At 44.5% G+C, this 115,343-nt stretch carries 93 protein-coding genes and 1 tRNA gene (2 of these 94 cut by a window edge); 49 read left to right on the top strand and 45 right to left on the bottom strand.

Translation table 11 applies throughout. From position 1 onward, the window contains the following. Positions 1-1,121 carry the 5' portion of a glyceraldehyde-3-phosphate dehydrogenase gene (locus QNI24_RS03680; RefSeq protein ID WP_267174931.1) on the bottom strand. It extends 352 nt beyond the left edge of the window, so 1,121 of the gene's 1,473 nt are visible here — the first part of the coding sequence; it begins with the start codon at positions 1,119-1,121; its stop codon lies off the left edge, out of view. A gap of 185 nt (positions 1,122-1,306) precedes the next feature. Between QNI24_RS03680 and QNI24_RS03675 the strand changes: the two genes are divergently transcribed. The 7 genes from QNI24_RS03675 (at position 1,307) to QNI24_RS03645 (ending at position 9,500) form a co-directional block, all read left to right on the top strand. Next, positions 1,307-1,383: transfer RNA gene (locus tag QNI24_RS03675), tRNA-Asp, on the top strand. A gap of 76 nt (positions 1,384-1,459) precedes the next feature. Further along, a complete protein-coding gene (locus QNI24_RS03670; RefSeq protein ID WP_283708495.1) occupies positions 1,460-3,382 on the top strand; it encodes a M1 family metallopeptidase in 1,923 nt (640 codons plus the stop codon). A 14-nt stretch (positions 3,383-3,396) separates the two neighbouring features. Further along, complete coding sequence (gene deoA, locus QNI24_RS03665) at positions 3,397-4,704, top strand: thymidine phosphorylase (RefSeq protein ID WP_267174929.1); 1,308 nt, start codon at positions 3,397-3,399, stop codon at positions 4,702-4,704. A gap of 254 nt (positions 4,705-4,958) precedes the next feature. Continuing rightward, positions 4,959-6,599 (top strand): CTP synthase, encoded by a 1,641-nt coding sequence (gene pyrG, locus QNI24_RS03660; RefSeq protein ID WP_267174928.1) that lies wholly within the window; start codon positions 4,959-4,961, stop codon positions 6,597-6,599. Positions 6,600-6,612: 13 nt separating this feature from the next. Beyond that, positions 6,613-7,455, top strand: a complete 843-nt coding sequence (kdsA, locus tag QNI24_RS03655; protein ID WP_267174927.1) for a 3-deoxy-8-phosphooctulonate synthase — start codon at positions 6,613-6,615, stop codon at positions 7,453-7,455. Positions 7,456-7,458: 3 nt separating this feature from the next. Continuing rightward, entirely contained in the window at positions 7,459-8,748 is a 1,290-nt protein-coding gene (eno, locus tag QNI24_RS03650; protein ID WP_267174926.1) for a phosphopyruvate hydratase, read from the top strand. A 44-nt stretch (positions 8,749-8,792) separates the two neighbouring features. Next, positions 8,793-9,500: a Crp/Fnr family transcriptional regulator gene (locus tag QNI24_RS03645; RefSeq protein ID WP_267174925.1), complete on the top strand. Its 708-nt coding sequence runs from the start codon at positions 8,793-8,795 to the stop codon at positions 9,498-9,500. 118 nt (positions 9,501-9,618) lie between these two features. Here the strand turns inward: QNI24_RS03645 and QNI24_RS03640 are convergent, their stop codons facing one another. From QNI24_RS03640 to QNI24_RS03630, 3 genes are all read right to left on the bottom strand, one after another. Further along, positions 9,619-11,748: a cytochrome D1 domain-containing protein gene (locus QNI24_RS03640; RefSeq protein WP_283708494.1), complete on the bottom strand. Its 2,130-nt coding sequence runs from the start codon at positions 11,746-11,748 to the stop codon at positions 9,619-9,621. A 144-nt stretch (positions 11,749-11,892) separates the two neighbouring features. Next, positions 11,893-14,079 (bottom strand): TonB-dependent hemoglobin/transferrin/lactoferrin family receptor, encoded by a 2,187-nt coding sequence (locus QNI24_RS03635; RefSeq protein WP_267174924.1) that lies wholly within the window; start codon positions 14,077-14,079, stop codon positions 11,893-11,895. A gap of 120 nt (positions 14,080-14,199) precedes the next feature. Further along, positions 14,200-16,743 (bottom strand): adenosylcobalamin-dependent ribonucleoside-diphosphate reductase, encoded by a 2,544-nt coding sequence (locus QNI24_RS03630; RefSeq protein ID WP_267174923.1) that lies wholly within the window; start codon positions 16,741-16,743, stop codon positions 14,200-14,202. 266 nt (positions 16,744-17,009) lie between these two features. On the opposite strand from QNI24_RS03630, the gene QNI24_RS03625 reads away from it, so the two are divergent. Continuing rightward, positions 17,010-18,152 carry an NnrS family protein gene (locus QNI24_RS03625; RefSeq protein ID WP_283708493.1) on the top strand — a complete coding sequence of 381 codons (1,143 nt, stop codon included), beginning with the start codon at positions 17,010-17,012 and terminating at the stop codon, positions 18,150-18,152. 6 nt (positions 18,153-18,158) lie between these two features. Here the strand turns inward: QNI24_RS03625 and QNI24_RS03620 are convergent, their stop codons facing one another. The 6 genes from QNI24_RS03620 to QNI24_RS03595 form a co-directional block, all read right to left on the bottom strand. Beyond that, entirely contained in the window at positions 18,159-19,994 is a 1,836-nt protein-coding gene (locus tag QNI24_RS03620; RefSeq protein WP_267174921.1) for a nitric oxide reductase activation protein NorD, read from the bottom strand. Positions 19,995-20,045: 51 nt separating this feature from the next. Next, on the bottom strand, positions 20,046-20,426 hold the full coding sequence (locus QNI24_RS03615; RefSeq protein ID WP_267174920.1) for a hypothetical protein: 381 nt from the start codon (positions 20,424-20,426) through the stop codon (positions 20,046-20,048). A gap of 14 nt (positions 20,427-20,440) precedes the next feature. Beyond that, positions 20,441-21,250, bottom strand: a complete 810-nt coding sequence (locus QNI24_RS03610) for a CbbQ/NirQ/NorQ/GpvN family protein (RefSeq protein ID WP_267174919.1) — start codon at positions 21,248-21,250, stop codon at positions 20,441-20,443. Positions 21,251-21,277: 27 nt separating this feature from the next. Further along, positions 21,278-22,690, bottom strand: coding sequence for a cbb3-type cytochrome c oxidase subunit I (locus QNI24_RS03605; protein WP_267174918.1), 1,413 nt, complete (start codon positions 22,688-22,690; stop codon positions 21,278-21,280). Positions 22,691-22,701: 11 nt separating this feature from the next. Then, positions 22,702-23,136: a c-type cytochrome gene (locus QNI24_RS03600; RefSeq protein WP_267174917.1), complete on the bottom strand. Its 435-nt coding sequence runs from the start codon at positions 23,134-23,136 to the stop codon at positions 22,702-22,704. 203 nt (positions 23,137-23,339) lie between these two features. Continuing rightward, the gene (locus QNI24_RS03595) at positions 23,340-24,554 is read right to left on the bottom strand and encodes an alginate export family protein (RefSeq protein ID WP_267174916.1); all 1,215 of its coding nucleotides are present in this window, start codon (positions 24,552-24,554) and stop codon (positions 23,340-23,342) included. Positions 24,555-24,762: 208 nt separating this feature from the next. Between QNI24_RS03595 and QNI24_RS03590 the strand changes: the two genes are divergently transcribed. Beyond that, positions 24,763-25,356, top strand: coding sequence for a hypothetical protein (locus QNI24_RS03590; protein ID WP_267174915.1), 594 nt, complete (start codon positions 24,763-24,765; stop codon positions 25,354-25,356). A gap of 129 nt (positions 25,357-25,485) precedes the next feature. Here the strand turns inward: QNI24_RS03590 and QNI24_RS03585 are convergent, their stop codons facing one another. From QNI24_RS03585 to QNI24_RS03570, 4 genes are all read right to left on the bottom strand, one after another. Next, positions 25,486-29,595 carry a carboxypeptidase-like regulatory domain-containing protein gene (locus tag QNI24_RS03585; protein WP_267174914.1) on the bottom strand — a complete coding sequence of 1,370 codons (4,110 nt, stop codon included), beginning with the start codon at positions 29,593-29,595 and terminating at the stop codon, positions 25,486-25,488. 121 nt (positions 29,596-29,716) lie between these two features. Next, positions 29,717-30,403, bottom strand: a complete 687-nt coding sequence (modB, locus tag QNI24_RS03580) for a molybdate ABC transporter permease subunit (protein WP_267174913.1) — start codon at positions 30,401-30,403, stop codon at positions 29,717-29,719. Next, positions 30,400-31,143: a molybdate ABC transporter substrate-binding protein gene (gene modA / locus QNI24_RS03575; RefSeq protein WP_267174912.1), complete on the bottom strand. Its 744-nt coding sequence runs from the start codon at positions 31,141-31,143 to the stop codon at positions 30,400-30,402. The genes modB and modA overlap by 4 nt, the downstream gene beginning before the upstream one ends. Next, positions 31,140-32,504 carry a mechanosensitive ion channel domain-containing protein gene (locus QNI24_RS03570; protein WP_267174911.1) on the bottom strand — a complete coding sequence of 455 codons (1,365 nt, stop codon included), beginning with the start codon at positions 32,502-32,504 and terminating at the stop codon, positions 31,140-31,142. The genes modA and QNI24_RS03570 overlap by 4 nt, the downstream gene beginning before the upstream one ends. A 141-nt stretch (positions 32,505-32,645) precedes the next feature. Here QNI24_RS03570 and glnA point away from each other — a divergent pair, with 141 nt between their 5' ends. The 4 genes from glnA to QNI24_RS03550 all read left to right on the top strand — a co-directional run bounded on the left by glnA (position 32,646) and on the right by QNI24_RS03550 (position 35,640). Then, complete coding sequence (gene glnA, locus QNI24_RS03565) at positions 32,646-34,049, top strand: type I glutamate--ammonia ligase (RefSeq protein WP_267174910.1); 1,404 nt, start codon at positions 32,646-32,648, stop codon at positions 34,047-34,049. 147 nt (positions 34,050-34,196) lie between these two features. Next, positions 34,197-34,595 (top strand): large-conductance mechanosensitive channel protein MscL, encoded by a 399-nt coding sequence (gene mscL / locus QNI24_RS03560; protein WP_267174909.1) that lies wholly within the window; start codon positions 34,197-34,199, stop codon positions 34,593-34,595. Between the two features lie 97 nt (positions 34,596-34,692). Beyond that, positions 34,693-35,145, top strand: a complete 453-nt coding sequence (locus tag QNI24_RS03555; RefSeq protein WP_267174908.1) for a GAF domain-containing protein — start codon at positions 34,693-34,695, stop codon at positions 35,143-35,145. Between the two features lie 81 nt (positions 35,146-35,226). Next, positions 35,227-35,640 (top strand): hypothetical protein, encoded by a 414-nt coding sequence (locus tag QNI24_RS03550; protein WP_267174907.1) that lies wholly within the window; start codon positions 35,227-35,229, stop codon positions 35,638-35,640. A 6-nt stretch (positions 35,641-35,646) separates the two neighbouring features. On the opposite strand, the gene QNI24_RS03545 is transcribed toward QNI24_RS03550, so the two are convergent. Beyond that, positions 35,647-39,978, bottom strand: a complete 4,332-nt coding sequence (locus QNI24_RS03545; RefSeq protein ID WP_267174906.1) for an ATP-binding protein — start codon at positions 39,976-39,978, stop codon at positions 35,647-35,649. 267 nt (positions 39,979-40,245) lie between these two features. Here QNI24_RS03545 and paaZ point away from each other — a divergent pair, with 267 nt between their 5' ends. The 7 genes from paaZ (at position 40,246) to QNI24_RS03510 (ending at position 46,752) form a co-directional block, all read left to right on the top strand. Then, positions 40,246-42,294 (top strand): phenylacetic acid degradation bifunctional protein PaaZ, encoded by a 2,049-nt coding sequence (gene paaZ / locus QNI24_RS03540; RefSeq protein WP_267174905.1) that lies wholly within the window; start codon positions 40,246-40,248, stop codon positions 42,292-42,294. 3 nt (positions 42,295-42,297) lie between these two features. Continuing rightward, complete coding sequence (locus QNI24_RS03535; RefSeq protein ID WP_267174904.1) at positions 42,298-42,852, top strand: lysophospholipid acyltransferase family protein; 555 nt, start codon at positions 42,298-42,300, stop codon at positions 42,850-42,852. A 186-nt stretch (positions 42,853-43,038) separates the two neighbouring features. Further along, positions 43,039-43,572, top strand: a complete 534-nt coding sequence (gene pal, locus QNI24_RS03530; RefSeq protein WP_267174903.1) for a peptidoglycan-associated lipoprotein Pal — start codon at positions 43,039-43,041, stop codon at positions 43,570-43,572. A gap of 98 nt (positions 43,573-43,670) precedes the next feature. Beyond that, positions 43,671-44,555 carry a tol-pal system protein YbgF gene (gene ybgF / locus QNI24_RS03525; protein WP_267174902.1) on the top strand — a complete coding sequence of 295 codons (885 nt, stop codon included), beginning with the start codon at positions 43,671-43,673 and terminating at the stop codon, positions 44,553-44,555. Then, a complete protein-coding gene (gene queE / locus QNI24_RS03520; protein ID WP_267174901.1) occupies positions 44,555-45,208 on the top strand; it encodes a 7-carboxy-7-deazaguanine synthase QueE in 654 nt (217 codons plus the stop codon). The genes ybgF and queE overlap by 1 nt, the downstream gene beginning before the upstream one ends. 11 nt (positions 45,209-45,219) lie before the next feature. Further along, on the top strand, positions 45,220-45,912 hold the full coding sequence (queC, locus tag QNI24_RS03515; RefSeq protein WP_267174900.1) for a 7-cyano-7-deazaguanine synthase QueC: 693 nt from the start codon (positions 45,220-45,222) through the stop codon (positions 45,910-45,912). A 3-nt stretch (positions 45,913-45,915) separates the two neighbouring features. Next, a complete protein-coding gene (locus QNI24_RS03510; protein WP_267174899.1) occupies positions 45,916-46,752 on the top strand; it encodes an MOSC domain-containing protein in 837 nt (278 codons plus the stop codon). Here the strand turns inward: QNI24_RS03510 and QNI24_RS03505 are convergent. Then, positions 46,708-47,712 carry a YeiH family protein gene (locus QNI24_RS03505; RefSeq protein ID WP_283708492.1) on the bottom strand — a complete coding sequence of 335 codons (1,005 nt, stop codon included), beginning with the start codon at positions 47,710-47,712 and terminating at the stop codon, positions 46,708-46,710. The genes QNI24_RS03510 and QNI24_RS03505 overlap by 45 nt on opposite strands. A gap of 154 nt (positions 47,713-47,866) precedes the next feature. Here QNI24_RS03505 and QNI24_RS03500 point away from each other — a divergent pair, with 154 nt between their 5' ends. After that, positions 47,867-52,354 (top strand): PA domain-containing protein, encoded by a 4,488-nt coding sequence (locus QNI24_RS03500; RefSeq protein ID WP_267174897.1) that lies wholly within the window; start codon positions 47,867-47,869, stop codon positions 52,352-52,354. A 68-nt stretch (positions 52,355-52,422) separates the two neighbouring features. Here QNI24_RS03500 and QNI24_RS03495 read toward each other — a convergent pair whose 3' ends face one another. Then, positions 52,423-53,772 carry a glutamate--cysteine ligase gene (locus tag QNI24_RS03495; RefSeq protein ID WP_267174896.1) on the bottom strand — a complete coding sequence of 450 codons (1,350 nt, stop codon included), beginning with the start codon at positions 53,770-53,772 and terminating at the stop codon, positions 52,423-52,425. 145 nt (positions 53,773-53,917) lie between these two features. Between QNI24_RS03495 and QNI24_RS03490 the strand changes: the two genes are divergently transcribed. Continuing rightward, positions 53,918-55,390 (top strand): peptide ABC transporter substrate-binding protein, encoded by a 1,473-nt coding sequence (locus tag QNI24_RS03490; RefSeq protein WP_267174895.1) that lies wholly within the window; start codon positions 53,918-53,920, stop codon positions 55,388-55,390. Here the strand turns inward: QNI24_RS03490 and QNI24_RS03485 are convergent, their stop codons facing one another. From QNI24_RS03485 to QNI24_RS03455, 7 genes are all read right to left on the bottom strand, one after another. After that, a complete protein-coding gene (locus QNI24_RS03485) occupies positions 55,391-55,942 on the bottom strand; it encodes a hypothetical protein (protein ID WP_267174894.1) in 552 nt (183 codons plus the stop codon). A gap of 114 nt (positions 55,943-56,056) precedes the next feature. Continuing rightward, complete coding sequence (locus tag QNI24_RS03480; RefSeq protein WP_267174893.1) at positions 56,057-56,761, bottom strand: class I SAM-dependent methyltransferase; 705 nt, start codon at positions 56,759-56,761, stop codon at positions 56,057-56,059. A 4-nt stretch (positions 56,762-56,765) separates the two neighbouring features. Continuing rightward, positions 56,766-58,070, bottom strand: coding sequence for a citrate synthase (locus QNI24_RS03475; protein ID WP_267174892.1), 1,305 nt, complete (start codon positions 58,068-58,070; stop codon positions 56,766-56,768). A gap of 211 nt (positions 58,071-58,281) precedes the next feature. Beyond that, positions 58,282-58,527: a type B 50S ribosomal protein L31 gene (locus QNI24_RS03470; protein WP_223788124.1), complete on the bottom strand. Its 246-nt coding sequence runs from the start codon at positions 58,525-58,527 to the stop codon at positions 58,282-58,284. A 97-nt stretch (positions 58,528-58,624) separates the two neighbouring features. Next, a complete protein-coding gene (locus tag QNI24_RS03465) occupies positions 58,625-59,140 on the bottom strand; it encodes a DUF4252 domain-containing protein (protein WP_267174891.1) in 516 nt (171 codons plus the stop codon). An 11-nt stretch (positions 59,141-59,151) separates the two neighbouring features. Continuing rightward, complete coding sequence (locus QNI24_RS03460; protein ID WP_267174890.1) at positions 59,152-59,547, bottom strand: hypothetical protein; 396 nt, start codon at positions 59,545-59,547, stop codon at positions 59,152-59,154. Beyond that, positions 59,540-60,031 (bottom strand): RNA polymerase sigma factor, encoded by a 492-nt coding sequence (locus QNI24_RS03455; protein ID WP_267174889.1) that lies wholly within the window; start codon positions 60,029-60,031, stop codon positions 59,540-59,542. The genes QNI24_RS03460 and QNI24_RS03455 overlap by 8 nt, the downstream gene beginning before the upstream one ends. Positions 60,032-60,183: 152 nt before the next feature. Between QNI24_RS03455 and QNI24_RS03450 the strand changes: the two genes are divergently transcribed. Then, positions 60,184-60,858 carry a hypothetical protein gene (locus QNI24_RS03450; RefSeq protein WP_267174888.1) on the top strand — a complete coding sequence of 225 codons (675 nt, stop codon included), beginning with the start codon at positions 60,184-60,186 and terminating at the stop codon, positions 60,856-60,858. Positions 60,859-60,860: 2 nt separating this feature from the next. Here QNI24_RS03450 and QNI24_RS03445 read toward each other — a convergent pair whose 3' ends face one another. The 7 genes from QNI24_RS03445 to QNI24_RS03415 form a co-directional block, all read right to left on the bottom strand. Further along, positions 60,861-62,837 (bottom strand): ATP-dependent helicase, encoded by a 1,977-nt coding sequence (locus QNI24_RS03445; protein WP_267174887.1) that lies wholly within the window; start codon positions 62,835-62,837, stop codon positions 60,861-60,863. Positions 62,838-62,917: 80 nt separating this feature from the next. Beyond that, a complete protein-coding gene (locus QNI24_RS03440; RefSeq protein ID WP_267174886.1) occupies positions 62,918-65,671 on the bottom strand; it encodes a bifunctional diguanylate cyclase/phosphodiesterase in 2,754 nt (917 codons plus the stop codon). Positions 65,672-65,814: 143 nt separating this feature from the next. Continuing rightward, positions 65,815-66,630 carry a bifunctional DNA-formamidopyrimidine glycosylase/DNA-(apurinic or apyrimidinic site) lyase gene (mutM, locus tag QNI24_RS03435; protein ID WP_267174885.1) on the bottom strand — a complete coding sequence of 272 codons (816 nt, stop codon included), beginning with the start codon at positions 66,628-66,630 and terminating at the stop codon, positions 65,815-65,817. Between the two features lie 42 nt (positions 66,631-66,672). Next, positions 66,673-67,557, bottom strand: a complete 885-nt coding sequence (nudC, locus tag QNI24_RS03430; protein WP_267174884.1) for an NAD(+) diphosphatase — start codon at positions 67,555-67,557, stop codon at positions 66,673-66,675. Then, positions 67,554-67,889 (bottom strand): iron-sulfur cluster insertion protein ErpA, encoded by a 336-nt coding sequence (gene erpA, locus QNI24_RS03425; RefSeq protein ID WP_267174883.1) that lies wholly within the window; start codon positions 67,887-67,889, stop codon positions 67,554-67,556. Before erpA ends, nudC begins: the two co-directional genes overlap by 4 nt. Continuing rightward, positions 67,882-68,274, bottom strand: a complete 393-nt coding sequence (locus QNI24_RS03420) for a bactofilin family protein (RefSeq protein ID WP_267174882.1) — start codon at positions 68,272-68,274, stop codon at positions 67,882-67,884. Before QNI24_RS03420 ends, erpA begins: the two co-directional genes overlap by 8 nt. Before the next feature lie 59 nt (positions 68,275-68,333). Further along, positions 68,334-69,080 carry a DUF6776 family protein gene (locus tag QNI24_RS03415; RefSeq protein ID WP_267174881.1) on the bottom strand — a complete coding sequence of 249 codons (747 nt, stop codon included), beginning with the start codon at positions 69,078-69,080 and terminating at the stop codon, positions 68,334-68,336. A 127-nt stretch (positions 69,081-69,207) separates the two neighbouring features. Here QNI24_RS03415 and QNI24_RS03410 point away from each other — a divergent pair, with 127 nt between their 5' ends. From QNI24_RS03410 to QNI24_RS03380, 7 genes are all read left to right on the top strand, one after another. Beyond that, entirely contained in the window at positions 69,208-69,639 is a 432-nt protein-coding gene (locus QNI24_RS03410) for a CopD family protein (protein ID WP_267174880.1), read from the top strand. A gap of 107 nt (positions 69,640-69,746) precedes the next feature. Continuing rightward, complete coding sequence (gene glyA / locus QNI24_RS03405; RefSeq protein ID WP_267175172.1) at positions 69,747-71,000, top strand: serine hydroxymethyltransferase; 1,254 nt, start codon at positions 69,747-69,749, stop codon at positions 70,998-71,000. A gap of 3 nt (positions 71,001-71,003) precedes the next feature. Then, positions 71,004-71,468: a transcription antitermination factor NusB gene (gene nusB / locus QNI24_RS03400; protein ID WP_267174879.1), complete on the top strand. Its 465-nt coding sequence runs from the start codon at positions 71,004-71,006 to the stop codon at positions 71,466-71,468. Positions 71,469-71,477: 9 nt separating this feature from the next. Further along, positions 71,478-72,413, top strand: a complete 936-nt coding sequence (gene thiL / locus QNI24_RS03395; RefSeq protein WP_323373310.1) for a thiamine-phosphate kinase — start codon at positions 71,478-71,480, stop codon at positions 72,411-72,413. Further along, on the top strand, positions 72,397-72,891 hold the full coding sequence (locus QNI24_RS03390) for a phosphatidylglycerophosphatase A family protein (protein ID WP_458367996.1): 495 nt from the start codon (positions 72,397-72,399) through the stop codon (positions 72,889-72,891). The genes thiL and QNI24_RS03390 overlap by 17 nt, the downstream gene beginning before the upstream one ends. After that, a complete protein-coding gene (locus QNI24_RS03385; RefSeq protein ID WP_267174878.1) occupies positions 72,891-73,973 on the top strand; it encodes a saccharopine dehydrogenase family protein in 1,083 nt (360 codons plus the stop codon). Before QNI24_RS03390 ends, QNI24_RS03385 begins: the two co-directional genes overlap by 1 nt. After that, a complete protein-coding gene (locus tag QNI24_RS03380; RefSeq protein ID WP_267174877.1) occupies positions 73,970-75,028 on the top strand; it encodes a mechanosensitive ion channel family protein in 1,059 nt (352 codons plus the stop codon). The genes QNI24_RS03385 and QNI24_RS03380 overlap by 4 nt, the downstream gene beginning before the upstream one ends. Positions 75,029-75,035: 7 nt before the next feature. On the opposite strand, the gene QNI24_RS03375 is transcribed toward QNI24_RS03380, so the two are convergent. Both QNI24_RS03375 and QNI24_RS03370 read right to left on the bottom strand, forming a co-directional pair. After that, positions 75,036-75,764: an LrgB family protein gene (locus QNI24_RS03375; protein WP_267174876.1), complete on the bottom strand. Its 729-nt coding sequence runs from the start codon at positions 75,762-75,764 to the stop codon at positions 75,036-75,038. Then, positions 75,754-76,122 carry a CidA/LrgA family protein gene (locus QNI24_RS03370; protein ID WP_267174875.1) on the bottom strand — a complete coding sequence of 123 codons (369 nt, stop codon included), beginning with the start codon at positions 76,120-76,122 and terminating at the stop codon, positions 75,754-75,756. The genes QNI24_RS03375 and QNI24_RS03370 overlap by 11 nt, the downstream gene beginning before the upstream one ends. 237 nt (positions 76,123-76,359) lie before the next feature. Between QNI24_RS03370 and QNI24_RS03365 the strand changes: the two genes are divergently transcribed. Further along, a complete protein-coding gene (locus tag QNI24_RS03365; RefSeq protein ID WP_267174874.1) occupies positions 76,360-77,616 on the top strand; it encodes a metal-dependent hydrolase family protein in 1,257 nt (418 codons plus the stop codon). A 16-nt stretch (positions 77,617-77,632) separates the two neighbouring features. Here QNI24_RS03365 and QNI24_RS03360 read toward each other — a convergent pair whose 3' ends face one another. From QNI24_RS03360 to QNI24_RS03350, 3 genes are all read right to left on the bottom strand, one after another. Continuing rightward, a complete protein-coding gene (locus tag QNI24_RS03360) occupies positions 77,633-78,160 on the bottom strand; it encodes a lipid-binding SYLF domain-containing protein (RefSeq protein WP_267174873.1) in 528 nt (175 codons plus the stop codon). A gap of 87 nt (positions 78,161-78,247) precedes the next feature. Next, positions 78,248-78,673 carry a DUF6491 family protein gene (locus QNI24_RS03355; RefSeq protein ID WP_267174872.1) on the bottom strand — a complete coding sequence of 142 codons (426 nt, stop codon included), beginning with the start codon at positions 78,671-78,673 and terminating at the stop codon, positions 78,248-78,250. A 145-nt stretch (positions 78,674-78,818) separates the two neighbouring features. Next, a complete protein-coding gene (locus QNI24_RS03350) occupies positions 78,819-80,570 on the bottom strand; it encodes a hypothetical protein (protein WP_267174871.1) in 1,752 nt (583 codons plus the stop codon). A gap of 188 nt (positions 80,571-80,758) precedes the next feature. Here QNI24_RS03350 and QNI24_RS03345 point away from each other — a divergent pair, with 188 nt between their 5' ends. From QNI24_RS03345 to thrC, 10 genes are all read left to right on the top strand, one after another. Then, positions 80,759-81,565 carry a DUF3450 family protein gene (locus tag QNI24_RS03345; RefSeq protein WP_267174870.1) on the top strand — a complete coding sequence of 269 codons (807 nt, stop codon included), beginning with the start codon at positions 80,759-80,761 and terminating at the stop codon, positions 81,563-81,565. A gap of 14 nt (positions 81,566-81,579) precedes the next feature. Further along, the gene (locus QNI24_RS03340) at positions 81,580-82,971 is read left to right on the top strand and encodes a MotA/TolQ/ExbB proton channel family protein (RefSeq protein WP_267174869.1); all 1,392 of its coding nucleotides are present in this window, start codon (positions 81,580-81,582) and stop codon (positions 82,969-82,971) included. 19 nt (positions 82,972-82,990) lie between these two features. Beyond that, a complete protein-coding gene (locus QNI24_RS03335; RefSeq protein WP_267174868.1) occupies positions 82,991-83,602 on the top strand; it encodes a MotA/TolQ/ExbB proton channel family protein in 612 nt (203 codons plus the stop codon). 19 nt (positions 83,603-83,621) lie between these two features. Further along, on the top strand, positions 83,622-84,032 hold the full coding sequence (locus tag QNI24_RS03330) for an ExbD/TolR family protein (RefSeq protein WP_267174867.1): 411 nt from the start codon (positions 83,622-83,624) through the stop codon (positions 84,030-84,032). Continuing rightward, on the top strand, positions 84,032-84,676 hold the full coding sequence (locus tag QNI24_RS03325; RefSeq protein WP_267174866.1) for an energy transducer TonB: 645 nt from the start codon (positions 84,032-84,034) through the stop codon (positions 84,674-84,676). The genes QNI24_RS03330 and QNI24_RS03325 overlap by 1 nt, the downstream gene beginning before the upstream one ends. Before the next feature lie 19 nt (positions 84,677-84,695). Then, complete coding sequence (locus tag QNI24_RS03320) at positions 84,696-85,841, top strand: tetratricopeptide repeat protein (protein ID WP_267174865.1); 1,146 nt, start codon at positions 84,696-84,698, stop codon at positions 85,839-85,841. A gap of 32 nt (positions 85,842-85,873) precedes the next feature. Next, a complete protein-coding gene (locus QNI24_RS03315; RefSeq protein WP_267174864.1) occupies positions 85,874-88,993 on the top strand; it encodes a TonB-dependent receptor in 3,120 nt (1,039 codons plus the stop codon). A 209-nt stretch (positions 88,994-89,202) separates the two neighbouring features. Continuing rightward, entirely contained in the window at positions 89,203-91,641 is a 2,439-nt protein-coding gene (gene thrA / locus QNI24_RS03310; RefSeq protein WP_267174863.1) for a bifunctional aspartate kinase/homoserine dehydrogenase I, read from the top strand. Position 91,642: 1 nt separating this feature from the next. Continuing rightward, positions 91,643-92,602, top strand: coding sequence for a homoserine kinase (thrB, locus tag QNI24_RS03305; RefSeq protein ID WP_267174862.1), 960 nt, complete (start codon positions 91,643-91,645; stop codon positions 92,600-92,602). 4 nt (positions 92,603-92,606) lie between these two features. Beyond that, positions 92,607-93,893: a threonine synthase gene (thrC, locus tag QNI24_RS03300; RefSeq protein ID WP_267174861.1), complete on the top strand. Its 1,287-nt coding sequence runs from the start codon at positions 92,607-92,609 to the stop codon at positions 93,891-93,893. Positions 93,894-94,000: 107 nt separating this feature from the next. On the opposite strand, the gene QNI24_RS03295 is transcribed toward thrC, so the two are convergent. The 5 genes from QNI24_RS03295 to QNI24_RS03275 all read right to left on the bottom strand — a co-directional run bounded on the left by QNI24_RS03295 (position 94,001) and on the right by QNI24_RS03275 (position 99,849). Then, the gene (locus tag QNI24_RS03295; protein ID WP_267174860.1) at positions 94,001-94,540 is read right to left on the bottom strand and encodes a CAP domain-containing protein; all 540 of its coding nucleotides are present in this window, start codon (positions 94,538-94,540) and stop codon (positions 94,001-94,003) included. Positions 94,541-94,743: 203 nt separating this feature from the next. Then, positions 94,744-95,928, bottom strand: coding sequence for a heme biosynthesis HemY N-terminal domain-containing protein (locus tag QNI24_RS03290; protein WP_267174859.1), 1,185 nt, complete (start codon positions 95,926-95,928; stop codon positions 94,744-94,746). Continuing rightward, positions 95,928-97,094: a hypothetical protein gene (locus QNI24_RS03285; protein WP_267174858.1), complete on the bottom strand. Its 1,167-nt coding sequence runs from the start codon at positions 97,092-97,094 to the stop codon at positions 95,928-95,930. The genes QNI24_RS03290 and QNI24_RS03285 overlap by 1 nt, the downstream gene beginning before the upstream one ends. Positions 97,095-97,480: 386 nt before the next feature. After that, the gene (locus QNI24_RS03280; protein WP_267174857.1) at positions 97,481-97,648 is read right to left on the bottom strand and encodes a hypothetical protein; all 168 of its coding nucleotides are present in this window, start codon (positions 97,646-97,648) and stop codon (positions 97,481-97,483) included. Between the two features lie 362 nt (positions 97,649-98,010). After that, on the bottom strand, positions 98,011-99,849 hold the full coding sequence (locus tag QNI24_RS03275; RefSeq protein ID WP_283708491.1) for a BspA family leucine-rich repeat surface protein: 1,839 nt from the start codon (positions 99,847-99,849) through the stop codon (positions 98,011-98,013). A 482-nt stretch (positions 99,850-100,331) separates the two neighbouring features. On the opposite strand from QNI24_RS03275, the gene QNI24_RS03270 reads away from it, so the two are divergent. The 4 genes from QNI24_RS03270 (at position 100,332) to QNI24_RS03255 (ending at position 104,888) form a co-directional block, all read left to right on the top strand. Further along, the gene (locus QNI24_RS03270) at positions 100,332-100,715 is read left to right on the top strand and encodes a GntR family transcriptional regulator (protein WP_267174855.1); all 384 of its coding nucleotides are present in this window, start codon (positions 100,332-100,334) and stop codon (positions 100,713-100,715) included. 1 nt (position 100,716) lies between these two features. After that, positions 100,717-101,568: a hypothetical protein gene (locus QNI24_RS03265; protein ID WP_267174854.1), complete on the top strand. Its 852-nt coding sequence runs from the start codon at positions 100,717-100,719 to the stop codon at positions 101,566-101,568. A 19-nt stretch (positions 101,569-101,587) separates the two neighbouring features. After that, positions 101,588-103,978 (top strand): serine hydrolase, encoded by a 2,391-nt coding sequence (locus QNI24_RS03260; RefSeq protein ID WP_267174853.1) that lies wholly within the window; start codon positions 101,588-101,590, stop codon positions 103,976-103,978. Between the two features lie 133 nt (positions 103,979-104,111). After that, complete coding sequence (locus QNI24_RS03255; protein WP_267174852.1) at positions 104,112-104,888, top strand: hypothetical protein; 777 nt, start codon at positions 104,112-104,114, stop codon at positions 104,886-104,888. Here QNI24_RS03255 and tmpT read toward each other — a convergent pair whose 3' ends face one another. Beyond that, the gene (gene tmpT, locus QNI24_RS03250) at positions 104,889-105,521 is read right to left on the bottom strand and encodes a thiopurine S-methyltransferase (protein ID WP_267174851.1); all 633 of its coding nucleotides are present in this window, start codon (positions 105,519-105,521) and stop codon (positions 104,889-104,891) included. 202 nt (positions 105,522-105,723) lie between these two features. On the opposite strand from tmpT, the gene QNI24_RS03245 reads away from it, so the two are divergent. Next, a complete protein-coding gene (locus tag QNI24_RS03245) occupies positions 105,724-108,798 on the top strand; it encodes a hypothetical protein (protein WP_267174850.1) in 3,075 nt (1,024 codons plus the stop codon). 182 nt (positions 108,799-108,980) lie between these two features. Beyond that, entirely contained in the window at positions 108,981-110,102 is a 1,122-nt protein-coding gene (locus QNI24_RS03240; protein ID WP_267174849.1) for a ribonucleotide-diphosphate reductase subunit beta, read from the top strand. 247 nt (positions 110,103-110,349) lie between these two features. Here the strand turns inward: QNI24_RS03240 and QNI24_RS03235 are convergent, their stop codons facing one another. Both QNI24_RS03235 and QNI24_RS03230 read right to left on the bottom strand, forming a co-directional pair. Further along, positions 110,350-110,778, bottom strand: a complete 429-nt coding sequence (locus QNI24_RS03235) for a hypothetical protein (protein WP_267174848.1) — start codon at positions 110,776-110,778, stop codon at positions 110,350-110,352. Positions 110,779-111,103: 325 nt separating this feature from the next. Then, complete coding sequence (locus QNI24_RS03230; RefSeq protein ID WP_267174847.1) at positions 111,104-111,763, bottom strand: class I SAM-dependent methyltransferase; 660 nt, start codon at positions 111,761-111,763, stop codon at positions 111,104-111,106. Between the two features lie 280 nt (positions 111,764-112,043). Between QNI24_RS03230 and QNI24_RS03225 the strand changes: the two genes are divergently transcribed. Next, positions 112,044-112,295 carry a hypothetical protein gene (locus QNI24_RS03225; protein WP_267174846.1) on the top strand — a complete coding sequence of 84 codons (252 nt, stop codon included), beginning with the start codon at positions 112,044-112,046 and terminating at the stop codon, positions 112,293-112,295. A gap of 84 nt (positions 112,296-112,379) precedes the next feature. Here the strand turns inward: QNI24_RS03225 and QNI24_RS03220 are convergent, their stop codons facing one another. Then, on the bottom strand, positions 112,380-114,359 hold the full coding sequence (locus QNI24_RS03220) for a S9 family peptidase (RefSeq protein ID WP_267174845.1): 1,980 nt from the start codon (positions 114,357-114,359) through the stop codon (positions 112,380-112,382). A 337-nt stretch (positions 114,360-114,696) separates the two neighbouring features. Here QNI24_RS03220 and QNI24_RS03215 point away from each other — a divergent pair, with 337 nt between their 5' ends. After that, positions 114,697-115,343: the beginning of a calcium-binding protein gene (locus QNI24_RS03215; protein WP_283708490.1), read on the top strand. 2,875 nt of this gene lie beyond the right edge of the window; only the first 647 of its 3,522 coding nucleotides appear in the window; the start codon lies at positions 114,697-114,699; the stop codon falls past the right edge of the window.

Below are 115,343 nucleotides of genomic sequence, written 5' to 3'. Positions count from 1 at the left end.
TTACCTGCCAACTCAGGTAACACCTTAGCCACTGCCTTGGCTGCGCCAGTTGAAGTCAACACCATATTCAATGCTGCGCTGCGGCCACGGCGGTCTTTGTTGTGGTAGTTGTCAATCAAGTTTTGGTCATTGGTGTAGGCGTGCACCGTCTCAATGTGGCCGTGTTTGATGCCGTATTCTTCATCCAAACACTTTAACACCGGCACGATGGCATTGGTGGTGCAAGATGCGGCGCATATGACTTCTTGTTCTGGGGTGATTAAATCGTGATTGATGCCGTAGACAATATTAGGAATATCGCCTTGAGCTGGCGCCGTTAACAACACTTTTGAGGCGCCTGGACGCAGGTGTCCACGCAAACCGTCCTCATCTTTCCATACCCCGGTGTTATCAACAATCAATGCATTATTGATGCCGTATTCAGTGTAATCAATATCAGCCGGTGAGTTGGCGTAAATGATTTGTACTTCATTGCCATTGATGACCAATTTATTTTGCTCTTCCAGTACACGAATGGTGCCGTGGAACTTACCGTGAACAGAGTCTTTGCGGAGCAAAGCAGCACGTTTCTCTAGGTCATTATCGGCTTTGCTTTTGCGAATCACAATAGCCCTCAGAACCAATACATCACCACCACCAGTCTTATCAACCAACAACCGAGCAACCAATCGTCCAATGCGACCAAAACCATAGAGCACCACATCCTGCGGTTTTTCTAATGGTTTGGCATCTGAGTCTATTAAATGTGCCAACTGTTCTTTGACGTATGCATCGACATCTGACTGCTCAATGTCCTCGTAGCTGTTGGACTTGAAATAGCGGTAAACCATTTTGCCCACATCAATGTGTGCTGGCCCTAATGGCAGCTCTGCGATTGATTTGATGAATGGATAAGTTTCATATTCACTGAGCTCATTGGCCTCTACCTGGCGCACAAAACGATGTGCTTTCATTAAATCGGTGACTGATTGGTTGATCATGCGTTTGCCATACATATACAGCGATACATTGCGGCGTCGGTATAATCGGCCAATCAAGGGAATCATACCTTCAGCCAAGGCTTCTCGCTCTTTCCAGTCAGCAAAAAATTCAGTCGGTAGGGGTCTATTTTCTTCAGTCATTACGTCTCCAGCCACAGGCCATAACAGTTAAAGGGTACGGGATAATAGGGCGCATATTCTATCATTGAATCTGTGGCGTTGATAGCGACCATAGTTTTTTTATTTGCTTGATAAAAAAACTTTCTTATTTAAAAAATATATATTAGAATGCGCGCTCTCGATTTCTTGAGATGAACCACCCTTGCGGAGCGGTAGTTCAGTTGGTTAGAATACCGGCCTGTCACGCCGGGGGTCGCGGGTTCGAGTCCCGTCCGCTCCGCCATTTCATATTTCTCCCCTTTGCTCTTGTAAAGCCAATTGTTTGCGTTATCATAATGGTTTTTCAGCCAAATCCCGCTATGCGCTTGAACCAAATACCATTCATCGTATTTCTCATACTGATGCTACCAGGCTGTCAAAACAGTCAAATCAAACCCAAAGAGACCACTGTCATTATTGCTGACTCCAGCCAGCCAGCAGCGCTAAAACGCCCTGATCCACACTCATACTCACGACATGACAGGGTCAAAATAAAGCATTTAGACATCAACCTTGAAGTGGATTTTAAAGATAAGGTGTTGGCAGGCTTCGTTACCATTGATTATGAAAAAATCAAACCAGAAGCATCGCAATTGTTCCTAGATACTCGAGACTTAAAAATCAAACGCATCACTGCGGTCAATGACTCGAACAACCCAAAGCTGATTTGGCGTTATGGTCAAAGTCACGAATTACTTGGCAAACAACTGATCATTGACTTGCCCGATGATGGCTCAGCCATCAAAATACAATACCAAACCATGCCAAAAGCATCAGGGCTGCAATGGTTGAGTCCCTCACAAACCAATGGCAAACAACCCTATTTGTTTTCCCAATCTCAAGCCATTCATGCCCGCAGCTGGATTCCTTTACAAGACACCCCAGCGGTCAGAGTCACTTATGACGCAACCATCACTGTTGACCGTGCCGTCAAGCCAGTGCTCAGTGCCGACAACAACCAACAAAAAGGCGTCGATGGCGTGTACAAATTTTCTATGCCACAAGCCATTCCTTCCTACCTGATAGCCATAGCTGTTGGCGACATCACGCACCAAAAAATAAGTGAGCACGTCAGTATTTTTGCTGCACCTGATGTGGTGGAGGCGGCTGCCTATGAATTTTCTGAAACAGAAAACATGATCACTGCCACCGAGAAGTATTATGGCTCTTATCGATGGGGTCAATATGACTTGTTAATCCTGCCACCCAGTTTCCCTTTTGGTGGCATGGAAAACCCTAAACTCTCTCACATAACACCAACAGTGATTGCCGGTGATCGCTCTCTTGATTCTTTGATTGCTCATGAATTGGCCCACTCTTGGTCCGGTAACTTGGTGACCAATGCACTGTGGCAAGATGCCTGGTTGAATGAAGGTTTTACCACCTACATAGAATCAAGGATAGTGGATGCTGTTCATGGCAAAGAACGCATGGTCATGGAAGCCACACTGGCTTATGAAGCCTTGTTAAATAGCATGCAGGAACTACCGCTTGATCAACAAAAATTAATCAACCCCACCTTCAGCATTGATCCCGATGATTATTTCAGCGCGGTCACCTATGACAAAGGCCGGTTTTTTCTCGATTGGTTAGAACAACAAGTAGGACGCGAGGTCTTTGATCAATTTCTCAACATGTATTTTGATCAATTTGCTTTTCAAAGCATCACCACCGCCGCTTTTACCCAATACTTAGATGACAATCTGGTAAAAAAATATCCTGAAAAAATCAGCATGAAACAGGTTGATGTTTGGCTGAATGAACCGGGCATGCCAGATTTCTTCACGCCACCAACCACATCTCAATTTGATAAAATTGACCAATTGGTTGAAGCTTGGCTGAGCAACGAATTGCAATTGACAACAGCCATATCAAGGGCATGGACCACGCAGGAATGGTTGCATTTTCTGCGTGCTTTACCGTCACAACTGACTGCTGAACAATTGCAATTATTGGACCAAACATTTAGCCTCACCCAACGGCAAAACAGTGAAATCGCCCATGACTGGCTATTGATAAGCATCAACAACCAATATGAAGTGGCTTATGGCAGACTGATTACTTATTTAACTGAAATTGGTCGGGTCAAATTAATCAAACCACTGTATGAAGCCCTGATGGCACAACCCGCATTAAACAACTTGGCTGCCAACATCTACCAAAAAGCGCGCGCCAGCTATCACCCCATAGCCACCAGTCAAATTGATACAATAGTGGGCCATAACCCCGATGTATCTGAATAAGAAGCAGCCACAATATGAACTACCTACCACAAGAAATTATTAAGAAAAAACGCGATGGCCACGCTTTAAGCAGCGCAGAAATTCAGTTTTTTATCCAAGGAATTACCTCGGGCAGCATCACCGAAGGACAAATTGGCGCCTTTGCCATGGCTGTTTTTTTTCAAGACATGAACACCAATGAACGCCGTGACTTAACTGCCGCCATGCAATATTCTGGTGAGGTTTTGAGCTGGCGACATTTGAGTCTCAATGGCCCCGTTTTAGACAAACACTCAACCGGTGGTGTGGGCGATAAAGTATCATTGATGCTGGCACCCATCATGGCCGCTTGTGGCGCTTATGTTCCGATGATTTCTGGCCGCGGCCTGGGCCATACCGGAGGCACTCTGGATAAGCTGGAATCGATTCCAGGCTACAACACCCAAATTTCACCTGCTGAGTTTGAGCGCATAGTCAAGGAAGTGGGCTGTTCAATCATCGGCCAAACAGGCAATTTGGCGCCGGCTGACAAACGCATCTATGCCACCCGCGACATCACAGCAACAGTCGACAGCATCCCGCTGATTACCGCCTCTATCTTGTCGAAAAAATTAGCCGCCGGTTTGGACGGTTTGGTGATGGATATCAAATGTGGCAATGGCGCATTTGCTGATAACCTGCCTATGGCCACAGCTTTGGCTGACAGCATCACCACAGTATCCCCAATCAAAACCCGTGCTGTTATTACTGACATGAATCAAATCATTGGACACAGTGCTGGACACAACGTTGAAGTGCTGGAGACCATCGATTATTTAACCCAGAATAAGACCGATGATCGCCTGCATGCATTGGTTGAGCATTTATGTGCGGAGTTGCTGTGTGTGGGTGAACTGGAACCAGACCTGCAAGCCGCAAAGTCCAAAGTGAACCAGGTCTTGTCTGATGGCAGTGCAGCAGCTGTTTTTGCGCGCATGGTTAAAGCCCACGGCGGCCCATCCGATCTGCTTGAACAACCACAAAAGCACCTCAAAACAGCACCCATTACCAAGCCTGTTTTCAGTCAATGTCCAGGCTACATCAGCGCCATCAATTGTCGTGCAATTGGTTTGGGAATTATTGCATTGGGTGGTGGCAGAAAAACCGCGTCAGATACCATTAATCATGCTGTGGGATTCAGCATGTTTCAGGGTTTGGGCACTTATGTTGATGATAAAACCCCCATTGCACTGGTTCATGCAGCAACCAATGAACAATTCGAACAAGCAGAAAAACTGATCAAAAAGCAAGTTGAAACCGCAACCAATCCGCCAAAGCCAACAGCCATCATCACGGCAGTATAATTGTTGATGACAATCACAGCTGAAGCGTCTTCAGTGAGAATCAATCAAACAACAACCAACCATCAAATTAGCTGTTAAATAGCTTTGGGAGGGTAAAGACGCTGGTAAAAGCTCGCCCTATCAGGGCAGTACGGGTTCGTTGTTTCGACCAAACCCAGTTGTTTTTTTACCTATGGCTTGTGCAAAAACAATGAAGTCCTGCCAAAATTGATTTATAATACACGTCCTTTCTGAGCACAACTATTACACCTAACATGACCAAATTTGTATTTGTCACTGGTGGTGTGGTTTCATCTCTTGGAAAGGGCATTGCAGCAGCCTCTTTGGCTTCTTTGCTTGAAGCACGTGGCTTACGTGTGACCATGATGAAGCTAGACCCATACATCAATGTCGACCCAGGTACGATGAGCCCTTTTCAACACGGTGAAGTTTTTGTCACCGAAGACGGTGCTGAGACCGACTTGGATTTAGGCCATTATGAACGTTTCGTTCGAACCAAAATGTCCCGCAATAACAACTACACTTCAGGCCAGATTTATGAATCAGTGATTCGCAAAGAGCGTCGAGGTGACTACCTTGGTGGCACCGTACAAGTGATTCCTCACATCACCGATGAAATCAAATCCAAAGTACGCAAAGCAGCTGCAGGTTTTGATGTCATCATGGTTGAAATCGGCGGCACGGTGGGTGACATTGAATCACTGCCGTTCATGGAAGCGATTCGTCAAATGGGTGTCGAGGAAGGCCGCAACAATGCCATGTTTGTTCATTTGACATTGGTGCCTTATATCAGTGCTGCCGGCGAGCTGAAAACCAAACCCACCCAGCACTCAGTCAAAGAACTGCGATCAATCGGTATCCAACCCGATGTGCTGTTGTGTCGTGCTGAACATCCCATACCAGAATCTGAACAACAGAAAATAGCCTTGTTCACCAATGTTGAAGCAAGGGCAGTCATACCAGTGATGGACTGTGACAACATTTACCAGATTCCGGAGGAACTCAGCAAAGAAGGTTTTGATGATTTGGTCATTGAACGATTTGGTTTGGATTGTGGGCCCACTGATTTGTCGGAATGGCAACGGGTGGTGGCCGCAGAGGCCAATACCAAAGACCAAGTAACCGTTGGCATGGTTGGTAAGTACCTCGAACATTCAGATGCCTACAAATCACTGAATGAAGCCTTGCGTCATGCCGGCATACCTAACCAAACCCAAGTCAAAATCAAACACATAGATTCCGAAGAGTTGGGTGAGACCAAAAACAATGCGGTGTTCGATGACGTCGATGCAATCCTGGTGCCAGGTGGTTTCGGAAACCGCGGATTTGAAGGTAAAATCCATGCGGTTGGGTACGCCCGTGAACAGGGTATTCCCTACCTGGGCATTTGTTATGGCATGCACGCTGCGGTGATTGATTATGCCCGCAATGTCTGTGGCTTGAGTGGTGCCAACACCACAGAAAATCACGACAAGACACCCCACCCAGTGATTGGTTTAATCACTGAATGGATGGACCGAGAAGGACAAAAAGAAATCCGAGATTCACAATCAGATTTAGGTGGCACGATGCGTTTAGGGGCACAAAAATCACGCCTTAAGGCCAACTCTTTGGCGCACCAAGTTTACGGCAAAGAGGTGATTTCAGAGCGTCATCGCCACCGCTATGAATTCAACAATAACTACGCCCAACAATTAAGTGACGCTGGCTTGGTTTTTTCTGGTCATTCTGAAGATGCGCGCTTGGTTGAAATTGTCGAATTGCCTAACCACCCATGGTTTTTGGCTTGTCAGTTTCACCCAGAATTTAATTCAACGCCAAGAGATGGTCACCCTCTTTTTGCGCAATACATTGCAGCCGCTTTGGCGGAAAAAACCAAAAAACAAGCTGCATAACTGAGAGAACAACATGAAATTATGTCATTTTGAAGCTGGACTGGATCAACCTTTTTTCCTCATTGCTGGACCTTGTGTGATTGAGTCACTGCAACTGGCAATTGACACAGCGGGCCACTTAAAAGAAATCACTGATCAAATGGGCATACCATTTATCTTTAAGTCATCTTTTGATAAAGCCAACCGCACCTCATTACAGTCGTTCCGTGGCCTGGGCATGGAAAAGGGTTTGGAAATCCTATCTGAAGTACAAAAGCAATTGAACGTACCTGTGATTACCGATGTGCATGATGATTCACCGATTGAAGAAGTGGCGGATGTGGTAGACGTGTTACAAACACCGGCATTTTTAGCCCGACAAACCAATTTCATCTTGCGTGTTTGTAGCGCTGGCAAGCCAGTGAACATCAAAAAAGGTCAATTCATGGCACCATGGGACATGAAAAATGTGGTTGACAAAGCCTTATCAACTGGCAACGAACAAATCATGGTTTGTGAACGCGGTGCCAGTTTTGGCTACAACAATTTAGTCTCTGACATGCGCTCCTTGGCGGTGATGCGAGAAACTGGTTGTCCGGTGGTGTTTGATGCCACCCATTCGGTACAATTACCCGGTGGACAAGGCGGCACCTCTGGCGGTCAGCGAGAGCACGTTCCAGTTTTAGCACGTGCTGCGACTGCTGTCGGCATTTCAGGCTTGTTCATGGAGACTCATCCCGATCCTGCCAACGCCAAAAGCGATGGTCCCAATGCAGTGAGACTCGACCAAATGGCAGGTTTATTAGAAACTTTAAAAATCATCGATCAAACCATCAAATCAAAACCATTACAAGAACAAAGTGATGACTGGAATTAACCTATGACTGATATAAAACACATTCACGCCAGAGAAGTTCTGGACTCTCGTGGCAACCCCACCTTAGAAGCTGAAGTCACTTTAGACAGTGGTGCTTTTGGCCGAGCCATCGTGCCCTCAGGGGCATCCACAGGCGCCCGTGAGGCCATTGAGTTGCGTGACGGTGATAAAAGTCGTTACCTGGGTAAAGGCGTCAAAAAAGCAGTGAATAACGTCAACACCACACTGGCCGATGCCCTCATCGGCCGTGATGCCAATGACCAAGCTGGCCTGGATGAGGCCATGTTAGCCTTGGATGGCACCGACAACAAAGGCAACTTGGGAGCCAATGCCCTGCTCGGCATTTCATTGGCCAATGCCCATGCTGTGGCCAATGACAAACGCATCCCGCTTTACCAAAGTATCACAACAGTTGAAGAGTTTGTACTGCCTGTTCCAATGATGAACATCATCAATGGTGGCGAGCATGCCGATAACAACATCGATGTACAAGAATTTATGGTACTACCCACTGGTTTCAGTTCGTTCTCAGAAGCACTGCGTTGTGGCACGGAAATTTTTCATTCATTGGCCAAAGTATTAAAAGCCAAAGGCTTATCGACAGCGGTTGGTGATGAAGGCGGCTTCGCGCCCAATCTGGGTTCAAATGTAGAAGCCGTTGATACCATTTTAGAGGCCATTCACCAAACTGGATATAAAATTGGTGAAGAGGTGTACTTGGGCTTGGATGTGGCCAGTTCAGAATTTTACCAAGATGGCCTGTATCATTTGAGTGGCGAGAACAAGCAACTCACCTCAGAGGAATTTACAGACTTTTTGGCCTCATGGGTTGAACAATACCCCATCATAAGCATCGAAGACGGTTTGGATGAAGCCGATTGGGCAGGCTGGAAACACCTGACTGAAAAACTGGGACAGCAAGTCCAACTGGTGGGTGATGACCTGTTTGTTACCAATACCTCTATTTTTAAAGAAGGCATCGAAAAAGACATTGCCAATTCAATCCTTATTAAGTTCAATCAGATTGGCACCTTAACCGAAACCTTGGATGCCATAGATTTGGCTTATCGTTCAGGTTACACCGCGGTGATTTCACACCGCTCAGGAGAAACCGAAGACAACACCATCGCTGATTTGGCAGTAGCCACTTCCGCCACCCAAATCAAAACCGGTTCATTGTGCCGCTCCGATCGCATCGCCAAATACAACCAACTGTTACGCATCGAAGAACAACTGGGTAAAGAGGCCAGCTATGCGGGTAGAGATGCATTTAATTTACTGAATATTTTGTAAATTGCTGGGTTAAAATCTATGGTTTGTCATAACAATGGATTTAAATGATTCATAAAGATTTGCAGCCCAAAGTGGTGAATGCCTTGCGTGAGAATGTCATGTTCTCAGGCATGAATGATGAACAGTTTGATCGCATTCTAAAGATTGCGGACTTAGTCAAACAAAACCCAGAACAAATGCTGTTCCAGCAAGACACACCGCTTTCACACATATTTTTTGTTTATGATGGCGCCATTAAACTGGTGCGCAGTACCATCAAAGGAGATGAAAAAATCATTGAGGTGGTTTTTCCTGGTCGCACCTTTGCTGAAGGTGTCTTGTTCTCAGGTGCGCCTAAATACCCCGTTACTGCAGTGGCAATGAGGCAATCAATGGTTGTCAGTATTCAGGCCACATCTTTTTTGAATTTGCTGAAAGAGTCTGCAGACTTGTGTATCAACATGCTGGGACATTTGTCTGTGCGGCTGCATTGGATGGTCAAAGAACTCGATAAACAAACCCTGCATAACGCTTCATTCAGGGTAATTGACTACTTTTTATCACAAGTAAATGAGGCTGTCACTGATGAGTTTAATTTAACTCTTTCAGTTCCCAAAAGAGACATAGCCTCGCGTTTATCAATCAAGCCAGAGACATTTTCCAGAGCCCTGAAATCCTTGGAAAATAAACAGCTTATAAAAGTCAAAGAAAAACACATTAAACTGAAAAACGTCTCTGAATTACGTGCGTTACTTGAAACAGAAGCGCTCTGAGAGTAAATCTTTAAGGCAAAAAAAACGCTGCCCTCGGAGGAAGTCAGCGTTTCATTTCAGATGTTTATTTACTTGATATTCTGCTCCCTACCCTCCTTGGTCATTGCAGAACAACTGATCAATAAACATCTTCAACAGTGTTATGAACATTGAATTTACCGGTAGGGGTAATCAAACGTTCATCTTTAATGACATGTTTAAGTTTGCGGGTTTTATCATCTACCACCACAATGGCTGATTTCTGTTCCTTGCCGTTCCACACCGAAAACCACACTTCATCGCCTTTCATGTTGTACTCAGGTTGCACCACTCGTTTGGCACCCTCACCCAGATCAGCCCACTCGGCTATTGGCAATACTTCAAAGCCTGCATCAAAGTCATTGACATCATATACTGCCACGCTTTGTGAAATGGCAGGGTCGGGATTCAGTGGTGAATCAACCCACAAGTTTTGTGATTTTGGATGTGATTTAACAAACAAGGAACCGCCGCCTTGACCATTAAGGGTTCTGACCACTTGCCAAGCATTTTCACTGGAAGCATCAGTACTGAGGAAAGTGATTTTGTCATTCCCTAATGCGCTGGTAATCCATACCGGTCCAAATTCAGGGTCCTCAACGTTGGCGCCACGACCTGGGTGTGGAATTTTATCCACGTCAGTTAATGCCACCAACTTACGATCTTTAGAGTCAACCACCGCAATCTTATCCGACTGATTAGCCGCGGTGAGGAAATACCGCTTGCTGCGATCCCAACCACCGTCATGTAAAAAACGCGCTGCATCAATGGTGGTCACTGTCAAACTTTCAATATCAGCATAATTGACCAGCAAAATTTTACCTGTCTCTTTAATGTTTACAATGAATTCAGGGTGCTGGTGAGAGGCCACAATCGCTGCCACCCGAGGTTCTGGATGGTACTCTTGGGTATCTACAGTCATACCACGGGTTGATACAATCCGCTTAGGTTCCAAAGTATCACCATCCATGATGGTGTACTGTGGCGGCCAATAAGCGCCAGCAATGGCATATTTATCTTCATAACCTTTGTATTTAGAAGTCTCAACGGAGCGAGCTTCCAAGCCAACCTTGATGGTCGCCACAATTTGTGGTGGATTCATGAACAAATCAATCATGTCCACTTTGGCATCGCGACCTATGGTGTAAAAGTAACGACTGGATGCCGAAGGTCTTGAAATATGAACGGCATAGCCGGTCTTAAGGATGCTGACAATCTCTTTGGTGTCACCATCAATGATGGCCACTTCACCTGAATCACGAAGGGTCACCGCAAAAAAGTTCTCATAATTTAACTTATGTTGTGGTTTCTTTGGACGGTCCGCAGGATCCACCAAAACTTTCCAACTGTCTTTCATTTCCTGCATGCCCCACTGTGGCGGCTCTGGCGGCTCATGTTGTAAGAATTTTGCCAAAGTATCGATTTCTTCAACAGTGAAATCACCTGAGGTACCCCAATTGGGCATGCCTGCAGCAGAACCATAAGTAATCAAGGTTTTAAGGTAATCAAGGCCTTTTTCACGGGTGATATCAGTGGTCAACGCTTTACCGGTGGCACCCTTACGTAAAACCCCATGACAACCCGCACAACGTTCAAAATAAATCTTAGTGGCAAAGGCAAATTCATCCTTACTCATGGCTGGACCATCTGAATCAATCATCTGGATGGTGTCCTCAGGATTGATCGCTGAAACCGTGCCCTTATAAGCTGCTTCAGACTCCCCTGTCACCGGATGATCTGCAGCCGCATCTGCAGCCACTTCAACTTCTTTGTTGCGTGCCGCCATGACCTCTGCTGCACTGACCACATAGCCCTCGTTGCCCCAGCTGTTCATTACATAAGTCACCACATTGGCCACTTGCTCATCATTCAAGTAAGCCAGGTTGGGCATCACGGCATTGAATTTTTTACCATTGACAGTGATTTCGCCTTTGAGTCCGCCCAGCACCACATTGATGGCACGGTCTTTATCTGCCAACAGATAATCCGAATCTGCCAGAGGTGGAAAAGCTGTACCTAAGCCAGCACCAGTGGTCTGGTGACAAGCTGCACAATAGGTGTTATAAACCTGTTCCCCAGCAGCCATCTGGCTGGCTAAATCAGTGGCGCCTGCTTTCATCTCTGCTTTGTGAGTGGCTAATGGGTCTTTTTCGGCAGCTTGTTCCGCTGCACAAGCACCCATGCCAACAAATAGCCCTGTAATTAACAGGGTGCGTTTTAAAGTCTTCATGTTTCGCTCCTATGGCTCAGTATTATTTACAATGGGACCCTCAGGCTGTAATTAACCCTGAGACGCCGCTTTATAACTCTTTGTTGCATAATAATTGTTGGTTAAGTGGTTGTAATTGATATAGGTCAACCAGCAAAATCACAATTACCATTGATAAGAATATGAAATTTTTAAATGCCTGGAGGCTTGAGTCATGGCCTCAATGATGGCGTCGTTGTTATCGAAGTTTCGGACTTGTTGCCACAACCAATATTTTTTATTGGTTAAATTAAACAAACCAAACCTCAGCTCACTGCTGGGACTGAGTTTATGGCCAACCAACAAATCAAAAGTGGCAAAACCTGGGGTTTTGAATAATTCTAATTCTGGGTCATCAATCCGCTCTTGGGCACGACTGAATACACCATAAAGGGTCGCATCCCACTCACCATTCACTGACTGCCAAGCCAATGAGCCAGTCGCCTTGGGTGGTGAAACACTGTTCAAAGGTTGGTTAGTGACGTCATTTTCGCCGCGGGTCCAAGCCAGTTGCCAAGCCGTAGAAAACTGCTCATTGATTTGCCAATGATAGTCCATTTCAGCACCGTATATACTCGCCTCTTCAATGTTTCTTGACTGAAAAATCAGAGCCTGTGTATCAGGGTCCAAACCAATCAAATCTCGACTGACAATCAAGTCATCGTATTGGTTATAAAACACATGCCAACTGAGGTCATATTGGTTGCCACTGTGGCGCAAACCAAATTCAAGCCCATCGGATGTTTCTGACTTTAAATCGGGGTTGGGTATGGCTTGATAATTAAACAACGCCAGTCTGAAACCTATGTTGACATCATCATAAGGCGGTGCCCTGAAACCACGGACATACTGCGCATAGAAATTGGTGCTCTGGTTGATGTCGTATAACAGACCAAGTTTGGGTGAAAAATCCGAAGCCCTGATTGAAACCACTGGCACGTCACCAGCCCCGTTATCAAATAAAGCATCTCGTTTGGGTGATAAATCATAATGATCAAAGCGCAAAGCAGGCACCAGCGTCCATGGCGAATCTGCCCAAGTAATTTCATCATGGATAAACAAACCCAACTCTTGCACATCTGTTTGTGGGAAATCTCGCAGCGGGAATGTTTCACCCAAAACAGTTTGGCTCACAACACCGGTGAGCAAATTGGTTTCACTCGCGTCGCGTGATTCTTGTACCTCAGAATGAATGAATTCAAAGCCATAAATCAGTTGGTGTTGGCTGTTCTCAGAAGTGATTGATTGAGTGAAATTCAACTCTAAACCTGTGCGAGCACTGTCAAAATTAAATTGGCGCTGTTGCAATAAAGGAGTACCTCGCCTGGAAAAACGGGTTTCAAAGCTGTGCTGTTCGAAATCCGTATTGGCATGATAAACAAGCAGCCGTCCGTCATCAGCATAACGGCCATCTACAGTGAATTCATAATCGAAATTGAGTTGCTGTTCTGACGATTCATCGTCGCCACTCAATGCAGTGGTGCGCGCAAATCGTCCTTGACCAATGAATGAATTAATCTCAGTAAACTGGTCTTTCTGATTAGCCATCAGTCCAAATGTGAGCTGATTACCGGTATTGGTAGCAATGCTCCATTTACCAAATAAAGACTGCCGATCCCAATCAGCAACATCTTTGGCCAAATCAGAGTTTTCATTAACCACGCCTTTTCCATCACGCTGAGTGACTGAAAGCAATAAACCATGATTATCCAAGCCCCATGCCGAGGTTAAACCGATAAAGCGGCTATGACGCTTGCCATCAAAACCCACTCGCAAGCGATTCCAGTTGGTCTCACCCTGGGCTTTTTCTGCCAATAACAAATTTGGCTCCCAAGTGTTTATGGCCACAATACCACCCAAAGCATCACTGCCATAAAGGGTCGATGCTGGACCATTGAGAACTTCGATTCGCTGAATCAAGTCAATTTCTGGAAAAGTGGCAGTGGCAAAGGAATAAGAGCCTAAATCGAAAGACTTGGCATTGGGTACGCCGTCCACTTCAATGGCCACCCGATTATCGCCAATGCCTCGAACATTCACCCCTGAGGTACCAAAACGAGTGCCGCCATCTTCAATCTGAATATTGGCCTCATACTTGATTGCAGATGCCATGTCTTGACTGATGGTGTTGGTCAATTGCTCGGCTGAAATGACCGCCACATCACCCACCACCTCTTGTACTGGCCTGGGCTGCTTATAAGCCACCACGACCAAGTCATCCAGGTTTTCTATTTCTTCAGTGGTTGGCTTTTCTTGGGCCACCACTGAACCACTGAGCATCATGAAGATGCCAAAACATACTTTATTTTTCATACTTTAATAGACATTTTGTAACAGTAAAGTCTATTTTAGAAAAGTCTCAAACCGAAGTCGTTGACCTGCATCAAGTGGCCAACAATGCAATCGAAATAATATCCAGTTCATCATCGGTAATCATCCACAATGAGAAGCACCACAATTTTTGCAAATCAGGCAGCCCTCTTGGTAGATCAGTTCGTTAGATTGGCAGTTTTCACACACACCTTTACTGACTTTGGTGCCATCTTTGATATAGCGTTTCAAAGCTCGACTGACGCCATTTTTCCATGTGTTAATGGTGGTGCCGTCTAATTGTAAGGAATTGATTAAGTCGACCACTTTTTCAATTGGCATTCCGTGACGTAAAGTGCTTGAAATTAACTTGGCGTAGTTCCAGTATTCTGGGTTGAATTTATGCGACAAACCTTCAATGGTGGTTTTATAGCCCCGTTTATTGGTGAATTGAAAATCATAACGCGAACTGCCATCAGCCTGAGTGTTTTTGATGATCAAGCCAGACTGGATGCTGGTCGGTAAGAATAAACCATCCTCATCATCAGCTAGGCCAGTAAATATTTCATAAGGTTTGTCGTTAATGGTACCGACAAAAGCAATCCATTTTTCCTTGTTGTTGTGAAAACGTACCACCTCAGCTTCAAGCACACTCGGGCGCTTGGTAGGAAAATCAACCAAACCTTCGGTTTTATTCTCTGTGGCTACCAACACCCCAGAACGAGAACCATCTCGGTATACCGTAACACCCTTACAGCCGACTTTCCAAGCCTCCATATACAATTTGTCGACCAAATTTTCATCAACATCAGCCGGTAAATTAATGGTTACACTGATGCTGTGGTCGACCCATTTTTGCACCGCGCCCTGCATCTGTACCTTACTCAACCAATCGACATCATTCGCGGTGGCTTGGTGGTAGGGAGATTGTTCAACCAACGCTTGTATTTGTGCCTGACTGTAATGGCTTTCAACATCATGGCCATTGATTTGCATCCATTGTTTAAAACGAGGGTGAAACACCGCATATTCTTCCCATGAATCGCCCACCTCATCCACAAAATCAATGCGCACATCTTTATCGTTGGGATTAACCTTGCGGCGACGTGTGTAGACCGGTAAAAACACCGGTTCTATACCTGAAGTGGTTTGGGTCATTAAACTGGTGGTGCCAGTGGGTGCAATGGTCAACAGCGCAATGTTACGCCGACCATGACTGAGCATGTCATCGTATAACTCTTTATCCGCTGCTTTTAAGCGCTTGATGAATGGATTCCCGGCCTCACGTTGACTGTCATACACCGCAAAAGCACCCCTTTCTTTGGCCATATTTACCGAAGAGCGGTAACATTCAACGGCCAGGGTTTGGTGTACTTGTTCTGAGAACTGGTTACCTTTTTGGCTGCCATAGCGAATGCCAAGTGCTGCCAACATATCTCCTTCTGCAGTGATACCTATACCGGTCCTGCGACCTTGTTCGGCTTTTTTCTTAATTTTTTGCCACAATTCATGTTCCACCCTTTTGACCTCATCGGACTCAGGATCAGCGGCTATTTTTTCAAGGATTTGGTCAATTTTCTCAAGTTCCAAATCGATAATATCATCCATCAGTCGCAACGCCAGTGCCGCATGTTCTTTAAATAATTTAAAATCAAAACTGGCTGATTGGGTGAACGGATGCTTGACATAGGAAAACAAATTAATCGCCAGCAAACGACAAGAGTCATAGGAACACAAGGGTATTTCACCACATGGGTTGGTGGAAACGGTCTCAAAACCCATCTCCGCATAGCAGTCAGCCACCGATTCACGGATGATGGTGTCCCAAAATAATATACCCGGCTCTGCCGACTGCCAGGCATTGTGAATGATTTTTTTCCACAGTTTTTTGGCCTTGATGGTTTGCGTGAATTGTGGCTCGTGACTGTTGATGGGGTATTTTTGTTGATATATCGCGTTACTGACCACAGCTTGCATAAAAGCATCATCGATGCGTACTGAAACATTGGCTCCAGTGACTTTACCCTGTTCCATCTTGGCATCAATAAAATCTTCAGCATCCGGGTGCTCAATAGACACAGATAGCATCAATGCACCACGTCGTCCGTCTTGTGCTACCTCACGAGTGGAGTTTGAATACCGCTCCATGAAGGGCACGATGCCAGTTGATGTTAAGGCGGAATTTTTTACGGCAGACCCCTTCGGACGAACATGTGATAAATCATGACCCACGCCGCCACGGCGTTTCATTAATTGCACTTGCTCTTCATCTATTTTACAAATACCGCCGTAGGAATCTGCCAAGCCGGTGTTTCCAATAACAAAACAATTTGACAAAGATGCTATTTGATAAGGATTACCTATGCCTGTCATGGGACCACCTTGTGGCACTAAATATTTAAAATCCTTAATCAAATCACAAATTTGAGACTTTGACAGTGGATTCTTATAACTTTTTTCAATCCGAGCAATTTCTGCTGCCAACCTTTGGTGCATGTCATCTGGAGTCAATTCATAAATGTGTCCATGTGAGTCTTTCAAAGCATATTTATTAACCCAAACCCGAGCGGCCAAGTCATCTCCCTTAAAATATTTTAACGCAGCCTCATAAGCCTGCTCCGCAGTGAAGTGAACCTGTTCTGTCTCAGGGGTTGTTTGATTGATCATATTGGCACCTAATGTTTCAAAAATTAGCAGTTATGGCTGTTGATTTATCTTTACCATTTTTCAATAACTTTCGAGAACACACCTTGATTTAAGTCAATGACTTGAATCAGTTTTGAGTGCAATATATTAATTTTTAAATACTTTTACAGCGGCTTGAACGCTTAACTACATTGATAAATTTTTCCACAAAGCAATAACCTTATCAGATGAAACTAAACATCAAACAAACAACAACAGTGCATAACCATAAAATCAGCATCTTGAACATGGCATTTCGACCATTTTTTCTTATGGGCTCATTGTTGGCCATGAGTTATATCATGTTGTGGGTATTATCCTTGTACGGCCAACTGCACTTGGACGTATACGGTGGTATCATGTGGTGGCACATACATGAAATGCTGTTTGGTTTTGTTGGTGCCATTGTGATTGGATTTTTACTGACTGCCGTCAAGACCTGGACCGGACTTCCCAGTGTACATGGCTCAACTTTGGTTTGCTTGGTATTGCTGTGGTTGATGGGTCGCATTTTTATGTTTGCCATCGCATGGTTAAACCCTGGTTTGATTGCATTGATTGATTTGGCTTTCTTACCCATAGCAGGTGCTTTCTTGGCGATACCAATTATTAAAAAACGCATGTGGCGAAATTTAATTTTTCTGCCCATTTTGTTGTTAATGACTTATGCCAATGGTCTGATGCACTGCGCCACTTACCTCAGCGATCCCACTCATCTTATCCGCGCCACCAATCAGCAAGTCTTTTTAGTGACTCTGCTGATGGTTATACTTGGCGGCCGTGTCATTCCGATGTTCACTGCTAATAGTACACAAACCCCTCGAGTAGGCACTATACCCATACTAGAATGGTTTTCAATACTCAGTGTATTGGCACTCGTATTATTGCAGTTCTTACCCTTGGCATTGCCAGCAAAATGGTTGGCTGGACTATTCACATCGGCAGCACTGATACATTTTATCAGGCTATTCAGATGGCGTTTTTGGGTTACATTACGCACACCATTGGTGTGGTCTTTACACCTCAGTTACGCCTGTATTCCATTGGGTTATTTGCTCTTTGCTTTAAGCTTGGTCAGTGATATTTTTAATCGCTCGCAAGCCATTCATACTTTGACTGTTGGTGCCATCAGCTTAATGATTTTAGCCATGATATCAAGGGTATCGCTGGGCCATACTGGAAGAAAAATTGTTGTTGGAAAAACCGTCACTGTGGCTTTTTTACTGGTTTTTGCGGCTTTCATTATTCGAGTTTTCGGTACAAAACTTGGTATGGACATCGCTTATGTTTATGTGGTCGCAGCTGTTATGTGGAGTGCTGCTTTTGCCTTGTATTTAATCAAATACTCTAAACTGTTAATAAGCCCAAGAATTGATAAAAAACCTGGGTGATGATTTTCAAGTAACTAACTGAAAAAATAACTTAGGCAATTTTCTTGGTAAATCCAAGGCATTATTTAAATGAATGAACCCTTGAGCACCGAATAAATAAGGCAAGTAAGTTGAAGCTTCATAATCAATCGAGACACAGAACGGGGTCAGACCCATATCTCGGGCTTCCTGAACTGCCTTTTTGGTATCCTCTAAGCCATAGCGAGTTTCATATTTGTCTAGATCATTGGGTTTACCGTCGGTTAAAATTAACAATAGCTTCTGCTGGCTCTGTTGCTGTTTTAGCTGTTCGCTGGCATACCTGATGGCAGTACCCATGCGGGTGTAGTAAGCTGGCTTCATGGCTTGAATTTTTTCCTCACAATACGCATCAAAGGCATCATCAAAACCTTTTATGTTGTAGTATCGCACTTGACTGCGTTTTTTTGAGGTGAACCCAGCTATGGCAAATCGCTCACCTGCAGCATCCAGTCCAGATGACAACAAATACAATGCCTCTTTAATCACATCTATGACTTTCTTCTCATCATTGACATGGGCATCTGTTGACAGCGATAGATCGGTCAAAATCAAACTCGATAAATCCCTGTTTTGTTTTTTTTGTTGCCGGTACAACAGTGATTCTGTTTGTTGTTGGCGCAGTTGCTGATCTGCTTTAAAATCTAAAACGGCATTGAGGTCTATTTCTTCGCCATCGGCCTGACGGTTATGCCAAGTACTAACTGGTTTCAGCGCTTCAAATTGTCTCTTTAGCAGGCTTGCCTGTTGTTTTAACGTTTCTGACCACTGAGTTTTCTCATCCACCCTCAATTGCATCAGCTGTAAGGCACAGTAATTGGCATGATAGATTTGTTTTTTGTAGTCCCATTCGGGCAGCATAATGCCTTGCTCGATTAGCACATCATCGTAATCACTTGCGGGTAAATCCAAATCCAGGCGTAGTTTGTGGCTGGTCTCACCTTGGTTTATACTCAGTTGATCCAAGTCATCGGCCACGCGAAAAGCATCTTCATCATCACTGTCATCCTCAGTGCGGTCTACATTAATAAATTCAGACCAAGAAAACATGCTTTCTAAACGGAATGAGATAAAACCGTCTTTGCCATCATTATCGGCAACATCTTCAGCTTGGTAACGTTTATTTTTCTGTGCTTTTTTGATCGCATCACTTAACTCAGCTGGTTTTTGCTCTGAGGGCTCATTGCGGCTTAAACTAAGTGCCTGACTCAGCGATAAAGGTCGCAACCAAAGCTTAACTGGCGCAGGCATGTGATCTGGGTCATAACGACCTACACGGTAACTGTGTGGATTTTTTAACACCCCTTGTAGGGCGATTTCAGCTGGTTGAACAACAGCAGGCAATGATTTAATGCTTGGTCTTTGTTGTAATTGGGCATCAAGCAAACGTTGATATAGAGGCTTTAAACCTGGCCATTGTTGTAAGGCCAAATGCGTTAATAGCTGATTGTGCTCTATGACCTTATCAGCCATTGGCGAGTGATTAAAACTGCCTATGGCTGCTAACCAATAGTATAAATCTACGTTGCTTTTTTGGTCAGGAAAGTAATCTATCTTTTCAGGCAAATAAAAGTGATCATTGTTGAAATGTCCTGATTCTGATTTTTTACCCGTTCCAGAAATCTTTTGTACCCAGTTGCGGTGGCTGTGATTCTTGAGCGCAGAAGTATGCCCCAGAGTCATACCCGCATCACCACCCAAAGCGCGAAAAAAAACCGCTAAGCTTTTGCTGATGTCGACTAAATTAATGACCGCTTTGGGATAATGAAAGCTGCTTTTTTTTGTGATGTAGTGATGCCACTTCTGGCCTACCCATTCTTCCATGTCACCACCTGTGCGTTGAGTAATAAAAACATTTATCGAAAACACCAATACTCACTTAAACCACCGACCCAGAACAGGGAAATAATAAACCTTGTTGACATTACTTTTAACCAATCCCAGCAGCCCTGGAATCAAGAAAATGGGCACCACAAAAATATAATAAATTTCAAAAGATATCAAAGCAAATGTACTTTTGTATTGCGCCAGTGACAGTATGAGGATATTTTCACCAACAAATATCAAGGTCGACAAACTGGCAGCCATCCACGCTTGGTTTACCGCAACACAAAGCAATTGATCTTCACTGCTTCGATGTTTCACCCACATGCCAGTTAAAAACAAATACACCACAACAGGAAATAGCAAGTTCAACAACATCAAACCGTAAGCCATTACAGCCTTACCGTGCATTTGATTCTCTACTTCAATCATGAATAATTAATACACTATTCAGTAACAAATTTAGCTTCAACGACCCGCATCAATGCAGATACTGTCTCTTCATCATCGGTCAATGGTTCAATCAATGCTGCCCGACAAGCCTCAGTAACTGCAAGACCATGCTGGATTAATTGGGCAGTGTATATCAACAATCGAGTTGAGGCTGATTCTTCCAAATCATGGTCTTTTAATTGACGCAGATGACCTGCTATTGTCACCAACTCAGTTGCCAAACAAATATCACAACCGCTCTCTTTGGCCACAATTTTAACTTCAGTTGCCGCATCAGGGTAATCAAAACGCATCGCAACAAAACGTTGTCTGGTAGATGGTTTCATGCCTTTGAGTAAGTTTTGATAACCTGGGTTATAGGAGACCACCAACATGAAACCACTGGCTGCTTTGATGATTTCACCGGTGCGGTCAATCGGCAGTATGCGGCGGTCGTCCGTTAAAGGGTGAATAACTACAGTGGTGTCTTTACGTGCTTCGACCACCTCATCTAGGTAACAAATGGCGCCCTCTCTGACCGCTCTGGTCAAAGGCCCATCTTGCCAATAAGTACCATCACTACCAATTAAATGGCGGCCGATTAAATCAGCCGCGCTTAAATCATCATGACAGGCAACTGTATATAACTTCTTACCCAGTTTATCGGCCATGTGTTGCACAAAACGCGTCTTACCACACCCAGTAGGCCCTTTTAATAAGACTGGCAGTTGCTGTTGCCAAGCATGAGTAAACAACGCCACTTCCTCACCTTGAGGTTGATAATATGTGGCTTTATCCTGGTCTATTTTCGTGATCACTTTCATGCCTCAATCTCCTCAGTTAAAGCACATTTATTGTGATTCAAAGGCCGCTGGATCACGCACTAATTTGGGTGCTTTTTCAGTTTCTCCTTTGATAAAGAAGCTCACCAGATAGACAATCAAACCAAGTAAGAAAATCACTCCAGCCACTTCTCGCATCCAATAGAAAAATGCCATTTTGTCCTGCACCACCATGAACGGCAGCGGTGTCTCACTCATGCGTTGTAAGTAAACCTGTAGGATGCCAGCGGCCGTTAAAAACAAGGTGATAAAAACCATTGATACAGTCATCATCCAAAACGCCCACATTTCCACCACTTGGGCTTTGTTTGAATTAGCCACACGCCCTCTCAGTTTGGGCATGGCATAGGAAATGATGCATAACACCACCATCACATAAGCACCATAAAAAGCCATGTGGCCGTGAGCAGCGGTGATCTGGGTGCCATGAGTGAAGTAATTGACTGGAGCTAAAGTATGAAGAAAACCCCAGACACCTGCACCCAAGAACGCCATCACACCGGTGCCCAATGCCCACAAAGTGGCTGCTTTATTAGGGTGGTCTCGTCGTCTCTTGTTAACCATATTAAAGGCAAACAACGTCATCATAAAAAATGGAATGGGTTCCAATGCGGAAAATATCGAACCAAACCAAAGCCAGTAACTGGGTGTGCCTATCCAAAAGTAATGATGGCCAGTACCAATGATGCCGGTGATGAGGGCCATGGCAATGATCAGGTACAACCATTTATCAATCACTTCACGATCAACACCGGTGGTCTTAATTAAAACGAAAGCCAGCAGTGAGCCCAAAATCAACTCCCAGACCCCTTCAACCCATAAATGTACGACCCACCACCAATAGTATTTATCCAAAACCAAATTTTCAGGATTAACAAATGAAAAGAACCACAACAGGACCAAACCAAGCAAACCAGTTAACAACACCATGTTGATGACTGTTTTTCGACCTGATAAAACAGTGACCGCAATGTTATAAAGGAAACCTGCACAAACCAAAGCAATGCCTATTTTGCCAATGGTCGGCTGTTCGAGGAATTCCCTACCCATGGTAGGCAAGAATGAATTGCCAGTCATTTCAGCCAATTTTGCGTAAGGCACCAGTAGGTAACCCAAAATAATCAGCACTCCTGCGCCCAAAAATACCCAGAATAGCAGCTTAGCCAATTTGACCGAGTGTAGTTCCCGTTGCGACTCCTCAGGCACCATATAATAGGCAGCGCCCATAAAGCCAAATAACAACCAAACGATGAGTAAATTGGTGTGAACCATACGCGCCACGTTGAAAGGGATGGCAGGAAATAAGAAGTCACCGATGACATACTGTAAGCCGAGAATGACACCAAACAAAATTTGTCCGACAAACAAACCGATGGCTGCCATGAAGTAAAGTTTTGATACTGCTTGTGATTGATAAGTCATGTTTCGCTCCTTTATCCTTGTATGTTGGGTGGCCAATCTTGGGTATCTATGCCATTGGTGTATTCCAAGAAATCTGCTATCGCATCTAATTCTTCTTCGGTTAAATTAAACTGCGGCATGCTCCTGCGACCCGGGATACCATTGACGGGACGACTTTTGATAAAGGCTTTGATGGCCTCTTTGCTGTTACCAAAACGCTCGTATACATTACCCAATTCAGGTGCGAAATAAGCCCCTTCTCCCAACAGGGTATGACAACCGACACAATTGTTTTCTTCCCAAACACGTTTGCCATGTGCCACCGATTCAGTGATGGCTTGAGAGTTATCGGTTTTAGGGATTTTCCTGTGTGTGTCTACAGTCAGCCCAATGAACAACAACACGAAGAACAAGGAGCCCCCGTAGTAAATGTTCCTGGCCATACTTTTAGTGAATGCTTCTTTCATTGTGACCTCAATTATTGTGATTAAGCCGCCATAAATCGTTGCCTTATGCCATGATATGTTACGGATGCCTTATGTTATTTTTTTATAAACCCAGCTGCCTTGATGTAGGTCAATCAGCGAAAATTAAGTAAAAAAAACCGCGTTCAAAATAAACGCGGTCGCTAGGCACAACCCCATTTCACGGTTGTTTTATTGACTAAAACTCAGTATTTTGCACTCAGCATCAGCCAATATTTATTGCTGTCTGTTTTGATGTCTTGCGCATCGTATTGTGCGGCTTTAAACAACATTGAGAAATTTTTATTGAGCTTTTTAGCCACCGAGAAATCCAGTTCATTGCCAAAATCACCTGATCCACTTTCAGCATCAAACTGGTGGTAGATGACTTGCCAATTAAAACCCTCTATATTGCCTTTGGCGCCAATGAAAACATCTTCCAAGCCTTGGTTTGGCGTGGCTAAAAATTGATCAGCCCAGCCATTGAATGCATGTAATGTAGCCAGTGGTGTTCTGAATGCCGCACCAGCTTGGTTGGTATCGCCTTCCAACACTTCATAGCCTGTAAAAAAAGTCACTTTTTCAAGTGCTAAGCCCAAATCCAAGCGCAGGTAATTGGCATCATAGTTAACTGGATTATTGTGGGCATCTGATTGTGAGGCAAATTCAGCACCGAATGTCATCTTATGTGCAGCCAATGGCCAATGGGTTTTGAATGCAGCGCCAAAAGTTGCGGTAGAAAAAGCCGCTGCATCCTGATTATCAAGGTTGTAATAATAAGTTGTCAGTTGATGACGGTCTTGCCATGTGTTTGACCAGTTGGCCAAAAAACTCTGGTTATCATGGTCACCGGCGGCTACATCCTCGCCGAAGATGCGGTTGACGTTTTCAATATATGACAGAAATAATTTGCTGCCGGCTATTTTGCTGTTGAAAGAAACCGCATCATAGGTTTGTTCATTTTGGCGCCAACCCACACCACCGACAAACCTTTGGTTATCGAGAATAATTCTTTGTCGTCCGATTTTGAGGTCATTGTTTGCATTGAAGGCATAATTAAACCAAGCTTGGTTGATTTCCGTTCCAGTTGGATCGGCCACCACTGGGTATTGCCCATTGTTAGGCGTATTGCCTGCTGCAGCATTGTAATTATCGCCAAACACTTCCATCACATTATCGGCTTCGATGAAAAAGTTGAAGCCTTTGTAGGTGGCCGTTTTGTAGTCCAATCGTGTTAACAGTGTTGATGCATTGGCATTACGATCGAAACCATCTTGATCGACATGTTCAAGGCGGTATCTGAATGATAAGTTGGCGTCACCCGAATTGAATGCTTCGCTCAAAGACTCGGCTGACCAGACAGGTAAACTCATCATACCCAGTCCCAAAGCAGCCAATACATAATTTTTTTTCTTGTTCATCTCTGTTCTCCCATGTATCTCATTAGAAGGGAGTTTAATCAAGATACATTTATTCGCATTGACCTACATCAAGCTGTTATATAGAGCGGATTCAGGACATGCTTTTAACAACATAGGGCGACACTGATTGGATGTGATATCATGCTTCTTTGACTATTAACTGGAAAGTTATCAAGTGCGAATTATTTTTTTAACCTTGCTGTTTTGCATGGGTTGCAGTCAACACCGACTTTATGTGATAGGTGCCGATGATGAACAATTTGACCAGCTGCAAAAAAAACTTAAAAACAGCGGGATTAAAGTCATCAAACAAAACAACCTGACTTCTGAGTTTCATCAACTGACACTGGTCAGTGCCCTTGCTTTTCCGATTGGCAAGGTTGAAGCGGCTGTTGAGCAAAACATTCAGACCACTTTAGCCCATGGGAGAAATCAATTTTATACCGATTCAGCAGGTTTGTATTTCCCAACCCACACACCCAAGATGGTCGACATATTCACCAACACATGTAACAGTTTCTCTATCACTTTCACTACTTTTCAAGACAACTTTTTTAAGTTGGTTATTGAGCAATTCGCTGAAACAGACCAAGGCTATGAATACATTACAAAGGGAGAGCACCACGGCACTTATACCTTCGAGAACAAAACCATGACAGCCACTTCACAAGGAGAATTACTGTTTCATGCTAATGGGTATTTCGAAAACTCAATGCAAGCCGATGGTTTACTGATCACAACTTCAAACATCCCACAAATTAACGACTCCTGCAAAATCATCAAACGTAAGAATCACAAATAATGCCATCACGGTGAAGTTTAATGAGCAGCACTGCATTCACATCAACTGGCATCAATTGTTACACTTTTTAGCACTGCACAATGAGCCTTATCAATAGAAAACAGGCGCCGCCTAGCGGCGCCATAGCGCTCAGTTCAATTCAAAACTGGCGTTAAATATGTCATCTGCCTGTAATTGAAACTCGATCATGGTGGGTTGGTTCAATGTGCTTTCAATTTCAACCCAATCACCAATTTCTGGATCACACAAATTCATGACTGCAGGACCATCCACACATTGTTTGTTGTTGTAAACTTCGTTGTAAAGCCCTGATGAAGCCGGAATATCAGTACTTATTAAGTAGTCATAATAGCCATAAAGATTCTGTGAAAACTTCCCTTCTTGGTTGGTAATGGTTGAAGCGCTGATGCTGCCAGAATTGCGCCAAAAATCTATCACCACACCGGCCATCGGCTCACCGGTGTACCCATTGATTACCGAACCATTGATTCCCTCGATTAAATCCAAGCCCAAATCAATGGACTGATCCTGATCATCAACACCAATCAAAGTTGCAGCTGTGAGATCACAGCCCGATAAATTCCACGGACTACTGCAATCTCCAATTGGGTAGACCTTGGCGTTGTAATCTGATGCAGAACCAGTGATGTAGTATTGGCCACGATTGACCGGAATAGAAACGGCACCTTGGCCATTGGTACTGCGCACCAAACTGCCACTGGTATCAAATACCCTGATGTCGCCATAAATTGCATCACCTGTGTGAGCATTTTTCAAATGAACCACAACACTTGGTTTCTGCTGCAAGGAAAAGTTAATATTGCGTTCAGAATTGACTTCAACAGAGACCAAACTGCCTTGCGACAAGATACAGTCAATACCCAATCCGCGACCACAATCAACACCATCAAACAGTTCAGATTGATGGGCATCATTGCCATCGGCATAAGCAAAAACATAATACAAGCCACTGCTGATATTGCTCAAAACTGCCGTCCCGTCTGAAGTATTGGATTGCATGAGCACATCCAATTCGGCATTAATCAGTTGGACTTCAATACCCGAAATGGGTTGACCGGTTGTTTCATCAACCACTTGTGCCAACACTTTGCCCCTTTCATTGACTTTGAAATCATCAATGACGTGCGATGTAGCGGAATTTACGATAAAGGTGGGACTCAAGTCCAAGCAAGCTTCGGTGTTATTAGACGCGCATTCAATATTCGGGTATGCAGTATATATTCGCCCGCTGTATGAGCCATGTGAGGCCAATATGCGGTAACTGTCTGCTGGCAAAAATATTTCATCGATACTGCCCGTTTCATCAGTCTCTGCATAATAATCGTTGCCAGTGGTTTGGCTGATGAAGCGGATATCAACATCACCAGCGAGACCGCCATTGACATACTCGGTACCATTGATGTCAATTCCACCTCTGGGCCGCATGGTGATGTTGAAATTGGTCAAGAAGTCGCCCTCACCCATTGTGATGGCTTGAGCCTGATTATAATTACAAGGGCTTGGGCAAGGCACGTTGCCATACAGGGTCGACTCATTTATGCCGTCGGTGGTCGCACGCAGGTTGTAATCACCCGGGACCAGTCCAAAAATTTCATACCTACCATTGGCATCGGTGGTGGCGTATTGATCATCCCAGCCGTTGTTCTTATAGGCCCGCACTTGGATTCCTGACAGCGGCTGTCCAATGCTGTTGGTGATTCGACCCTTGATGTGATTAATCACATTCAAATCAAAATCTATGGTTCTGGATTGGTTGGGGCTGACATTGATATTTGTGGCTTGGCTCAATCCACATTCATCGCCGTAGCACTCTACACCTTGGTAATACTGTGAATAATGACCCAATTGATAAGCCTCCACTTTGATTTGACCTGTATACCGAATCAATTCTTCATAAGTTGTTCCACCATGAATTTTTCTGGTAAATAACAATTGATCATTCTGATAGACCTTGATGTATTTCCAGTTATTTCCAGTATTTGCCTCTGCAGTAACCGTCCCCCTCAAAACAAATGCTTTATCAACAATCATGTTAAAACTTCTGTTTTGACCGTAGTTAACTGAGAGCGGTGTGCCATTGGTGGCCTGACAATTTTGATAGCAATTACCCGCACCATAAATATGATCAATGTAGCCACTGGAATAACCAGCATCAAAGATGAAATAGTAATTGTCAGGATAAAGCCCAGCTTCCATCTGGCCTGAGTCATCCAAGCCATAATTTCCTATGTATTGGTTGTTGTCGTTATACACCGTTACGGAACCATTGGTGACGGCTTGACCATTGCGATCATTGATATTAAATGAAATCGTACCCAACTCAGGCAGTGAAAAATTTCTATTCAGGTAGGTCGAATTTCCAGCTACTGTTACTGCTGTTCCTTGAGAGTCATCACATGAAAAAGCACTGGTACATAAATAATTAGGCCAGACTACGCTGGCATAACGGTCTTTACTGGCCCTTAAATAATAATTACCGGCTCGTAGGTTAGATATTTCATAGCTACCATCTGACTGAGTGTATACAGATCTATCGTAGTTGTCACCGTTGAAAACAACACGCACATTTTCAAGTGGCGTATTGTTGTTGTCGGTGACCATGCCTTTGACCGTGGCACCAACTTTTAAGAATATATTTTTATTAATTGCACTGGAGGCATCGATGGTTATGGGGTTACCTTCTGTTGCCGATTCACAGCGCTCACCGAAACCGGAAATGTCAGAGCAAACAATGGACGGGTGCATGGTGGTTTGGTGTTCGTTGTTGTGTCCAGATAAGTAATAAGTGCCAGCGCCCAAACCTGTGAACTCAAAAAAACCATCATTGTTGGTGTAGTCACTGAAGAGATAATTACCATTGGCATCATATAAGTATACTTGAGCAGAGGTGGTTTCATTTTGCGAATTAAAAACTTTACCCTGCAACCTCGCACCAGGACGTAATCTGAAGTTGATGCCAGAGCGATCGTTTGTGCCATTATGACTGACTGCTGTTGCGTCGACAGAATCACATGTATTGTAGCTGTAACCCGTACAGTTTTGATTCAAGTAGTACTGGGCCAGATAGTCATTGGCTCTGGTCCTGACATGATACGAGCCAGCAGCTAGTGGGCTGGATTGCCAGTTGCCTTGATTATCCACGTTGGCCTCTCCAGCATAGCCATTGTTGATGGCATCGTACAATTCAACAGACCTGTAATAAGTAGTGATTGGGTTACCTTGAAAGTCTTTGATATCGCCTTTTAACCGACCATATGGAAGCAAAGTAATATCACCCAAGTCAAGCGTTTCAGCCACCTCAACACTCACTGCTGTGGCCGCGGTGAAATCACAAGGCTGACTGTTGCAAGCAATGTTGTCATACACCTGTGAGCGGTGCTGAGAAGAGGTGAACGAAATAAAGTATGCACTGGAATCTGCAACATAAAAACTGAAGTCACCGGTTGAATAATTGCTGTATACCGAATCGACAAATTCATAATTGGCATCATAAATCATGACTTCTGTGTTGATGCCGTCACCGGTAATTTGATCACTGATGTTACCGGTGATTTTTCCTTCTTTCGATAAGCTGAAATTGATTTGATCGTGTTGTTGGCCATCAATGATAACTATTGGTGTTAATTCATTGGGTTGGCAGCCCATACCCAGCCCTGCTGGACAGGCGTCTCCAGGATAAAACTCAGTCACATAATTATTAGATTTTGAGGCTGATACCAAATAAGCACCATCAGCCAAACCACTGAAAATATACCGACCTACAGAATCGGTGTTTTTATAGCTGATGTACACACCTGAATCACTGTACAAATATACTTGGGCATAGTCTAATGGGTTTTCATTTTCAGCACTCCTGACAAACCCCCTGATGATGCCCTGATCACCGCCCATGTGGTTGGTTTCGCTGCTTGAGACTTGATTGAGATTTGATAAACCAGCTGCATAAAGTGCTTGGTTGAGGGCTTGATACAAGTCTTTGATAGCAGCCTTTTTTGCCTCTGGCACTGCTGCATCAGCGAAGTATTGAATCAATTCAACTTGCTTGGACTGAAGACTCTCAATTAACTGTGGTGAAAACTGAAGGCTGTTGTTTCCTGCTGTGGCTGAATCAAGTCTATGAACTTGGTCAAGCAACTGTGACTGTTCACTGGGGCTGAATAAATCGGCATTGACCATTTGACTGGCCAGTAAAAGCATAATAAGAATGAATCGTTCCATGAAAAAGTCCTGTCGATGAAAAGCGTCTTATTATAATAGCTTGGCTTGATATTAAAAGCTTCAAGCACAGAAAACAGTCAGTTTTATCGGTGTTTATAAAAAAAATTAAAAAACCTATCAATCACTGGACCTGCTTGGGTTTATTTGACTGGTTCAGGTAATAAAGCGCAAAAATCATTACAAACGCCAATACCAACAAAATTGCTGAAAGCACATGTGCTTGAGGATAGTTAAGCATTTCAACTTGATTGTAAATTTCAATCGCAATGACTTTGGTTGCTCCTGGGATGTTGCCACCAACCATCAGTACCACGCCAAATTCCCCTAATGTGTGAGCAAACCCCATCACCGCAGCAGTTAAAAATGCCCTTTTAGACAATGGCAGAGTGACCTTGAAGAACAGCCTCGTTCCTCGTGTACCCAGCGTTTTAGCAGCATCCTGAATGCTTGGGTTGATGCTTTCAAAACCATTTTGTAAGGGTTGCACCACAAAAGGCAGACTGTAGCAAACCGAAGCGATGACCAAACCGCTGAATGAAAAAGTCAATGCAGAACCAGTAACACTGACCCAAAACGCGCCCAACCAACCATCGGGACCCAGCAGCACCAACAAATAAAAGCCCATCACTGTCGGTGGCAAGACAATCGGCAAAGCCACCAAAGTTTCAATCAGCGGTTTCAGTTTTGATTGGGTTTTAGCCAGCCAGTAAGCCAAAGGCGTGGTCAACAGAATCAATACAACAGTGGTCAACCCAGCCAGCTTGAAACTCAACCACAAAGCAGTCAAATCAGGCCATTGCATACTCATTCAGGGCCCTTCAAGTAACCGTACTGTTGCATCACACCCAAGGCCATATGAGATTGAAGAAATACTTTGAATTGCTGATAGATGTGGTTTTTTTGGCTGCGCTTGAGAAAAACCATGCCCTGTTCGATTGGTGCATGCAGGTGAGTGGGAACCAACCACTGGCATTGGTCAGCTGACAATGCGTGATCTGCCAACTGTGACCGAGCCACCAGTCCAACTGTCGCGTTGCCACTGGCTACCATGTGCATCGCTTGTGCCACATTATTACCTATCACTGACTTCTTGCTTAATTGTTGCCACAAGTTTTTGTGCTGAAGGAATTGTTTGGCTGCCAAGCCATAGGGTGCTAGATTCGGGTCAGCAATGGCGATGTGCTTGATGCTGCTGTCTGTCAGCATGGCTTCACAGCTCTGTTTGTCGCTGCCATTGGCCACCAGCACCAATTGACCCGTAGCATAAACCGTCAGTTCATTGGCCAAGTTTTGCGACACCAACATGGCAGGGCGCTTGATGTCTGCAGCCATCAGCACATCGAAAGGGGCGCCCTGTTTGATCTGTGCATACAACTGTCCGGTGGCCCCGGCACTGATTAATATTTCATGCCCATACTGTTGTTCGAATAAGACTGCCAAATGACTTAAAGTGGCATGGAAATTACTGGCCACTGCAATATTTAATTGTTCAGCCGCTGCCAACCTTTGATTCAGCAGCAATATTAAAATCAGACAAACTTTAATCATTCATCTTTGATCAAATTATTGTCTGAATCGCTCAATTGGTTTTCAGCTGATTGCTTCCTGATGTCATCAACATCGTTTGATAAGTCGGCCTCTGTGGCATTGTGTTCGGGCTCAACTGAAGTTTTTGCATGTTGTTTTTCACTCGATTGCTGTTGAGCATGAGTGATGTTAATGCCCTCGGGAAAGACCACTTCTCGAGCCTCATCAGGCATTGAAATTTCAGCCTCATCAAAAGCTTTCTTGATCAGGCGTATGACTGCGGATTTGACCTTGGTGGCACTGTGCTTTTCTCCATTCACCCAAAAATACACTTTCAAGTTAACCGTCGCCGCCCCCAGCGTGTCGACCAATACTTGGGGCTCAGGCTGATCGAGAACAGCCAGGTGGTTTTGCAGTACTTTCCCTGCTATGGCTTGGGCATTGGAAATGTTATCGCCGTAGCCAATACCTACCACGAAGGTTTTGCGGATGTTGGGGTTGGCGGTGACATTTACGATGGTATTTTTATAAATGATGGCATTGGGTATGTGGATGTGGTTGCCTTCCAAGGTCATGATGACCGTACCTCTGGTTGTCACACTTTGAACCACGCCTTGGTGTCCATCGACCACGATGTAATCACCAATCTTAAATGGTCGCTGCACGCTGATTAACACACTGGCCAAAAAATTCTCGGCAATGTCTTTGAATGCGATACCAATCACCAAACCCAGTAACCCGGTACCACCAATCACTGTGACTGCTAAGTTGGTTAAACCTGTTAATTGCAGCACCATGTAAATGCCAACCACCACAACAGGCACCGCAAACAATCGAGAACCCATGCGTAAGACGAACGGATTGTGAATTTTATTGGCCAATAATCTCGTGGCCATAGAAACAATCACTTTAGCCACCAACCAGGTCAGCAAAAGCACAATCAGTGCGATGCTGAGTTTGGGCAAAGAACGGATGAACTTTTCATACAAATTCACCGCCTCATTGACCGCAGGATCCAAATCCCATTGCTCAGGCATGCGCACTTCTATGTTGTTAACCACCGCAATCACACCTTCGGTGCGGTTGGCAGCCGCATCAACCCATGCTTTATTATCAGAATCTTGGGTCCAACCCTCAAGTACCAGCACCCCTTCGGTGACGGTAACTTTCGCTTCTTTGATGCGCTCACTGACTTTAAGTATGTTACTGAACCTGTCTTTGATGGCTTCATCACTGACTTTTTGACTGACTTCTATTTGCTGCTGGGTGTCAGTCCAAGTAGATGGTTCGGCGGCTTTTTCTGTCTCATCTTGGGATCTGACTGATCCACTGCATGACAACAACAGCAACACAATGCAGATTAAATTTTTAGTATGGGACATCAATTCTCCGGCATTCAGTAGGTATTAGCATGAATCTATCTTAAGTCAAATTGTCACTTGATTCCACGCAGAATTGCGTATGTTTTTAAAATCGTCATAACCTTAAAATACGCGCATTCTTAAAACACAAAGGTTACTTGAATGAGCGATAAAATTTTAAATCTAATAAAAGACGAGAACATTGATTTTGTGGACCTGAGGTTTTGTGACACAGCTGGTAAAGAACACCACGTGACTTTACCGACATCACAGGTTGATGAAGAGTTATTCGAGGACGGAAAAATGTTCGACGGCTCGTCTATCAATGGTTGGAAAGGCATCAATGAATCTGACATGGTTCTCATGCCTGAGCCTGACACTGCCTTTATTGATCCATTCAGTCAATACCCAACCTTGGTCATTCGCTGTGACATTTTGGAACCTAACACCATGCAAGGCTATGAACGTGATCCACGTTCGATTGCCAAGCGTGCAGAGGCTTTCTTGAATCAATCTGGTATTGCTGATACTGCTTTCTTTGGTCCTGAACCTGAGTTTTTCGTTTTTGACGGCGTCAGCTGGAAAACCGATGCCAATGACTGTCGCTATGAAATTTACTCACGCGAAGGCGCTTGGGAATCTGGCAGCGATGCCACTGAAAACTCCGGCCACAGACCACGCGTTAAGGGTGGCTACTTCCCAGTACCGCCGGTTGATTCATTGAATGACTTGCGTTCTGCCATGTGTAAGGTAATGCAAGACATGGGCCTAGAAATTGAAGTGCACCACCACGAAGTGGGTACCGCTGGCCAGTGTGAAATTGGTGCAAAATTCAATACCCTGGTGAAAAAGGCCGATGAAGTATTGATGATGAAATACGCTGTACACAACGTCGCCCATGATTATGGCTACACTGCCACTTTCATGCCCAAACCAATCGTTGGTGATAACGGCTCAGGCATGCACGTTCACCAGTCATTGAGTAAAGGCGGTGATAACTTATTTACTGGTGACGGCTATGGTGGTCTGTCTGAGACCGCTTTGCATTACATCGGTGGTATTTTCAAACATGCCCGCGCCATCAACGCATTTGCCAACGCGTCAACCAACTCCTACCGTCGCTTGGTACCTGGCTTCGAAGCACCGGTGATGTTGGCCTACTCAGCACGTAACCGCTCTGCCTCAGTTCGTATTCCATTTGTTAACAACCCCAAAGCACGCCGCATTGAAGTGCGATTCGGTGACCCTATGGGTAACCCATATTTGATGTTTGCGGCGATGATGATGGCCGGTCTTGATGGCATCAAAAATAAGATTGATCCAGGTTCAGCCATGGACAAAGATTTGTACGATTTACCACCAGAGGAAGCCAAAGACATCCCAACAGTTTGTCACTCTTTGGATCAAGCTTTGGAAGCATTGGATAACGATCGCGACTTTTTGAAAGCAGGCGGTGTATTCACTGATGACGTGATTGATGGTTTCATCGAGTTAAAACAAGCGGAAGTTGATCGCATCCGCATGGCAACACACCCTGCCGAATTTGACATGTACTATTCATTATAAAACAGCATTCAAATTCAAATAAAAAAGCCCGCCCAAAGCGGGCTTTTTACTTTGTTTAACAAAATTTTTCCCCAATCAGTCCATTCGCAATTAAAATAATTAGCCGAACATACAACATGAGATTATTAACAACAGAGGAGAATGAATATGGGAATGATGACAGAATTTAAAAAGTTCGCAGTCAAAGGCAATGTCATGGACATGGCCGTCGGTATTATCATAGGTGCCGCTTTTGGCAAGATTGTTGCGGCCTTTGTCAGTGGTGTATTGATGCCACCACTGGGATTATTGATTGGCGGCGTGGACTTTTCTGATTTGGAATATGTGCTCAAGCCAGCAACAGAATCGGCTGAGGCAGTGGCCATACAATGGGGCGCTTTTGTCCAAACCACCATCGATTTTCTGATCATCGCTTTTGCTGTATTTATGGTGGTCAAGGTCATGAATAATCTAAAGAAAAAAGAGGAAGAAGCACCGGCTGCGCCGCCCGAGCCATCGAATGAAGAAAAATTATTGGCTGAAATCAGGGATTTATTAAAAAAATAAACCACGCAGTTTAAACACTTTAAATGGGGCTTTGAATATGGCTTGAATTGCCATAACTTCAGCCCCATTGTTGTTTTTTTTAGGCATAATATCCCTCATGAGCCAATCTTATTCACTGTTATTAAAACAACTCGAAGCCTTGTTGTCTGTTGAAACAGACCCACAAGCCAATGCAGCCAACTTGTCATCTTTTTTGTACCATAATTTAGATGATGTTAATTGGTTGGGCTTTTATTACCAACTAGGTGAAGAACTGGTGCTTGGCCCGTTTCATGGACAGCCCGCCTGTACCCGCTTAACAATTGGCCAGGGCGTCTGTGGTACGGCTTTTGCTAACCAAACCACAGAAGTGGTCAAGGACGTTCACGCGTTTGCCGGTCATGTGGCTTGTGATGCCGCCTCTGAATCTGAAATAGTGGTGCCATTTTATACCAATCAAATCAGTGGTGTGTTGGATGTCGACAGCCCCGTCTTGAATCGTTTTGGTGCAGCTGAAAAAGAATTCTTCGAAGCGGTTGTTACTATTTTTGTAAAGTCACTCAAGCATTAACTGATTGGATTGGTGACCTTAGACACATTAATTCATTCAGTGACTTGAGTTAAAATCATAAAAAAGAGCTTCGGAATTTAAATGTCAGAAACACCAGATACCAATTCACGCACCGAAGTGGTGCGCGATACCATTGTTTTACAACTCAAATTAATCGTCGATGGCTTACGCGATTTGGCCCTGATGCCGTTGTGTTTTTTTGCTGCCTTGATTGGTTTGGTTATACACAGCGAACGACCTGGCCGCTATGTCTATCGCATCCTTAGCTACGGGCGGATGTCTGAAAAATGGATTGGCTTGTTTGATGACGCTGATAAAGACGAAATGGAACCAATCAAATATGAAGGTAAGAATTTTGATGATTTGATTGTGAAAACCCAAACTGCTTTTGAATCCAAATATGTTGATCCGGAAAAAAAAGACTTGCTGGTTAAAAAGCTGAATGAAGCTTTGAACGACATCAACGGTAAGATCAACCAGAGAAAATCAACTTAAAAACCATCATTGCTGATCATTGATGACTGCCATTAAATCTCTCAGTTTAAACGGCTTAGTAATCAGTTTATCTACTTCATTGATCTCACACAACTGCCTCAGTTCTTCGGATAAATCAGCCGTCATAATCACTGCTTTGGCGGTCACTCCGATAGACCTGCAGGCTTGAATGAACTCAATACCAGTCAAGTCAGGCAAATGATAATCCACCAACAACATGTCGTAATTGTTGTTATTGATGCCTGCCAAGGCATGATTAGCATCATCAAAAATATCCATCATATGACCCTCTTTTTCCAACAACTCGAGTAACAACTGCTGGTTAATTGGGTTATCCTCCACCACCAGAATATGCAAAGACTTGAGGTGCTTATCTGGACCAGCAAGTTCATTTTGCTTTGAGTGATCGATTCGTGCATTGAACAACTTTCTTAACTCGTCTGAATTCACCGGTAAATCCAAGCATCGATAAGTACCTTCATAATCCACACGATTGATGTAAGATGGCTTGAGCACATACACTGGCGTTAACTCGCGGTTAGCCGCCAGTATGGCTTCATCTGCTGTTGCTTTTTTAGCCTCAGATAGGCCAGGTAGGTGAAGCAAAATTAAACCATCGGTATTGGCCGATTCTTGTGCATTGATAGTCAGACCAGCAGCGCTGATGGCGTGCCTGATGGCTTGAATTAAGCCTTTGTTATTGTTGTCATCATGACTGATTAAATCGACTGACTTGTTTAAACTGGGCTTGACGTGGCTACCCTCAGCTAAATCCATCGGTATGCGACATTTTACGTTGGTTCCGATACCCACCTCACTGATGATTTCAATACTTCCTGACATTTTTTCTACCAACTTATTGACGATACTTAAACCCAAACCCGTACCACCGTATTTTCTGGTGATGGAGCTGTCTGCTTGAGTGAAAGGATCAAATAAAGTGGCCAAAGTTGCTTGTTCAATACCAATGCCGCTGTCATTGATCACTATTTCAACTTCATCATCATTGGGTTCGATCAGCAAGGAAACCGATCCCTGGTGGGTGAATTTGAAAGCATTGCTCAACAAATTCATAATGACTTGTTTTAAGCGCACGGAATCAACCATCCGTGATTGCTGTAAACCAGGGTGAATATCAACCCAAAACATCAGTTTTTTATTTTTACTGGTAGAGACAAAGGATTGAACCACTTGGTTGATTACTTGCACCAAATCAACCGGCCGCAGTTCAAGCACCAATTCTCCCGCTTCAATTTTAGACAAATCTAAAATGTCATTGATGATGTGCAATAAATGTTCACCCGACTCGGCCACAGCGTTGGCATAAAGGTGTTGTTCTTCGTTGAGCTCAGTTCCCAGTAGCAGTTCATTCATGCCCAAAATACCATTCATCGGTGTTCTTATTTCATGCGACACTTGCGCCAAAAAATCACTCTTGGCTTGATTCGATGCATTGGCCTGGGCAGCCAAATCATTAACTGCTTCGAACAGCCTGGCGTTTTCCAGAGCCAAAGATGATTGGGTGGCATACGCCTTAGCTAAACTGACATCAGATCGACTGAATGGTTTGTGTTTGCGGTGCAGCGCCACCAACCCCAAGCGGGCAGCAGAATGACTGAACAGCACCCACAACACATGACCCCTTTCTGACACTTCAGTGGCTTGCGTCAGATCGGCCTCAAACATTTGCAAGGCCCTGGCACCCAGCGCATTTTTTGCTGTTGTATCAAGTGTTTTATCGCTGAAAAGTTGGTAATTATTTTCGCTGTTCCAATAACTGACGGCCACATGATCAACCGCAATCTTGTCTTTGAACTGTTGTTTTATTTTCTCTAACAATTGATCTGTTTCCAGCGAACTGACCAGTGAGGTGGTTAATGACAACTGCGTCTCAGCAAATGCTTGGCTGGCATGGGCTTGATCAATCTCGGCGGTGTACTGCCAGCGCTTGCGGTAAAGGTAAAACAAAACCCCCATAAACAATAACCCAACCAAAGCGTACAACATATATGCCAGCTTGCTTTTCCACGGCGGTGCAGCGACTTCAAAATTGTAACTGACTGGTTCAGACCATAATTCCCCAAGGTTTCTGCCTCTGACCGAAAACTCATAATGCCCTGCCGGTAACTGGTGGAATGTGAGGCTGCCCTGTTGTGCTATGTTTTCCCATTCGCCATCAGCATGAATGCGGTATTGGTATTGGTGTTTTTCGGGGTTTTTGAAAGACAACAATTGGTAATCGAATGCCAAGCTGCCGTAATTGTAATCAAGTGCATCACCTATGGCGCTTGGTTGACCATTGAGGCTGGTTTGTTGCAGTATCATTTTAGGCTTTGATTGCATGCCTAAATTGGCGCCCACCTGATCATCGAGTTGCATCAATCCTGATTCGGTAAAGACCATGATTGAATCATCATACAACTGCTCAACAGCAATCACCTTATTATTGGGTAAGTTTTCAGCCACCGAATAACGCTGTACCACTTCATCACTCGTCGGATCAATCACCACCACTCCATCTTCAGAATCAATCCACAACAAGCCGTCGATCAATTCAATGCCTTGGGCATAGGCTGTTGAGATATTGGCATTGATGATGCCGGTGTCTTGCGCGACTAAATTATTCTCAGCCGTGTTGTACTCCAGCAACTTACCATTGGCCAGCAACCACAACTTTTCTGCCGCTGAATCCAGGGTTAAATCACTGAAACCTTCACTTGAATTAATTAAAGTGGTGGAGGTAACTGCAATGGGATCAAATTTTTCTAAGCCACGATTACCCACTAACCAGTAACTGCCTTGAGGGCCTTTGATTTGGCTTGAAAGGGTGTCGTTAAGCAGCTGCAAGGGTTGCTGCTTAACCGACAAATCTAACTTGTCGACGCTGTAAAGTTGCCGATCGCCGTACATGGTGAAATACAACAATTCACTGCTCTCAAACACCCCGGTAATGCCACCATCAAGCAAAGTTGTTTCAACCATCACAAAAGCTTGAGTTGCTGGATCAAAATAATACAAGCCACTGACGGCAGCCACCCACAACCGAAAATCACTGTCTTGATAAAACCCCACCACTGACTCTGGTAATGCCTGATTGTGATCAAAGCGTTGGATTGTTTTCAACTGACCTCGCTGGTAACGAAGCGCCTCCAATGAGTGTGCTCCGTTGTTGTATACCCAAAATGAATCCTCTAAATTACCATGATCACTTTGTACATATTCGATGCGGTTTTCAACCTGAGTTAAATCTTCAAATGGCAACAATATTTGGTGTTTGTCCCAGTCATTATTGAGTTTAATCACACCCTGCTCTTCAGTCGCTACCCAAATGTTCTGTTCATCATCTTCATACACCGAACGGATGCTGCTGTTTTTGCTGTGTGGTTTACCACGCTCCAAAAATTTAATTGCTACAATTTGATTGGCTCGGTACAAAATCAAGCCTTCTCGCGTGGCCAACCAGAGGTTGTCATTGGAATCAGCCATCAGGCTTCTGACCGTCAGACGCTCACCCATTAAATCAATGATGTTTTGTGCTGAAATCATCAACTCAAATGCATCGGTTGTTGGGTTCAGGCGATAAACACCTTGGTAGCCTGAAGCATAAATCAAGTTATCCTTGCCCACTGACAGGCTGTACATTCTGGCAGTGCGGTTATCGGCTGCGTCGTATTCGATGGCATAAGTCTTTGCACTCAGGTCAGTTGGGTTAATTTTGATGATGTGCCCTTCCAAGGTGGCCACCCAAATATCACCTGATTGATCGGTTTTACTGTCAAAAAAGCGCACCGAAGGCAGCCATTCGGTGTTTTCTAGATTCAGGTGCTTGAATTGCTTCGATGTCGGATGATAGATTGAAATACCGTGGTCAAACTGAAACACCCATACTTGGCCCTGCTTATCTGCAGTGATGGTAAAAACCACAGGATGTTCAATCCCATCACTGATACCTACGCCGACCGGCAATAATTCAAATTCATTACTGGCACGATGGTAACGTGCTAAACCGACATCATTCAAGCTCAACCAAATGTCCGTTTCGGTGCCATGAAACAAGGATATTTCATTGGCTGGCAACATGTCAGCAGCCAAAGTGTCTTGCTTAAAATTAACAAAGTTTTGACTGTCAAATCGACTCATACCACCGTGGGTACCAAACCACATATAACCATCTGAATCTTGTTCTATTTGTGTGACTTTATTGCCAGCCAATCCCTCGTAAGTATCATAGACTTCGATGTTGACAAATTTGACTGAACTGATTTCAGCGAACACTGCACCAGCGAATATCATGCTCAGAATAAAGGCCACTTTTTGGTAGGTTACAGATGCTGTCATTGGGTTCATGCTTCAGGTATCCAGAATGTTGAGCTGCCAATCAGGTCTGCCCGAGTAGACAGCTTTAACTAATTGTCCTGTGACTATCATAACTTAAAACCAACTGATTTTCTGAATTTGCAAGGTGGCATCACATGTTATAATCGTGCAACGATTTGATGATTCAAATCACCGGGACAAAAACTCCACAATGCTTGGCATCAACGTTGTGCTTGATTGAGCGCACGATTGAATACGTTGCTATGCCTGCTGCCAAATAAGAAAACTATGAATCAATTAAAAAGCTATGCCAAAGGACAATGGCACACTGCCAAAGAAGGATTTAAGACCTGTAACCACGCCATCAATGGCCAAGCCATTGCGCAGATTTCCAGCGCCGGCCTAGACTTTTCTGGCATGTTGGACTATGCCAAAACCACTGGCCAAGCTGCTTTGGCCAAAATGACATTCCACGAAAGAGCCTTGATGCTGAAAGAATTAGCACTTTACCTGACCTCAAGGAAAAAAGAATTTTATCAATTATCGGCTGCCACTGGTGCCACCAAACTGGACTCATGGATCGATATCGATGGTGGTATCGGCACTTTGTTTGTCTATTCGGGCAAAGGCCGACGAGAAATGCCAGACCACCACATTTTGTTAGACGGTCCACCTGAACACATTTCTAAAAACGGTACCTTCTTGGCGCAGCACATATGCACCTCGCTACAAGGCGTGGCCATTCATATCAACGCCTTTAACTTCCCTTGTTGGGGCATGTTAGAAAAACTGGCTCCCAGTCTTCTGGGTGGCGTACCCGCCATCGTTAAGCCGGCATCAGACACGGCATACTTAACTGAATTGATGTTCCAGGCGATGATAGATTCAGGGGTGTTACCTGAAGGCTCGGTGCAACTTATCTGTGGTTCAACCGGTAATTTATTGGACTTATTGACTTGCCAAGATGTGGTGGCATTCACCGGTTCAGCAGCCACTGGTCAGTACCTCAAATCCAGAGATAACATCACCAAAAATGCCGTGCGGTTCACCATGGAAGCTGATTCATTGAACTGTTCTATTCTGACCCCTGATGCCACGCCTGACACTCCGGAATTTGATTTGTATGTCAAAGAAGTGGTCAGGGAAATGACCGTTAAAGCCGGACAGAAATGTACCGCCATCAGACGGGCCATTGTGCCAGCCGAACTGACCGATGCCGTGGCCCAAGCCATCAGCAAAGAATTGGCTGAAGTCACCATCGGTGACCCCACAATAGAAGGTGTAAAAATGGGTTCGTTGGCCAGCATGGCACAACAACAAGAAGTCAGAGAACGGGTGGCTGAGTTACAACAAAGCTGTGAATTGATCTATGGCGACCCCAATCAAGTGGCAGTCACCGGCGCCAATGACGAAGCCGGCGCTTTTGTCTCACCAATTTTGTTATTAAATAAACAACCGTTGGTTCACCACCAAGCCCATGACATCGAAGCTTTTGGACCGGTTTCCACTTTGATGCCCTATGACACGCTGGCAGAAGCTGGACAGCTGGCAAACTTGGGCCAAGGTTCTTTGGTGGGTTCTATTTTTGGCCAAGACGATGATGCGGTATGTGAATTGGTTAATCGCACCGCTGCCTTCCATGGTCGTTTGATGTTGATCAACCGCGATTCAGCTGGTGAATCATCAGGCCACGGTTCGCCCTTGCCTCATCTAGTACATGGTGGTCCGGGCCGCGCCGGTGGTGGTGAAGAGATGGGTGGTATCCGTGGTGTTAAACATTACATGCAACGCACAGCCATCCAAGGCTCACCAACTACCCTGACTAAACTGACTGCAAAATACATGCCCAAAGCAGCCACCATTGAGCCACCAACGCACCCATTCAAATTACACTATGAAGAATTAGCAGTGGGTCAAGCCATCACCACAGCCAGTCGAGAGATTACTTTGGGTGATATCGAAGCCTTTGCTGATTTATCGGGCGATCATTTTTATGCCCACATGGATGAGGATGCCGCTGCCCGCAACCCGTTTTTTGATGGGCGTGTGGCCCATGGTTATTTCTTGGTTTCAATGGCTGCCGGTTTATTTGTTTATCCCGACGAGGGCCCTGTATTGGCTAATTATGGCTTGGATGATTTGCGCTTTACTGAACCGGTTTATCCCGGTGATGTCATCACCATTCAACTGACCTGCAAACAAAAATCTTACCGCCGGGGTAAGGGTTACGGCGAAGTGCGGTGGGATTTACAAGCCATTAACCAGCATGATGAAGTGGTGGCAGCTTACGATATTTTAACCATGGTGGCATCAAACAGCGAACCCTTTGCGGAGTGAGTTATGTCTTGGATTTCAAAATTCATTCTTAAAATACTTGGCTGGCAAGTCATCAACGAGTTACCAGATGAAAAAAAATACATGTTGATAGCTGCACCCCATACCAGTAATTGGGATTTTCCATTGGGGCTGTTGGTTAAGTTTTCAGAAAAAATAAAACTCAACTATTTAGGTAAAGGGGCGTTGTTTGACTCCCCCTTTGGTTGGTTTTTTCGTGCCTTGGGCGGTATTCCAGTCTACCGCAAGAAAAAACTCAACATGGTCGACCAAATGGTTGAACAGTTCAACCAAAGAGAAAAAATGATACTGGCGATGTCACCAGAGGGCACCCGCGCTTACTTGGATTTTTGGAAATCAGGCTTTTATCACATCGCCTACAAAGCTGGCGTACCGATCGCCATGGGCACACTGGATTTTGGTAATAAAATGGTGCGGCTGGGTAACGCCTTTATGCCGACCGGCAACATCCATGAGGACATGAAAATCATCGGCGAATTTTTCGCTGGCGTGAAAGGCAAAAAGCCAGAAAACCAAGGGCCGATTGCAGTTAAACCATAAAACGGGCGTTCAACAATTAGTAGAAATTTTATATGCTGAAGAACTTGCACCTTTTCACAGAATTTGAACTGAAACTGGGCTTAAATGCTCGGTTCAATGATAAATAAGAAAAAACCATTCAATTATCAAGCATTTGTTGTAAACTACACCGTTGAATGATATTTCACTAACAGCCTTGGAGTGACTATGAAAAAATTAACTAAATTAGCCATTGTACTGATCTTTGCCCTAGCGATGAGTGCATGTAAGAAAGACGTAAAACCGCCTGTCGAAACCGACAACAATAACACCGATACTGACACCACTGTGGTTGAGACCACACCGGTACCAACCGACGGCATGATTTGTTGTAACCCTGCGGATCTGGAAAACCCAGATAGCTTGTTATCACAGCGCAAGGTCTACTTTGATTACGACCAGTCAACCATCCGCTCTGAGTACCGCAAAATGTTGTCATTGCATGCCCGCTATTTACAACAAAACCCATCAGCTCGCATGACCATTGAAGGTCACGCCGATGAAAGGGGTTCACGCGAGTACAACTTGGCGCTGGGTGAGAAACGTGGTTATGCCATTGCTAACTTATTGCGTGCACAAGGTGCTGCAGTGGGTCAAGTGGCTGTAGTCAGCTACGGTGAAGAGCGACCTGAAGAAATGTGTAGTAACGATTCATGTTGGTCTAAGAACCGTCGTGGCGTTATCATCTACACCGCTAAATAAACAGCTGATTGATAAACTTTCATCAATTTTGATGGTCAAAAACCCGGCTTATGTCGGGTTTTTTACATCCACGCATTGAACAATTTACAGAGGTGCTTATGAAACACATCACAATCATGGCTTTGTCTTTACTGATCACACAAGTGGCCACAGCCCAAAAAATGTCAATCCAAGACCGCCTGCTCAAACTGGAACAAGAAACCGCAGGCCAAAGCAATAACAACGTTGGTGACTTGGTGATTCAGGTACAGCAGTTACAAGCCCAAATCGCTCAATTACAGGGCACCATCGAAGAGCAGAACTTTAAAATTTCAGAGCTACAAGAGCGTCAAAAGGTTTTGTATGTGGATGTTGATTCGAGGCTCACCCAATTAGAACAAGGTAAATTGGCTGGTGCAGTGAATAACAACAACGAACTGGTGGTCGACAGCAGTGCCGGTGACCAAGCTGACAGCACCGTCAGGTTATCACCACCTGAATTGGGGCGTGCTGCCATCACACCACCTGAAGTGCGAGAGTCGGTCGATGCCCAGTTATCGACCAACAGCCTCAACCAGGCCAGTCTTAATGCCACCTCCAATACCACCGACCCAGCGATTGACCAAGCCTATCAAAATGCCTTCAGCCAATTAAAAGCCGGTCGTTTCAATGAGTCAGCACGGTTGTTTGAAGACTTTATCCAAGCCAACCCGAATCATGAACTCACCGACAACTCCTATTACTGGTTGGGTGAAAGTTATTACGTCACGCGCAATTACCCATTGGCCTTGTCGGCTTTTCAAACTTTGGCGAATGAATTTCCACTGAGCAGTAAATTGGCTGATTCCTTGCTGAAAATTGGTTACACCTACCATGAGCTGGAAGACTTCCAACAAGCCCAACAGGCACTGAATAAAGTGGTTGAATCATTCCCCAATGAATCAGTGGCTCGCTTGGCACAGAATCGTCTGAACCTATTACGCCGAGAAGGCAAAATTAACTGATGCCGAAACGCGACAAACAACTGAAGATTTTTGAAATCTTTCACTCACTACAAGGTGAAAGTAATTTTTCAGGTCTGCCGACTGTTTTTGTGCGTCTGACCGGTTGTCCACTGCGCTGTACTTGGTGCGACACTGAGTATGCTTTTTTTGGCGGTGAGTGGATGCATTTTGATGACATTTTGGCCAGCATTAAGCTACATGGCACACCTTATGTGTGTGTCACCGGTGGTGAACCATTGGCGCAAAAACGGGTGTTGGGTTTATTAGATCTGCTGGTTGGTGAGGGCTTTACGGTCTCACTTGAAACCGCCGGCTCTATTCCTGTGGCTGAGGTTAATCCTGCGGTCATCAAAGTGATTGATATGAAAGCGCCCGGCTCCGGTGAAGAGACCAAAAACCATTATGAAAACTTATCATTACTGAACCCAGCGGACCAAGTTAAATTTGTGGTCGCCGATGAAAAAGACTATGCATGGAGTAAGTCCATCATCGATGAACACCAACTGCAACAAAAATGTCAGGTCTTACTGTCACCCGTGGCTGATGTGTTGGCACCGAAACAATTGGCTGAATGGATCCTGCGCGATCAACTGCCTGTGAGGTTTCAGATTCAACTGCATAAACACCTTTGGGGTGACCAACCAGGTACATAAAGGATAGAAACATGAATAAAAAATGTGTGGTTTTACTGTCAGGTGGACTTGATTCCTCAACCTGTTTGGCGGTGGCTAAAAATGCCGGTTATGACTGCTTTACCCTGTCAATAGATTACGGCCAAAGACACTTGGCAGAACTCAACGCCTCAACCACTATCGCCAACAGCATGAGTGACAATCCGCACAAAGTAGTACAAATCAACTTGGATTCAATTGGTGGCTCGGCACTGACCGACAGTGACATAGATGTGCCTGATTTTGATGCGGCTCAAACTGAAATTCCGGTGACCTACGTGCCAGCAAGAAACACCATTTTCTTATCAACAGCACTGGCCTATGCCGAAGTGGTGGGTGCCCAAGCCATCTATATTGGCGTCACAGCGGTGGACTATTCAGGCTACCCCGATTGTCGCGCCGAATACATCCAAGCCTTTGAGACCATGGCTAATTTAGCCACCAAAGCTGGAGTAGAAGGTAACTTGCTTAAAATCGTCACACCGTTGATTGATTTAGACAAAGCCAAAATCATTCAGCTGGGTGATTCATTGGGTTTTGATTACAGCCAAACGGTCAGCTGTTACAGCGCCAACGCCGCTGGTGAGGCCTGTGGTGTGTGTGATTCATGTCATTACCGCCGCCAAGGATTCAAGGAGGCCGGCATTGATGATCCCACCAGGTACGTTGTCAGCTCTGAGCAGTAAGTCATGCATGCCATCATCACCCAACTGAACACCTACCCGATCAAATCATGTGCGGCCATCTCCCACCAAAACATTGTAGTCAATGAAATGGGGCTGGCTGGAGATCGCCAATACATGGTCGTTGATGAAGACGGGGTGTTCTTGTCACAAAGAAAACACCCTGAAATGGCCCTGATTAAACCTGAACTGACAGCCACTAACTTGTCACTTTCAGCACCTGGCATGCCGAACATCACGGTATCAGCAGCTGATTCAAATGCAACTAAAACAGTCACGGTGTGGAAGGATTCATTACAAGCCCATCTGGTAGATAACGATTTGAGTCAATGGTTATCAACCTACCTCAAACAGACAGTTGCATTGGTCCATTACGGTACAGAGAGTCAACGCCCGATTGATTCTGCCTATGCCATTCAAGGTGAAACAGTGGCTTTTGCTGATGGCTACCCTATTTTAGTGACCCATGAAGCTTCATTGGCAGACTTGAACCAACTGCTGCCAAAAGCTGTTGGCATGGACCGTTTCAGAGCCAATGTGGTGGTAAAAACCGAGCAAGCCCCTTGGGCTGAAATGCAATGGCAAAGCATCAGCACCGAAAGTTTTCAAGCAGATTTAGTCAAACCATGTACACGCTGTGTCATGACCGGTGTTGACCAACAAAAAGGTCAACAAACCGGCAGTACTGTGCTGAAAACGTTAGCCAATGAACGACCACAAAATGGCCAAGCCATCTTTGGCATCAATGCCATACCCAACATTCATAACGGTCAGAACATGCAGTTATCTGTTGGACAGTCAGTACAGGTAATACAAAAAAACACCACTGAAAACCAGCTGTAAAGCAAACAGCACCACACCAAACAGCAACAAACGGTGTGCTTGGGCGAAAAATGCACGCAAACGAATGCCCAACCCTATGGCTACCATGGCAACGAGAAAAAAGAAATCGCCGACTTCAATCAGCCAGTTACGTTGTGACTCACCGATCCAATGCAACTGATCAATCACCATCAGCGCCACAAAGGCCCAAATGAACCAAGGTATCCAGCGCAGCCATGACCCTGTTGTGGCGTCAGTACCTTGGCTGTTCTCACGTCCCCAGTACTTGCCTTTTAACAGCAACAATAACAACAAAGGCAACAACAACAACAAGATGCGACACATCTTAATCAGTACAGCGGTCTGCCCCACCCCCTCATTAACCGCAAAACCCGCAGCCACCACATGGCCCATGGACTGTAGGGTGTTACCAATCATGATGCCTTTTTGTTTAACCAAATCAGCAAACACCCAAGGCAACAACCAGGCCAGAAAAAAAATCCCGACAAAGCCCAAGAAATTAACCAATACCAGCGCCTGAGAAGCAGCCAGGCTCGGAGCCTTAATGACTTTCTGTACAGCCATAATTGCCGCGGAGCCGCAGATGGCTTGACCGCTGGCCACCAAAGTGGTCTGCTGCACGGATAAACCGAAAGGTCGGGCCAACAGCCGCGCCATCATAAAAGTAAACAGCACAGACAAGCCAATGAACAACAACACCAGGTTATCTACAGCAGCCATCACTTGCCAATCAAGTTGCAAGGCCAGTAATGCCACTGCAATCGACAAGCCATGTGACTCACACCATTTGATACCCGCGTCATAAACAGCAGGTATGGGCAATAAATTAGCCACCATGAAACCCAAAATGATCGCAGCCAAGGTCGAATTGATACCGATCTGAGGCTGCAGTAGCAGACACAACAAAACCAGTCCAACCGTTAATGCCATGCCGCTTATGTGTTGAATGATCAAGCGCATGTGCCCATTGTAAATCAATCCGACTGTTGGGCTCAGTATAAGTCCAGGTAAATCATCATAAGAAAGACATACACCAGACTAAAAAACAACGCGATTGTTACTCATGGCGGCATTTTTTTGCTAAAATTTTAATTCCTTATAAAAATCATAACCCATGCAACTCATTAAACCCCTTATTGTGCTATGTACTTTTATTGCTATCACGGCAGTTAACCATGAAATATCAGTACCCCAGACCAGCACCATTGATCAAACAACTTTTTTGCAAAATAAACAAATCTATAGCAGCAAAAAATCGAAAAAACAATTTGATAAACCCGGTGAAGCAGCGGCATGGATTGCAGAAGGATTGACCACACCCAAGGGCTTTACACCCGCCCAATTGAACCTGCAATACCAAGCTGAAATCAAAGCAGCCAAAGCCAGTAAAAATAATCAGAACCTACCAGCCTTGGCCTTTGAAGAACTGGGACCAGGGGTGTTTGGCGGACGCATCAGGGGTTTTGTCATGCACCCAGAACGTGAAGGTCATTTGTTGGCTGGTGGCGTATCTGGTGGCGTGTGGAAATCCACCGATGATGGTCAGAGCTGGGAGGCTAAAACCGACTTTCTGGAAAACATTGCCATTGGTAGTATGCTGATAGACCCAGATAACCCGGAAAAAGTTTACTTAGGCACCGGAGAAGGCTTCTTTAATTTTGATGCCGCCCGTGGTTTTGGTATGTTCGTATCAGAAGATTTTGGTGAAACTTGGCAACGTTTTGGGGCCACTACTGGCTCCGATTTTCACTATGTCAACCGCATGGTCAAAATCCCCAACAGCAATGAACTCTTAGCAGCCACTTCCACTGGCATTTGGAAAACCGATAACAATGGGCAGCAATGGAATGAGGTCAGTGGAGTAAATGTAACTGGTAGAGGTTTTACTGACTTACAAATTAACCCTTCAAATCCAAATCATTTATTGGCTTATCACTTTGGAAATGAAAATACTGCCACTGTAAACTTTAATGTTAACGCACCTGCTAATCTAGCTGGAAATTATGACGCTATCCCTGCAAGCTTTGGACCCAGCATCAACACCAATGTGATTGCTGGAGAGCTTTTATTAGTTCAGGACATTGTAAGCCCGGGTCGTGACGGTTGTGATCGCATGATTAGCGATTTGACAGATAAGATTGCCTTGATTCAGAGAGGCAGTTGTAACTTCACCCAGAAAGTTCTCAACGCACAGGATGCCGGTGCGATAGCGGTAGTAGTCTATCAAAACTCCAATGAAGCACCATTTACTATGGGCGGCACTGCTGAAAACATCAACATTCCTGCCTTGATGATTGCAAAAAATGACGGTGATCGTTTCATAGAATCGGGAACTACAGTCAATGTATCTATCAATGCCAGTGATCAACTTTCACTTGAGCGTTACATCTTGCTAACAGAGGATGGTGGCGATGCTTGGTCTAAATTAGATAATAACGGACTGCCAGAACTTGATGTCTTGCGCATGGAAATTGGTTTTGGTAGTGATGGGAAAACCTATATCGCTGCATCAAAAGACGCAGAAGATTTAGAAAATGGTGGCACCAACGGCACGATCGGTTTGTACCGCTCCATTGGTTCGGATAATCAAAATTTTGAAAAAACCGCATCCAACACCAACTTCATCGAACGACAAGGCTGGTATGACATGGCCATAGCGGTCAATCCCAGTGACTCTGATCATGTCATCATGGGTGCCATTGATTTGTACAGCACCCAAAATGGCGGTGACTTCATTGACCGCAATACCTTTTGGTTTTCCCCCCCTGGTTTCACAGATCGTTACATTCATGCCGATCATCACGGCTACTTTTTCAGCCCTTTCAACACTGAGCACATATATGTGGTTAATGACGGTGGCGTGGCCAAATCCGAAGATGGCGGTGACAGTTGGATGGCATTAAATAATGGTCTGAATATATCTCAGAGTTACGGCATTGATGTCAGCCCTGATGGCAGTCAAGTGATTTCAGGCACCCAAGACAACGGTGCCAAACTCTATTTTGGAGATGAGCAAACCTGGTTACCATGGGCTGGGGGTGATGGTGGTTACAGTGGATGGGACCAACAGCAGCCTCAGTTCATTTACGGCTCATTTCCTAATGGTGAGATTTATGGTTCAAATGATGGAGGCTTATCAATTCAGCGTATGGAGTTGCCAGATACTGAGGGTGCTCGATTCATTCAACCATTTGTCTTAGATGAAAAAAATGGCAATAGATTGCTTGTAGGTACCGATAAAGTTTATTTCACCAACAATGCCCGATCGCTGGCCTCAGCCACTTGGACTGATTTAACTGGCTCCATCAACGGTACAGGTGTTTCGGCATTGGCATTCAACCCCCACCAAAGTAATGTTGCCTACGCGGGTATGGTTACGTCAGATGCATTAGGCACTAACCAAATCATTCGCATCAGTGGCTTGGGCTCAACCAATACGGTCACTGATATTGGTCCACCGAACAGTTTAGGTGTTGATGGTACCGTGGTGACAGATATCAAAGTTGATACTTTTGATACGTCAGGAAATACGGTTTATGCCACGTTTGGCGGCTATTTCAGTAACAGAATCTTGAGAACCACCGACGGCGGCAACAGCTGGACCAGCATTTCAAATGATTTACCCAACATGCCGTTGTGGCAAGTGATCAATGACCCTACCGATGCCAATGTACTGTATGTGGGCAGTGAGTTAGGCTTATGGGTGGGCACCCAGTCGAGCAATACCTACAACTGGGAACAATTCGATTACGGCAGTGCATTCACTCGCGTGATTGATTTGGTCTGGCGCAACGATGCCCTTTATATTGGTACCCATGGCCGCGGCACTTTCAAAGCCACCAAGGCTGCCATTGAGGTTGAACTGGTTAAATTCATTGCTGATAATTCCAGCTGTGACACCGATAACTTTTTGGATCGCGGCGAAGCCGGCGAGCTGATTGTTGCTCTGACCAATCAATCAGCCAGAAACTTCGACAGTGTGAACGTGTCATTTGATCTGCCCGGTGTTATCGGTTTCACCAACGCCAACCAAACCATCGCCTTAGATGGATTTGCGGCACAACAGATTTCTATCCCTGTCGAATTGGACGCTGGGGCAGCCTGTTTGGCTGATTTGAATGTGCCAGTCAGTGTCGATACTGGTGATCTCACTTATGAAACCAGCATCAGCCTAACCACTGCAGCCAATCAAGCCTTTACCACCTCAACCACATTCAGCGACGATGCTGAAACCAATGACAGCCAATTAAAATCTGTGCTGGCCTTTGGTAATGACGGTTGGATCAGGGTTTCTGACAACGTGAATTCGGGCGACAGCAGCTGGTTCACCACCAATGAAAATGCCTATTCAGATAAATCACTTATTACGCCTTGGTTGACTTTTGATGCCGGCGGCAACGTCATTCGTTTCGCCATGTCCTATGACACCGAAGGCGATACCTCACAATATTGGGATGGTTTGGTCTTGGAAATGCGCCTCAAAGGTTCTGATTTGTGGTTTGATATCGGCCACCTCAGCTCGGTGCCATATGACGGTCAATTGAACACCAACAACACCGCCCAAGCACAATTCGCCTGGTCAGGAACGCAACTGGAATGGCGTGATGCTTCAATCAACCTCGGATCTGAGTATGCTGGAAAAACCGCACAAATCAGGTGGCGCATGGTGTCTGATACCAACACCGCTCAAGAAGGTTTTTGGTTAGATGACATCACCATCAGTCGCGTGATTGCCCCTGCATCATTGACCTGTGATGAATGCATCAGCGATGCCAACAGCCTGGTTCCTAACAGAGGCCCATGGTATGATCCGGCACGTGATGGCCACGGCTTTATCATTGAATCATTTGGTAGGGACATGCTGTTTTATACCATGTTTTATACTTTTGATGATCAAGGCAATCCAGAATGGTTCAATTCATTGACCACACTGGAAAATGGGGTTTTGAATCCTGAATTTGCTGCGGGCACCATCAACGGATTCACTTATAACACCGATGTGAATCCTGCTGAGGTTGATCCACTGATACTGGATACCCAATTAGATGGCCGATTAACCATAAATTTCAATAACGCTGAAATCAGAAACGATCCCGCTTGCCTAGATGGTACGCCTCGCAACTTAGATTTCGCCGCATTGGCCACTTGGAAGTTGGATGACGTAACCCGTTCGTGGTGTATTGAACCCTTAGTGGCTAACAAGAATCGTCCAGATCATGATTTTGGTACCGGCTGGTGGGCTGGTCCGAATGATAATGGCTGGGGTTATTCTCTGGCTCAAGTCAATGACTTGATGATTGCTTATATCTTTTATTACGATGCCGAAGGCAAACCACGTTGGTCTACTGGCTTCAAAGAAGGATTCAAAGCTGGTCAAGACATCACTGTCCCAATGGCAGATGTATTTGGTTATGGCCGCACGCAGTCTCTGGTCGAGAGAAGCTTTGTACCCAATGGCAGCATCACCTTGAATCTGTCCAACACTTTCAGGGACTTAGATACTGATGGCACCACCAGCATTGATATCACTTACCAAGGTGCTGAAGGCGGCAGGTGGCTCAGGAATAACAGCAAAATCATGAATCTGTTACAAGAACATTAACCCAAGTATCAGGTGTAAAAAAACCCAGTCTTTTGACTGGGTTTTTTTATAATTAAAATACTACAGCTTCAGTAAGCGTAAATGTCAAACAGCTCATCCAAGTTTTTGTTCCACACGCCATGGTATTTACCCAGTTTTCTTTCCGCCGGTGTGGCGTAAGTATCAGCGATTACCTGTAGTGGTTCGAGGAATATACTCTCGTCTTTACCACAGGGCGATTTAATCGCTCTTTTAACCAAGCCCTTGCGTGCCATATCCAGCATCTGTAAGGCCAAATCCCTGACGTTACCACCTCTGAAAGCCGTGCTCAAGCCCAGTTTAGGCACCTCATTGCGCAGATGCTCATGTTCTGCCAAAGACCAATCACTGACCATTTCACTGGCTGCATCCAACTGCTCTTGATCATACAACAAGCCAATCCACAAAGCCGGTAAAGCACAAATGCGGCGCCAAGGTCCGCCATCAGCACCGCGCATTTCCAGAAATTTCTTTAATCTGACCTCCGGAAATGCAGTGGTCAAATGATCCTCCCAATCTTTCATCGTGGGCAATTCACCCGGCAGAACCGATAACTTACCTGCCATAAAATCTCTGAATGATAAGCCAGCTGCATCGATGTACTTTCCATCTCTGTAGACAAAATACATCGGCACATCAAGCATGTAATCTACGTATCGCTCAAAGCCCATTCCATCCTCAAAGACGAATGGTATGATGCCACAACGATCGGCATCGGTATCAGTCCATATGTGCGAACGGTAACTGACAAAGCCATTGCTGCGCCCTTCGGTAAAAGGAGAGTTAGCAAACAACGCTGTGGCTATCGGCTGCAATGCCAATGAAACCCTGAATTTCTTGACCATATCTGCTTCAGATGAAAAGTCTAAATTGGCTTGAATGGTACAAGTTCTTTTCATCATATCCAAACCTAAGCTGCCGACCTTAGGCATGTAATTACTCATGATGCCATAACGCCCCTTTGGCATGTACTCGATGTCTGAACGGGCCGCAGTGGGGTGAAAACCCATACCCAGAAAAGCACTGCCTAGGGGTTCGGCAACTGCTTTGACCTCTTTTAAATGTAACCCAGTTTCGCTACAAGTTAAATGCACATCAGCCAGCGGTGCACCCGATAATTCCAACTGTCCACCCGGTTCTAAAGTGATTGAGCAACCATCTCTTTTCAGAGCAATCACATCGTCACCCTCATATTCGGGCTGCCAATTAAACTGCTCAGCCAATCCATTCAAGATGTCTCTGATACCGCCAGGTTCAGCATAATGTAACGGCTGATTGTTGTCTCGATGAAAACCAAACTTTTCGTGTTCTGTGCCTACTTTCCATTCAGACTTCGGTTTGCAACCTGAAGCCAAATAGTCAACCAATTGGTTTTTTGCCTTGATGTGTTGTTTTTTCATGTTTCGCGGTCAATAACGACCGATTGATAAACGAATATTCATCTTACCAAAATAGCCCTCACAAAGGCGCACATTTTTTTATTCGTACTTTAACAGTACAAGCAATGGTGTCATCCAAAGCAGATTTATGCTTAAATCTCATGCCATGAAACCAGTTTTTTTACTTACTGCGTTGGCCTGGCAATTGCTGGCTTCGGCCGCTAACACCGATGTCATCAATCGTGGCAATGGCGCTGAACCCGATTCACTGAACCCACATTTGGCACAAGGACTCAACAGCATGAATATTCTGTTGGATATGTATGAGGGGTTGATGACTTTTGATGTCAATGGCGAACCCACTTATGGTGTTGCCATCAGCCACACGGTAAACGATGACCACAGCCAATGGCAGTTCAACTTAAATCCTGCAGCCAAATGGAGCGATGGCCGGGTTGTGACGGCCAGTGATTTTATCAACAGCTGGCAGCTGGCCTATGCACCGGCCACGGCGGCACCCTACCGGCAAGTCATGAATAACTTAGTTAAAAACAACCAATTACAGGTCAGCAGTAAAAACCCACACCACTTACAACTTGACTTGAACCAAGCTGATAGCGGTCTGTTGAGTAAGTTACTATTACCGATCTTTCTACCCACACGCCCCAATAATGAGGGTCAAATCATCAGCAATGGCGCTTATCAGCTGATTCAATGGCGCACCCAAGAACGCATCACCTTAGAAAAAAACCCTCATTTTCATGCCGCAGATGATGTCTTTACAACGACTGTAAACTATTGGGTAACAGAGAATCAAAACAGTGAATTACTGCGTTTTCGCGCAGGCGAGTTGGACATCACCGAAACCATCCCTGATAACAAAATCACATGGTTACGTGAGCACCTGCCTGATGCCTTGAGAATAGCGCCATACTACGGCACCTTCTTTTTGGGTCTGAATCTGAATGATGAGCACTTGAGTGACCCACATTTGCGGGTGGCTTTGAGTGCCTCGATTGACCGCCAAATCTTGGTAGATAAAGTACTCAAGACCGGCCAAATGGTAGCCCATAGAATCATCCCCACTGATCAAAGCCTTAAGGGTGATGTGGCCTATGATTTAAGTCGCGCCAAAGCCGCTCTGGCACAAAGTCACTTCAAGCCAAAAACAGATCGGCTAGAAATTCTCTACAACAGCAGCAATAACCAGAAGAAAGTGGCGTTGGCTGTGGCCGCCATGTGGCGCCAAAACTTAGGTATTCGCAGCCAGCTTAAAAACCAAGAATGGAAAGTTTTCGTCAACACCAGAAAAACCGAAAACAAACAAGTATTTCGATCAGGTTGGATTGCTGATTATTATGACCCTTTGAACTTTCTTGAGTTATTCCACAGCCAATCTAACTTCAATTTCTATGCTTTTAACAACAAACAATACGATGCCATCATCGAAGCACTGCGTCGCAACAACACCAATAAAACCGAACTAATCAACCGAGCCGAAGAAATAATCCAGCAAGAAATTCCGGTCATACCTTTGTACCACTATGTTTCCAGACATTTGGTAAACCCCCAAATGTCTGGATTTGTCGACAACAGGATGGATCGCCACCTCAGCCGCTATTTAAGTAAGAGGCAATAGTTACAACAAATCCTCTACAGCGGTGTTGATGGCATCGCTGACTTGCGTCATTCGTTCAGCCGCTTTGGCCATTTTCTTTTCTGCCACTTTGGGTTTTTTTAGCTTGTAATGGGTACCGACATCTTTCATCAGACCCAGGCGCCACAATTCGGTATAAATCGCTTTGGGAGTCAGTGAACCGTTGGCATGTTTTTGACACAGGGCCTCAAAAGAATCCTTGTGGTCAATTTTCAATATCTTCTTGGTGTTGTTCTTATCGCAATAAGCCAACACGTCTTGGTATACTTTTTCTACCTTGGATGGCTTTACTTTGACTTGATCACTGTTCAGGTAAGGGGCGATGAAGCGGCGATCGATGCCGGTTCGCGCTGAGATTTCCACCACTGTTGATTTTTTCTTTGCATCTTTGGCCAACTTGACCATATGCATTTTGTAAAACTCAACAAATTCTTTGTAGGAAATGTCATTCTTTAGGGTTGCCACAGCCATCACTCTAGCAACTTCCGAGACTGCATCACGCAGCAGCACGGAACTGTCTTGGTTATTTTTCATTTGCACACACGTTTTTATTTACACACCAACTATTATAGACACAAATGGCCTTTTGAATTATCACGAATTGTAAAATTCAGTGCAAAAATCCACAAAATATATATAAATGTGACTTTAACCGACCTGATAGGCATCAAATCGACATGTTTTTCCGGGTATTTGAAAGGTGGGTTTAAACTTTGTCACTGTTGGGGCCTTTTGTGGCCTTTTAATCACAACCCTTTTGGTGCGTGCCTTAAGGGCGTGTTCAACCATCTCAACGGCTTCATCAGCGTGGCTGTGATTTAAATCTTGGAACAACTGCATGCCTTTTTTATTTTTGGCAGATTTCCTCTTGGGCGGAAACATGGGATCAAGGTAAATCACATCATACACCTCTTGGTCCATCAATGATTTTGAATCTTGGTATAACAACTGAAATAACTGACGTTGGTGTTCGTTTTCATACCGAACCAATGCATCTTTCAACAAAGCATGAATCAGCGGGTGACGTTCCACCGCCGTCACTACGAAACCAGCTTGATGCAACAAATAGCTATCAATACCCAAACCACAAGTGGCATCCAGAAGCTTGATGTTTTTTTGCCCTCTGATTTGGCAGGCTTTGACCACGTGTTCGCCACCCAAGTGGCCTTGTGCTCGATACAGCAAATCGGCTTGGTTGAAACTGACAGACAAAGTGGATTGTGTTTTCTGTGGATCACATAACGACAAAACCCCATCAATCAATGACAGGGTTAAGTGTGCTGGAAGTGCCGCAACCACTGCGTCAGCGCTGAGGTCTAATTGCGCCAAACGCTGTTGGGTGGATGCTGGCAAAGGCTCAGCGTTTATCAATGCCGACGTAATCGCGGGTTTTGGCGCCGCCGTAAACTTGTCTGGGTCGACCAATTCTAGTGTCAGGGGTTTCGTATTGTTCTAACCACTGTGAGGTCCATCCAACAGTCCTGGCAATGGCGAACATCACGGTAAACATTTGTACCGGTATGCCAAGCGCTTTATAGATGATGCCCGAGTAAAAATCGACGTTAGGATAAAGCTTTCTGGATACAAAGTATTCATCTTTCAATGCTATTTCCTCTAGTTTCATCGCCAATTCTAATTGTGGGTCATGCACGCCTAGCTCGTCTAACACTTCATGACAGGCTTTGCGAATGATGGTGGCTCGTGGGTCAAAGTTCTTATAAACACGGTGACCAAAACCCATCAATCTGAATTTATCGTCTTTGTCTTTGGCTTTTGCGACATACTTATCAATCTGCGACACATCACCAATTTCATCCAACATGTTCAATACCGCTTCATTGGCACCACCGTGAGCTGGGCCCCATAAAGAGGCGATACCCGCTGAAATACATGCAAATGGATTGGCGCCGGTTGAACCTACCAGTCGCACTGTAGAAGTACTGGCATTTTGTTCATGGTCGGCATGCAGTATGAACAACAAGTCCAAAGCTTTCGCAGCCACTGGATTGATTTCATAAGGTTCAGCTGGAACCCCGTACATCATATGTAACAACCGCTCGGTGAAGTTGAGTTGGTTTTGTGGGTACATGAATGGTTGACCGACATAGTTTTTGTAAACAGCAGCTGCTACTGTTGGCATTTTCGCAATCAGCCTGATTGCAGCTATGTGTCGATCTTTAGGATCGTTGACATTCATGCTGTCATGATAAAAAGCCGAGAAAGAACCAATCACACTCATCATCATCGCCATCGGATGCGCATCGTACTGAAAGCCATTCATGAACGAACGAATTTTCTCATGTACCATGGTATGCCTGGTAATCAAATTATCAAATGATTCATACTGCTCTTTGTTCGGCAACTCGCCATTCATCAGCAAATAAGTTACTTCCATGAAGTTGCTGCTTTCAGCCAATTGTTCAATCGGATAACCGCGGTACAATAAAACGCCCTTGCCACCATCAATAAAAGTGATGTCACTTTTACAAGCGGCAGTGGCTGCAAAACCAGAGTCGTAAGTAAAGTATCCGGTTTGTTTCTGTAAAGTTTTGATATCAAAAGTGGGCGGGCCCATTTCAGCTCGGATGACTGGCAATTCGGCAACTTTGCCTTCAGGGGTTGTGACTTTTACGACATCTTTATTGATTGAGGCTTCACTCATTGATAACTCTCCAAATTAGGGTATTTTTAATTATAAACACGGGCATGTGAACGCGGGTGCTGATAACATTTCAAACAATCGTTCATTTTAACATCTTAGCTGTGAACATGAAAAGCAGTTTAGCTATATACCATGGTCGCATTGATGGCCATTTTTCGCAGCCACAAAAAAACCCGAACACGTCGGGTTTTTTTTGTTTGAATACTGGGATTTATTTTCTTTGGTATCTGCGCTTGAAGCGGTCAACACGTCCACCCGAATCGGCCACTTTTTGTTGGCCAGTGTAGTAAGGGTGCGACTTTGAAGAAATTTCAATTTTCACCAATGGGTACTCATTGCCATCTTCCCATTTAATGGTTTCTTTAGAATGGATGCATGAACGAGTCAAAAACGCAAAATCTGCACCGGCATCTTGAAATACCACTTCTCTGTATTCTGGGTGAATATCTTTTCTCATAATTGTTTCCAATGTACTGTATCGAACGTGACGGCGTATTGTAATGTCATGTTAAGGGAAAGTAAAGCCCGCTTTGAGGTTTTTTAATCAGCAGTCATTACATGTCGATGTCGCTGAGATCGACATCAAAACGATTCATCAAACCAGCAAGATCTTTCATCATAATTTGACCTCCTATTTTAATCACAACCAGTTCAGAGTCGTCATCCAAGGCAATCACCGATAAGCCTTGCATTTTATCAGTCCCCATTTCAGCCATGATATAAACCGTAGAGTCATCTTCACGAATCGCAGCGAGTTGTTGCATGCCCAGGGACTTCATTTCATCTGCTGTGGCGTTGATGAACGATTTGATTTGCACCAAATCACCATCAAATGCCTCATCATCCAAGTCATAAACCCGCACCGCAATTTCAGTCAGGTTTTTCATCACATTGGAAACTTGCTCTTCTTCGCTGGTCATGCCACTGAGCAAGCCCAACATGGCAGCGCCTAAGTTCACTTCAACCGATGGTTCAATGTTCACCATGGATTGTAGCTTTTGCAATATGTCTTCTGCTTTGCTTTGCGATGAAAGCAGTAACAGACCCAACAGTAATAATATATTCTTCATTTTAAACTCCACTATATCTGTGTCATGGCCATCTGTGACATTGACTTGGAAACTGGTACGATAATGGCTGGTTTGATGCCATGGGTGTTCACATCTTCCAACGTTTTGGTACTGACTTTTTGCATGTAGTGCATGGCTATTTGCATGTCACGTTCAGCATCAGCCAATTGCTGTTGCTGAAATTGCTGGTTCTGATGCCACACCAAGCCCAATGAAAACACCGCCACAAAAGAAAAAGCCAGCACTGGTTGAAACCAACTACTTTGCCACCAGTTTTTTCGCGGCGTGATGCCCAAACGGACAAAAAGCTTACGTTGCATACTCGGCGGACATTTGACCTTTCGAGCTTGCTCAAAATAGTCTGTCAATTCTGCCGATACTTGTTGTTCTATGTTTTGCTTACGCATATGTTTTTTCCAAACTTTCTTTAAGTTGTTTTCTGGCCCTGTGTAAATACACTTTGGTTTGCGATAAACTCAAATCCAAGGCGTCGGCCAACACCTGATAACTTAAGCCATTCACCTCACGCATCACCAACAGTGATTGATAAGGTTCATCTAACTGGTTGATGGCTTTACCAATCTCACCAGAGAGTTCATCATTCAGCACCACATCCACCGATGAGGGAGACACATCACTGCCTGCGGCAGCTGCCAGCTGGTATTCATTGGCGTGCTTGCGTCGACGTATGATATCCAAACATTGGTTTCTGGTTACTTTGTAGAGCCAAGCTTTTTCAAACTTGCCACCTTTTTCTCGCCTTTGCCACAGTTTGATAAAAGTATCTTGCACCACATCTTCAGCCTCGAGTTGATTGCCCAGCATCTGATGTGCCAAGGCATACAGCCCATGCTGGTGCTTATTAACTTGTAAGCGGTACCAAATACTCATGCCCAATAACTCTATTATTATCTAACCCTGCGACCAAGATGCCTTGTTTTCAATATTTAATACGGTTAATTACCCATTTTGTTACAAATACCTAAAAAATAAACACAAAATTATATTAAGCTTCGGCATTATCCCGAATTATAGTGAGTTTTATGCTTAAAATACTGACAACAGGCCTTTTTATTTTATTGCTCAGCGCATGTGGTGCGCCAGTAAAACCGCCGGTTGACCGTCAACAAACGTTGATCGCAGCGTTGGTCGCCCAAGAAACCAGTCAAATCATAGCCAGCAAAGCACAATTACCGATGTCGGTTAAAAACAGTAACATCATTAACCTCTATATGTTGGCAATAAAAAACCAACCTTATCAATTGATCAGCAACAGCCAAAAACTGATCAAAAACTTTCACCATTACAACCCAGCCCAACAAAACATCCTCAAGCCCATATTGCTGTGGGCTTATGTCCACCCCATCTACCGCCAAGAAACAGCCAAACAAGTGCGCTTATTACAGCGAGAGGAGTTGTTGGTGGCCCCATCAGAAATAGACTTTTTGGCTTGTGAACAAAATGACATGGGGTGTGCCAGTACTTTGCGCCAACAGCTCTCAGCTATCATTGCACCCAATGAGTTCACTGCCACATTGATGGACATGGCACACAATGACCCCTGCATCAACTTGACAGATGAGAACATGGGCGGTGGTTTGGGCAACCAATGTTTGGCCAGTCGCAAAGGTGATTTAAAAGTCAACTTACTCAGTCACCCCAAATTTCTCTATGCCCAATGGGCCCAAATGCTCAACAGCAAAGCAGCACAACCATAAGCTCATTCCAGCATGGCTTTGATTGCCGCGAAGTTGCTTTTGTTGCTGGCTTGTTGTTCTGCTGCGGTTTTTTTCACTTTGGGGTGACCATTACTTAATTCATGCGGTATTTCATCCAAGAACCGACTCGCGCCAGAGTAACTTGCGGTGTTGTCATCGGCGAAACGTTTTTTGCGTTTTTTGACAAAAGAAATCTTTAACTGCTGCATGGCTCTGGTCATGCCAACGTACATCAAGCGGCGCTCTTCTTCCACCGCATCGTCCTCAGTTTCTGACTCCTCCAGAGAGTTGGCATGAGGCAATATACCCTCCTCAACTCCAACCAAGTAAACATGTTCAAATTCCAAGCCTTTGGCAGCATGTAAAGTCATCATGCGCACCGCATCCTCTTGGTTATCGTCTTCTTGCGAGGTTTGCAGTGATAAATAGTTAAGCAATTCATCAATGGCTAAATGTTGGTCACGCCCCAAAGCATCAATCCATTTAATGAAATCTTGAACCAGTTTGGTTTTGTTCATCTTGGCTAACTTATTATTAGCAGATTGACTGACATAACTGATGTAGTCGATTTGCTGCAGCAATGATGAGATCACTTTTTCTGCTGAATGCTGCATTTTTTGGTGTTGATGAATCAGACTGGTAAATGCTTTGACTCTATCCTGTGCAGCGGCGGGCAGTCCTTGTAGCACTTGAGCATTTTTACTGGCTGCCAGAAATGATTGACCGATGCCCTTGGCTGCCGCTGAAATGTGTTGCACAGTTTGCATGCCAATACCGCGTTTTGGCGTGTTTATTACCCGCAAAAAAGCTGCATTGTCACGTGGATTCGCCAACAAACGAATGTATGCCATCACGTCTTTGATTTCACTGTAATCAAAAAATGAACGACCGCCAGACATGTGATAGGGCACATCATTCATGCGTAAGGCTTGTTCCAACAATTTGGCCTGGTGGTTTGAGCGGTATAAAATAGCGAAATCATTGAAGTTTTTTTGATTGGCTCGTTGATTGAACCTGATATCAGCAATGACTTGTTCGGCTTCTGTTTCGGCATTGGGGTAGGCCAAAATTTGAATGGGGTCACCTTCGCCCAAGTCACTCCAAATTTTCTTTTCAATGGGGTGTGGGTTATTTTTGATCACTGCATTGGCGGCGGAGAGAATGGTGCTGGTTGAGCGGTAATTTTGCTCAAGTTTAACCACTTTCAAGCCGGTAAAATCTTGTTGCAGTAATTGCAAATTTTCTGCTTGCGCGCCACGCCAACCATAAATTGATTGGTCATCATCGCCCACACAAGTCAAATGCTGCCCACTACCCATGAGCATTTTTAGCAGTTGGTATTGGCTGGCATTGGTGTCTTGGTACTCATCAACCAGCATGTATTTGATTTTACTTTGCCAGCGACTTAAAACAGCTGAAGACTGACTCAAAAGCCACAATGGCTGAAGAATCAAGTCATCAAAATCCATCGCATTGATACTCACCATGTAATCGAGGTAATGCTGATAAATTTCAACTGCGACCGGCACTTTTGAGACCACCTCATTGGGTTTCAATGCGGCATTTTTCCAACCTGATATCTGCCACTGCAATTGATTGGCCACGTCTTTTTTAATGCCTTTGGGTAATAATCCCTGCAGTACTTTCTGACATTCTGAAGTGTCCAAAATACTGAAACCTCGGTGGTAGGGCGTGTGCTCAGCTTCTTGCTGCAAAATGCGCAAGCCCAGCGCATGGAAGGTAGAAATGTTCAGTGCATCGCCACCACTGACCAGTTTGACCGCCCTGGCATGCATCTCCTTGGCTGCTTTGTTGGTGAATGTGATGGCGAAAATTTGTTCAGGTAAACAATAGTCAACCCGCACCAAATGGGCCATTTTTTCTGTGATCACGCGGGTTTTACCACAACCAGCACCTGCCAACACCAACAACGGATAATTGACTGATTCTACTGCCGCTTTTTGAGGGGGATTAAGCAAAGATAAAAACTCATCTGATTAGAACAATTGACTCATCATAGGCAAAAAAAAATTCATTTCAAGTTTAATGCTTATTAAACTCAATGGTTGATGATGAAGTCACCCGGCTTGCCGAACAAATAGCCTTGGAACAAATCACAGCCAATTTGTTTTAACACGGTAAATTGTTCCTCTGTCTCAACTCCCTCAGCCACGGTTTGTAGGTTAAGGTGTTTAGCCATAGAAATGATGGTTTCAATAATCACTCGTGAGGACTCATCGTTGTTCAAATCTGTGACAAAACTTTTGTCAATTTTTAAGTAATCAATCGGTAGCTGACGCAGATACTCGAGTGATGAATAACCGGTGCCAAAATCATCAATCGCAATCAATACGCCCATTTCCTTGAGGCGTTGAAATTTGTACTGAATTTCATTCAAATTACCCACCACGACACCTTCGGTCAATTCAATGGTTAAACGCCCCTCGCCCACATTAAATCTTTTAAGAATTTGTTCAATGTATTTGATGAATCCTTGTTGGTGGAATTGTTTAGAACTGACGTTCACCGAAACATTGTGGTGACAATCCATGATTTTAAGGCAGGCATTGGAAATCACCCAACGCCCGACAGGTTGAATCAAATCAGTGTCCTCAGCCACTGGAATGAAGTCATCTGGAAACATGGTTTGTTGTTCATTAAAAATACGAATCAGTGATTCAAAACAGATGATTTCCCTTTCGACATTAACAATTGGCTGGTATTTTAAAATAAAGCTGTCGTTACTGACTGCATTGCGCAACACCTGTTCCACATAAAGCATTTTGTCGTTCTCTTTCTTCATGCTGGTATGGTACATGGTCACTTGATTGCGGCCCTGTTCTTTGGAACGGTACATGGCCACATCGGCTTGTCTGATGACATCATTAACTGTGGCTTGCTCAAAGGGATAGACACTGATTCCCATACTGACAGTACAAACATGCTGTTGGTTATTGATGTTATAAGGTTCGGCCAAGCGGGTGATGATTTTTTCAGCCAACATGATGATTTGGACGGCTGCATCATTCTGGTTCTGGTAATCACAATCAGTCGCCAGCACAAATTCATCCCCACCAAACCTGGCCATCACTTTAAAATCGTCTTGAAAACTTTTTAGTCTGGCAGCAATTTTAAGCAACAACTGATCACCAAAGTGATGCCCCAAAGCATCATTCAACACTTTAAAACGATCCATGTCTAGAAACAGCATCGCACCATAATGACCCTCGTCAAGTCCTTTAATGATCAGTTGGTTCAAGACATTTTGAAACTGCTGTCGATTGGGTAGTTGAGTTAAATAATCATGGAATGCCAAATGATGAATTTTTTCTGCGTCATTCTTTTCTGCAGTGATGTCAATCAGCATGCCCATGATGACTTGATTCACATCCTCATCATCCGGTTTATTCAACACATCTCGAAACCACCTGTACTGACCATCGGCATGCAAAATTCGGTATTCAATTTCACCGTGCGTGCGCTTCTTTCCCAAAGAATGCATGGTATCTTTAACCATGGTCAAATCATCATGGTGAATTTTATTTGAAAAGAAATGAGGCTCATTAAGCCATTGATCTATGGAATAGCCCAAAATGGCTTCAGCCTCCTGACTGACAAATGTGACCTTATCCAGCCCCATGTCCACTTTCCAAAAAATAACCGGCTGGTTTTCAATGATTCTTTGGTAATCTGAGTTGCGTTCCTGTAACTGTCTGTTGATCATGTTTAACTGCAAGGTTCGCTCTTTCACTTCACGGGCCACAATCACATGCCGCCCAGTCAATGCCAGCATGCCCACGCCGATGAAACCAGTGAAAGCCAAAGCAATCAACAACGTCAACCACAGGCCCCAGGTAGAATCACGATTAAAATATGCCGGTGTGGGGACGATTGATAACTCAAAACGTTCCCCGTTGACTGAAAACAAAGCCGATTGAGAATAATCATCGTAACGCCTGGTCACCACATCCTTACTTTGGTACTCAATTTCATAACCATCTGCAACCGCTTTGGCAATGCTGATTTTGAAATCATCTAAATTCATTGCTTCGGCTTCCGTTTCAATGAAATCTACCATTGCTTGATAATTCGTGGCCTGTGACTGGCTCTGATGAATGATGTAGTTCAGGTGTGTTTTAACCAACTCATTGATGCGCCGTTCCTCATAGCCCTTGAATGAGTTAAACAACAAAAACACCATGATAAAGCCAGCCAGAATAGGCAAAGCAACATTAAAAATACGTGGTTGCCACATGCGCCTCGGTCGCGCGAAAAATGACATCAGGATTGGGGTAAAAATCAACACACTCATGATGTCGCCCAAATACCACAAGACGCCTTTGCTAAAGAAATCATCGGCACCATAAAACCCTGCCCCACTGAGCAGAATAACAAAAATAACGGTGGAAATGAAGCACGGTATCAAGGCCCCAAAGGTGAAAAACTTAAGGATGTCTTTGACCTGAACCAGGTGGGGTGCGTGCCCCATCACATGACGTGCCAACATGCCCGCAAAAATAGGCCGGAAGAAGTTATTCAGCAACAGCAGCACATCATACAAGGAAGACTTATCCCAACCAAAATCGATGTGAATGTTATACAGAATGATGCTGTTGAGTATTTCACCCAGCATGATGCCAGGAATGGCTTTTTTACCCCATATCAGTATCACCCCAACACCGAGTCCAGCTGCGGGCCAAATCGAAATAGAAAGCGTGGGTCTGATCATGTATTGACTGGCCACATAACAAAACGCCGCAAACACACAACCTATGATGATATTAATGCCAATCCATTTGGGCCAGTTTTTCATCCCCTTTTCCTTATTATATACCCTTTCATATCATTGATATTAACCAAATAACCCAGTCAATACAAGCAACAACATGGCTTAGGGTTCAATCAAATTGCTCCCCAGACTCAATGATCAGAAGTAAACGCCAATGGCGGAACCTCTCAGGTTTGACAATTACCACAATAACAACTGGCACGCTGCCCGATGACCAAGTTTTTAATGGCTCGGCCACATTGCACACATGGCGCTCCCGCCCTGCCATAAACATTCAACTCTTGTTTAAAATAACCTGGCTTGCCGTCGGTGTTCTTGAAGTCATTGAGTGTGGTGCCGCCAGCGGTGATGGCTTGAGACAGCACTTTCTTGATATTTTTGGCCAGTTTTTCATAACGTTTCAAGGAGATGTTTCTAGCTGATCGTTTGGGATGAATGCCTGATAAAAATAATGATTCAGCTGCATAGATATTACCCACACCAACCACCACATGATTATTCATGATGAAGTTTTTCACCGGGCCTTTTTTATCTTTGGACAAGGTTTTCAACCAGAGGCCATCAAATTCATCGGTGAGCGGTTCTGGACCGAGCTTTTCCAGTAACACGTGTTTATTCGGTTCTTTGCCCACCAACAACACACAACCAAAACGCCGTGGGTCATTCAACCGCATCACTCGTTGATTGGATAAATACATTTCAAAGTGATCATGTTTGAGTAACTCGGCCTGCTGGGAAACCACCCTAATCACACCTGACATGCCCAAATGAATCATTAAATGTTGTCCATCTGAGAGTTCAAACAAGAGGTACTTAGCACGCCTGTATACCCTTCTGATGGTCAGACCTTGCAAGTTATTAACCGCTTCAGGAATGGGCCATCGCAGGGATGCATTGTGTACTTTTATGGCGCTGATGCGCTCACCTAAAGTCCACGGCGTCACACCTTTGAGTGTGGTCTCAACCTCGGGTAATTCAGGCAAACAAATATCCTGCTGAAAATGATTTGGAAGTCATAATAGACATCAAATCCTTTGGCCCAGGAAATTACTGATGAGGTTATTGGCCACAGTGAACCTGGGCGATAAGATGATGGAGCCATCTTTCGACCATTTCAAAAGTTCTTCTTTACTGAACCAGCGTACATCTTCCATCTCATCATCCAAGCGAATATCATCTGAAACAGCCTCTGCATTGAATGCCAGCATCAATGATGATGGAAATGGCCATGGTTGAGAGCCAAAATAAGTTACGTCTTTGATGCGTACGTTGGACTCTTCATAGATTTCACGGTGCACCGAATCTTCAATCGACTCACCCGCTTCAACAAATCCTGCCAAGGTCGAATAGACATTGGGCGGCCAAGAATGCTTTCTGCCCAATAAGCATTGATCACCTTTGGTCACCAACACAATGACCGCTGGTTCAATCCTTGGAAATTGTTCATGGCCATTTTCACAAACCATCTTATGCCCTGAACTTTCCAAGTGATTTTCAGTGCCACAGACCGAGCAGTATTTTTTGCGGCGCTGCCACAAATCAAGACCGCGCGAATACAAAGCAATGTGGGCCAAATCATCGGCCAAAACCATGGCGTACTGACGAATGGATTCGAAATGACAATCCAATTGAGATTCCAGTGCCAAGGCCTCTTTTTCAGTCAGACTGCAGCTGAACCACAACTCATCTTCTAAGATACCTAAAAAACTTTGGTGCTTCTCGGCACCCAATGGCTGTTTTGAAATGTAAAACTGATCGTCAGAGTCAGGATAGATGTGGTTGCCCTTGTAGACAGGTACGTAATGACAAGTTTTGAACTTCCGCAGTTGATTGATGCGTTGCTTTTGTTCGCGCATATTGGCACAACGATCCAACTCGGTTCGAATGAAATGTATTTGATCAGAACTCATATGGCAAAGGAACTGCCACAACCGCAAGTGGACTTGGCGTTGGGGTTACTGACCACAAATCGAGAACCCTGTAAATCCTCAAGAAAATCAACGGTTGACCCCATCAAATAAGGAAAACTCATCGGATCGACCATCATTTGTACGCCATGTTCTTCCATGATCATGTCACCGTCGGTTTGTTCTTCCTCAAAGGCAAAACCGTATTGAAACCCCGAACAACCACCGCCAATGATGTACACCCTGAATTTTAAATCAGGATTCATTTCTTCCAGAACCAGCTGATTGATTTTATTGGCTGCAGCGCCTGATAAATGTATTTGATTACTACTCATTCTTCTCTGCTTTTTTATTGACCAAAGGGGTTATTTCGCCGCCTTGGTAAATTAATTGTCCATTGACTTGGGAACCTGTTTCCATCTCAATGTTGACGTAATAAATGTTGCCATTGATGCGTGCCTTTGATGACACTTCCATCTTGCTGGTAACAGTGATGTCACCTTCAACGGTGCCATTGATGTCCAAGTTACCAGTCTTAATGGAACCATTGACACTGCCTGTTTCGCTGATGACCAACATGTCATTATCAGTTTCTGATGTAATCGAACCTTCGACCCGACCCAATAAATGCATGGTGCCAGAGAATGAAACATCCCCTTTGATCTGAGTTTCTTGGCTGATGATGGTATCTACGTTATTTACCTGATTGTTATTTGCCATAATATTTTCTTTGTTGTTTTTTGAGCCAAACATACTGTTTCCAAATTTGTATCAATGATTTAATTTTGCGTCACAATGATGTCGTCATTCAGTTCTTGGGCAGAACCACCTGCGATTTCAGACCACTGAAATTCCTCTGAAATCACTTTTTTATTGCTTTTCAATTCTACTAAAAGCATGGTGGGATTAAAACCTTTGGGCAAACTGAATGCGTATTTTTTGATTTGAAAATATTTGAATTCAAAATCATTTTCTAAATCAAACTGCTCAACCAAATCAATGGTCTGGCCTGCATCATCTTTGATACCCTTTAATTTCAGTGCCAATTGGCCCTTGACCACATTCGCCCGTTGTAGTTTTTGCGCCAAAACCACTTTAAGCTGATACAACTCAGCCAGCGGTTCCGCCGTCACCTCAAACACCCTAAGTTTCTTGATTTCATCTTTGTGGCTGAGGAGGTTCTCATAAAACGACAACTCAGCTTTCAAGGCAGCGTTGTCATCACTGATGCTGTTCATGTTTTGTTGCAGTTCTAAAATCGCTTGTTCTTTGATTTTAACCGCTGTTTGCAGTTGGCTGATGGTTTTTTGATTGGCTTCGTTTTGTTCAGTGAGTTGTTGGTTGACCTCAACCCAGGTGGTTTTTTGTCCTTTGAATGCTTGCAATACACCCAAGTGACTGTATCGACCCAACAAAAATGTCACCACGGCCAAACCCAGCAAAGAAACCAACAACCAATGCGCACGAATAAAAGAAGGTTTTTTATCCGCGTTCAGTATCACGTATTTAGGGGTTTTAATGGCCACTTAGACTTGTTGTTTGAGTAAAAAAACGGCATTATACCACCAGCACAGTAGAATCAGGTTAAACAGACACCGATGCAGAATCAACCGCACCCCTATATGAACATATTTGTTTCAAAGGAACCATCCAATGTTATGGTTTAAGACCTTTCATATCTTTTTTGTGGTCAGTTGGTTTGCCTGCCTGTTTTATTTACCCAGGCTGTTTGTAAATCACGCCAACCTCACCGACGCCAAGGAAGTGGCTTTACTAGCTGGTATGGAGCACCGACTGATTAAAATGATGCGATTCACTTTTTGGGGCACATTGATATCAGCTGTTTTGTTGGTGTACTCCTTGGCCGGTGGCAGTTGGTTAGTTTATATCCAACAGGGCTGGCTGATCGCCAAATTGATATTGGTGGCCTTACTGGTTTTTTACCATTATTGGTGCATCAAAATTCACCACAACTTCAATGCCGGAACTGAAACCCGCAGCCACGTGTGGTTCCGCGTGTTCAACGAAATTCCTGCTTTTGCCTTATTCGCTATCATTTATCTGGTGATTGCCAAACCTTTTTAGCCCAGGCTGAGGTTTCAACATCGTCTGAAAAGCACGCTCATCTATTGATGACACTGAGCAACTATCAAGGTAAAATACCGCTTTCCTGAATGTATCCACTGAACACCATGTTTGATAAAAGAAAAACCATAGCCCAAGTTGACCCGGAGTTGGCTGCAGCCATCGAAGCAGAAGACCAACGCCAAGAAGACCACATTGAACTGATCGCTTCAGAAAATTATGCTTCGCCAGCCGTGATGGAAGCACAAGGCTCACAAATGACCAATAAATATGCCGAAGGTTACCCAGGCAAAAGGTATTATGGCGGCTGTGAACACGTTGATGTGGCAGAGGAATTGGCCATTGCTCGCGTGAAAGAATTATTTCAAGCCGACTACGCCAATGTCCAACCTCATTCCGGCTCACAGGCCAATCAAGCGGTTTTTCATGCTTTGTTACAACCCGGCGATACCATCTTAGGTATGTCATTGGCGCATGGCGGCCATTTAACCCATGGTGCCAAGGTCAATGTCTCCGGTAAACTATACAACGCCATCCAATACGGCATTGATGAGGAAACTGGTGAAATTGATTTTGATGAAGTCAGAAAATTGGCACTGGAACATCGGCCTAAATTAATCATTGGCGGTTTTTCAGCTTACTCTAAACGCATTGACTGGCAAAAATTCAGAGACATTGCCGATGAAGTGGGTGCCTACTTCTTAGTGGATATGGCGCATGTCGCTGGCTTGGTTGCTGCAGGCGTATACCCTTCACCCGTTAACATTGCGGATGTCACCACATCCACCACCCACAAAACTTTGCGTGGTCCCAGAGGCGGTATTATCTTGGCCAAGGCCAATCCAGAACTACAAAAGAAATTAAACTCATTGGTCTTCCCTGGCATCCAAGGTGGACCTTTGATGCATGTCATTGCTGCCAAGGCGGTGGCTTTCAAAGAAGCCTTGGAACCGGCATTTAAGACCTATCAGGCACAAGTGATAAAAAATGCCCAAGTGATGGCAAAGGTGTTTATGGAACGCGGCTACAAAGTGGTCTCAGGAGGCACTGAAAACCATTTGTTCTTGCTTGATTTAGTAGACAAGGACATCACCGGCAAAGATGCCGAAGCACGTTTGGGCGCAGCACACATCACAGTCAACAAAAACTCGGTGCCTAATGACCCTAAATCACCGTTTGTAACCAGTGGTTTACGATTCGGCACCCCAGCTGGCACCACCAGAGGCTTTGGAGAGGAAGAATTCACTGCCATGACCCACTGGATGTGTGATATCCTTGATGACATGGACAACGAAGAAACCACCGCCACCGTTCGCGACAAAGTGTCGAAACTGTGCCGTGAGTTTCCAGTTTACGGATAAAACATGATGCATAAAAAAACCAAAAGAATCCCTGAACCGCTGGCCAGAAAACACCGCGCCCGTAAACGCTTGGTACAGGCTTTGTACCAGATTCACTACAACGACATGACGGCTCGTGTGGTCATTGATCAATTCTTAGAAGAACAAGATTTCAACAAAGTAGACACTGAATTCTTCAAATCAGCCTTGCGCTACATTGAAACCAATAAAGATGAAATCGAGGCCCACATTGATCCTCATCTGGGACGTGAAAAATCATCTTTGGGGGCGGTCGAATATGCGGTGCTGACCATGGCCACTTACGAACTGATCAAACACATTGAAACACCATTCAAAGTGATCATCAACGAGGCCATTTTAATGGCCACTGAGTTTGGTGCCGAAGGCGGACACATTTTCGTCAATGGGGTTCTGACCAAAGTGGCAGCTGCCACCAGAAAGGCTGAAATAGCAGCACAAACCAAGTAAAACAAAAGGCTGTCATTTATCGCTGAATTTGACCTCATTGAACAAATCAAACGCCAGTGTGACACCACCACTGCTGGCACTGTTTTAGGGATTGGAGATGACGCTGCCATCCTACAGCCCAACCCCGACTGCCAACTCACTGTATCCACTGATACATTGGTCGCTGGCGTACATTTCAAAGAGACAGATCAAGCTATACACATTGGCCACAAAGCCTTGGCAGTTAATTTAAGTGACATGGCGGCCATGGGAGCGACGCCGAAATGGGTGCTGTTGAACCTGACTTTACCAGATATCAACCGCAAATGGATCAATGGCTTCATCAAAGGCTTTGCGGCGCTGTTGGCCAAGTACCAAGTGCAGTTGATTGGCGGTGATACCACTCAGGGACCTCTGAGCATTGCGGTGACTGTAATGGGCGAAACCTCCAATGCCATTCGTCGTGATGGTGCGAATTTGCATGATTTGGTGGTGGTGACCGGTGAAATAGGTTCAGCCGCCTTTGCTTTGCACAATCCGCGACGATCAAAAGCCTGTAACCAACAATTAAAACAACCTGAACCCCGTTTGGATGTGGCCAAGAACATCACCCACCTAGCCACCGCCATGATTGATGTCTCTGATGGTTTGATGGTTGACTTGGGTCACATTTGTCGCGCCAGCAACTTGGCCGCAGTGATTGAATTATCGCAGGTCCCCATTAACTCGATCATTCAAAAAGACAAAAACTGGATGGCCTATGTGTTGGCTGGTGGCGATGATTATCAATTGTGCTTCACCATCAATGCCGAGGCTGAAGACGAGCTGCCTGAGGATTGTCACATCATTGGCCAAATTATTGAACCGCCCAACAAAGAATCTGATGTGGTGATGGTTTTGCATCACCACCAACCCATCACCACCAACTTCAAAGGTTACCAACATTTCGATGATGAAAAACGCTGATTTAACGAGCAGAACCAAACAAGTGGCATTAACCACACCAACTGGCTTTTTGGCTTTTGGCTTTGGCAGCGGCTTGGCCCCGAAAGCACCGGGTACTTTTGGTACCCTGGCAGCTATTCCTTTGTATCTGCTGATGATGGGCTTGAGTTGGCCATATTATCTATTGATGTTGGTGGTGACATTTGTAGCCGGAGTTTATATCTGTGAGCAAGCCAGTAAGAACCTGGGGGTACATGATCACGGTGGTATTGTTTGGGATGAATTCGTTGGCTTTTGGCTCACCATGTTTTTGATTCCTTGGCATTGGCAGTGGTTGTTACTGGGATTTGTGCTGTTCAGGTTTTTTGATATCATCAAGCCTTTTCCGATAAAATGGTTAGATCAGCATGTCAAAGGCGGTTTTGGCATCATGATAGATGATGTGATTGCTGGGCTCTATGCCTGGCTGATTTTGTATTTAATTGTGAGTTATTATTGATGAAAAAAGTATTGGTATTGGGTGGTGGCAGAATTGGTGCAGCGATCGCCAAGAACTTAAGTGCAGATCATGCTGTGACGCTGGCAGACTTAAGTATTGACCACTTGGATTATTTGCACTCAGATTGTCAGTTGGTGGCAGCTGATGCTTGTGATGATGAAAGCCTGAAAAATCTAGTACAACCTTTTGACGTGGTGGTGGGAGCACTACCCAGTTTGCTTGGCTTTGATCGCCTCAAAGCACTGATTGAATTGAACAAAATGATTGTTGATATTTCATTCTTTGCTGAGGATGCTTTGGCCTTGAATGAACTGGCCAAAACCAACGGTGTGACCGCACTGGTTGATTTTGGCCTGGCTCCAGGTATTTCAAATTTATACGCGGGTCACTTTGTGCAACAGTTTGACCAAGTAGATGCTTTTGCTTGTAAAGTCGGTGGTGTACCGGTGGAACGACTCAAACCATTTGAATACAAAGCGCCATTCGCACCATTGGATGTGATCGAAGAATATACCCGCCCTGCACGCATGCGTCGTGAAGGCAAAGAAATAATCTTGCCTGCGATGAGTGAAATAGAGTCTTTGTATTTCAAAGGTGTGGGCCATATGGAAGCCTTTAATACCGACGGTTTGCGCTCATTGCTACAAACCGTCAATATCCCCACCATGGCTGAAAAAACCGTGCGTTACAACGGTCATGCCACTTTAATCCAACAACTCATCGACGCCGGATTTTTCAAACCCGAACACCGAGATGCCACCGCCAAGGTCTTACTGGAACAATGGCAATTCGATGAAAACGAGCCAGATTTAACCGTCATGGAAATCTCCGCCTCAGGTGTCAAGAATGGCAAACCACATGCCGAAACCTACCAATTAATTGATCACTACGACCAGCAAAACAACGTTTCCTCCATGGCCAGAACCACTGGTTATACCTGTGCCGCAGGTGTCAGGTTGGCGCTGAACAATGAATTACCCAAGGGGGTGTTACCGCCAGAGATCATCGGACAAAACCCAAGCTGGTTTGCACACATCATGTCAGAGTTGGCCACTCACAACATCAACATCAAAGCGGTATGATTGAGTCACTGATAGCTTACTTCACCGGCCTGTCAGTTTTTGGCAAATTGGCCATTGTGTTGAACATCAGCATATTTATTATTGCAGGATTCCTGTTCAAGCATGTGGTGCCTTCAGGCTCTGATGAATTGAATACAAAACGCGCCCGTTTGTTGCGTCTGATGAACATCTTTTTGTTGTCAATCTATTTGTTTGATTGGTTGTGGAATTATGTCATCAACGATTACGGACAACGCGAATTCCTCAAACAAGTCTCACAGACAGGTTTGGTTTTTTTATTGGGTTACTTGCTGACCCAGTTCGGCCATTCCTGGACCATCAAGAAATACGGCAAACAACGCACCATTGATGGCAAGGATACCAAGACCCGAACCTATCAATCAGAAATGGGTTTCATCATCATTACTTTGATTACCATCGCTGTTTCGCTGTTATTAATCATCAATATTTGGCAAGTCACTTCCTGGTTACAGGCCACTGGAGTGATTGGTGGCATTCTGGTGATTTTATTTGGTACCAAAGAAGCTTGGGCACACGATGCGGTCAGCGGTTTAATCATGCTACACCAAGGCCAAATTTCACCCGGCGTGGTTTGTCGCATCCCCTCGATGGATATATTGGCGGTGATCAAACGCATGTCATTGACAGAAACCACTTTTCATCACTTGATTCAAAAACACAGCATCATCGTCGCCAACTCTAAACTGCGCGCCGTACCGGTTGAAATATTAAACAAAACCGACGCCAACTATTGGAACGACTATGTTGAATTTAACATTGGTTATGACACCCCATCCGAACAAGTCGAGGCCTACATCCAGGCCGTTTGGCAAAAAGCCTGCGAGATGGAAAAACAATTAGACCCTGAAAAAACGCCCAGATTGGTGCTGGTCAATCCGGGCGATCATGCCATCCAGTGGCGCATGAATTATCGGGTTGAATCGGTATATCGCATCGTCCAAGCCAGGTTCGCCATCAACCGTGCAGCCTATGATTTACAAACCGAACATGGCTTGTCACTGGCCACTCCATTGACCCACCAAGCCATACAATAAGCAACCTTCAAAGAATCCCTAATATACCCAACCAAGGTGGCAGTATGAAAGCCACCAAAAAGGCCGATAAGGCCATCGCCAATCCTGAAAATGCACCCATGGTATGATCAATTTGCCAAGCCCTGGCTGTGCCAACACCGTGTGCTGAAACACCCATGGCTATGCCTTTGACCCGCTGATCGACAATGCCCAGTGCTTTGAAAATCATCGCCCCAAACATCGCCCCGACCACTCCAGTGATGATAACAAAACCTGCGGTCAGAGCAGTCAAGCCACCCAACTGTTCTGTCACGGCTATGGCCACTGGTGTGGTCACCGATTTGGGTGCCAATGATAACTGAGTTAATTCACTGGCTCCCAGCAACTGCGCCAGATAAATGACGGAGGTGGCACCGACCAGAACGCCTGAACTGACACTGACCAGCACCGGCAACCACAATTTTCTGATGGTGTTTAAATGTTGATACAAGGGCCAAGCCAGAGCAACCGTGGCAGGCCCCAGAAAGAAATGCAGTATTTGGCCACCTGACCAATAAACCTCATAGTCTATTTTTACCACTGAAAGCAGGATGATAATCAGCACAATCGACCACAATACCGGATGCAGCCAAGGCGCTGCCTGTTGGCGCAAATAAAGTTGTTGAATCAACCAATAAATCAGCCAAGTCACCAGCAAACCAAACAATGGATTACTTGGAAACCAGTCAGATAAAAACTCAAGCCACTCAGTTTCCATCAGATTCCTCTGTGCCATCAACCGGTATCATGGCTTGCATCAAATAGGCAGTGAACACCAGCGAAACAAAAGTGCTCAGCACCATACTGACCAACATCGCCAACCATTCATCAGCCACCAAGTCATACAACAACATGATGCCAACACCTGCAGGCACAAACAACAAACCCAAATGCCGCAGCAAAAACTTCGATGATTGAACCAAGGCCGCTGGTGGCTTTGGTAACAACACCAAACTGATAAACAACAACATCATACCCACCACTGATCCAGGAATGGGCCAGTCCAATGATTGCATCAACCATTTTCCCACTTGGTCATAAGTGATCAACACCATCACGCCAATTATCAGTTTCACAAACTGCCCTCCGCTAATGAATCGGTTGCTTTAACTACCATCAGTTGCCATTGGTCTAAATCGCCTCAATTTTACTATCTTATACAAACCTGATTGGGCAAACAGCAATAATTTCATTGCTGATAAAATAGAGCAACAGAAAACCAATTCACAACAACCAGTCTCGCCATTCAAAATCACCTCACCATGACAAGCCCTGCTCTGTTAGAATTTAACAAAAAACCAAGTGGATAAGTGATGAAATTATTTTTAATACTGTTAGCAATTAGCTTGAACCTACAAGCAGAAACCACATTGATTAAAGCCAAGGGTTACATTGATGTGCAGCAAGGTCAGTTGATTCAGCCTGCAAACATCGTCATTGATGGCGAAACGATCACTGCTGTCAACCCTCAAAATTTACCTGCTGAGGCCAAAGTCATTGATCTGGGAGAACAGATTATTTTACCTGGCTTGATGGACATGCATGCCCATTTAGATTTGGATTTCAATGGTGGCTTTGATGACATCTTGACCAAAGAATCCGCCAGCAAAGGGGCATTAAGGGGCGCTAAGAATGCCGAAAAAACTTTATTGGCTGGTTTCACTACGGTCAGAAACATTGGTCAAGTGCATATCACCACTGACATGATTGATGTGGCCTTAGCACAAGCCTCCGATGCTGGCTGGATTGTTGCACCCAGGATCATCCCAGCCGGACACATGATCAGTATCCAGGGCGGACATGGCGATTTAACGCTGGGGTTGGCTGCCGACTTGATCGAGCAAACACCTAAAAATGGTATCATCAATGGTGCTGATGAAGCCATTGCCGCGGTTCGTTACCAAATCAAAAATGGCGCCAAAGTGATTAAAATGCACGCCACCGCGGGGGTGCTTTCAATGGAAGATTCAGTCGGTGCGCAACAACTCAGTGACGCTGAAATGCAAGCCATTGTGGAAGAAACCCACCGGCATGGCATGCGCGTGGCGGCCCATGCGCACGGCACCGAAGGCATCAAAGCAGCAATTCGTGCTGGGGTTCACTCAATTGAGCACGGCTCCTTATTGGATGATGAAGGCATCAAAATGATGAAGAAAAACAAAGTCTACTTGGTGCCCACCACCGGTTGTGATGACTTTATTGACACCAGTACATTACACCCAAAATTGGCTGAGAAAGCTGAATACGTATTGCCCTTGGCACAAGCCAATTTGAAAAAAGCCATCAAAGCAGGTGTGCCGATTGCTTTGGGTACGGATTCACCTTTGATTCCACACGGACAAAACGCTTATGAGTTATCTGCCATGATGGAACATGGTATGGATGCGGCAGATGCACTGCGCACAGCCACCATCAATGCCGCTGACTTGTTAGGGAAAGCTGACCGTGGACAAATCAAAGCGGGCTTGCTTGCAGACCTCATTGCGGTCGATGAAAACCCATTGGAAAACATCAAAACCACTGAAAATGTTCAGTTTGTGATGAAAGGTGGCAAAATCTACAAGAACTAAAACTTTATATTCAAACTCAACGCTTGATTTCAGTGAACTTAGAACCTTCAAGCGTTAGGTTAAACATCAGTCCTTTGTTGCTGAAGACAAAACCGACCACAGGATCCTTGATATCTAAAGTGTTGATGTCTTCTCCCACGCCCCATTTAATCACTGCTACAGAGCCATCCACGCCGGCTTTCCAGCCTTTTTTATTGCGAAAATTATCCAATGCTTCTTGGCTCATGAAAACCACCACCACAGATTTTGATTGCGCCCCGGCCTGAAAGCCAATGGAAGCAGCAGCAGTTGAATAGTAAGCGAGGTTTTGTCCACCTACACGCAACACCCCTTCGCCATATTCACCACCAATACCCAGACCTGCCTTGAGCACTTGTGGAAAAACCAAGTAAGCGGCGGCGCCATTAAGGAACTGTTGTCCACCGACCACTTCCTCAGTGAACCTTTGCATGGTGGCATCTGCCAAGATATTTATTTCTTGCTTGGACTTTGCCGTGGCGCCAAAAACCACCAACAAACCAAGCAGTGATATAGTTTTTCTCATAGGTAACTGCTGAAGATTAAAAAAAAACACATGCTAACATAACTTGAGTTTTACTTTTGTTAAGAGAGTTCATCAACTCACTGGGCCTCAGTTGTTCACCCTGATTTGTTCTTTTCGCTGACCAAACTCCAATAAATCCTGCTTCAATTCACGGTCCATTTCATAAATTGAATCAATGCGACAACTTTGCCTGAATTGACCCGGTACAACCACACTGTCAAATTTAGCCTGTAAGCGATTACTCATATCTTGTTTCAATACAATGTTGTTGGCAAACGGCAAATCAACACAAGGTGACATCAATTGGATCAGGTAGCTTTTTTGTTGGTTGCTGCGTAAAATCAAAAAACGATCACTCAAGGGCTGCCAGCCTTGGAACCTGAACTGACTGACATCGCGTTGGGGTTGCAAGTTATTTTGTGCTATGAACTCAGCATAATTGACACGAGCGTGCTTGTTTTGATTGCAGCCAACCAACCCCATTATTAGCATTAAAATAATCAACTGTTTCATTGTCTTCACCTTGATTGAATCTACTTCATTTTACCTGATTTAAATTGACCAAAACTGAACAAAACCTCAATTGTTCGGGAAACCATCACAGGCACAAAAAAAGGCGCTCCGAAGAGCGCCTCAACAGTTCCATTGTTTGTTGCAATTAATCCAAGAACTCAGTCCAGCCATTGGTCCAAGCACCTACTTGCGATTTGAAGGCACCCGCGTAATTGGTTTTATCAAAAAATGAACCAAACTTATCGCTGTCGATCGCCATCACACCTGGTGTGTTGGCTGTTGGGTAGATGCCATCCAATGCAGGATCAGCCACTTGGTTACCCATTTGTGCTTCAAAGAAAGCTTGTACTGAAAACGCGTCTTCAGCTTCTTCATCGAAATTCACATCACAGCTGATGATGGTGTTTTCCATGGTGGCTGTACCTGTTAGATTATCAGGTGAACCAGCTGCTGCAAAAGTCGCATCTGAATCAAGGTCTAAACAACGTTCAAAACCAGTTACGATCACGTTGGTCATGTTGAAACCCGTTCCACGTCGTAACACCATACCAGTGGTGGTTTTGTTGTCAGATGGCCCACCAATGAAAGTGGCGTTGGCAATGCTTGGCTGCGAACGAGGTGTGGCATCATTGTTGTCTTCGAAGTTATCCGCTTCAATACCACGCTCTTTGTCGGCTGCGGCATTTGGGTCTTGTTGCACCAACACATACTGTACATTACCGTCCCAACCGTGAGTCCAATCCAAAGAATCATCCCTGATACCCGTTAATACCAAATACTTGGCATTGACTGTACCACCAAAGAATTCGATGCCGTCATCTTCATTGGCATGCACTTGCACATACTCAACCGTTGTGCCTGAACCAACACCTTGGAAAGCGATACCGTTCAACTCGTCTTCATCGTTGATTCTGAATCCACCGAACTGCACACGAACGTATTTCAATACACCACTTGAGTCAGTTGGATCATCACCACCGAAGTTGCCAGAACCACCCTCACCCACGTCTTCACATTGAGCGAATGGCACTTCATCACCACAAATGTTGATAGGCGCTTGACCATTGATGACCAAACCACCCCAGTTACCAGCACCGGCTGACGGGTCTGATGCATTGAACGGACCTGTGAATACCACAGGCGCATTGGCTGTACCCTCTGCAAAGATTTTAGAACCACGTTGTACCGCTAGGAAGTCATTACCTGTAACGCCCAATACGCGAGTACCTGGCTCAACAGTTAAGTTGGCCGTTGCGCCACCGTCTTCACCAACAAATACACCACCCTGCAATACCCAGTTGGTGTCGTTAGTCAATGTCACATCACCTGTTAAAGTACCTGAGATGGCACAAGTTTTAGGTTGAGCAGTGGTTGTAGCAAAAGCTGGACAACCGGTGAATTCAGTTTGGTAAGGACAAACCGAAGCGTCTCTGACAAAACCACCAATTTCATCAGCCGGTTGCAAGTCGAATGAAGCTTCAGTCTCAGATATAAACGCACTGCTGATGTTGCTGATGTCCATCGACAAAGAACGGCACGATTTGAAGTCCAGTTCAGCTGAACCAAAGGCATTAACTGCACGATCACTGGCACCCACAAAAGCACCATCAGTCACTTCAATCAAGTCGATTGACAAGTTAGATTCACCGTCCAAAACAACGCTGTTACCCGTTACCCAAGTTGGGCTGCCATCATCACCGTAAACGAATCCAGTAACAAATATTACACCTCTTTCTGGACCGGTTTTAATGTAGTCAAACTGCCAACCTGTGCCATTATCACCAGCTGGACCGTTGTACCACTGACCTTCAAAGTTCTCATCAACAGTGATTGCTGCTGCCGAACCCGCTACCAATACACCGCCCAATAATGCGGCTTTTAAAATACCCAATTTCATCAAAACACCTCGTGTAGGAATTACAAAAAACCGAAATGTTACGGTTCAGATGTTTCAATTAAGTGACCAGTTTATGAAGTTTCTGTGACAACAGCGACATCACTCCTTATTAAATAGCTAATAAGAAAATTTAACCGTAAAGGTAACCATACTGTCACATTAGGTTCTTAAAATTTGCCGCATCTTAAATGTCAATCAGATTAATCATGTCGCAAAAAGTTAAATTCAACCGTTCCATGCATTGGGTGAAATGGTCACTCATCTTGGGCTGTTCATCCTCGTATTTGCCGGTCATGGCACAACAAGACACCGATGAAATCGTTAACAACTTAATCCAGTTACGTGGCCAGGTTGAAGATTTGCAAGCAGAGATGCAAATTTTAAAAGCTGAACACACCCAATCAATGAGCTACCTTAATATCAGAAAAACTGAGTTAGAGGCCAACATTGACCGCAAACAACTGCAAATCAAACAGACACAAGCAGAAGTGGTTAACTTACAAGAAAACATCAAATCTTTGGGTCTCGATTCTGAACAAATGATTCCTGAAGTGCTGCAAATGGCAGCACAAATAAAAACAGTCATCGACAGCGGCATCCCCTTCAAATATAAAGAACGCAGCAGCGTGATTGAGGACATCATGCGTGATATAGAAGGCAGAAAGGTTTCAGCACAAGGTGCCATCAACCGCTTGTGGGCATTTTTAGAAGATGAGATGCGTTTGACCCGAGAGAATGCGATTTATTCACAAACCATCACCTTAGCAGGCGAACAAGTTTTGGTTGATGTGGCCAAGTTAGGTACCGTGTTGATGTACTTTAAAACCAGGGATGATCGTTATGGCCAAGCAGTGAACAACGGCGGTACATGGCAATACCAATTGCTGACTGACGAAAAAGCCACACAATCAGTGGCAACCTTATTCGACTCTTTGAAAAAACAAATCAGACAGGGCTATTTCAGTTTGCCACTGGACTTGAGTTCATCTCAATAATCACAGGAAGTACCATGAGAAATTATTTATACCTATTGCTGTTCATTATTTGCCCTGTAGTTAGCGCACAAGATAACAACCAAGCAGTTGAGCCTGCTGCTGAACCACTCGTGCCAGCAGCCGACCCAGCGCAAGCGCAACAAGATTTGAACTTGGCTTACAAGAAAGAATACGCATTCTTAACATCGCAAGTCAATAACATCAAAAAACGTTTGGCCGAGTACCAACAAAGCACCGCTGTTGAAAAACGTCAGATTGAAACTGAAATTTCAGCCCTTGAAAATCAATTGTTGAACGCAGAAGCGACTGCCGGTGAATTGGAAGATGAAATTTTTGCCATTCAAAGAAGCTCTGAATCTGCTCAAGACAACCAAGGACTGCTGGAATCAACCATCATACAGGCACAATCTACCATGAGCGAATTTGGCTTCGAAGGTTTCCCAGAGGCAGCTGAGCAAGCACCATCTGATTTGGACAAGGTCAAAGAGCTGGTAAATTTAGCCACTCAAACCCTCACTGAAAAATCCAATATCACCACCCAAGCGGGTGAATTTTTCTTGACCGACGGTACCGCGGTTAACGGCACCATCATGAAAGTAGGCAACATTGCCTCTTATGGTAACAGCGCCAAAGGTTCAGGCGTATTGGCACCAGCCGGTGAAAAACAATTCAAAGTTTGGCAGGACAGTGACCCGGCAGCCGTTGAAGGCTTATTCAATGGTAACTCCAGCGGCTTATTACCCATCTTTTTGTATGAATCTTCGATCAAAGCGATTGAGGAGAAACAACAAAAGAGCATCCTCAGCGTTATCAACTCTGGTGGCATCATTGCTTGGATCATTGCTGCTTTGGGTATGGTTGCTTTGTTGTTAATCATACTCAGATCGTTCTTTTTGAACCGCGCATCTGCCAGCACTGAAAAGCTGCTGACCAAAGTGGTCAACAAAATTGAACAGAAAGATGTTGATGCAGCGATCCAACTGGCCCACAAAGAATCCTCATCATCATCACGCGTATTGCTCTCAGCCTTGCGTAACATTGATCGCGATCGTGACCACATAGAGGACATTGTTTCTGAGTCCATCTTGCACGAGTCAAGCCAATTAAACCGCTTTGGTTCGATGATCATAGTGATTGCCACGGTGGCACCACTGTTGGGTCTGTTAGGCACAGTGACTGGCATGATTTCAACATTCGACATCATCACTGAATTTGGTACTGGCGACCCTAAATTACTCTCAAGTGGTATTTCAATCGCCCTGGTAACCACTGAAGTGGGTCTGGCAGTTGCTATCCCTGCGTTGTTGTTTGGCAACATGCTGTCAGGGTGGGCAGAACGCATCAAAGACGACATGGAAAAAGCCGCTTTGCGTGCCATCAACGTCTACAAAAAAGTTTTTTCTTAATTGGACGCGTGATTGAATCATGAGTGATGTCATTCAACAACTACTGGGTTACTTTCAATCAGGTGGTTATGTCATGCCACCATTGCTTGTTGCTACGGTTGTTTTGTGGTGGACACTGGGCTACCGCATGATGGCACTGCGACGAGGTTCTCTGCGCAGCCCTCGGGTGATGGTTGATCGTCAGATGCAAGGCATATTACCAACCAATCAAGGCGTGTTGACCCGAGTGCTGAAAAAAGGCATGAAGTTACGAGATCAAAACCTGCCTGATTTGCGTCGTTATTTAGATGATGCTTTTGCTGAAGAAGCCAATGAAATCAGAAAATACAAAGTGCTCATCACCACCATAGTTCTGGTGGCACCTTTGTTGGGCTTGCTTGGCACTGTATCAGGCATGATTGAAACGTTTGACTCGCTGGGAGACATGTCGTTGTTTTCTCAGTCGGGTGGTATCGCAGGCGGTATTTCTCAAGCACTGATAACTACTCAAATGGGCTTGGCCGTGTCAATTCCTGGTTTGATTGTCAATGGCATATTAGATAAAAAACAAAAAACATTAGAAATTGAAATGGCACAACTAAAAGATTATTTGTGTTGCCCAATCCCTGACATTCAACCCAAAACAGCTTGAGGTCATAGAGAGAAATTATATGAGATACAGAGAAAGTAAAGAAACGGTCCAAGACTTAAACATCTCACCATTGATTGACATGGTTTTTATCCTGTTAATCTTTTTTATGGTCAGTACCACTTTTGTCAAAGACATGAAACTAGACCTGGAACGTCCAGCCGCTTCATCTTCCAGTGCTGCCTCGACCAAAGCAGTGCGTTTGTACATCGACAATGCGGGTGAAGTTTATATGGATGGTGAGGGCATCCGTTCTTGGGTAATTCAATCCAGATTAAGAGATTTATTGAAAACCAAAACCCAGAAATCGGTTTTGGTGGTCACCGATGAAAATGTGCCCTCTGGCAAATTAGTTGAAGTGGTTGACCAAGCCCGTCTGGCCGGTGCGTCAGATGTGGGTGTAGCAACGATAAAAGAAGTAGGAGCAGGCTGATGAAAAAAGCAGAAAAAATGAAACGCAACTTAGCGGCTTTGGGTTCCATGATGTTTGGAACTGTTTTGGTTTTAGGAACGTTGATATTAATCAATGACTCAGAAAACCTGATGACCAAAGCGGACAGTATTGATGGCACCAACATCAAAATTCAAAAACAAAAACCAAAGCCGAAACAAGAAATCAGAAAACCAAAACCGAAGCCAAAACCAAAACGTGCCCGTCAAGCCCCACCGACGCCGCTGCTTGGGTTAAACAGTTCTTTAGGTGGCTTAGATTTGGGCTTGCCTGACTTCTCTATGGACGGTTTGAACGGCTTGGATGGCGACATTCTGGGTAACGGCAGTGGTGTGATCATGACTGATGACACCGTTGATCAATCACCCAAAGCCGTGTGGCAAGCACCCATGGTTTATCCGCCTCGTGCACGCGCCAAAGGCATTGAGGGTTATGTGGTTTTCTCATTACTGATTGGTATCACAGGTGAGATTGAGCAAGTTAAAATTGTTGAGTCTTATCCCAGTGGTATATTTGATGAAGTGGCCATGCAAGGTATCAACAGCTGGAAGTTTGAACCAGCTCAATACCAGGGCCAGTCTGTCAAATCATGGGCCAAACAACGCATCCGCTTCGACTTAAGTTAATCTGTTGTGATTGAGTGATATGAAATTTCTGTTGATACTGACACTGCTTTTATTGGCACTGCAACCTGCGATTGCTGATGATGACAATGCAGATGAGGTGAACTATTTGGAACTGGCATCACTGATGCTTAAAGACAACAACCTCGAGCGTGCTGCCATTGCGCTGTCATCAGTTGATCTAGACGCTGAGGACACTGATGTCAAACGGTACCATGTTTTAAATGGTCTGCTGCAAGTCAGAAAAGGTGAAAATCAAGCTGCCATTGACGCCTTTGTCGCTGCCAAGACATTGGGTGAAGTTGATTCAGTTATCAACGTTTACTTGGCACAATCGGCATTTGCTACCGAACAGTATCAAATGGCCATCGATGCCTTGAACAGTGCAGGTGATGCTGTGGCCACAATTCCTTCGGTTTATCACATGCGAGGCCAGTCTCATTGGTTACTCAAACAATATGACATGGCGATTGCAGTGATGGACCAAGCCAGTTTGATTTTTCCACAAGATGCGGCTTTCCCGCGGCGAAAAATATTTTACCTGATTGAGTTGGGGCTAAATTCAACAGCCGCTGAACTTGGTCTAGAATACCTGGAAAAATACCAAGCTGATGCCGATGATTATGTCGGTATCGGTAATGCCTTAAGGGCCTCTGGTAATTTGATTTTAGCGCTGCGTTTTTTAGAACGAGCCAAATTGAAATTCCCCAACCACCCTGATGTGGCCAAAGCACTGGCTGCCACTTACATCAGCAACCAATCTTTTCATGCAGCTGCTGGTTTGGTGCACCAACTGGCGCTGACTGATAAAGCCCTACTGAGCGAAGCAGCTGAACTGTACCGTCGATCCGGACAACGTCATTTGGCCTTGACTGTTAATTCATTGGTAGATGATCAGCGACAAAAATTAAAACAACGTTTGGGGCTGTTAATTGAACTGGGTAATTTTGAACAAGCCGCCAACATGGAGCAAGACATCTTGCGTAACCGCATCGATGACGATGAAAACATCCAATATGCCCTGGCATATGCCTTATTCAAGGTTGGAGACTACGACAAAGCAGAATCATACCTGTCTCGTATCACTGATGCTCAACTGTTTCAAAGAGCAGTCGAGGTGAGAAAAATAATGGCTGATTGTGCAGCCGAAGTCTGGCGCTGCCAGTAAGCACCAACATTCTAGAATTGAGTAAAACCTGTATGTATACAACCATTCAAAAAGTGGCTTTTTCCTGTTTAATGCTGCTCAGCATCAGCGCGGTCGGTGCTCAAAATGCGCAAATCAACATATTCATGTTTCTCAAGGGCAGTCCATTGAGTGACATTGAAATAACTGTCGATCAAGAAGTAATTGCTGTGACGGACGCCGCTGGTTTGGCACAAATTGATTTACCCGCTGGACCCACCACCCTTAACTTCCAATCAAGTGGTGATTTGATCTACCAGCATCAATTCAATTTGCAAGCCGGCGAGTTGATGCAATTGTTGATTGATTTCAAGGTTAAAGGTGACGAAAACCCAATGGTTGACGTAGAAAGTTCGGTTGACCAAAAAACTTTAACTGAAAGTGTTGCCAAGGTGGCAGAAGATGCCATCACTGTACCGGTCAACGGCACCGTCACTGATGCCGAAAACCAAAGACCTGTGAAAGGCGCAAAAGTCTATATCTCTGGTCTATCAGCGTATTTAACCACCAATGAAAAAGGCCAATTCAGTACTGAATTAAGCGCTGGTAATTACAACATCAGCGTGTTACACGCGCAGTTCAACAGTCAAATTAAAAATGATTTAAATCTCACCGATCCAGCAGGCAATGAAATCAATATCGAACTCACCCCAGCCGGTGCCGAGCTGCCTGAGTTTGTGGTGGTTGAACCTTTCATTGAGGGCTCTTTGGCCTCGGTGCTCGAGGAACGCCGTGCCAACAACTCGGTGGCGAACTACCTGAGTATGGAACAAATGAGTAAGTCGGGTGACTCGGATGCTGCTGGCGCCTTGAAACGGGTGACAGGCTTGACTTTGGTTGATGGTCGATTCATCTTTATTCGCGGCTTAGGAGAACGTTATTCAAGCACCCTTTTGAACGGTGCCAACTTACCCAGTCCCGATCCCACACGTCGCGTGGTTCCACTGGATTTATTCCCTACCAGCATCATTGAGAGCATCGAAGTGCAGAAAGGTTATGCTTCGCACTTACCTGCTGAATTTGGAGGTGGGACGGTGGTGCTTCGCACCATCAATGTACCAGAAGAAAACTTTCTGAACATCGGCCTTTCTTATGGCCACAACTCGCAAACCACTGGCAAAAAAGGCCTGAAATACCAGGGCGGTGATGATGATTGGACCGGTATGGATGATGGCACCCGGGCGCTGCCACGCGTGTTGGCTGATGCCATAGCAGGTGATACTGAACTGCGACCTAACAACCCTTTTTTCGATGGTGGGTTCAGCCCCGAGGAACTTGAAATTTTTGGTGAGTCATTGAATTCAAATTACGATTTGAGGTTTGCCAACATAGATCCAGGTGTCGGCTTTGATGCCGCTGGCGGCATGCGTTTTGATCTGGAGTCAGGCACAGCCTTGGGCTTCTCTGCTGCTTTAGAGTATGGCAGTGATTTTGAGTCACGCTCAGAATTGCGTCGCAGTTACAACGTCTCTACCGGCACTGAATTGGGCTTGGAGAGTGAAGAAAATTCAACCACCACCAATCGCGACATCAATGCCAGTGGGTTTTTAACCACTGGCATCGAGTTCAATGACCAACACGAAATAGCTGCCAACTACATGTTGTTGCGCAGCACCCAAAACTTCACTGAAATTGCTGAGGGGTTCAATGAAGATTTAGGAAACTCGAGAAGAATCTATGAATTGCGTTGGACTGAGAGAGACCTGACATCGACTCAGTTCTTTGGGGAGCACAGTTATCCTGTCTTAGGAGATCTCAAACTGAACTGGCAATTCACCGATTCTGAGGCTACCTTTGAAGAGCCAGACAATCGGGTATACCGCTATGATCAACGTGATGAGGGTGATTTTGTGTTTTCATCCAGAAATGACTCCAACTCGAGGGTTTTCCGTGAGTTGGCTGATCAAAGTCGCAACGTCCGTTATGACCTCGATTTTCCACTGACTTTCGGTAACAACCACGACCTGTTGTTTCAGTTTGGACAGAACTGGGTGAAAAAGGAACGTAACTCCGACATCCGTCGTTTTGTTTTTGAAGATTCAGGCCCACTGGCAGATGAAGCCGATCGATCTGATTCACTCAGTGAAATCCTCAACCCCAACTTCATTGGCCCCAATGGCTACCAGTTAATTGAAGTCACGCGTGCCACCGATAACTACTTCGCCAACCTCGATATCAAAGGAACCTATTACGGCATTGATTATGCTTACAAAGAAGATTTGCGTTTTACCTTGGGTGCCAGGCGTGAAGTGTTTAATCAATCAGTCACCACATTCAGATTATTTGATCCCGATCAAAGTCCGGTCACTGCGAGTTTGTTGAACGATGAATGGTTTCCAGCCTTTTCATCCACATGGATCATGAATGAGTCACATCAATTCCGTTTCAACTATTCTGAGACGGCCACACGACCTGACTTCAAAGAATTGTCTTCAGCCCAGTTTAAGGACCCCGTACTGAATCGCAATGTGATTGGTAACCCTGACCTGGTCGCAGGTAGGATCACCCATTATGACTTACGCTGGGACAAATACTTTTCTCCCGGTGAGTTTGTTTCATTGAGTTTATTTTATAAAGAGTTTGAGCAACCGATTGAGGTCACCATTTTACCGGGATCATCCAACATCATCAGCTTTCAGAATGCTTTGGCCGCAGAAAATGCTGGTGTTGAGTTAGAGGTTTACAAAGAATTTTCTTTCATCAGCGAACGCTTTGCCAATTTCTACGTCAGTGCCAACTATGCTTACATTGATTCAGAAATTCAGCTGGACACCGATGGGCCCTCTGGCCAAACCAATAACGTCAGACCCCTACAAGGACAATCACCTTATGTCGCCAACATCCAATTTGGTTACGACAACAAAGACAACGGCATCAACGCATCATTACTGTTTAACCAGTTTGGTGAGCGGATTTCGGAAGCTGGCACCAGTGGCAGCCCTGATATCTATGAACAACCGTTCCAACAAGTCGACTTTGTATACACCCATGCCTTTGCTGGTCGTTGGAAACTGAGTTTCAAAGCCAAAAACTTATTGGATGATGAAGTGCTGTTCCTACAAGGGGACGAAATCACTCGCACATTCACCAAAGGCCGTGACTTCAGTTTGGGCCTGTCTTTTGACATCTATTGATGGCTTTTTCAATCAACTGTTGTAATTTGCAGTTAAAGTCAATAACATAAGAACCATGAACCGCGAAGTAAGCACAATCCGAACAACGATTACAAGACTAAAAAACGTCATGTGCTGACTCGTTGAAAAAACAGCAAAAGCCCGTGACATGGAAACATTTCACGGGCTTTTTTTTAAGTAAAATTTAAATAAATATAATGATAAAAGTTATGAAATTCGGGGGCTCATCACTGGCCTCAGCAGAAAAATTTAACCATGTCGTCGCCTTGATTGAACAGCAACAACAACCCGTTGCTGCAGTGTTTTCTGCACCCCAAGGCATCACCAATGATCTGGTGACTTTGATTGAACTGATCAACCAACAACAAAACCTGACTTCGCAATTGGATTTAATCAGTCAAAAATTATTGACCATCAGTGCCGATTGTGTGGCTTTGCGAGCGGATTTTGACAGCAGTAAAAGTCAGCAACAAACAGCGGGCTTGTTAGATCAACTGAGGCATTTGGCCCAAGGTTGTGAGTTGATTGGTTTTTGCCCTGAAATCACTGCCGCGCAAATCCTCTCCAGCGGTGAAAAGTTCAGTACATTATTGATGGCCACCTTACTGAGAACGAAAAGCCCTGTGACGGTCCTAGACCCACGTTTATTCATCCACACCGACAGTGATGTCAATGACACAGTGGCCGACTTACCGCGCTGCCAACAGGAGTTCAACAAGCATTACCAAGCCATCACTGATATCTCTGTAATGCCGGGGTTTTACGGCGTGAACCACAGCGGTGACTTGGTGACTTTAGGGCGCAATGGTTCAGATTATTCAGCCGCTATATTGGCTGTTTGTGTGGACGCTGAATCCTGTGAAATATGGACCGATGTGGATGGCATATACAGCGTCGATCCACATTTGGTGCCGGAAACTCAACTGATTGAACAAATGTCCTATCAGGAGGCCATGGAGCTTTCCTATTTTGGCGCTAAAATCTTACACCCCAAAACCATCACCCCACTGGCAAATCAACAAATCAAGTGCGTGATAAAGAACACCCACAACCCCGATCACCATGGCACCACCATCACCACCGAAACGGCCAAGCACAAAGCGGTCAAAGCCATATCCAACCTGTCTGATGTGGTGATGATCAATGTATCAGGCCCTGGTATGAAAGGCATGGTCGGAATGGCCGCTCGGGTCTTTGCCACCATGAGCGAGGCACAAATTTCGGTGATATTAATCAGCCAGTCCTCATCCGAGTACAGCATCAGTTTTTGTGTGCCCGGTGATGAAGCAACTAAAGCCGTGAGGCGCTTGGAAAAAACTTTCAAACTGGAATTAAAAAATGGTTTATTAGAACCGATTCAGCGCCGTAACAATTTAGCCATCATCACCCTGATTGGTGACCAAATGCACCAACAAAAAGGCACAGCCAGTCGTTTTTTCAGTGCCCTCTCACATGCCCGCGTTAACATCATTGCCATCGCCCAAGATTCTTCAGAAAGAAGTATCTCTGCGGTGGTTCGTGCCAAACGTGTGGATGATGCGGTGGTGATTTGTCACCAACAGCTGTTCCTAAAAAAACCACGGATTGATGCCTTCTTGATTGGCTGTGGCACAGTGGGCCGTGAACTGATTGCCCAAATCAAAAAACAACAAGAGTGGTTACAACAAAAGAACATTGAATTGAACTTGATTGGTATTGCCAACAGCCGACAATGCTTACTCGAAGCCGATGGTGTGGATTTAGAACATTGGCAAGAGCAATTGACCGACAGCGAAACCAGTTTCTCCTTATCCAAGCTGGCAGATTTTGTGCGCACCGCACACATCACCAACCCAGTCATCATTGACTGTACCAGTAACCAAGGCATAGCGATGGACTATTTGAGTTACCTGGAGCACAACTTTCATGTAGTCACGGCCAACAAAAAAGCCAACACCGACACCTTGTCCTATTACCACCAATTGCATCAAATGGCCGCCAAAAGACAGCGCAGGTTTTTGTATGAGACCAATGTTGGCGCTGGTCTGCCAGTGATTGATAACCTGCAAAGTTTGTTGCGAGCCGGTGATGAATTGATTCAATTTGAGGGCATCTTATCCGGTTCTTTGTCCTATATATTTGGTGAGATTCACCAAGGTCTGAGCCTGTCTGAGGCGACCAAAAAGGCCCGTGATTTAGGTTACACCGAACCCAACCCAGCAGAGGACCTGAATGGCATGGATGTGGCGCGAAAAGTGCTGGTTATAGCTCGCGAGGCTGGCATGGCATTGGAGCTCAACGATGTTGACCTGCAAGCCGTGGTACCACCAGCACTGGCAGAGATCACCGATGGCGATGCGTTCATGCAACAATTACCGGCCTATGATCAAGAATTTCAACAAAAAATCGACCAGGCTGAAAACCAACAACAAAAATTACGCTATGTAGCGATCATTAAAAATGGCAAATGCGCAGTGAAGATACAGGCCGTAGATAAGACCCATCCTTTGTATGACATCGAAGCCGGAGAAAATGCCCTGGCCATCAACACCCAATACTATCAACCCAAGCCTTTCATTATTCGCGGTTATGGTGCCGGAGCTGAAGTCACTGCCGCCGGCCTGTTTGGCGACATGCTGCGTACTTTGGCGTGGGAACAGGAGTACTGAAATGAGCCTAATTGATCAAACAACCAGTGTTTTTGCCCCTGTTTCAATCGGTAACATCAGTGTTGGCTTTGATTCATTGGGGTTGGCTTTGCGCCCCATTGACAATCAACTTTTAGGCGATTTGGTCAGTGTCGAAACTGCACTCATCAATGATTTTGAGTTGACTGGCTCTTTTGCGAATCGCTTACCACAAGACCGAGAAACTAACATTGTTTGGACGGTATTGGCGGCTTTTAACCAAGCCATGGATACCCGAGGCTTCCCCACCCAACAGGTTAAACTGACATTACATAAAAACATTCCTGTCTGCAGCGGACTGGGTTCCAGCGCATGTTCTGTGGTGGCTGCATTTGTGGCTTTGAATGAATATCATCAACGACCCTTTGATGACCATGAATTGTTATTGATGATGGGTCAAGCTGAAGCTCAAATCAGTGGTTCACTGCACTACGACAACGTCGCGCCCTGCTACTTGGGTGGTATGCAGTTGATGCTCAACGCACAACAACAAGTAACGACGCCATTACCGGTTTTTAAAGACGTCTACTGGGTATTGGCCTACCCCGATGTCATCGTCAGCACCCAAGCTGCTAGGGCACTGTTACCGGCTCAATACGACCGTTCAACATTGATTCGCTTTGGACAAAATTTGGCTGGCTTTGTGGCTGCTTGTTACCAACAAGACCAAGCATTGGCCTTTGCCCTTTTAAAAGATGAGATTGCCGAACCTTATCGGGCTGAGCTGTTACCAAATTACGATGACACCAAGAAACAATTATTGACCATGAACAGCATGGCTGTGGGCATCTCAGGCTCAGGTCCAACCCTGTTCTCTGTCTGTGATGATTTGGCCACCGCGCAAGCACAAGCAGATTGGTTAAAAACCAACTACCTGCAAACCGATCAGGGATTTGTAGCAATTTGTCAACCAGACCTCGAAGGCACCCGAAAAATAGGATAACCAAATGCAATTAAATAACCTCAAAGACCCCAACCAAATGGTCGATTATGCCACTGCAGTTAAAACCGGATTAGGCAACAACCAAGGCTTATTTTTCCCACCCAAGGTGCCGCAATTGCCGAATGTGAATGAATTGCTGGCAATGTCTACCACCGCAAGGAATTTCCACATCCTGCAGCCATTAGTCAAAGCCAACATCTCGGATGATGCCTTGAGGTCAATCATTGCTAATGTGTTCACTTTCCAATCACCATTGAAAAAAATCAATGAACAAGTGGCTTGCTTGGAGTTGTTTCATGGTCCAACGCTGGCATTCAAAGATTTTGGTGCTCGTTTTATGGCCAACTGCCTGCAGCATTTCTCAAAACAACAACAATCATCTGAGAAAATAACCATACTCACCGCCACCTCCGGAGATACTGGTGCGGCCGTGGCCCATGCCTTTCATGGACTGGATAACATCGAAGTGGTTATTTTGTTTCCTCAAGGCAAAATCAGTGAACTGCAACAAAAGATGTTCACCACTTTATCAGGCAACATCAGAACCGTGGCAGTAGCTGGTGATTTTGATGACTGCCAAAAATTAGTCAAACAAAGTTTCGATGATGTTGATTTGGTTCGGGCTGTCGGACTGAATTCGGCCAACTCAATCAATGTCAGTCGATTATTCGCTCAGATTTGTTATTACTTCGATGCCGTTGCCCAATTACCAGTTGCCCAACGTGATCAATGCGTGGTGGCTGTTCCAAGTGGCAATTTTGGTAATTTATGTGCTGGCATCATGGCCCAAACAATGGGCCTACCGATCAAACGTTTCATCGCTTCCACCAACCTCAATGACACCGTGCCTAGGTATTTAAAAGACGGCATTTGGTCGCCCAACGACACCGTCGAAACCTTGTCTAATGCGATGGATGTGAGCAAACCAAATAATTGGCCACGCATTGAATACATGATTGAGTCAGGACAGTTTGCACGCCAAGACCTCAGTGGTTTGGCAGTCGACGAGATGCAAACTGAAAACACCTTGAAAACATTGTACCAAATGGGTTACATCAGTGAACCACATGCAGCGGTGGCTTATCAAGGCTTGCAAGACAGTTTGGCCGAGGATGAGTTGGGGATATTTTTGGGCACCGCGCATCCTGCAAAATTCAAATCATCTGTTGAAGCCATTTTAAACATAGAATTACCATTACCAGATGCTATTGCGGAATGTGCAGAAAAAACTGATTTATCAACCAACATGTCGGCAGATTATGTTTCTTTGAGAAATTATATTTTAGGTTGATTGTAGGTCATAAGGCAGTTACCAAGAACGCTGATTTTAAAACTTACAGTATGTGTTTTTTGAGCGAATTAAATTCAAAGTTTGTTGTGATTTGAAAACAACCTTTTTTAGTCCTTTTTTTTGCTGCGGTTAGCAATAGATCGGCACTTTTCTTTTAATTCTGGACTCATTCTTAATTGCTTCTTGTCGTAACATTCATCAGGGCCTCTGATGGCCGGTTTAGCAAATTTTTGAGTATATTTATATTTTGGTGACTCCCATGCTTGTGATATGAGTACCACCCACTGGGTTTCATTGGTGGGGTCATCATCCTGATAATAGCCAACCCCTAACTCAGTTTGTATTACAAAAAACTCGCCTTTACCTAAAATATGATTATGGTGTTTATCACTATTTACCAAATGGTTTAAGACACTATCTGAATTGGCGGCAGATTTTGCAACTGCTTCAACTTGATTACCAGATATGGGGTAATAGTCAGGGAATCTAAAACCACCCTTGGCCACTATTTGATTGGCGGTAATTTCAGGATCAGCTGTATTTTTTGACAATGCTTCAGCCCGCTTCTGGGCAATTTTTGATAATTGCGAATTACAATTCAGAACCTCACGCTTCTGGCTGGGATGTGTTTTGATGAGCTCAGCCAACTGTGTGGCTGCTTTGTTGTTGCCACAAACTTGGGGTGTTGTTGGCTGATCATTGGCGCAGGCGATAAAGGCCATTGTTACAACAACAAAAAACACCGCAAATCTAGGTAAAATGGAAGCGCCTGATTGAGTCATTCATGCATTATACAGTATGTTTCGTAATTATGTGAATTTGCCTACAGCACATGCTGCATTGCTGTGATTTACTCGGTGTTATCTGAATCTTCAATGACACTGAGGGCTTTGTCATTCGGCAACACGGCAGCGCGAAAATGTGCCAAGGCCTCATCAGGCTGTTCTTTTTCTTGGTATATCAAACCCAAAAGCTGATGCACTTCCTGACTGGGTGTGGTTTTGAGAACCTCCAATAACAAGCTTTCGGCTTTGTCCCAATTCTTTTTCTCAACATGCAACTTGGCGTTACACAACAAAACTGCAGCTTGGTTGGGATGCTGTACCAACCATTTTTCCGCAACTTTTAGGCGATGATTTAAGTTATAGGGCAAGGCCGACCAATAGGTTACCATTTGTTCGTCGAATTCATTCTTCATCGATTTCTCTATGAAACCAGTGACTTGTTGATAGGCCCCTAAGCGCAAGCCAGTCTCACAGTAACTGTGTCGGTAGCTTTGTTGTTGTTTCTTACTCAAAGCATGCCAAATGTCATCCAGTTCTGATTCTGATGAAGCTGCTGCAAAACGTTCCAAGGTGACTTTGGTTTTCAGTTCATTGCTTTGCTGGTGATTGATTATTGCCAGTTTTTCAGCCTTGGGAATGGTTGATTGTAACAACTTCCAGTCCTGTGTCTGTTGGCTGGCTTGGGTTTGTAAGTGCACCGCACGGGGGTTGTTTGGGTAGGTGTTAAGGATGGTAGCTAACAGTGGCAATGCTTTCTCAGCCTGGCCCGACTTAACCCAAATCTCACAGCGAGTCAAATCAACTGTTAAAGGGTTATCAATGACTTTTTCTGCTTCATCCAAATGTGCCTCAGCACGTTGTAAGTCGTTTTGTGCCACCGCTGCTCTGGCGGCAGCCATGAAGCTTAATTCAGGCGTTGGACTTTTTTGTGCCGATGCAACAAGTAACTTTTCTGCTGTTGACCACTTACCCTCGCTTAAGGCCAATAAACCGCGTGCAAACTTCTTCCTGCTGTGGTTCGCGGTGAGGTGATTGATGGCCTTTTTCGGTGCTTTGAGCAGCCCATAGATAAACCATATAGCAACAAAAACCAACAGCAACAAAATACCGGCAGCAATGGCAGTCATTTGAATTTGGTAGCCCAACAATTCAACTTGAATCAGCCCGGGGTTCTTGATCAACTGTGGCGTCAGCCAAGCAACCGCTAACAACAAGATAATTAATAGAATGACTTTTATGGTTTTCAGCATCAGCGTAACCCGTTCAGTTGTGCAATCAATGCTTGAGTATCAAATTCCTTTGGCACCTTTGGCAACAGTGACAGTTGTGCCAAAGTTTTGATTTCATTAGCTAATTGTGTTTGCTCAGGGAAGTTATCTGTGATCAACTCAGCAGCCTGCATGAGACTGTTCTGCCAACCACTTTGGTCCTGCAAACTGAGCATCAAATGAGCCAGGTAAAGCTGTCTTTTTATGCTCAGTTTTAGCTCAACCAACGCAGCAGATGATGTGATACTTGAATCATCTGAAATCTTTTTAACACTGACAAAACGGTCATACCAATTGCCTTCGGCTGCAGCTGTCTCAGTTTGTAATTGAATTTGATTCACAGCGCCATCAAGACCTTTCAGCGTTTGTTGCATGGCCTGAATATCAGGCTGTTCGGTCCTTGCCAATGCATCCACCAACTGCTTGAGTTTTATTTGCCAAGATGTGTCCAATTTGGTGGCCAGCAAAAAATTTTCCAATACAACAGTGGCTGTTTCAATGTCATGTAGTTCAACCAGTGTTTCTGCCTGATTCAAGGCTTTGACTGCCAGTGCCCTTTGTAATTGATCCTGATCAACAACCCCATCCTGACTCGTTGCCGGCTCATCCACTTGGCTGTTCAATTGGCTTTGTAATTGATTGATCAAAATCTCTTGATTTTGCAACTGCAGCGTCAATTGCCTCAGTGCCACTTCATTGGCGGAGTTATCGAACAACTTTTCTTCACTCAGCTGAGCACCACTCATTCCTGCGTCCTGTAATTGTTGAGTCAGGCGCTCAAGACTCGATACTTTTGTCGCCAGTTCCGTGCTTTGTTGGCGCAGATTTTCGTTGGTGTTTTGAACTGTTTGCAAGGCAGCGACAGCGCTGGCCTGTTCCGCTTCCAGCTGCTGTAATTGTGTTGCTATCAAGCGGTTTGATTCACCGGCCTCATTTTCAGCTGCTTGCCATTGGAGGTACAAGGCGTAACCGGCTGCAGCCAAGGCCACCAATGACAGCAATAAGCTGAATGTGCCACCTGATTTTTTGACCACCACGGTCTCTGTTTCAATCACAGCAGTGTCTTCTTGGTTTTCATACGAGTCAACTGCAGTGTCGTCGGTCGCTGAATTTTCCGCTGTTTCTTCAATTGGCTGTTCTTTGTCCATCTACTTACTCATATCGCATTGGTGTGTGATTAATTTTAACCCACACTTTTAAGATGTACAGTTAAAAACCGTTACAAATGAGTCAAGGCATTGAAAACAAGTACTCGATGACATGTTGAGATATCAACATAATTGTGGCTGGCCTGATCAAGCCGTGGGTAGTCATGTGAATTCCTGTAGGCTGCACCTTGGATCGGCATGGCTAATTAATCGTCAAAGCATCACCATTTGGTTGATTAAGAATGGTGCAAATAGGCGCTAAAAAGATTGAACGATTTAAATGGAACAGGTTTTTAGTTGTTTTTTTGCTGTATCAAATGCCCAACAGAGGCCAGGTTTTAGCATGCTGTCGATGCTGTTCATGACACCCGTTGAAACGGCTTGGTTCAGCTCTTATGTTTTGTGGGTGGCTCAATCACAGGCTTGACGTTTTTGGGCTTGATTTTATCTATTTCAAATTTCATGAACTCTTCAACTTCTATTTTGATGGAACCTAAATCAAGGTCTATGTTGTTTTTTGCTGCGTCTTTTTTATTGATGATGTGAGTGATCATTTGTATTGCCTCAGTCTGTGTTACTCAATGAATCAAAACAATCACCTAACGCGTCATCATGATCCAGTCACCCCAATCTTTTATACAAATTAATACAGTGGTGGTGAATTCTCAGTGAAATGTTAAAAGCATGTGAGGTTATGTTGAAATTAGGTATTTTCAATGATTGCCACTTTTAAGCAGTTTAGACTTTCAATGACACCTCACTAAAAAAACCAAAAATCTAGATTGACAAAAAATAACAACATCTAACAACCGAGAATAATATATTGAAAATAGCCAGGGGTATGCAGTTAGTTTTTTTGCAGATAAACGCTCGTTTTTTTAGTGCCTTAAAGTAAACAGTTGCTTATTTGAGTGTATTATTTTATTGGTCTTTTTATAAAAACTGTAGCCAAAATTAATATCACCAGGAACAGAGGTATATGAGGTATTGGAACCGACTGCACTTGACCTTGTCCTCTGATAACATATGCCACGAACTGTTTGTTTTGAAGGTCACCATCTGCATCTCCAATACTGCTCTCACCCCTGGGATTTATAAGTTCAAAAATAATGGTTTTTTCATTTTCAATAGCTGCGTTTTCTAGTATTTGTAGTCCAGGTATTTCAATACTTTGAGATAAACCACCGTCATAAATGTCTCGTGGGATGTTAATTATTTGATTGGCACTGAATTGGTAATCAATGCCTTCAGATGCAGTTCCTAACAGTGTATCTCTAATAATTACACTGGCTTTATCAATGACTTCGCCTTTTATGACTATCCTTGGGAGGTTATTTCCTGTTATAAAGTTGTCATTTGTATCGGGCCCAAACTCGACAAACAAACAATGCTGGTTTCCATCAAATAATCTCCAGTTGTAGTTGTTTATCAGAGCGGTTTTGTCATCCAGGCCGTAACAGAAATAACTGCTTCCCAGAGAGATAACAACGTTGTCATTGAGGTTTTGAGCTGACCAATTAGCCAATAAATTATCATAGTACGAAGTAGATATTTTTTGTGACCCAGCTAACATGCTACCACCCGTAAGTAAGCTTGAGACATTCCATTCACCGATGTTCTGGTCAAAGTCATCTCCACCTGCACCGAAAAATGTATAACCTAAACGGGTAACTTTGCTGGTGTCCCATTGACTGATGTCCTGGTTAAATGAGTTTGCATCCAAGAACATTCCAAACATATCCTCAAGTAATGTGGTATTCCAGTTACCAATATTTTGGTTAAAATCATAAGCTTCTTGAAACATAAATGTCATTTCCTTTACCTTTGAGGTATTCCAATTTCCAATGTCTTGATTAAACACATAGGCACTGTCAAACATACTGTGCATATCTTCAACATTACCCGTGTTCCATGATCCAATGTTTTGATTAAATTGGTGGGCATTATGAAACATAAATGACATTCTTTTTACTTTTGTTGTATTCCACGTGCCAATGTTCTGATTGAATTCTTTTGCATCCCAAAACATCCCAAAAAAATTTTCGACTTGAGAAACATTCCATTGAGAAATATCCTGATTAAATAATTCAGCTCCATCAAACATGGATGACATGTCCATGACATTTGCGGTATCCCAATCACCAAGATCTTCATTGAAATAAGTGGCATTTGAGAACATATGATTCATGTCTATGACATTTGATGTATCCCAGTTTTCAATTTGTAAATTCAAATCTTTTGCTTTCAATCCTGCAAACATCCAGGACATATCCGTCACAGCTGAAGTGTTCCAATTATTCAAAGGCTGATTGAAATTTTGTACACCAGAGAAAAGTCTCATCATACTAGTTACTTGAGAGGTATCCCAGTTTGAGATACTTGAGTTAAATACTCCATTCGAACATCCTGTAAACATAAAACTCATGTCTGTTACTTGAGTTAAGTCAGGTGTATCAGAAGCCGAAATCATCAATTGATAAGATCCTGCAAATGCCGATTCCATCGATGTCCATTGTTGGCTTCCCCATTGAATGACCTCTATGGGCTGAAAATCCCAATCAAATTTCATGCGAGGAAAACTGCCAATGATTCTGACTGTGTGCACTCCACCTTGTGTTGGGTATAGACAGGAATAACTACTTGTCAGATTGGTTGCATCAATCATGCCATCATCATTACAGTCAATATCATAGTTGTAACCTGCGCCAACTGTCTCAATCTCAACACTGTTGGTATCTGTACCTAACTTGATCACAAAGTCATCACTGGGCGCGGCATAAACATGATTAAAAAATAGAAAAATAAAAATCAGGGTTTTTCTGGCACAAATGAAATAATTTTTTTTTGCAATCATGTTAATTATAATCCGCTTGATTGGTGCTATTGTCAAGAACATAGTTAAAAATCTAACCCGTTGTAAACCGTTGTTATTTCAATAAGATTTCGGCCAAAAAAATGGTCCTCTTTTAAAAGGCTTAAAACTCATTTTTTGATTTTAAATAATTAGGTTGATGTATATTTAATTTAATCAAACCATAATCGACATGCATGCAATGAATTCCAATTAAGAAGAGTTGAAAATGTTTGCGCCCCAACAATCTCATTTCTTATATCTCTTGAGTCTCAACTGAGCTCAAATTCGAAAAAAGCACCATTGAATCATCATTTTTTCTTGACTCTTTTGGTGTTCCAGTTGTACCATTAGTACACACGGCACATATGGAACATATAAAACCCATGCAAATATCAATAGACATAGAAAGTGCAACACCCTTGTTTTCTCAGCTGGTTATGCAGATCAAACAAGCTGTTCAGGATGAAAAGGTCAAGCCAGGTGATCAACTGCCTTCAATCAGACAGTTGGCCTATGATTTGGACATGAATAATAAAACAGTGGCCAAAGCCTACCGCTTACTCGAACGTGATTCAGTGATAGTGGCCAAAGGCTACCGCGGTACTTTTATCCATCCTGAAGCCCAAGCCAATTGCACCATTGATTTGAATAAATGGGTCAGAAAAGAACTGACCAACACCATACAATCATTCCGCCAAGCTGGCGTGACTGATTCGGAAATTCGCATCGCCTTTGCAGACGTGCTCAACCAATCAACCGGAGTTTGATATGAACGAAATGACATTATTTATGCTGGTCTTTGTGACCCAGATATTTTTATTATCGGCTTATTTCCCATCGAGGATATTGCGCCGATCTCAATATGTGCTTGAAAACTACCCAGCCAGCACCCACCCCAAGTTGTACCCTAAATCAAGTCAGTATTTCAAGCGGGCCATGACCTTGTATAAATGGGTCAATATCTTCAATATGATGTTGGGATTGGCTCTTCTGTACTTCATTTATACCGGTTACTTGGTCGGCGAAAAAGGCCTTAACCCCATGCTGCCCTGGGGTTACTTTATGCTGCAAATGATACCCAGCCAATTGTTGGAGTTTTTTGGCATGCGTTTGGCAAAATTGATGAAGCAACAAGACCAGCGGCGACAAAAATCTGCGCAGTTAAAACCGCGTAAACTCACCGATTATGTATCAGCCAAGCTCTTAGCGGCTGTCATCTTGAGTTACTTTGGATTCATCTTAATTGGACTGTATCTGGAGGGTTTTGTTATTTCCAGTGAAAGCAAGACCTTGGTCATGAGTGGTATTTTGTTGATAGGCATGCTGTTTTTCATTGGCATGTCTCGATGGCTGATTCGCGGTAGAGTGAAAGACCCCTACCAATCAGAGCACAGCCGACATAAATCCGTTTCGATGGTAATAAAAACATTTTGTTATACCATCATTGCATGCAGCGGTTTCATGTTAGTGGCCTTATTGGTGGTTACTTTTGATTTGAAAACCATCATGCCCATCATCATGAGCTTGTTCTTACAGCTTCTGGTTATCTTATCAATGGGTTTTATGCTGCATAACAACTGCATAGAAGACATCGACTTTGATGTTTATAAGTCTGCTTAAACTAATTAGGAGAATACGCATGAGTCACAATAAGACAAGCCCCTTTGGTTTATTCATTACAATCATGATGCTATCAATTGGTTTTGCTTCTTCGGCAAAAAACCATATCGATGAGACCAACATAAAAGCATTGATTGATGCGCTTGAGACCAAGCGCCAACAACACCACATCCCAGGTATGGCCCTGGCCGTAGTTCATAACGATCAAGTCATCATTGCCCATGGTTTTGGCGTGATGGATACCAGCAACAACAAACCAGTGACAGCTGAGACATTGTTTGCCATTGGCTCAACCAGCAAAGCCTTCACCGCCACCCTAGCGGCCATGATGGTCGATGCTGATAAACTCAACTGGGACGATCTTGTCACTGATTATTTACCCAGATATGAGTTCAATGTGGGTGATGAAGCATTACCCATAACCATCAAGGACATGCTGTCTCATCGCACCGGCTACACCCGCAATGACTTACTATGGGCCAATGGTCAAGCCAGTTCCAAATTGATTCTAAAAACAGCCACAGCCGCTGAGCCTTGGGATGAATTCAGAAAAAACTTCCACTACAACAATGTGATGTATTTGGCAGCCGGAGAACTCACAGCAACCGTTGCCAAGCAGGATTGGAATGAATTATTGGCAGAGAAAATACTCAAGCCATTGGGTATGACCAGCACCACATCAGTTCATGAGACTGCCTTGGCTGATACCAACATCGCCACAGGCTACCAATGGAATGATGCCTCCGAAACCAATGACTTTATGCCTCGACGCAACCTCAACAACATCGCACCAGCCGGTGGAATCTACTCCAACGTCAATGACATGGCACAGTGGCTGCGCCTTTTACTCAATCAAGGCCAGTGGCAGCAGCAACAATTGGTTTCAACAGAACAGCTGCAAGCCACCTGGCAGCCTGCTATTAACATTGCCGGCGACATCAATTACGGCATGGGCTGGTTCCTGCGCCAGTGGCAGGATAAAAAAGTCATCGAACACGGTGGTAGCATCGATGGTTACGGCGCTCAAGTGGCCTTATTACCTGATGAAAACTTGGGTTTTGTGCTATTAACCAACCACACCGCCACCCCCCTGCAGCAAGAGTCCATTAATATGGTCTGGGATCACTTGGCCACTGCGGCACCTGCAACTGGTACAACATCGGTTGATACGGCCTTAGACTACAACGAGTATGTGGGTGAATACCATGCCAATTTTGCTACCTTCAAAGACAGCATTTTCACCTTCTTGATCAATGAAAGTGGTGTGCCTGCGGTAGATGTTCCAGGACAAATGGTGTACGAGCTGAAAGACCCAGATGAAAGCGGTAAATGGTATTTCAAACTGACCGATACCATAGCTGTTTCTTTTGATCGTGCTGCGGATAACAGCATCACTGCCATGCGCATGCACCAAAATCGCCTTGATTTTGAACTGCCTAAAAAAGGCGTAGAAATCAAGCCAGAAATAGCTGCCAGTGAATTACAACCCTTCCTTGGTGAGTACCAATCCAAGCAATTCAAAGGCGCCATTAAAGCCAAGATTCAGAACCACCGCTTGACCCTTGATGTTCCAAATCAGATGGCTTTTGAGCTGCATTTACCCGATGAAGATGGTTTCAGGCAATTCCGCATCAAGTCCGACATGAGTGCCAAGTTCGACACAGATGAGACCAACCAAGTGACCCATTTGGTACTTTACAGGGACAAGCAAAAGGTCGTTGATACCGCACCGAAAATGACCACAAAAGAAACTGAACCGCTACCTACTGTAGCGGCACTGATGCAGCTGATGCAGGCAAAGGAGCGCAGTGATATGTTGAGCCAAAAAGCCGGGTTTCAAATCAAAGGTGAAATCAACATGGTTAATTCGGGTGTCAAAGGCAAAATTATGATGGAATTTGATGATGAATACAGTTATCGCCAACAACTGGATTTTGGGGTATTTGGTGAAATAACCGTGGTTGCCAATGAAGACCAAGCAGCAACTGATGGCATCAACCCCTACACTGAATTCAAAGGCGCCTACCGCAAACAAGCACAACTTGAACACCCAAGTATCAGCATGAATTTGGCCAAGCATGCCGATGAGTTAACTGTCACAGGTAAAGCCGAAGTCAATGATCGTAAGGCCTACGTTGTGTCCTTTAAAGTGAACGATTTACCAAGTAGGAATTATTACATTGATACAGAAAATGGTGACATCCTGAGGATGAAAACCAGATTAATTAATCCTGCGGTAGGCAGTGTACCAATCACCATTGATTACTTTGACTATGAACAGCACCATGGCTTGCGACTGCCGATGCAAACTATCATGAAAGACCCCATGATGGGCCGCGCTGAAATCAACTACAAAAAAGTCAAAGCCAACAGAAAATTCAAACCAGAACACTTCATTCTGAAACCATGATGCCAACACTGACTCGACAAGGATGTCGAGTCAATCATTCACCTCTCTAGGCAGTATATGACATCCATCAAAACCTGCCATACTCACGTTCGCTATAATCATGGGTGATTAAATCTCAATTGGAGCAACAATCATGAACAAATTAATCCTGTTGACATTGCTGACATGCTTGACAGCTTGTCAGCACCACAACAAGCCTGATTCCGAGTCACAAGTGAGCCCAACCAATGCTGCCATCGAACAAGCCATTGCGGCCCAAGACCGCAGTGCAGCTGATCGCAGCAGAGATGCCCGCAGTCGACCTGATGTCACCTTAAAAATGCTCGACATCGGCCCTGGCGATGTGGTTTTCGACGTGTTTGCAGGAGGCGGCTACTACAGTGATTTAATTGCCAGAGTGGTGGGCGAGGACGGTAAAGTCTTCTTACACAACAATCAGGCCTACCGTAATTTTGTCAATGAAGCATTACAACAAAGATTGGCGCAAAATAACATGCCCCAAATGGTTCAGCATGATCGAGAAGTGGACGCATTGGACATTGAACCAAACTCATTGGATGCGGCCATGATTATCATGTCCTATCATGATTTGTTTTATGATGACCCTGCCAGTGGCTGGCCTCAAATCAATCATGATGACTTCATGCTACAAATATACTCTGGTTTAAAAGCTGGCGGACGTTTTATGATTGTAGATCACCAAGCCAACGACGGCCGTGGCGCTTTGGACAGCCAAACCTTGCATCGCATAGAGTCAGAGTTTGCGGTTAATAAACTGACCCAAATTGGTTTTAAACTGGTGGCCGAATCAGCTGTGTTGGCCAACCTTGAAGATGACAAAGATGTCTCGGTATTTGCCCCTGACATCAGAGGTAAAACTGATCGATTTATATTGGTATTTGAAAAGTAGTTATTGTAACAGTCGCAATTCTTCGAGCGCGTCGCAGCCTCCTTTCAAGCCGCCCTTCACTGGCACACTGGCTAACAGCTTGATGGCATAATGGTTGGCATAATGATGCGCCACCTCTGATGCGCTGATTGAAAATGGAGGACCATCCTGAGCCGATTGGTCGTAGTCAAAAGTGATTAACAATTGCGGTGCACCTGAAGTTATTTGACGTAAGTGCTGACAGTAATTCAGACGCATTTCCTCAGGCAGTGCCACCAAGGATGCCCGGTCATACGTGACAGCGATGTCTCCCACATGTTTGGTCTTTAAAGCAAAAATATCCCCCACGTAGATGGTTAATTGTTCGGCCTGATAGCATTTAAATCCATCAACTTCAGCGATTGCTGGTGCCACCTCAATGGCTGCGAAGAAACGTTTGATGGCATCCTCACTGAGTTCCACCCCAACCACATGCATGCCTTGTTCTAGCAACCAAACCATATCTATCGATTTGCCGCACAAAGGCACAAAAACCTTTGAGCCGGGTGTCAATTCCAACACAGCAAAATGTTGTTGCAGCAAAGGATTGACCTTGGCTTGGTCAAAACCAATTTCATTGCTGTGCCACTTTTCATGCCAAAAATCTGCTTTCATCTAAAAAAACCTGTTAAATCTTGGGTTCATTATAACTATGCACCGTCGATTGTTTTAGATACATCAGTTGATTTAGCATGATTAGCAGAATCGCTATGCACATATTTCTACAAACTGAGCCAATAATTGATTGCAATATCCAAAACAAACTCTTACTATTATTAACGTGTGCGTAAGAAAATACAACAAATAGGGGGTTGTTATGCACATATTGTTTTTTATTTTACTGCTCACGGTGTCGCTCTTTGGTACCGAATCTCAAGCACAAGCTTCTGCTGACTTGCCGGATAAGCCGGCTGATTGGGTCTGCTCACAACCCGATGAATCCAAAACAGCAGCAGCCAGTCAAAAATGGTGTGCAATCAATGAACCAACACCTGAAGCATTGGCTTGGCGCGATGCAATTGGCTTCACGCTGCAACCCGGACAATTGACTGAAATGGAGAAAAAGAACGCCTTTGATTTTCAATTACGCGATTTTCTCAGAGCCAGGGTTTATGACCACAAACTCAATTGGGCCCATGACCGCGACTGGCGTTTGACCGGCCCCTACAAAGGCCCCTTTGGTGAGGGCAAAAGCTATGGCGTTCATCCAGCGGTTCGCGTTTACTATTCACCTGAAATGGTGGCCTGGTTATGTGCCGGCAGAGAGGGCGAGTTACCTTTTGGTGCCATGATCATCAAAGAAATGGCCAATATTGATGCGGCATTAGGCGTGGAAAAACCAGATAACTGCATGCAGATCAAAACTGATGATCAGCGGCTACCCTCTTCTTGGACCGTGATGTATCGAACCAACACCACCCATGATGGCTGGTATTATGCCAATCCAACCATGACCGGTGATGGCAACCCGCCGGTTGTTGATAAATCGGCATTCACTGACCCTGGCGCCCTGCCCTCTGACCCCGTTAAGCCAAACCAACACTGGTTTCCTACTGGTTACGATTTTAGCGATAAAGAAAAAATCAATACCATTGTCTATCCTTATAACTTATATGGCGCAGCGTGTATCAACTGCCATGCCACAGCAGTCAATGAAATGACTTTTTCATCTTTGGACAACATTGTTTCCGCAGGACTGCGTTACAAATGGTACCCACTTGATAAAAGTATAACCGCACCTCAACAGAGAGAATCGCTGCACAGCCAGCCATTGGATGATGCCAAACAAGTCACTGTATACCAACCAATATTCTCGCAACCATTGACCACCATCAACCCCAACTTTGAGGCTTATTTTGGTGATTTAGGCATCAAAGACTATGCACAAGCCTGGCCTTTGCGTTTTCCAGCTGAAACCTTTGATCACAATTTATCCATGCGCAGCGGTTTGGACCAATTCCTTACCTCTGACCAGTGCATCAACTGCCACGATGCCACTTACGCCAATTCGGCCGAAGCCAATATGTTGATTGATAAATCAAACTTATCAACCAAGAAGCCGAAAAGTAAACTTAAGATCAACGTATCGCCCTATGGCGAGTGGCGTGTTTCTCCCATGGGTTTGGCTGGACGCGATCCGATTTTCTTCTCCCAGCTACAAAGTGAAACCAACAACTTACCAGCGGCCAAAAAATGTATAGAAAACACCTGTTTGCATTGTCATGGCGTCATGGGCCAAAGACAGTTAGCGATTGACACACCGGCCTCCGAAGCGTGCAAAGATATTTTTGCTGTGGCACCACCAGAGGGTGTGCCCTTTGGCCAGCCCATGGCCAAATCAATGGTCACCCAATGGCAAGATGATCCACCCAATAATCATGATGCGAAATACGGCGCCCTGGCGCGTGATGGCATTTCATGCATGGTCTGTCATCAAATTGATGACAAAGGGCTGGGCACTGAATCGGGATATACCGGTAATTTTGTCACCAATCAACCAGGCCAAGTGGTTGGACCTTATGCCAGTGAAAGTGTGATTACCCAACCAATGCAAAATGCCTTGGACATCACACCACAATTCGGCGCCCAAATTCAGAATTCCGACATGTGTGGTTCTTGTCATAACATCCTGCTGCCAACCTTTAACAATGATGGCACACCGCACCAGCACACCGCACCGGGTGGCTTGGTGGTTAATGCCACCTATGAACAAACCACCCACCTCGAATGGGTTAATTCTGACTTTTCAAAGAAAGGTTCGTTCGAAAGTTGTCAGGATTGTCACATGCCCACAAAGTTTGATGTCGGTGACACTTATCACGAATTAAAAGACATGCGCATTGCCAATATAGAAAGCAGTGACTTTGCGCCCACCACCCATCGCCTACCCAATAAAGACATCACGCTGACACCACGGGATAAATTTGCTCGGCATTCTTTGCATGGTCTGAATGTCTTTTTGAATGAAATGTTCCAGCAGTTCCCCATGATTTTAGGTTTGCGTCAAATGGACTACATGGTTAACAACGATGTGCAACCAGCTTTGATAACAGGCCGCGACTCAATGATTGAAATGGCCACCCAACAAACCGCCAACGTGTCAATCACCCACATGCAATGGCTGGATGACAACACCATTGATTTATCGGTCGAAATAGAAAATAAAACAGGCCACTTTCTGCCCTCAGGTGTGGGTTTCAGGCGGGTGTTTATCGAAGCTGTGGCACATGGCAAATCAGGCGAAATCCTGTGGGCATCAGGCCGCAGCAATGCACTGGGTGTGATTTTGGAAGGCAGCACCGATAAGCCACTTTCAACCGAACAGGGCGGTGCTGGACAATCCACCTATCAACCTCATTATCAGGTGATTGATGCACAAGACCAAGTGCAAATTTACCAAGAGATCATCCAAGATTCTGCCGGTCACAACACCACCTCATTCATGCGACGGGTTAGTGATAAAAAAGACAACCGCATCAGGGCCAAAGGCTTTGATCCACAATTTTATCTCGACAGCCAATCACCCTACATCCAAATGTTGGGTGTGTTACTGGGCGAGGCGGCCAAGGACAAAGACTACAGTGACAAAAACCTCACTGGCAAAGACCGTTTGAAATATGTAATGAAATTAAGCACTGAACAAAAAAACCAGTTCAGTCACGTCACAGTGAAGCTGTATAACCAGTCCATACCACCGGTTTATTTACAAGATCGTTTCAGTGATGCGCATGTGGGTCCGGCAGAAAAAGATGACATCCAAAGGCTGTATTACCTCACCAGCCACCTCAATACAGACACTGTCACTGCTGAAGGCATCAAACCGATCAAGGATTGGCGCTTTTTTATCAGTGGCGCCTGTATAGACAATCAACAAAACAGCTGCGAGGATTAATAAAACAGATCATACACCTTGAACCAATAAAACCGCTTACTGAAACAAATAGGCACCATTGAACATGAATCCGTTCAGTGGTGCATAAGTGATTGGCTATTAGTATTTAAAACTGCTATTTTTGATTGGGCTTTCATCATTGATTACCTATAATATTGAGCTTCAAATCAACAGAGAATTTTATGAGCAACCTTTGGGACGATCCGCTATCTTCATCAAACAACAGCAACAATAAATCGACACAAGATAAACCAGAAAATGATCAAGTCCAGGCGGTACCTGCTGCTCCTAAATCCTCATCAGTAGAGCCAGTGAAGGCCGAGGACAAGCGCGTCATCAATGGCCTGACCGACGTCAACCAATTAGCCCCATTTAAATACCCTTGGGCCTGGAACTTCTTTCTTAATGCCAATAAAAATCATTGGTCGCCCTTGGACATCAAGATGGAGCAAGATGTCCAAGATTACAACAACACCTTGAGCACAGAAGAAAAACATGTGTTTCAAAACGTCATGTCCTACTTGACCACTTCAGGTATCTTGGCGATGCGCAACATCGGTCTGGCTGTGATGGAAAAAATGACGGCACCAGAATTACAAATTTACCAGGCTCGTCAAATTTATGAGGAAGGCTTGCACACTTCTGCTTATCAACACTGTATTGAGGGTATTGGTTTAGACCAGGGTGACTTATACAACCGTTACCGCCTGATTCCAGAAATTGACCAGAAAATACAGATGTCCAACCGTTACCTGGAACCTGTTATGCGTCCTGATTTAGATCTCAATGACCCAGTTGAGCTTGAAAAATTCACCATGGCTTACTTGTTCTTCTCAGTGGTGTTTGAAGGCAATTGGTTGTACCACGGTTTCAGTCCGATTTTCGCCTTTCAGCGCCGTGGCCTGATGAAAAACACCGCCCAAATGCTTCAGTTCATCATGCGCGACAAATCGTTGCATTATGCTTTTGGCATCCGTGCCATCAAACAAATTCTGAAAGAAAACAACCTCAAACTCGACCCAATCAAAGTCAAGAACATGTGGGAAGAAGCTGAAGCTGCCGAACAGAAATACGTCAACTTCCTGTTCAAACAACCCATCAGTAGCTACAGTGCCGATGAACACATGGAACAACACCGTTACATTGCCAACCAACGTGCTGCTGCACTGGGCATGATTCAGCCATTCCCTGGCGCTGAAAACGCACTGCCCTGGTTAGACGGACAAGTCAAAGTCAATGATCAGGACCGCCATCAAGAAGAACACGCCGATGAACACGAAGGCGGTTCTTTGAGTTGGGACTGAAGTAAGATGTTATAGGTTCGCTGTATAAAAAATTTATGCCATCAGTCAGACCGTGGCTTGTTGTTCACGGACCAATTAAGGAAATGCTGGTTGCACCAACAGGTGTTTGCTTAATATTTAGAAAACATCAAGATAACAATTGAACCCAACTATAATTCAAACCCATTAAGTTGTCGTCTGATTGGGTTAATTGTGTCTACAGACTTTTAGGGTATCAATCACCGACAACATGTTTCTTCGATGGGTTTCAACCGGTCTTCAATTGGGCTTGATCAAGGTAATCATAGTCACCTGATTTGAGTTCATCAAACCAAGCCGACCAATACTCCAATAACCAATCAGCTTTGTCTTGGTTCAAGCCATCTTTGTCATAGACGCTGATGGTGTGATCCAATAAATCATTGCGATAAAGCACTGGATGAATGGTTTTATTTTTGACATCGAAACCCAACACCACGCCTGGATCAAGTTTCAACTGGCCATTGACTGAAACCACATGGGCGTATTGCATGAACACATCAACAAAAGCAGGGGATTTCTTTGGATAGACTTGTTTGATCAATAAACGTTTGCCATGATCATTCATTAACATGCCTTTCTTAAACTGATTGCCAGGACCGATAAAGTCCCAGTTCATCATTTCAATAAATAAATCTTTACCTGAAAAATTGCTCACTGTTGATACCTCCAAATTAATCTCTACTGACCGCTCAAAGCTTACTTTATGAACAGTTAGAAATTTAATAACTGAACACATAATTAATGATAGTCATTCAAACAGTATTGAACAACACCGATAAGACAAACAATGAAAACTACTGTTAAAAAGTAGATGTTTTATGTTTAAAAATCACATTTACCAGCTATCTCAAGGTTTAAAAAACTGTGCCAATAAATAGACTGCCGTTTTAGGGCACAATTTTAGTTATTTTCATTTTAGCCAATATCAACTGGCTATTTTGCCCGCTTTCAACCGTTTGTATGGTTGCCGTCAAGTGCGGTTACCGAGGTTTCTTCAAGTAATACAATACTTTGCCTTTGAATGGTTCTGTCAAACGACTTGTATCAGCAGTTTCTGTTTGGGTGTGAGAGAACCCCAATGCAGTCATGACACGACTGAATTTGGTATGAAACCCCCTACCTGGATCAACAATAATCACTTCACAATTCGATTTGGCATGCTGATAGATGAATTGTGACAACAGCTGGATGTGTTCTATCTCATACAGCAAGTCGCTGCCTATAATCAAATCGAACAACCCCAGGCCAGTGGCTTCATTGTCCCAACCGGTTCGCAGGAACGGAATGGCCTCATCTTGATTCAATGCGGCATTACTCAATAAAAACGCTCCCGCCTCTGGGTGGTGATCGATGGCTGTGATGTCTTCGTTGCGAGCATTCAACAACAAACTGGTCAGCCCAATACCACAGCCCACCTCCAATATCCTCAAACCAGTGGTGTCTTTGGTATCAATTAAATGTGCCATGACTTGACTGGCATTCCATATCACCCCAAACAATGACCACTGCGCTGAAGAGATGCCCAAGTCCGCGGCCACACCATCAGGGTCTGAAAATTGCTGACGATCACGCAGGGTTTTGATGTGGATATCGTGGTTGTTGAATTCAATAGTTTGGTACTTGATTCGGTAGGGTGACATGGTTTTCTCTGAACGTTTAAAAAAACGTAACAAGCCATCAAGTTCACTGATTCGCCACGCGAGATTGGATCACAACCTCTCTGTTGCCTAATTAATTATTATAGCATTAGCCTAGTTTTAGAGATTCACGGCGCGATTCGCTGGTTAAAAAGTACGCTGTTTTTTTACAAACTGATTGGTTCGAGAAGAAATGATAATTTTTTGATGTAACTTTCACCTTTTTTTTCACAACCCATTCATACAATTAAAACATGTGTGTATTTTTATTGGTTTTATATCCATGATCGAGCATGATGTCATGATTGTTGAAGGTTATCGATCACCTCAACAAGTGATGAATGATTCAGAGCTCGATTACGAAGACAAACTGAGGATTCTTGAAAAGTGGAATCAAATGTTGGCCATTAAGATTCAAGTTTTTCCTGATCAAAAAAACCATTTCAACAACTCACGTAAAGAAGTGATCGAATTGGTCAACCAACTGGTCAAAGAACACATGCATTTGGTTGATTCCGAGTTGCTGATAGACTGAACCGGTTGGTTGGTATCAGCGCTGCATCGGCAGAGTGAGCGCAATCAATTCTGTCTCACCCTACCAACACAACTGCTGCTCTATTTATCCTTCCTTAGGGATCAAATATTTTTGCAAAAACAGTATAACCGCTTGTTGGTAAACATCGCGATTCTCTTTCTTGCGATATCCATGACCCTCATTCAATGCGTTCATGTACCACACTATTTGTTGCTTTTCCTCCAGTGCCGCGACTATTTGATCGGCTTCTGTGACCGGCACCCTGGGATCATTTTGACCTTGAACCACAAACATCGGTACGTTGATTTTATCGACGTTGTTCAAAGGGCTGATGTTGTTCAGAAATTCACGCATTTCGGGGATTCTCTCATCACCGTATTCAACCCGTCTGAGGTCACGTCTGTAGTCTTGGGTGTTTTCCAAAAAAGTCACAAAGTTAGAAATGCCCACAATATTCACCGCAGCTTTAAGCCGGTCGCTGTAATGCACTGAAGAGGCCAAAACCATGTATCCACCGTAGCTACCACCATAGACTGCGACGCGGTCCTGATCTAAGTCATTTTGTTGTGCCACCCAATCCAACAGCGCACCAATGTCTTTGACTGAGTCTTCACGTTTAAAACCATTGTCCATTTGTAAATAGCTTTTGCCATAACCATCAGAGCCACGTACATTGGGCACCACCACAGCAACACCCAACTCATCCACCCACATTTGGTAGGTGCTACTGAACCAAGGCCTGGCTTGTCCTTCAGGTCCACCATGGATTGATATCACCACTGGGTGTGGCCCGGCTGTTTTGGGTCGGTAAACAAAGGCCGGAATCTGCCTAGCTTTACCATCAACCTGGTCAAATGTCGGGTATGAAATCACTTCAGGTACCACAAACTGATTGGTATTCAAACCACCGACTTCACTGTAAGTCCAGCGAGTAAGTGCACTACTTTTAAGTAAATCTTTCTCAAGCTCAATGACATAAACATCACTGGGCGTTTGGGCCGTGTTGATGGTAATGGCCAATTTATCGCCACTCTGATTGAAGTCATAGCCGCCAAAAACACCCAATGGCATGCCTGTTATTTTTGTATAGGTTTGTTTTTTCACGTCCATCAAATACAATTCTGAACGTCCATTTTCATTGCTACTGAAAGCGGCCCTACGACCATCATTACTGAGCACCATGTTATCAATATCCCAGCTGATATCAGCCGTGATGATGGTTGGTTTTGCACTTGGCTTATCTAATGATTGCCAAGCCAATTGTGAAAACTCACTGTACTGATCTGTGATATAGAAAAAACCGTTGTTTAAATCATCAAAAGCAATTGGTAAGTTAGTGCTTTTGCTGTCATCGGTTTTCACTAAAGGGGTCAGCTTTTTGTTAGCTAAATTTAACAAATAGACACCTGACTGATTGGCACTGATGTAATTAGCCACCAAAACCTGGCTGTCATCTGCACTGAAATCGGTCACGCCCCACCAGCTGCCATCAGGTGATGGCAGGATCATGTCTGCTGTTTCTGGATTATCAGGCTCAATAATCCATAAGTCATTGGCAGCACCATTCCTGCGGGTGCTCTGAAAAGCCATGGCTGTACCCGCGTTGTTCCACACCACTTGACCGTTACGTGATTCACCATCACTGATCATGCGACTCTCGCCCGTGCTCGGATCGAGCACAAATATTTGTGCAAACTCACTGCCACCAGCATCCATGGTAAAACTCAATTCAGCCCCACCTGGTTGTTTACTAACCGCACCAATGGGCTCATCGAAGAAAGTCATTTGATACCTGGTACCACCAGCCTGACTGACTCGGTGTAACTGCGAGACATCACCAAATCGTGTGCTGATATAAAGGCTTTCATCATCTTCCGCCCACTCAACAAAACTGGCTGAGCGGATGTTTTGATAGCGGTTCAATTCAGCTTTGATTTGTTGCGGGATAGCTGGCATGTTCTGCATCACCAAATTACCGTTGTTAAGTGTGGACTGTTTGGCATACGCTACCAGCGAAATTACCAATAGTAAAAAAGTGAAAAACTGTTTACTTGTGCGTGTCATAAATCACCTGTGGTTAGTAAAGTAAAGTCAATTAATTTAGCAGAAGTTGTGTCATTTACATGTGCTGATGGGCACAAAATGAAAAAATTGTTTTTGGGTACAGAAAACAGCCACCCCAATCACCAGCTGATTTGAAAGTATCATTGTCATTGTTGCTGGAACCATAATCATCAACATTATCAGTAACATATTCTCAGCACCTTCCCTAAATATACCCAAAAAATCCCGATTTACCCCGCTGATTTGCTGGGCTGAATGAGGCTCTGAGATTAACCTGAGGTTAGGTCTCGGTAATTTAGCCGAACCATTCACACATACTTTTTAGAGGGTAATGACAATGAATAATTTACGTTGGGATTTACGGAAAATCTTAAAAATATCCGCCTTAAGCGGATTGACCTTAGGGGCCACCATGGTCAGTGGCTATCAACTACAACCAAACCAACCATTAACAAATAACCATGCATCTCAAACCTCATTGGTCCAAACCAATACCACAAACAAAGCCAGCCCAATCGAGCTATTCAATGATGTCGTTGATTCTGGCGCCTTGTATGTACACAAAGCCGATGCAGAAATCTGGTTTTGGTTGATACAAGGCGAAAACGAAGCTGCACAGGTAAAATTACACAGCATACTTGAGGTGCCTGATACCATTGAACCAGTTCGCGTCAACATCATCATCGAAGGCATCAGCAGTGTGTTCTATTCCGATCAACTGTTGGCTAACGCGGCTGACACCGACATCAGTTACTCTGTCACCGGCAAGTTTGATCGCGGCCGAGTGGTATTGCCAATGGCAAAGGGCGTTTATGACCCACTGTTCAATGTGCGGCAAAATGAACCCAAACCGTTGTCTGAATTCCGCGGCCTTGAGGCGCTGTTTGCTCAGCAAATGGACATCTATGCTCAAGCGGAAAGAGTGAAAGAACAACAAGTCAGCCAAACAGAAGTATTTGTGTCTCAAACCAGTCAGTTATTAGA

This window comes from Marinicella marina (genome assembly GCF_030065545.1).
GTDB lineage: Bacteria > Pseudomonadota > Gammaproteobacteria > Xanthomonadales > Marinicellaceae > Marinicella > Marinicella marina.
The sequence above is the reverse complement of the archived record's forward strand: the minus strand, read 5'-3'. Positions and strand labels throughout refer to the sequence as shown.

Coding starts and splice junctions, on each gene's coding strand:
- QNI24_RS03670 (WP_283708495.1), top strand. CDS start 1,460: ATGCGCTTGAACCAAATACCATTCATCGTATTTCTCATACTGATGCTA.
- deoA (WP_267174929.1), top strand. CDS start 3,397: ATGAACTACCTACCACAAGAAATTATTAAGAAAAAACGCGATGGCCAC.
- pyrG (WP_267174928.1), top strand. CDS start 4,959: ATGACCAAATTTGTATTTGTCACTGGTGGTGTGGTTTCATCTCTTGGA.
- kdsA (WP_267174927.1), top strand. CDS start 6,613: ATGAAATTATGTCATTTTGAAGCTGGACTGGATCAACCTTTTTTCCTC.
- eno (WP_267174926.1), top strand. CDS start 7,459: ATGACTGATATAAAACACATTCACGCCAGAGAAGTTCTGGACTCTCGT.
- QNI24_RS03645 (WP_267174925.1), top strand. CDS start 8,793: ATGATTCATAAAGATTTGCAGCCCAAAGTGGTGAATGCCTTGCGTGAG.
- QNI24_RS03640 (WP_283708494.1), bottom strand. CDS start 11,748: ATGAAGACTTTAAAACGCACCCTGTTAATTACAGGGCTATTTGTTGGC.
- QNI24_RS03635 (WP_267174924.1), bottom strand. CDS start 14,079: ATGAAAAATAAAGTATGTTTTGGCATCTTCATGATGCTCAGTGGTTCA.
- QNI24_RS03630 (WP_267174923.1), bottom strand. CDS start 16,743: ATGATCAATCAAACAACCCCTGAGACAGAACAGGTTCACTTCACTGCG.
- QNI24_RS03625 (WP_283708493.1), top strand. CDS start 17,010: ATGGCATTTCGACCATTTTTTCTTATGGGCTCATTGTTGGCCATGAGT.
- QNI24_RS03620 (WP_267174921.1), bottom strand. CDS start 19,994: ATGGAAGAATGGGTAGGCCAGAAGTGGCATCACTACATCACAAAAAAA.
- QNI24_RS03615 (WP_267174920.1), bottom strand. CDS start 20,426: ATGATTGAAGTAGAGAATCAAATGCACGGTAAGGCTGTAATGGCTTAC.
- QNI24_RS03610 (WP_267174919.1), bottom strand. CDS start 21,250: ATGAAAGTGATCACGAAAATAGACCAGGATAAAGCCACATATTATCAA.
- QNI24_RS03605 (WP_267174918.1), bottom strand. CDS start 22,690: ATGACTTATCAATCACAAGCAGTATCAAAACTTTACTTCATGGCAGCC.
- QNI24_RS03600 (WP_267174917.1), bottom strand. CDS start 23,136: ATGAAAGAAGCATTCACTAAAAGTATGGCCAGGAACATTTACTACGGG.
- QNI24_RS03595 (WP_267174916.1), bottom strand. CDS start 24,554: ATGAACAAGAAAAAAAATTATGTATTGGCTGCTTTGGGACTGGGTATG.
- QNI24_RS03590 (WP_267174915.1), top strand. CDS start 24,763: ATGGGTTGCAGTCAACACCGACTTTATGTGATAGGTGCCGATGATGAA.
- QNI24_RS03585 (WP_267174914.1), bottom strand. CDS start 29,595: ATGGAACGATTCATTCTTATTATGCTTTTACTGGCCAGTCAAATGGTC.
- modB (WP_267174913.1), bottom strand. CDS start 30,403: ATGAGTATGCAATGGCCTGATTTGACTGCTTTGTGGTTGAGTTTCAAG.
- modA (WP_267174912.1), bottom strand. CDS start 31,143: ATGATTAAAGTTTGTCTGATTTTAATATTGCTGCTGAATCAAAGGTTG.
- QNI24_RS03570 (WP_267174911.1), bottom strand. CDS start 32,504: ATGTCCCATACTAAAAATTTAATCTGCATTGTGTTGCTGTTGTTGTCA.
- glnA (WP_267174910.1), top strand. CDS start 32,646: ATGAGCGATAAAATTTTAAATCTAATAAAAGACGAGAACATTGATTTT.
- mscL (WP_267174909.1), top strand. CDS start 34,197: ATGGGAATGATGACAGAATTTAAAAAGTTCGCAGTCAAAGGCAATGTC.
- QNI24_RS03555 (WP_267174908.1), top strand. CDS start 34,693: ATGAGCCAATCTTATTCACTGTTATTAAAACAACTCGAAGCCTTGTTG.
- QNI24_RS03550 (WP_267174907.1), top strand. CDS start 35,227: ATGTCAGAAACACCAGATACCAATTCACGCACCGAAGTGGTGCGCGAT.
- QNI24_RS03545 (WP_267174906.1), bottom strand. CDS start 39,978: ATGACAGCATCTGTAACCTACCAAAAAGTGGCCTTTATTCTGAGCATG.
- paaZ (WP_267174905.1), top strand. CDS start 40,246: ATGAATCAATTAAAAAGCTATGCCAAAGGACAATGGCACACTGCCAAA.
- QNI24_RS03535 (WP_267174904.1), top strand. CDS start 42,298: ATGTCTTGGATTTCAAAATTCATTCTTAAAATACTTGGCTGGCAAGTC.
- pal (WP_267174903.1), top strand. CDS start 43,039: ATGAAAAAATTAACTAAATTAGCCATTGTACTGATCTTTGCCCTAGCG.
- ybgF (WP_267174902.1), top strand. CDS start 43,671: ATGAAACACATCACAATCATGGCTTTGTCTTTACTGATCACACAAGTG.
- queE (WP_267174901.1), top strand. CDS start 44,555: ATGCCGAAACGCGACAAACAACTGAAGATTTTTGAAATCTTTCACTCA.
- queC (WP_267174900.1), top strand. CDS start 45,220: ATGAATAAAAAATGTGTGGTTTTACTGTCAGGTGGACTTGATTCCTCA.
- QNI24_RS03510 (WP_267174899.1), top strand. CDS start 45,916: ATGCATGCCATCATCACCCAACTGAACACCTACCCGATCAAATCATGT.
- QNI24_RS03505 (WP_283708492.1), bottom strand. CDS start 47,712: ATGCGCTTGATCATTCAACACATAAGCGGCATGGCATTAACGGTTGGA.
- QNI24_RS03500 (WP_267174897.1), top strand. CDS start 47,867: ATGCAACTCATTAAACCCCTTATTGTGCTATGTACTTTTATTGCTATC.
- QNI24_RS03495 (WP_267174896.1), bottom strand. CDS start 53,772: ATGAAAAAACAACACATCAAGGCAAAAAACCAATTGGTTGACTATTTG.
- QNI24_RS03490 (WP_267174895.1), top strand. CDS start 53,918: ATGAAACCAGTTTTTTTACTTACTGCGTTGGCCTGGCAATTGCTGGCT.
- QNI24_RS03485 (WP_267174894.1), bottom strand. CDS start 55,942: ATGAAAAATAACCAAGACAGTTCCGTGCTGCTGCGTGATGCAGTCTCG.
- QNI24_RS03475 (WP_267174892.1), bottom strand. CDS start 58,070: ATGAGTGAAGCCTCAATCAATAAAGATGTCGTAAAAGTCACAACCCCT.
- QNI24_RS03470 (WP_223788124.1), bottom strand. CDS start 58,527: ATGAGAAAAGATATTCACCCAGAATACAGAGAAGTGGTATTTCAAGAT.
- QNI24_RS03465 (WP_267174891.1), bottom strand. CDS start 59,140: ATGAAGAATATATTATTACTGTTGGGTCTGTTACTGCTTTCATCGCAA.
- QNI24_RS03460 (WP_267174890.1), bottom strand. CDS start 59,547: ATGCGTAAGCAAAACATAGAACAACAAGTATCGGCAGAATTGACAGAC.
- QNI24_RS03455 (WP_267174889.1), bottom strand. CDS start 60,031: ATGAGTATTTGGTACCGCTTACAAGTTAATAAGCACCAGCATGGGCTG.
- QNI24_RS03450 (WP_267174888.1), top strand. CDS start 60,184: ATGCTTAAAATACTGACAACAGGCCTTTTTATTTTATTGCTCAGCGCA.
- QNI24_RS03440 (WP_267174886.1), bottom strand. CDS start 65,671: ATGAAAAACTGGCCCAAATGGATTGGCATTAATATCATCATAGGTTGT.
- nudC (WP_267174884.1), bottom strand. CDS start 67,557: ATGAGTTCTGATCAAATACATTTCATTCGAACCGAGTTGGATCGTTGT.
- erpA (WP_267174883.1), bottom strand. CDS start 67,889: ATGAGTAGTAATCAAATACATTTATCAGGCGCTGCAGCCAATAAAATC.
- QNI24_RS03420 (WP_267174882.1), bottom strand. CDS start 68,274: ATGGCAAATAACAATCAGGTAAATAACGTAGATACCATCATCAGCCAA.
- QNI24_RS03410 (WP_267174880.1), top strand. CDS start 69,208: ATGTTATGGTTTAAGACCTTTCATATCTTTTTTGTGGTCAGTTGGTTT.
- glyA (WP_267175172.1), top strand. CDS start 69,747: ATGTTTGATAAAAGAAAAACCATAGCCCAAGTTGACCCGGAGTTGGCT.
- nusB (WP_267174879.1), top strand. CDS start 71,004: ATGATGCATAAAAAAACCAAAAGAATCCCTGAACCGCTGGCCAGAAAA.
- QNI24_RS03390 (WP_458367996.1), top strand. CDS start 72,397: ATGATGAAAAACGCTGATTTAACGAGCAGAACCAAACAAGTGGCATTA.
- QNI24_RS03385 (WP_267174878.1), top strand. CDS start 72,891: ATGAAAAAAGTATTGGTATTGGGTGGTGGCAGAATTGGTGCAGCGATC.
- QNI24_RS03380 (WP_267174877.1), top strand. CDS start 73,970: ATGATTGAGTCACTGATAGCTTACTTCACCGGCCTGTCAGTTTTTGGC.
- QNI24_RS03375 (WP_267174876.1), bottom strand. CDS start 75,764: ATGGAAACTGAGTGGCTTGAGTTTTTATCTGACTGGTTTCCAAGTAAT.
- QNI24_RS03365 (WP_267174874.1), top strand. CDS start 76,360: ATGAAATTATTTTTAATACTGTTAGCAATTAGCTTGAACCTACAAGCA.
- QNI24_RS03360 (WP_267174873.1), bottom strand. CDS start 78,160: ATGAGAAAAACTATATCACTGCTTGGTTTGTTGGTGGTTTTTGGCGCC.
- QNI24_RS03355 (WP_267174872.1), bottom strand. CDS start 78,673: ATGAAACAGTTGATTATTTTAATGCTAATAATGGGGTTGGTTGGCTGC.
- QNI24_RS03350 (WP_267174871.1), bottom strand. CDS start 80,570: ATGAAATTGGGTATTTTAAAAGCCGCATTATTGGGCGGTGTATTGGTA.
- QNI24_RS03345 (WP_267174870.1), top strand. CDS start 80,759: ATGTCAATCAGATTAATCATGTCGCAAAAAGTTAAATTCAACCGTTCC.
- QNI24_RS03340 (WP_267174869.1), top strand. CDS start 81,580: ATGAGAAATTATTTATACCTATTGCTGTTCATTATTTGCCCTGTAGTT.
- QNI24_RS03335 (WP_267174868.1), top strand. CDS start 82,991: ATGAGTGATGTCATTCAACAACTACTGGGTTACTTTCAATCAGGTGGT.
- QNI24_RS03330 (WP_267174867.1), top strand. CDS start 83,622: ATGAGATACAGAGAAAGTAAAGAAACGGTCCAAGACTTAAACATCTCA.
- QNI24_RS03325 (WP_267174866.1), top strand. CDS start 84,032: ATGAAAAAAGCAGAAAAAATGAAACGCAACTTAGCGGCTTTGGGTTCC.
- QNI24_RS03320 (WP_267174865.1), top strand. CDS start 84,696: ATGAAATTTCTGTTGATACTGACACTGCTTTTATTGGCACTGCAACCT.
- QNI24_RS03315 (WP_267174864.1), top strand. CDS start 85,874: ATGTATACAACCATTCAAAAAGTGGCTTTTTCCTGTTTAATGCTGCTC.
- thrA (WP_267174863.1), top strand. CDS start 89,203: ATGAAATTCGGGGGCTCATCACTGGCCTCAGCAGAAAAATTTAACCAT.
- thrB (WP_267174862.1), top strand. CDS start 91,643: ATGAGCCTAATTGATCAAACAACCAGTGTTTTTGCCCCTGTTTCAATC.
- thrC (WP_267174861.1), top strand. CDS start 92,607: ATGCAATTAAATAACCTCAAAGACCCCAACCAAATGGTCGATTATGCC.
- QNI24_RS03290 (WP_267174859.1), bottom strand. CDS start 95,928: ATGCTGAAAACCATAAAAGTCATTCTATTAATTATCTTGTTGTTAGCG.
- QNI24_RS03285 (WP_267174858.1), bottom strand. CDS start 97,094: ATGGACAAAGAACAGCCAATTGAAGAAACAGCGGAAAATTCAGCGACC.
- QNI24_RS03280 (WP_267174857.1), bottom strand. CDS start 97,648: ATGATCACTCACATCATCAATAAAAAAGACGCAGCAAAAAACAACATA.
- QNI24_RS03270 (WP_267174855.1), top strand. CDS start 100,332: ATGCAAATATCAATAGACATAGAAAGTGCAACACCCTTGTTTTCTCAG.
- QNI24_RS03265 (WP_267174854.1), top strand. CDS start 100,717: ATGAACGAAATGACATTATTTATGCTGGTCTTTGTGACCCAGATATTT.
- QNI24_RS03260 (WP_267174853.1), top strand. CDS start 101,588: ATGAGTCACAATAAGACAAGCCCCTTTGGTTTATTCATTACAATCATG.
- QNI24_RS03255 (WP_267174852.1), top strand. CDS start 104,112: ATGAACAAATTAATCCTGTTGACATTGCTGACATGCTTGACAGCTTGT.
- tmpT (WP_267174851.1), bottom strand. CDS start 105,521: ATGAAAGCAGATTTTTGGCATGAAAAGTGGCACAGCAATGAAATTGGT.
- QNI24_RS03245 (WP_267174850.1), top strand. CDS start 105,724: ATGCACATATTGTTTTTTATTTTACTGCTCACGGTGTCGCTCTTTGGT.
- QNI24_RS03240 (WP_267174849.1), top strand. CDS start 108,981: ATGAGCAACCTTTGGGACGATCCGCTATCTTCATCAAACAACAGCAAC.
- QNI24_RS03230 (WP_267174847.1), bottom strand. CDS start 111,763: ATGTCACCCTACCGAATCAAGTACCAAACTATTGAATTCAACAACCAC.
- QNI24_RS03225 (WP_267174846.1), top strand. CDS start 112,044: ATGATCGAGCATGATGTCATGATTGTTGAAGGTTATCGATCACCTCAA.
- QNI24_RS03220 (WP_267174845.1), bottom strand. CDS start 114,359: ATGACACGCACAAGTAAACAGTTTTTCACTTTTTTACTATTGGTAATT.